This is a genomic window from Streptomyces sp. NPDC033966, assembly GCF_055575955.1.
The window spans coordinates 1-109,854 of record NZ_JBVIRQ010000003.1; the positions used below are offsets into that span (position 1 = coordinate 1).

Genomic DNA, 109,854 nt, shown 5'->3' on the forward strand with positions numbered 1-109,854 from the left:
GGCGGCCGGAAAGAAGGTGGGCGGGGTCCGGGGGGAAAAGAAGGGGGGGGGGGTGGGGGTGTGGGGGGGGGGCGGCTGGGTGGGTAACACGCAGGCGCGCCCCGCGAGTGCACTCGCGGGGCGCGCCTCTTCGTGCGTGCGGGCCGGGTCAGGCGACCAGGCCGGCCAGCTTGCGCAGGGACTCGTTCAGCGCGGCCGTCGCGGAGTCCTTGAGCTTGCCCGCCATCAGCGAGACGGCGGCGCCCGTGAACTCGCCGTCGATGCGGACCCTCGTGGCCCCGCCGTCGGCGGTCAGGGTGTAGCGGGTGAGCACCGCGACGCCCATCGGCCCCTTGCCGGTGATGGCGAAGACGCGCTGCTCCTCCAGTTCCGAGACGGTCCACAGGACCTCGGCGGGGAACCCCATCATCTTCATGTTCTCGCTGAAGGTGGATCCGACCGCGAGGGTCTCGGGGCCGCCCTTCGGGAAGTCGGTGTGGGTCATGCTCCACTGCCCGTACGCGTCCCAGTCCGTCAACTGGGCCCAGAGCTTCGCGGCGGGCGCCTCGATGCGTGATTCCGCGGTGACTTCAGCCATGCGTCCACCCCTTCTCGTCGGGTACGTGCGGCGGAAGGTAGCCCCGGCGGGCGGAACATACAAGACTGACGACCTGTCAGGTAAGGGGGTGCCGGGCCGGATGATCTCGGGTGTGTCTCAACAGGTGTCTCGCGGATGACGCTCCTGTCCGGCCCTGCCATGATGGCCGGATGCAAGCGTCAGGGAAGAACGCCGGACTGGGCCTCGCCCTCGTCTCGGCATGCGCGTTCGGCGGTTCGGGTGTCGCGGCGAAGCCGCTGATCGAGGCGGGTCTGGACCCGCTGCACATGGTGTGGCTCAGGGTGGCCGGGGCGGCCCTGGTGCTGTCCCCGCTGGCCTGGCGGCACCGGTCCCTGGTAGTGCGCAAGCCCCTGCTGCTGGCCGGCTTCGGGCTGGTCGCCGTGGCGGGCGTGCAGGCCTTCTACTTCGCCTCCCTGTCCCGGATCCCGGTGGGCGTGGCCCTGCTGCTGGAGTACCTCGGTCCCGCCCTGCTGCTCGGCTACATCCGCTTCGTGCAGCGCAAGCCCGTGACCCGCGCGGCCGCGGCCGGGGCGGCGGTGGCCGTCGTCGGGCTGGCCTGCGTGGTCGAGATCTGGGCCGGGCTGAGCCTGGACCTGTTCGGGGTGCTCCTCGGTCTCGCGGCCGCCTGCTGCCAGGCCTTCTACTTCGTCTTCGCGGACCAGGGAGCGGACGCGGAGGACGCGCCGGACCCGCTGGGCGTGATCGCGCACGGCATGATCGTCGGCGCCCTGGTGATGACCGTGATCGCCCGCCCCTGGCAGATGGACTGGCAGGTGCTGAGCGGGTACGCCGCCATGGGCGACCTCCGGGTCCCGGCGCCGGCCCTGCTGGGCTGGGTGGTGCTGGTCGCCACCGTGTTCGCGTACCTGACCGGCGTGGTCTCGGTGCGCAAGCTCTCGCCGCAGGTCGCGGGCGTGGTGGCCTGTCTGGAGGCGGTCGTCGCCACCGTACTGGCCTGGGTGCTGCTCGGCGAGCAGCTCTCCGGCCCCCAGGTGCTGGGCGGCGCGCTGGTGCTCGGCGGCGCCTTCATCGCGCAGTCCTCCCGGCCGGCGCCCGTGGTGGGGTCGGAGGCGCCGGTCCCGGTGCCCGACCGGGAGTCGACCAGCGCGTGAGTGCAGGAGGGCGGCGGCACTGCGGATTGCGCTGGTCCGGGCGGCGGCCGGCGGGTAGGGTGCCGATCATGCATCCGACCGTGCTTCCGCCTCCTGCCGCCTAGCGCGGGCGGCTGCCACCAGAACGAACACCCGCCCGGGGAGTTCCCGGGCCGGTACGCGCTGCCCGCGAAGCGATGACCTCCTGTCCTCGTCCTTCACGCATGCGCGGAGAAACACGTGTCGAACCACTCGCCCGCCGCCGGGCGCAACCTGCTGTACCTCGTCGTCGCCGGAGCCGCCTGGGGCACCGCCGGGGCGGCCGCCTCCCTCCTCTTCCTCGCCAGTGACCTCGGTCCGCTCGCCCTCTCCTTCTGGCGCTGCGCCGGCGGGCTGGCGGTGCTGCTCGCGGTGCTCGCCGTGCGCCGCCGTCCCGCGCGGGCGGCCCGGCCCGCCCGGCCGTCGGCGGCCTCGCTGATCGCCACCGGGCTGATGTTCACCCTTTTCCAGGCCTCCTACTTCGGGGCCGTGCGCGAGACCGGCCTGGCGGTCGGCACCGTGGTCACCCTCGGGGCGGGGCCCGTGCTGATCGCGCTGGGCGGCCGGTACTGGATGGGCGAGCGGCTGGGCCGGGGCGGGGCGGCCGCCGTCGGCGGTGCCCTGGCGGGGCTGGCCGTACTGGTGCTGGGCTCCGGGGGCGGTGAGGTGCGGCCGCTCGGGGTCGGCTGGGCGCTGCTGTCGGCCGCCGGGTACGCGGCGATGACGCTGCGGGCGCGGTGGCTCGGGCGGCGCGGGGCGGGCGGGGACCCGCTGGTCACCACCGCGTGGTCGGTGGCGGTGGGCGCGGTGTGCCTGCTGCCGCTCGCGGCGGTGGAGGGGCTGCTGCCGCACACCGCCGAGCCGGCGCGGGTGCTCTGGCTGCTGGTGTACGTGGCCGTGGTGCCGACGGCGCTCGCGTACGCGCTGTACTTCACCGGGGCGGCGGCGGTGCGCGCCGCGACGGTGTCGGTGGTCATGCTGATCGAGCCGGTCAGCGCGGCGGTGATCGCCGTCGCGGTGCTCGGGGAGCGGCTGACCGGCGCGGTGGTGCTGGGCACCGTACTGCTGCTGGCGGCCGTGGGGGCGCTGATCGCGGCCGAGGCGCGCCGGCCCGCGGGCGGGGTGCGCCGCGGGGCCGGCGGCGGGCCGCAGGACCGGCCCGCCCAGGAACCTCAGAGCGCTCTGATGTAGCCGGGGACGGCGATGTCGGGGGCCAGGCCGGCGGCCGGGACGGGGGTCCCGTACGCCGGTGCCACCGGGACCACGCCCGACCAGTGGGGCAGGTCCAGGTCCTCGGCGTCGTCGTTCGGACCGCCCGTGCGGACCTTCGCGGACACCTCGTTCAGGTCGAGCCGGATCACCGCCGTGGCCGCCAGCTCCTTGGCGTTGGCGGGCCGGGAGTCGGCCGAGCGGCCGGGGACGACCTGGTCGACCAGGGCGTCCAGCGCGATCCGGCACTCCTCCTCGTCGGTGACCTGGTAGGCGGTGCCGTGCACGACCACCGAGCGGTAGTTCATCGAGTGGTGGAAGGCCGACCTGGCCAGCACCAGGCCGTCGACGTGCGTCACCGTGAGGCAGACCGCGAGGCCCGGGTCGGCCTTCCCGGCGGCCAGCAGCGGGCGCGAGCCGGTGGAGCCGTGCACGTAGAGGGTCTCGCCCACCCGGCCGTACAGCGTGGGGAGGACCACCGGCGCGCCGTCGCGGACGAACCCGAGGTGGCACAGGTAGGCCTGGTCGAGTATCGAGTGCACCGTCTCGCGGTCGTAGCGCGCCCGCTGGCGGGCGCGGCTCGGGACGGTGCGGTCGGTGGGCTCGTAGTCGGCGACGGTGGTGGCGCTCATGGTGCGTACTCCATTGCACTAGTGCATAATGTCATTTGTGCTAGGAGAGTATCTGATCAGTGGGCGTCGCGCATCGGACATCGCGGCCAGTGTCGAGACGGGAGTCGGATCGGGCGCGCTCGCCCCGGGGGCGCTGCTCCCGCCGATGCGGGAGCTCGCGGCCGCGCTGGGGGTGAACCCCAACACCGTGGCCGCCGCCTACCGCACCCTGCGCGAACGCGGGGTCATCGAGACCGACGGGCGGCGCGGCAGCCGGGTGCGGTCCCGCCCGGCGACCGCGCCGCGCGACGTGGGCCGCATGCCGGTGCCGGCGGGCGTACGCGACGTCGCCCAGGGCAACCCCGACCTGTCGCTGCTGCCCCCGCTGGACGGGGCGCTGGCCGCCGCCGCCCGGCGGTACGCCCACGCCCCGACCCTGTACGGGCAGGACCCGGTGCTCCCGGACCTCGCCCGGCTCGCCCGCGCCGGCTTCGAGGCCGACGGGGTCCCGGCCGGGGCCCTGGCGGTGACCTCGGGGGCGCTGGACGGCATCGAGCGCGTGCTGGCCGCGCACCTGCGGGCCGGGGACGCGGTGGCCGTCGAGGACCCGGGCTGGGGGAGCGTGCTGGACCTGGCCCCCGCCCTCGGCCTGCGCGTGGTCCCGGTGGCCGTCGACGACGAGGGGCCGGTGCCGGAATCGGTGGCCCGGGCGCTGGCGGAGGGGGCACGGGCCCTGGTGGTGACGGCCCGTGCGCAGAACCCGACCGGCGCCGCCGTCTCCGCGTCCCGGGCGGCGGAGCTCAGGGAGCTGCTGGCCGGCCGTCCTGAGGTGCTGCTCATCGAGGACGACCACGGCCACGGGATCGTCGACCTGCCGCTGTGCACGCTCGGCGGGGTGACCCGGCACTGGGCGCATATCCGCTCGACGGCCAAGGCGTACGGACCGGACCTGCGGCTCGCGGTGCTCACGGGTGACGAGGTGACGACGGACCGGGTCCGGGGCCGGCAGCGGCTGGGCCCGGGGTGGGTGAGCCGGCTGCTCCAGTACGCCGTGGTCGAGCTGTGGACCTCCGGCGCCGTGGACCGGCGGGCCGTGGCGCGCTCGTACGGGCTGCGCCGGGACGGCCTGGTCGCCGCGCTCGCGGAGCGGGGCGTACGGGCACACGGGCGGAGCGGCATGAACGTGTGGGTGCCGGTCGCCGACGAGACGACGGTGGTCACCCGGCTGCTGGCGGCCGGCTGGGCGGTCCGCCCCGGGGCCGGCTACCGGGTCCAGGCGGGCCCCGGGGTGCGGATCACCGTCTCCGCCCTGGACCCGGCGGAGGTCGTGGGCCTGGCCGAAGCGGTGGCCGCCGCGGTCCGCCCGACGGCGGGTGGCCGCTTCGACTGAGACGCGCCCGCCCCCGCCGCGGAGTGCGGCGGGGGCGGGCCGGCGTACGGGGGCCGGGCCGGTCAGGCGGTCTTGCGCGGGGCGGACCGGGTCTGGGTCAGGGCCGCGCCCGCGAGGACGATCGCCGCGCCGACCGGGGTGTTCCAGTGGAGCTGCTCGCCCAGGACCAGGACGCCGGCGGTGGTGGCGATGACCGGGATGAAGTACGTGACCATCTGCGCGGTGGTCGGCCCGATCTCGGCCACCAGCCCGTACTGCATCTGCAGGGCCATTCCCGTACCCAGGGCGCCCAGCGCGACCACCGCGAGCGTCGGCCACAGCGGGAAGCCGGCCGGAGCCGAGGTGAAGAGCGCGCTGACGGCCGCCAGCTGGACGGTGGAGACCATCAGCTGGGCCCCGGTGAGCGCCACCGGGGAGCCGGGGGTGCCGGCCAGGGTGCGGCGGACGTAGATCCAGCCGATCGGGTAGCAGAGCGCGGCCAGCAGGGCCAGCGCGGTTCCCTTGGCGTCGATGCCCGCGAAGCCCTGCCAGGCGCCGAGCACCGTCAGGACACCCAGGAAGCCGACCCCCAGACCCGCGAACCGGCGCCGCGTGGGGCGGTCCTCGGACAGCGCCACCAGCGAGAGCGCCATGCCCCACAGCGGGGAGGTGGCGTTGCAGATGCCCGCCAGGCTGGAGGGGATGCTCTGCTCGGCGTAGGCGAAGAGCGAGAACGGGATCGTGTTCAGCAGGAGCGCGGCCACCGTGAGGTGGCCCCAGGCGCGCCGGCCGCGCGGGAGCGGCTCCCGGCGCACCAGCAGCACCACGAGGAGGGCGAGCGCCCCGAAGGACACCCGGCCGAGGGCGACCTGGAAGGGAGCGAACGCGTCGGTGCCCACCTTGATCAGGAGGAAGCTGAAGCCCCACACCACCGAGAGGACGGCGAACCGCAGGCGCCAGTCCAGGCGGGCGGCACCGCCGGTGCCGCGGCGGGCCGGCTGCCGTACGGCGGAGTGGACGGTGGGGCGGGAGGTGGTCGGTGCGCTCATGCGCTTCACTCTGCTGCGCCCGACCTCGTAGGACAAGCGAGAGTTCCTTCGACGGAAGGCGTAGCATCACTTACATGTTGAACCTGGAGCGCCTGCGCACCCTCGACGCCCTCGCCCGCCACGGCTCGGTCAGCGGTGCGGCGGGCGGCCTCCATGTGACCACATCGGCGGTCTCCCAGCAGATGGCCAAGCTGGAGCGGGAGATCGGCCAGCCGCTGCTCGCCAAGAACGGGCGCGGGGTCCGGCTCACGGACGCCGGGCGGCTGCTCGCCGACCACGCCGCCCGGATCATCTCCCAGGTGGAGCTCGCGCAGGCCGACGTGGAGGCCCAGCGGGGCTGTGCGGTCGGGGAGTTGCGGATCGGGGCCTTCCCCACCGCCATGCGGGGGCTGCTGCCCCGCGCCCTCGGCACTCTGCGGGCCGGCCATCCCGAACTCCGGGCCCTGGTGCGGGAGCGGGAGCCCGAGGAGAGCATGGCCGCCGTCGTGCGCGGCGACCTGGACATGGCACTGGCCATCGACTGGCACAACAAGCGGATGCCGGTGCCGGCCGAGCTGTCCCGGGCCCACCTCCTGGACGACGCCGCCGACATCGCGGTCCCCGCGGGGCACCCGCTGGCCGGGCGCGCCGAGATCTCCCTCGGGGACCTCGCCGACGACGACTGGATCTCGTGGAACGAGGGTCAGTTCTGTCACGAGTGGCTGGTGTTCACCCTGCGCGGCATCGGGGTCGAGCCGCGCATCGCGCACATCGCCGAGGAGCACCACACCCAGCTGGCCTTCGTGGAGGCCGGGCTGGGCGTGTGCGTGACGCCCCGGCTGGGCCGAGGGCCGGTGCCGCCCGGGGTGCGGCTGCTGCCGGCGGTCGACACGGTCCGCCGCCACGTGTACGTCGTCTGGCGGACGGAGGCGGGCCGCCGGCCCTCCATCAGGGCCGCCGTCGCGGCCCTCCAGGAGGCGGCCGCGGCGGCCTAGTGCCGTGGGGACCAGGCGGGGCCCGGTCACATCTTGCGGAAGTCCCAGGACACCACCGATTCCGGGGTGAGCCGGATCCAGGCGTGGCGGCCGTCGTGCGGCATCTCCTCGATCCCGAAGTTCTTCACGGGGAAGAGCCGTTCCGGCTCCAGCAGCTCCGGGCAGGGCTCGCCGGTGCGCGGCGCCTCGCCCACGAAGACCGCGCGGCCGGACAGCTCGACCCCGCGCAGTTCCCCGTACTCCTCCCCGGCGTCCACCACGACCGAGATCCGCGGGTCGGCCCTCAGGTCGGCCCAGCGGCGGCTGCGGGTGATCGAGTACAGCCACAGCGAGGTGCCGTCCCAGACGAACCACAGGGCACCGACGTGCGGGCGCCCGTCCGGGGAGACCGTGGCCACCCGGCAGGTGCGCCGCTCCCGCAGGAACGCGTCCACCTCCTTGTCGCTCATCATGATCCGCCGGCCCCGCCGCTGCGCCGTCCGCGCGTCCGTCCCGTCCATCCGTCCCGCACCCCTTCACATCTGACTGTGTGTCAGGAATCATGCGTGCTCTTCCGTCGGCACGCCAGGGGGAGTCATGCCGGAACTCGATCCAGCCACCACCGCGCTGCTCACCGTGGAGTGCCAGAACGGCGTGGTGGGCGAGACGAGCGCCCTGCCCGAACTGGCCAAGGAGGCGCGGGACTCCGGAATGCTGGACCGGGTGGCCGCGCTCGTCGACGCCGCGCGCGGGGCCGGCGTACAGGTCGTGCACGCGGTCGCCGAGCGCCGGCCCGACGGGCTCGGGGCCAACACCAACGCACGGCTCTTCCGGGCCGCAGGGAAACTGCCCGTACGGCAGCTGACCGGCAGCGACGCGGTGCGGGTCGCGGCCCCCGTCACCGTGGACGGGCGGGACCTGGTGGTCCGCCGGCTGCACGGGCTCTCCCCGATGGCCGGCACCGACCTGGACGCCCTGCTGCGCAACCTCGGGGTCCGCACCCTCGTCGTCACCGGGGTCTCCTCGAACATCGCGATCCCGAACACCGTCTTCGACGCCGTCAACCTCGGCTACGAGGTGGTGGTCCCGTCCGACGCCATCGCCGGGGTGCCCGCGTCCTGCACCGCCGAGGTGATCCGCAACTCCCTCGCACTGGTGGCCGCCGTCACCACGGCCGAAGCCCTCCTCAACGAGTGGGCTCCGCCGCGCTGACCCCCGTAACCTGGGCGGATGCTGTCCGAAGTGATCGCGACCCGCTACGTCACGCCCTTGCGTGAGGGCGGCTCGCTCCCGGGGATCGTCGAGGCCGACGATCTCGGGACCTACGTCATGAAATTCACCGGAGCCGGCCAGGGACGCAAGACCCTGGTCGCCGAAGTGGTCTGCGGGCGCCTCGCCCAGCGGCTGGGGCTGCGCGTCCCGCGGCTGGTGCAGATGCAGCTCGACCCCGTCATCGGGCTCGGCGAGCCCGACCAGGAGGTCCAGGAGCTGCTCAAGGCCAGCGGCGGGCTCAACCTCGGCATGGACTACCTGCCCGGCTCGATCGGCTTCGACCCCCTCGCCTACCGGACCGACCCGGTCGAGGCGGGGCGCGTCGTCTGGTTCGACGCGCTGATCAACAACGTCGACCGGTCCTGGCGCAATCCGAACATGCTGGTCTGGCACGGGGACCTGTGGCTCATCGACCACGGCGCCACCATGATCTGGCACCACAACTGGCCCACCGCCCAGGCCGCCGCGGCCAAGCCCTACAACGCCTCGGACCACGTCCTGGCCCCCGTCGGCCCGGACATCGCGGCGGCCGCCGCCGAGCTGGCCCCGCGGGTGACCGAGGAACTGCTCACCGAAGTCACCGCCGACGTCCCCGACGAGTGGCTCGTCGACGAGCCTGGCTTCGACTCCACCGACGCGGTGCGCCGCGCCTATGTGGACGCGCTGCTGCCGCGCGCCGCCACGATCCACGAGAGGATCACCATGGAGGCCGAGGTCAGGCAGCGGTCCGGTCCGCCGGGCTGGCTCGCCGAGCGCCTACCTCCCCAGTCGGACAAGAACAAGCAGAAGAGCGGCGACGAGTGACCAAGCGGGACGTGTTCGAATACGCGCTGGTGCGCGTGGTGCCCCGGATGGAGCGCGGCGAGTGCTTCAACGCCGGAGTCATCGTCTACTGCCGGGCGCACTCCTACGTCGCCGCGCGCACCCACCTCGACGAGGCGAAGCTCCTCGCCCTGGACCCCGGGGCCGACGTGGCCGGGGTGCGGGCCGCGCTGCGCGGGGTCGAGGGGCTGTGCGCGGGCGGCGAGGAGGCCGGGCAGGCGGCGGGCGACGACGCGGGGCGCAGGTTCCGCTGGCTGATCGCCCCCCGCAGCACGGTGGTGCAGCCGGGACCGGTGCACACCGGCCTGACCGCCGATCCCGCCGCCGAGGTGGAACGCCTGCTGGAGCTGCTGGTCCGCTGATTTCCGGGCGGCTCCGCGCCGCCACCGCCGGGAGCCGTTGACACGGGGTGTCAGGGCTCCTAGCGTCTCCTCAGCTGAGGCTACTAAGCGGTTGCTCACCTCCGGGCGGCCGTTTCTCAAGGGCGAGGAGAACAGCATGTCCACCACCGAGCAGCGCGTCGCCATCGTGACCGGGGCGGCCCGGGGCATCGGCGCGGCCACCGCGATCCGGCTGGCCGCCGAAGGCCGGGCGGTCGCCGTGCTCGACCTCGACGAGGCGGCCTGCAAGGACACCGTCGAGGCGATCACGGCGGCCGGCGGCAGGGCCCTCGCGGTCGGCTGCGACGTCTCCGACGCGGCCCAGGTGGAGGCGGCCGTCGAGCGGGTCGCCGGCACGCTCGGCGCCCCGACGGTCCTCGTCAACAACGCGGGCGTGCTCCGCGACAACCTGCTCTTCAAGATGAGCGACACCGACTGGGACACCGTCATGAACGTGCACCTGCGCGGTGCGTTCCTGATGGCGAGGGCCTGTCAGAAGTACATGGTGGAGGCCAAGTTCGGCCGCGTCGTGAACCTCTCCAGCAGTTCGGCGCTCGGCAACCGCGGCCAGGCCAACTACGCCGCTGCCAAGGCCGGCCTGCAGGGCTTCACCAAGACCCTGGCGATCGAACTCGGCAAGTTCGGCGTCACCGCCAACGCCGTCGCCCCGGGCTTCATCGTGACCGAGATGACCGCGCAGACCGCGGCCCGCGTCGGCATGGGCTTCGAGGAGTTCCAGCTGGCCGCCGCCTCCCAGATCCCGGTCCAGCGCGTGGGCCGTCCGGACGACATCGCCAACGCCATCGCCTTCTTCACGGGTGAGGACGCCGGCTTCGTCTCCGGCCAGGTCCTGTACGTGGCCGGCGGCCCGCTCAACTGACGGTCCCACGAGAGGCGGGCGTACGACATGACGGACAACGGTATCGACAGCGGCAAGGTCGCCCTGGTCACCGGGGCGAGCCGGGGCATCGGCTACGGGATCGCCGAGGCGCTGGTCGCCCGGGGTGACCGGGTCGTGATCACCGGGCGCAACGAGGACGCGCTCAAGGAGGCCGTGGAGCGGCTCGGCGCGGACCGGGTGATCGGGGTGGCCGGGAAGGCGCACGACGAGGCCCACCAGGCCCTCGCCGTGGAGCGCGCGATGGAGGCCTTCGGACGCGTCGACTTCCTGGTGAACAACGCGGGCACCAATCCGGTCTTCGGGCCGATCGCCGACCTGGACCTCGGGGTGGCGCGCAAGGTCTTCGAGACCAACGTGATCTCGGCGCTCGGCTTCGCCCAGCGGACCTGGCACGCCTGGCAGAAGGACCACGGCGGGGCGATCGTGAACATCGCCTCCATCGCCGGGGTCTCCGCCTCGCCCTTCATCGGGGCGTACGGGATGAGCAAGGCCGCGATGATCAACCTGACCCTCCAGCTCGCGCACGAGATGGCGCCGGGGGTGCGGGTGAACGCGATCGCCCCGGCGGTGGTCAAGACCAGGTTCGCGCAGGCGCTCTACGAGGGCCGGGAGCAGGAGGCCGCGGCCGCCTACCCGCTCGGCCGGCTCGGGGTCCCGGAGGACATCGGCGGAGCCGCCGCATTCCTGACATCTGCACAAGCGGAATGGATCACCGGACAAACTCTCGTCGTCGACGGGGGAATGTTCCTCAATGCCGGTGTGCACTGACCGATATCCGGACGCATTTGCCTCCAAACAGGAGGCAAATGCGTATCGAATCGGGCCGAAATCGGTCAAGTGCCTCACGAAACCTACCCATTGGATTTGTGAGGCACTGCGGTAGGGTCTGCCGCACCCCTGGCTGATCGAGGAGCGTGCACGTGTTCAACCGGACCAGATGCCTGCAGATCGCTGCGGCCGTTGCGTCCATATCCCTGCTCGCAGGATGCGGCCTGTTCTCGGACGACGGTGACGCCGCCTCGAAGCGCATCACCGTCGGCACCATGAGCGCGCCCAGCACCCTCGACCCGGCGGCGGCCTGGGACGGCTCCTGGGAGCTGTACCGCAACGTCTACCAGACCCTGCTGGCCTTCCCCACGGGCAGCACCAAGCCCCAGCCCGACGCGGCCCAGAGCTGCGAGTTCACCGACTCGGCGAACACCGCGTACCGCTGCGTCCTGCGCAAGGGCCTGAAGTTCTCCGACGGCGAGGTGCTGGACGCCAAGGCGGTCAAGCACTCCCTCGACCGGATCAAGACGATCAACCACATGTCCGGTCCCGCCGGGCTCTTCAACAGCCTCGACAAGATCGAGGCGCCGGACGCGCTCACGGTCGTCTTCCACCTGAAGACCCCCGACGCGACCTTCCCGTACGTCCTGGGCTCCCCGGCGGCCTCCCTGGTCGCGCCGAAGGAGTACCCGGCCAACAAGGTCCGCGACGACAACAAGGTCATTGGCTCCGGCCCCTACGTCCTCACCTCGTACACGGAGGGCGGCGAGGCGGTCCTCGGCCGCAACGAGAGCTACACCGGCTTCGCCAACCGCCAGAACGACGGCGTGACGATCCGCTACTTCTCCGACTCGAAGAAGATGATCGCGGCCCTCAAGGACAAGGAGATCGACGCCACCTACCGAGGCCTCTCGGCCGCGGAGATCAAGGACCTCCAGACCCCCGCCTCGCACGCCCAGGGCGTGCAGGTCGTGGAGAACGTCGGCGCCGAGATCCGCTACCTGGTCTTCAACCCGAACGACCCGCAGGTCAACAAGCAGGCCGTGCGCCAGGCGATCGCCCAGGTCATCGACCGCGGCGCGATCGTCTCCAAGGTCTACCAGGGCACTGCCGAGCCGCTCTACTCGATGGTCCCCAAGGGTGTGGTGGGCCACAAGACGCCGTTCTACGACATGTACGGCAACCCCGACGTCGCCAAGGCCAAGAAGATCCTCACGACCGCCGGGATCACCCAGAAGGTGGAGCTGACCTTCTGGTACACCACCGACCGCTACGGCGCCTCCACGGCCGACGAGTTCACCGAGATCAAGCGCCAGCTCGACGAGAGCGACCTCTTCAAGATCAACCTGCGCGGCCAGCCGTGGAAGACCTTCCAGGAGGGCTACCAGAAGGGCCAGTACCCGGTCTTCGGCCGAGGCTGGTTCCCGGACTTCCCGGACCCCGACAACTTCATCGCGCCGTTCGTCGGCAAGGAGAACGCGGTCGGCACCCCGTACGAGCCGGCGCAGATCCTGAACGAGCTGCTGCCCAAGTCCCGCCGCGAGGGCGACCGGTCCGCGGGCGTCAGGGAGTTCGAGGCGGCCCAGCAGATCTTCGCCCAGGACGTCCGACTGCTGCCGCTGTGGCAGGGCAAGCTGTACGTCGGGGCGCGCGAGGACATCGCCGGCGCCGAGCGGGCCCTGGACCCGCAGACCGCCATGCAGATGTGGGAGCTGCGCCGCAAGACCAGCTGGTGATCTCCGGGCGGCGCCCGGGTGGCGGCGTTGTCAGTGGTCCCGGGTAGGTTCAGAGCAGTTGCACGAACTTGTACCGGAGGTTGTCGACGTGACCCAGATGCTGCCCGAGTCCTGGCTCCCCGTCCTCGGCGGGGAGCTGGACCAGCCCTACTTCAAGGAACTCACCGAGTTCGTCGAGAAGGAGCGGGCGAACGGGCCGGTCTACCCGCCCCGCGAGCAGGTCTTCGCGGCCCTGGAGGCCACGCCGTTCGACAAGGTGAAGGTCCTGGTCCTCGGCCAGGACCCCTACCACGGCGCCGGCCAGGGACACGGCCTGTGCTTCTCCGTGCGGCCCGGGGTCAAGACCCCGCCCTCGCTGCGCAACATCTACAAGGAGATGAAGGAGGAGCTCGGCCTGCCGGTCCCGGACAACGGGTACCTGATGCCGTGGGCCGAGCAGGGCGTCCTGCTGCTCAACGCCGTCCTCACCGTCCGCGAGGCCGAGCCCAACTCCCACAAGGGCAAGGGCTGGGAGAAGTTCACCGACGCGGTGATCCGCGCCGTCTCCGAGCGCCCCGACCCGGTCGTCTTCGTGCTCTGGGGCGCCTACGCCCAGAAGAAGATCCCGCTCATCGACGAGGAGCGGCACGTGATCGTCAAGGGCGCCCACCCCTCGCCGCTGTCGGCGAAGAAGTTCTTCGGCTCCCGGCCCTTCACGCAGATCAACGAGGCCGTCGCCGCCCAGGGGCATGAGCCGATCGACTGGCGGATCCCGGACCTGGGCTGACACCACACCGCGCCTCGGCGCCAGAGCCGGTGCCTCCGGCTAGCTTCTTGATGACCGGACCGGACCAGGTCCGGCGGAGCGAGCCGGAGGCCCCTTTGAGGGAGCAGCAGCAGGAGGCGTCGGAGGACGCCGTCATGACCAGGATCGGCCAGGCCGTCATCCTGCTGCACGCCGGAGACCGCGAGGAGGCCCGGAACCGGCTCGGCGCCATCTGGTCCGAGATCGGTGAGGACGGCGACTCGCTCCACCGCTGCACCCTCGCGCACTACCTGGCCGACGCCCAGGACGACCCCGCCGACGAACTGGCCTGGGACCTGCGGGCGCTGACCGCCGCCGACTGCCTCGGCGAGCGGCCCGGGGAGGCAGTCGGCGGGCGGCCCGAGCCGCACCCGGCCGTGCGCGTCTTCTACCCGTCGCTGCACCTCAGCCTCGCCGCCGACTACGCCAAGCTGCGCCGGCCCGACGAGGCCCGGCTCCACCTGGCGCGGGCCCGGGCGGCCACCGGAGCACTGTCCGACGACGGGTACGGGAACGGCGTACGGGCCGCCATCGCCCGCCTGGAGCGCCGGCTGGCGGCGGAGCCGGGCCCGGGGCCCCGGCCGTTCCCCGAGCAGTCCTAGCCAGGCCGCAAGGGCCCTCCTGCCCCGCGGGCGGACGGAGCCACTTCGCGGAGACCCCTGGGGGCGCCCGTCGCGCTTCAGCCGCCTCCGGCACCTTCGGCGCCCTCGACGCCCGCGCAGATCCGGGCCTCCGGGCCGTCCGGGTCCCAGTTCCCGTGCCGGCGGCCCAGCGCGCACACGTCCGCCGGCCGGACCGGCAGCTCCCGCGCCAGCCCGGGCGGCAGCTCCGGCTGCCGCCCCGAGGCGTGCGCACGGCCCTGCGGGCCCCCCTCGCCGGGCCCGCCCGGCTGCGCCGGCACCGGGATGCCGGGCACCCCGGGGGCGGCCACCGCGGCCTCCGCGGCCTCGGTGCGCGGCCCGGGCACCGAGCGCGCCGTGCCCCGGCCCGCCGCCGTCGCGGCCGACGGGCGCGCGCCCTCCCGGGGCACCGCCTTCAGTGCCTCCAGGGCGGGCGCCTGGACCACCACGGGCAGCGCCCCCGGCCCGCCGCGCGGCTCGTGCCGGGGCGGCGGCCCGCCGGCGGGGGCCGCCTCCGGGCCCGTCCGCGCGGGGTTGACGTTCACGCAGCCGGAGACGGCCGAGACGGCACAGGCGGCTCCGAGGAGCAGCTTCGTCGAGGTTCGGGTTGGATGCACCCGCGCAACTCTGCTGTGCGAGCACCCCGTTGCGAAAACCCTGAGCCGATATTCACCCCGCACGGGTGACGGGGAGGGGGTGTCCGGCGGACACCCGACCGGGCCCGGCTACTCGCCGGTGGCGCCGTCGATGTGCTCGCGCAGCAGGTCCGCGTGCCCGTTGTGGCGGGCGTACTCCTCGATCATGTGGGTGTAGATCCAGCGCAGGCTGAAGACCTCCCCGCGGTGGTGGCTCACGGCGTCGGACAGCGCGTCCAGGGAGCGGTCCGCGGCCGCCTTCCGGGCCAGGTCGACCTCGGTCAGCCAGACCTGCTCGGCCGAGGCCCAGGTGTCCCGGTCGGTGAACTCGAAGTCGCCGTCCCGGTTTTCCCGGGTGCTGTACAGGTCGGGCAGGTCCGCGCCGAGGCTGATCTCCCGGAACCAGTACCGCTCCACCTCCGCCATGTGCCGCACCAGGCCCATCAGGCTCAGCCCCGAGGGAGCGAGCGGGGTGAGGCGCAGCTGCTCCTCGGAGAGGCCCTCGCACTTCCAGGCGAGGGTGGAACGGTGGTAGTCGAGCCAGCCGTCCAGCATCTCCCGCTCGCCGGCGGTGGTGGAGGGTTCGGGGCGGTGCGATCCGTTGGAGTCCATGGTCCACATCCTGGACGAACGCGCCCCCTCCCACCAGGGATTAAGCTGCCGCTGTCCCATACGGCACATACCAGGAGGCTCCCGGTGAAGGTCGGCGTCATCGGACTCGGCGACATCGCGCAGAAGGCGTACCTGCCCGTCCTCAGCACCCGCCCCGGGATCGAGCTGCACCTGCAGACCCGTACCCCGGCCACCCTCGAACGGATCGGCGACGTCCACCGCGTACCGCCGGAGCGCCGCCACACCACGCTGGACTCCCTGCTCGCCGAAGGCCTCGACGCCGCCTTCGTGCACGCCCCGACGGACACCCACCCGGTGATCGTGGAGCGGCTGCTGGACGCGGGCGTGGCGACCTACGTGGACAAGCCGCTGGCCTACGAGCTGGCCGACTCGCGGCGCCTGGTGGAACGCGCGGAGGAGCTCGGGGTCGGTCTCTTCGTCGGCTTCAACCGCCGCCACGCGCCCGGCTACACGCTGTGCGCCGACCACCCGCGCGACCTGATCGTCATGCAGAAGAACCGGGTCGGGCTGCCCGAGGACCCCCGCACCCTGGTCCTGGACGACTTCATCCACGTCGTCGACACCCTGCGCTTCCTGCTTCCCGGCGAGGCCGACCACATCGACGTCCGGGCCGTGGTGCGCGAGGGGCTGATGTCCCAGGTGGTGCTCCAGATGTCCGGCGAGGGCTTCACCGCCCTGGGGATCATGAACCGGCGGTCCGGGTCCGCCGAGGAGGTCCTGGAGGTGTCCGGCCAGGACTCCAAGCGCCAGGTGTCCAACCTCGCGGAGGTCGTCGACCACCGGGGCCAGCCCACCGTGCGCCGCCGCGGGGACTGGGTCTCCGTCGCACGCCAGCGCGGCATCGAGCAGGCCGTGGACACCTTCCTGGAGGCCGTGGAGAGCGGCAAGGTGCTCAGTGCCCGGGACGCCCTGCTCACCCACGAGCTGTGCGAGCGGGTGGTGCTGACGGCTCTGGAGCAGGCCTCCCGAGCCTGACCGCCTGAAGCCCCCTGGCCGCGCAGTACAGCCCCAGCGCGGCCAGGGAGGCACCGGCGGGCCAGTTCCCGAAGCGGACGAAGGGGGTCGTGCCCCGGGCCAGCGGCACCTCGTACAGGGCCCCCGTGCTCGCGGAGGTGGGCAGGGCGGGCCCGATCCGGCCCCCCGACGGCCCGAACACCGTGCTCACGCCGGTCAGCGTCGCGTGCACCACCGGGCGGCCCGTCTCGGCGGCGCGCAGGGCCGCCAGGGAGGCGTGCTGGGCCGGTGCCCAGCTGTCCTGGAAGGTCGAGGTCGCCGACTGCGCGACCAGCACCCCCGCCCCCTCGCGGACCAGGTGCCGGCTCATGTCCGGGAAGGCCGACTCGAAGCACACCAGCGGGCCCAGCCGCACCCCGCCGGCCAGGTCCATCACCACCGGGGCCGCGCCGCGCATCCGGTCCTCGCCCGCCGCCTTGCCGACCGAGGTGGCCCAGCCCAGCACCGAGCGGGCCGGTACGTACTCGCCGAAGGGGACCAGCCGCATCTTGTCGTACCGGTCGCCGGTCGGGCCCTGGGGGCCGACCAGCACCGAACTCTTGTATATCCCGGGCCGGTCCGCGCGCCGGGCGTCCACGTTGACCAGCAGCGGGGCGCCCAGCTCCGCCGACAGGGCCGCCAGCCGCCGGGACAGGTCGGGCCGTGCCGCCAGGTCCGCGCCGACACTGCTCTCGCCCCACACCACCAGGTCGGGGTGCGTCCCCGCCAGGGCCCGCGTGAGGCGCTCCCCGGTGTCGAACCGCCGCTCCGCACCGTCCGCCCCGCCCACCGGGCCCGGCTGTACGACGGCCACCCGCAGCCCGCCCGACACCTCGGGGCGCGGCAGCCACAGCCACACCACCCCGGTCAGCACGGCGCACCCCGCCACCGACGCCACCGCCGGAACCCGCGCCCCCGGCACCGCCACCAGCAGCACCACCGCGCAGTTCACCGCCACCACCAGCAGGCTCACCAGCCAGACCCCGCCCACCGAGGCCAGCCGCAGCGCCGGCGGCACCTGCCACTGACTGGCCCCGAGCAGCCCCCACGGCCCGCCCAGCCCCTGCCAGGACCGGGCCAGCTCCGAGAGCAGCCAGCCGGCCGGTACGAGGACCAGCCCGGCCGCCGCCCGGCCCCGGCCCGGCACCCCGCCGAGCAACTCCCGCACCAGCAGGGCCCAGGGGATCCAGAGCAGCCCCAGCAGCACCGCGAGGGGGAGCAGGAACACGTGCAGGCTCGGCAGCAGCCAGTGGTGCACCGCCACGATGAAGCCCGCACCGCCGAGCCAGCCCTCCAGCGCGGCGCGCCGCCCTGTGGGGGCGGAGCGCAGCAGCAGCATCCAGGGCACGAGGGCGACGTACGCGGACCACCACAGCCCCGGCGTCGGGAAGGCGAGGCAGGGCAACGCCCCGGCGGCCACCGCGGCCGCCGCACGCCGCCACCGGGTCCGCTTCGCGAGCAGCATCACGCGCCTCCGCTTCCAGTGTGGGACCGCCCCCGGCCGGGCGCGGCCCGGGGGCGGCTCAGGCCGACAGGTGGCGCCACTTCTCGTGCACCGTGACCCCCGTGAGCCGCCAGCCGTCCGGGGTGCGGGCGAGGGCGAAGGAGTAGCGCCCGGCGGCGACGAAGTTGGGGGCCGTGCCCGCGTCGTCGGGGCCGGCCAGCCGCATCGGGTTCAGGAAGTCCGCCCGGACCTCCGCCGAGTCCCCGGGGTAGCCGCCCCGGTCCTCCAGCCGGATCACCCGGTTGACGATCAGGTGCTGGCGCACCGGGAAGAGCCCCATGGTCTCCGCGAGCCAGTCGGCGACCTCCGCGGCCGGGCCCTCGACCCCGCCCGCCGAGCTGTAGTCGGCCCGTCCGGCGGGCGTGAACAGGGCCCGGTAGGCGGCCCAGTCCCCGTCGTCGACGGCCGCCGCGTACCCCGAGACCACCTCGTCGATGGCGAGACGGTCCATCACCGTCGCCAAGTCCACACGCTGCGTCATCGGGTCAGTGTGGGGCTGCCGGGCGACGAGGCCAAGGGGCGTGCGGTCACTGATCCGCACGGCGCGGATCAGTGACCGGAACACGCCTCCCGTTGCCGGATCACGACCAGGAACGCGTCGGTGGCCAGGTCCATCACCACCTCCGCCGGCACCCCCTCGCGCATCCGCTGTGCCGCGTACTCCTCCGCGGGCCAGCTCCCCCTCGGACTTCCCGCCGGAAAACGCTCGAGTACCACGCGGCCCATGGGACACCCCCTGCTGTTCGGCTTCAGGTCTCTTCGGGCACAACGACGCGGGGGCCGCCCGGGAACGTTCCCGGGCGGCCCCCGCGTCGAGTTCAGGCCATGGGCCGGCCGGCCCTAGGAGCCCGACTCACCCGCGTGCGGGCTGAGCACGTCCATGCCGATGAGCACGAACAGTGCGATGCCGAGCAGGATCCGGTAGATCACGAACGGCATGAAGCTCTTGCTGGAGATGAACTTCATGAACCACGCGATGACCACGTAGCCGACGAAGAAGGCGAGCACCGTGGCGAAGATCGTCGGACCCCAGAAGATGTGCCCGGGGTTCTCGACCACGTCCTTGATCTCGAACGCGCCGGAGGCCAGCACCGCCGGGATGGCCAGGAGGAAGGAGTACCGGGCCGCCGCCTCGCGGGTGAAGCCCAGCAGCAGACCGCCGGAGATCGTCGCACCGGACCGGGAGACACCCGGGACCAGGGCCATCGCCTGGCACAGACCGAAGACCAGGCCGTCCTTGACGCCCAGTTCCCCGAGCGTCTTGCGCTGCTTGACCACACGGTGCCGGCCGCCCTCCTCGTCGCGCGAGGCCAGCCAGTCGGCGAAGCCGAGGACGAGGCCCATCACGATCAGGGTGGTCGCGGTCAGCCGCAGGTCACGGGCGGGGCCGGTGATCTGGTCCTTGAACGCCACGCCGAGGACGCCGATCGGGATCGAGCCGACGATGACCAGCCAGCCCATCTTGGCGTCCTGTTCGGAGCGCAGCGCCTTGGTGAACAGGGAGCGGAACCAGGTGGAGATGATCCGGCCGATGTCCTTGCGGAAGTAGATCAGCACGGCGGCCTCGGTGCCGATCTGGGTGATGGCCGTGAAGGCCGCACCCGGATCGTGCCAGCCGGCGAAAGCCGCGGTCAGCCGAAGGTGGGCGCTGGAGGAGATCGGGAGGAACTCCGTAAGACCCTGGACGAGACCGAGGATTAGGGATTCGAACCAGCTCATGTCGGGGTGCGCTCGTCCTTGTGATCGTCGGGCAGTTCGGGTCCGATGCTAGGGCCCGTGGGGAGCCGCCGTGACCACTGGGGGGTGCCCGAGGGCGGGCTCCGGCGCGGCGGGGGGTGCCAGCCGGTGCCGCTTGCGCCAGGCGACCGCCGCCGCGACGGTCCCGGAGACCGCGATGAAGCCGAACGAGACCAGGAACGCGGGCGATCCGGGGGAGGAGGCGCTGGCCCCGGCGATCACGTACGCGGCGGTGTTGGGGACCGTCCCGAGCGCCGTCGCGAGGAGGAAGGGGAGCCAGCCGCAGCGGGAGACGGCGGCGAGGTAGTTGGCCGCGGCGAAGGGCACCCCGGGAAAGATCCGGATCGCCAGCATCGAGCGGAAGCCGTGCCGGCTCAGCTGGCCGTCGGCCGCCTCCAGCCAGCGCCCGCGCAGGTACGGACGCAATGCCTGCTGTCCCATGACCCGGCCCAGCCCGAAGGCGAGCCCGGCCCCGGCCACGGTGCCGCCGACGGCCGCCACCAGCCCGAACTGGGATCCGAAGACCGCCCCGGCGGCGAGGTTGAGCAGTGGCCGGGGCACGAACGCGGTCGTGCACACGCCGTACGCGCCCGCGAACAGCAGTACTCCCGTACCCACCGGCAGTCCCGGCGGCCAGCCCTGCGACAGCAGCCGCTGGGGCTCGTAGAGCAGTACGCAGACCCCGGCCGCGACCAGCAGCACGACGAGCAGCGCCAGCCGGGCCATCGGCGCGAGGAGGAGGGACATCCCGGGAGACTAACCGACACATATGGCGCCCCGCCGTAATCCAGGCCTCATCCGGGCACCGTCCCGGCCTCATCCGGGCACCGTCCCGGCCACGCCCCCGCCCGCCCCGGACGCCGTTCCGGCCCGCGGGGACATTAATTCGTTCGACGCGGCCCGGTCCCTCCGGCAGGATCCGGTGCATGTCCCGGTACGCCTTCCCCGCAGCGCCGTCCGCAGTCGCGGACGCGCCGAAGGCTGCCGCTCTCCTCTCCGCCGCAACCGAGGCACCCACCGCCTCCGAGGCGTTCGAGGCATTCGCCTTCGCCGCGTCCGACGGCGCACGAAGCTGACCCTTCCCGGATCGTCCGGCGGACCCCGCAGGGGGAGGGTCGGCTGAATCCAGGGGTCCCGTTCCAGCTTCGAGCCACGGGAAGAGATCATGGCCAAGACGGCCTTCACCCGCACCAAGCCGCACCTCAACATCGGCACCATGGGCCACGTCGACCACGGCAAGACCACCCTCACCGCCGCCATCACCAAGGTCCTCGCCGAGCGCGGCGGAGCCTCCTTCGTGCCGTTCGACCGCATCGACCGGGCCCCCGAGGAGGCCCGCCGCGGCATCACCATCAACCTCACGCACGTCGAGTACGAGACCGACACCAGGCACTACGCCCACGTCGACATGCCCGGCCACGCCGACTACATCAAGAACATGGTCACGGGCGCGGCCCAGCTCGACGGGGCGATCCTCGTCGTGTCCGCCCTCGACGGGGTCATGCCCCAGACCGCCGAGCACGTCCTGCTCGCCCGGCAGGTCGGGGTGGACCACATCGTGGTGGCCCTGAACAAGGCCGACGCCGGTGACCCCGAGCTGACCGACCTGGTCGAGCTGGAGGTCCGCGACCTGCTCTCCGCGCACGGCTACGGCGGGGACTCCGCTCCGGTCGTACGGGTCTCCGGGCTCGGTGCGCTGGAGGGCGACCCGCAGTGGACCGGGGCGATCGAGGCGCTGCTCGACGCGGTGGACACGTACGTGCCGATGCCGGTGCGGTACACGGACGCGCCGTTCCTGATGCCGGTCGAGAACGTCCTGACCATCACGGGCCGGGGCACCGTCGTGACCGGCGCCGTCGAGCGCGGCACCATCCGGTTCGGCGACCGGGTGAGCGTGCTCGGAGGCGAGGACGAGCCGTTGGAGCACGTGGTCGTCACCGGGCTGGAGACCTTCGGCAAGCCGATGGAGTCCGCCGAGGCCGGGGACAACGTCGCCCTGCTGCTGCGCGGGGTGCACCGGGAAATGGTGCGCCGTGGGGACGTGGTGGCCCTCCCCGGGAGCGTGCAGCCGAGCCGGCGGTTCACCGCGCGGGTGTACGTGCTCTCCGCGCGGGAGGGCGGGCGCAGGACCGCCTTCTCCTCCGGGTACCGGCCGCAGTTCTACATCCGCACCGCCGACGTGGTCGGGGATGTGGACCTGGGCGAGGCCGGCGTGGCGCGGCCCGGGGAGACGGTCACCATGACCGTCGAGCTGGGCCGCGACGTCCCCCTGGAGGCGGGCCTCGGCTTCGCCATCCGCGAGGGCGGCCGCACGGTCGGCGCGGGCACGGTGACCGCCGTCCTCGGCTGAGCCCGTGGGCGGTACCCCGCCGTGGTGACGGCGGTCCGGTTGCGTCAGACTGCCGTCACCACCACCAACACCGGCGTGCGCGGACGCGAGGGAAGAGGGGCCGACATGGGCGGCGAAACGGCACTGGTGCTCGGCGGCGGAGGCCTGACCGGCGTCGGCTGGGAGTCCGGGATCCTGTACGGGCTCGCCCGGGCCGGGGTCGACCTGACCACCGCCGACCTGGTCGTCGGCACCTCGGCCGGCTCCGTGGTCGGGGCCCAGCTCACCTCGGGCCTCACCGCCCGCGAGCTGTACGAGCGCCAGCTCGGCGACGCGAGCGGGGAGCGCCCGGCCCGGCTCGGCGCCGGGGTCTTCGCCCGCCACGCCCTCGCGATGGTGCGCTCCCGGGACGCCGCCGCGTACCGCCGCCGCGTCGGCGCCTTCGCCCTGGCCGCGGAGACCGGCGCGGAGGCGGCGCGGCGCGAGGTGCTGGCGGCGCGGCTCGTGTCGCACGACTGGCCCGAGCGCCGGCTCGTCGTCACCGCCGTCGACGCGCTCAGCGGGGCCCCGGCCGACTTCGACCGGGAGAGCGGGGCCGGGCTCGTCGACGCCGTCGCCGCGAGCTGCGCCGTACCGGGCGTCTGGCCGCCGGTGACGGTCGGCGGGCGCCGCTTCATCGACGGCGGGGTCCGCTCGGCGACCAACGCCGACCTCGCGGCCGGATACGCGCGCGTGGTGATCCTCGCGCCGATCGCGCTCGGATCCGCCCTGATCCCCTCGCCCGCCTCCCAGGCGGCCCGGCTGCGGGCGGCCGGCGCCCGGGTGCTGCTGATCACCCCGTCCCCGGGGGCCCGCAAGGCCTTCGGGCGCAACGTCCTGGACCCCGCGCGGCGCGACCCCGCCGCCCGCGCCGGGCTCGCGCAGGCCGCGGAGCACACGGCCGACGCGGCGGCCGTCTGGGCGGCCTGACAATGGTGGGGTGAGCGACGAACAGATCCCGGTGATCCGGGAAGTGGGCCAGGGCACCGCCAAGCTGATGCCGGACGTGGACCGGGAGCGCGCCTGGCTGCTCACCGTGGACGGGGCGCCCCAGTCCTACGTGGACCTCGACGAGCCCGAGCACCTGGAGTTCGAGTACGTACGCCGCCTCGCGCACGTACTGGACTGCGCGGCGGAGCCGGGGGCCGCCCTGGACCTGCTGCACCTGGGCGGCGGCGCGCTCACCCTCCCGCGCTACGCCGCGGCCGTCCGCCCGGGGTCCCGGCAGGACGTGGTCGAGTTCGACGCCGCCCTCGTGGAGCTGGTGGAGCTGCACCTGCCGCTGGCCGCCGGGGCCCGGGTGACGGTGCACGCCGCCGACGCGCGGGCCTGGCTGGAGGCCGCCCCGGAAGCGAGCGCGGACGTGCTGTTCGCCGACGTGTTCGGGGGCTCGCGGGTGCCGGCCCAGCTGACCTCGGTGGAGTACGCGCGGCAGGCGGCGCGGGTGCTGAGGCCCGGCGGGCTGTACGCGGCGAACCTGGCCGACGGGGCGCCGTTCGGCTTCCTCAAGGCCCAGCTGGCCAACTTCGCGGCCGCGTTCGCGGAGCTGGCCCTCGTCGCCGAGCCCGGGGTGCTGCGCGGGCGGCGCTTCGGCAACGCGGTGCTGCTGGCCTCGGACGCCCCGCTGCCGCTGGCCGCGCTGGCCCGGCGGTGCGCCGCCGACGCCTTCCCCGCCCGGGTGGAGTCGGGGGAGGGGCTCGCCCGGTTCATGCGCGGGGCGCGTCCGGTCGCCGACGCGGACGCGGTCTCCTCGCCGGCCCCGCCGGAGGGGGCCTTCAGCCTGGGGTGATCCCGGCGGCCCCGGCGGCCTCCGCCGGGGCCGGGGCCGGGGCGGAGCCCTTCACGGGCGGCGGCTTGCGGGTGATGCGGCGTACCTCCGGGACGAAGAGGACCAGGGCGGTGGCGGCGACCACCAGCGCAGCGCAGCCCCACAGGGCCTGGGTGCGGCCGAAGGCGGTCTCGGCCGGACCGGCCAGGGCGGTGGCGAGCGGCAGCATGGACACCGAGCCGAACCAGTCGTAGGCGGAGACCCGGGAGAACTTCTCCTCGGGGATCTCCTGGTGCATCGTGGTCATCCAGTTCACGCCGAACACCTCGATGGCGGCGCCGCTGAAGAACATCACGGCGCACAGCCCCCAGACGGGCAGCGGCACCGCCAGTCCCGCCGACGGCAGCGCCAGCGGGAACACGCACAGGGTGCCGACCAGCAGCAGCCGGCGCGGCTTCCACACCATCATCAGGACCGCTCCGGCGATGGTGCCCGCGCCGAAGAAGGCCAGGGCCACGCCCCACGGGGCCGGCCCGCCCAGCCGGTCTCGGGCGACGAGGGGCCCGTACACCGCCTCCGCCGCGCCCACGACGGCGACGACCACGGAGAACTGGAGCACGATGCTCCACAGCCAGGGCCGGGTCCGGAACTCCACCCAGCCCTCGCGCAGGTCGGCCAGCAGGCCCCCGCCCGGGGCCCGCCCGGCGGTGTGGCCGACGTCGAGGAAGGCGCGCAGGGCGCCCGCGACCGCGAAGGCCGCCGCGTCCACGGCCAGCACCCAGCCGGGGCCGATCGCGGCGATCAGCGCGCCGCCGAGGGCCGCGCCGCCGATGCCGGCGCCGTTCATGGCCATGCGGAAGAGCGCGAAGGCCCGGTTGGCGTGCTCGCCGGAGACGCTGGACAGGAGCATGCCCTCGGCGGCGGGGTTGAAGAAGGCGGTGCCGGTGCCGCAGAGGGCGGTCAGCAGCATCATCTGCCACAGCTTCGGGTCGCCGGCGAGTACGAGCACGGCGAAGGCCGCCTGCGAGACGCAGTTGAGGGCGTTGGCCGCGACCATCACGTGGTGCCGTGGCAGCCGGTCGGCGAGCGCCCCGCCGACGAGCAGGAAGAGGACGAGGGGCAGCGTACGGGCGGCGGCGACGAGGCCGACGTCGGCGCCGCTGCCGCCCGCTTCGAGCACGGCGAAGGAGGCCGCGATGAGCGCCCCGTGGCTGCCGAGGTTGGTGACGACCGCGGCGCCCGTCAGGAGGCTGTAGTTGCGTCCCGCCCAGGCGGGCCGGCGGCGGGGGGTCCGGAGGACGGTGCGGGGGCTCACCCCGGGACTATCCCCTGCCCCGGGCCGAGAATCCAAACGAAATAACGGAAAACGGATGATCGGCCCGGGGATCGTGCGGGGTGGGTGCCTCGGAGGGCCGGGGTCAGCCGCCGCTGAGGCGGACCGAGCTGAGGATCTTCTCGTAGGTGGCCTGGTCGACCTCGCCCGGGACGCCGGCGGCGCCGTAGAGGACCCAGCTGGCGAAGTCGCCCTTGGCGTTCTTGAAGCTGAACGCGATGCTCTTGCCGTCAGAGGAGCACTTGTTCTCCTTGGGGACGTTGCTCACGGTCGCCGTCGCGACGTGCCCCTTGAGACCGGAGAGGGTGGTGTACTCCTTGGTCTCGGAGATCTTGACGTTCTCCTTCGGCAGCTTCTGCGAGTAGCCCGCGTACACCCAGGTGCCGGCCTCGTTGCGGGCGGCGTCGGCGGTGTCCTTGGCGCCCTGGCCGCCCTTGGTGCCGGTACCGGCCAGGGAGGTGGTCTCTTCGCGCCCGTCCTTGTTGGAGTCCACCTTGCACCAGTCCTCCTTGAAATAGGCGGGTGCGGAGAACGTGACGAGCGGGGAGCCGTCCTTCTTGGTGTCGTCCTCGAAGCCGGCGATCACGCCGGAGCCCAGTGCGTTCCACTCCGGCGGGATGTCGAAGGCGGTGCCGTGCTTCGGGTTGATGACCACCTTCCAGCCCGGGATCACCGGCTTGACGTCGCCGCCCGCGCGCGGGTTGGCGCCGCTCGGGGCCGGGGGCGCGACAGGGGCGACGGGCGCGGAGGAGGAGGCGGCCGGCTTGTCGTCGGCCTCGTTGGTGCCCTTGTCGTCCCGGGTCAGTACGAAGGCGGCGGTGGCGGCCGCCGTCACGACGACCGCGGAGGCCGCGACGATGGCCACGGTCCGGGTGGAGAAGGGGCTCCCGCCGGACGGCTGCGCCGGGGGCTGCTGCTGGGGGGCGTTGCCCCACGGCTGGACCGGGGGCGGGGTCTGGTAGCCCGCCTGCGGGTATCCGTAGCCGGGCTGCTGCTCACCGAATCCCGGCTGGGGCTGCTGCTGGTACGGGTTCGGCTGTCCCGGCTGCTGCTGGTACGGGTTCTGATGCGCGTCCTGGGGGTTCTGCTCGCCCCCGGGCGGCTGCTGCTGTCCTGGCCACATGGCCGGTAACCATAGTGGGAGAGGCCGACAGGAGCCACGTCCGCCCCCTGTTCGACTCTGGCCAACGGCATCTACTCGTGGGTAACATCGCGTCTCATGAGCGCAGAACAGATGAACGTGGGCGAACTGCTCGCCCAGACGGTGCCGATGGCCCGCACCCTGAACCTGGAATTCCTGGAGACCACCCCGGAGCGCGCCGTCGTCCGGCTGCCGGACCAGCCCGACTTCCACAACCACGTCGGCGGCCCGCACGCCGGTGCCATGTTCACCCTGGCCGAGTCCGCGAGCGGCGCCATCGTCCTGGCCGCCTTCGGCGACCAGCTCTCGCGCGCCGTGCCGCTGGCCGTCAAGGCCGAGATCGGCTACAAGAAGCTCGCCAAGGGCGTCGTCACCGCCACCGCCACCCTCGGCCGCCCGGCCGCCGACGTCGTGGCCGAGCTCGACGCGGGCGGCCGTCCCGAGTTCCCCGTCACCATCGCCATCCAGCGCGAGGACGAGGCCGTCACCGGCGAGATGACCGTGGTCTGGACGCTGCGCCCGAACGCTTAGGGCACCCGCGCGGCGCGTCACGCCGCGAAGAGGACGCGGGAGCGGCACAGTGGGGGCGGGAGCGGTCCGGCGCGGGCCGCTCCCGCCGTGCTGTCCGGAGCCGGTCCGGGGGAGTCGCCGGAACCCGGCGTGTTCGCCGGTCGTTCGTCCCGAGAACGCCCGCTATGACGAAGGGCGTGGCGGGGAGCGGATAGGCTGCCCGTTCGGCGTGTCTCGGGGGCGCGCCGGAGGCGACGAGGGAGGACATACCGGTGCACATCCAGGAATGGCTGGAGGAAATCCCGGCGATCAGTGTCTATCTCCTGGTGGGACTGGTCATCGGGCTGGAGAGCCTGGGCATCCCGCTGCCGGGTGAGATCATCCTCGTCAGCTCGGCCCTGCTCGCCTCGCAGCACGGGCAGATCGACCCGGTGGTCCTCGGCCTGTGCGCGATCGCGGGCGCCATCATCGGCGACTCCATCGGGTACGCCATCGGCCGCCGCGGCGGCAAACCGCTGCTGGAGAAGCTCGGCAGGCGGTTCCCCAAGCACTTCGGGCCCGACCAGGTGGCCATGGCCGAGCGCTCCTTCGACCGCTGGGGCATGTGGGCCGTTTTCTTCGGGCGCTTCGTCGCGCTCCTGCGCATCTTCGCCGGCCCGCTGGCCGGCGTACTGCGGATGCCGTACTGGCGCTTCCTCGTCGCCAACGTCCTCGGCGGCATCCTCTGGGCCGGCGGCACCACCGCCGTCATCTACTACGTCGGCATCGTCGCCGAGCCCTGGCTGAAGCGGTTCTCCTGGCTGGCCCTGGTCGTGGCCCTGCTGATCGGGCTCACCGTGACCCTGGTCCTGCGCAGCCGCATGAAGAAGGCGGCCGCCGAGGCCCGCGCGGCGGAGCCGTCGCCGGAGCGGGCCGCCGCCCCGGCGGGCGCCTCGGACTGACGCCGAGGCCCCCGGCCGGCCGGGCAGCCGGGCGGGCGGTCAGGCGCCGGGGGCCACCGAGGCGCGGTGCTGCTCCGCCAGTTCCGTGTATATTGCGGCGTTCACCCTGACCCCCTCGCGCTCCTCCTCGGTGAGCTCCCGCCGCACCTTGGCGGGCACGCCCGCCACCAGGGAGCCGGGCGGGACCACCATGCCCTGCGGCACCAGGGCCTGCGCGGCCACCAGCGAACCGGCGCCGATCACAGCGCCGTTCAGCACGGTCGCGCCCATCCCGATCAGGCAGTCGTCCTCCACCGTGCAGCCGTGCACGACCGCGTTGTGCCCGATGGAGACGCGCTCGCCGATGGAGACCGGGAAGCCGGGGTCCACGTGGACCGTGCAGTTGTCCTGCACGTTGCTGTCGGCGCCCAGCGTGATGGGGCCGCAGTCGCCGCGCAGCACCGCCGAGTACCAGATGCTCGCGCCGGCGCCGAGCGTGACGTCGCCGACGACCACGGAAGTCGGGGCGGTGAAGGCCGTCGGGTCCACCGACGGCTTCCGGTCGCCGACGCCCGCGATGAGAGCCCCCTGGTGCGCCTGGTCCGCCTGATACGTCATGGTCACTTCCCTCATGTGCCTCATGTGATTCCGGTTGATTCCGGATGCCGCGCCAACTGCACCGTAGGGCACGTGGCGCCGCCGCCCCGCGATGGGGTGAAGATCACAGGGGCGGGGTCCCGACGTCCGGCGCGGGCCGCACTACCGTGGCCGGGTGCCGAAGAACCAGAACACGTTCTCATCCCTGGCGGCCCTGCGCGGCCGGATCGCCAGCCGCGCGGTGCACGCCGGCTGGCGCTGGATGCAGCAGGCCGGGGCGGTCACCGCGCAGCACCCGGGCCGGCTGCGCTTCGGCGCGATCGGCGAGGGCACCCGGCTCGCCTTCCCCCAGGGGACCGTCTTCGGCGAGCGCTGGATCCGGCTCGGCGGGCACTGCATCATCGCCGAGCAGGTCACCCTGACGGCCGGGATGATGCCCGACCTCGACCTCGGCGCGGAACCGGTGCTGGTGCTGGGCAACGGGGTGGTCCTCGGCCGCGGCAGCCACGTCATCGCCGACGCCCGGATCACCATCGGCGACGACACCTTCTGCGGGCCGGGGGTGTACATCACCTCCACCAACCACAGCTACGACGACCCGCACGAGCCCGTCGGACGGCAGTGGCCCCGCAGTGCCCCGGTGGAGATCGGGCCGGGCTGCTGGCTGGGTACGGGGGCGGTGATCCTGCCCGGCGCGAAGCTGGGCCGCAACGTGGTCGTGGCCGCGGGGGCCGTCGTACGGGGTGAGGTGCCCGACCACGCCGTGGTGGCCGGCGCCCCGGCCCGCATCGTGCGGCGGTGGGAGCCGGAGACCGGCTGGCAGCCGCCGCTGCGCACTCCCGCGCCGGTGCCGATACCCGACGGGATGACGCCCGAGCAGTTGCGCGGGCTGGCCCTGCTGGCGGAGGCCGAGCAGGCCTGAGCCCCTCGGTCGGCGCCGGTCCCAGGCGGCGGCGGTCTCAGCCGGTGCCGGTCCCAGCCGGCGGCGGTCTCAGCCGGCGGCGAGGAGGACCGTACCCGCCAGGGCCAGGCCCGCGCCCGCCGCCTGGACGCTGCGCAGCCGTTCCTTGAGCACGGCGAAGGCGGCGAACGCGGTCACCACCGGGTAGAGCGAGGAGATCACGGCGGCCACGGTGACGGGGCCGCTCTGGGCGGCGAGGGAGTAGGTGCCGTTGGCCGCGACGTCGGCGAGGCCGACGAAGGCCAGGGCGGGCAGCATGCCCCACAGCACGCGCGGGCCGGTGCCCTGCGGCAGCGCCGGGACGCCGCGCCGGGTCTGGGCGAGCAGGGCGACGCCGCCGACGGCGACGTTCGTGACCCGCTGGACGAACAGGGCGAGGAACAGCCCGGTCACGGTGGTGGAGGCCTCGGCGATCAGGGCCATGACCGCGCCGAAGCCGAAGGCCGCGACGAGGGTCAGTACCACCGCCCGCCGCTGCACGGGGGCGCCGCGCAGCTCGGGTCCGCCGGCCAGGATGATGCCGACGACGGCCACGGCGATGCCCGCGAACTGGCCCGGGCCCGGTCGCTCGCCCACGGCGAGTCCCACCCCGACCGGCACGACCACGCCGAGGGAGCCGAGCGGGGAGACCACGCCCATCGGCCCCAGGGCCAGGGCCTTGTAGAAGGCGAGCATGGCGGCCGGTCCCACCAGGCCCGCGCCCACCGCGAACCACAGCTGCGGCCCCGCCTCGCTCCAGGCCCCGGTGCCGAGCACGACTGCGCCGAGCACGACGACCGCGGTGAGCTGCGAGACCACCAGCACCGTGAGCGCCGGTATCCGACGGGTCAGCAGCCCCCCGCCGAAGTCGGCGAGGCCCCACAGGACGGCTGTGGCCAGGGCGAAGAGGGAGGTCATGGCAGGGTCCTCGCAGTACAGTGCGGTGAACGGTGGAGTGCAGCATCGAATACACCGCAGGTTAGTTCAGTCTGTTGGACTGTGTCATCCAAAATATTGGACGGAATGGTGTCGGACCTCGAACAGCTCACCCAGGCGCTCGCCCGCAACCTCAAGCGGTGGCGCGGCGAACGCGGCTTCACGCTGGACGCGCTGGCCGCCCGCGCGGGCGTCAGCCGCGGCATGATCATCCAGATCGAGCAGGCCCGTACGAACCCCAGCGTGGGCACCACGGTCAAACTGGCCGACGCCCTCGGGGTCAGCATCACCACCCTCCTGGACCACGACCGGGGACCGCGGGCCCGCGTGGTGATGCCGGGGCAGGGGGTGCGGATGTGGTCGAGCGGGGAGGGCAGCGAGGCGCACATGCTGCTCGGCGACGACCGCCGCGGGCCCGTGGAGATGTGGACCTACCGCCTGGAGGCCGGAGACGGCACGGCCTCCGACCCGCACCCGGCCGGAACCTTCGAGATGCTGCACGTGACGGCCGGGGAATTGACCCTCGACCTCGCCGACGATCAGTACGTGGTCCCGGCCGGCGGCGCCGTCTCCTTCGAGGCGGACCTCCCGCACGCCTACCGCAACGAGGGCACCGTCCCGATGGTGATGACCATGGCGGTCTCCATCCCGCCGGTCCAGGGGACCGGCGCCCGTTAGGGGGCTACAGGGCGGGGATCTCGATGGCGGGGCAGCGGTCCATCACCATCTCCACCCCCGCCTCACGGGTCCGTGCGAAGGCGGCCTCGTCGACCACGTCGAGCTGGAACCAGACGGCCCCGGCACCGGCGGCGACCGCTTCGTCGGCGACCCGGCCGGCCAGCGCGCTGTTCACGAAGACGTCCACCACGTCGACCTTGAACGGGATCGCCTCCAGCGACGGGTACCCCTGCTCGCCGTGCACCGTCTCCGCCTTCGGATGCACCGGCACCACGCGCTTGCCGTACCGCTGGAGCACCTTTGCCACCCCGTAGGCGGCCCGGTCCTCGTTGTTCGACAGGCCCACCACGGCCCAGGTGTCACCGAGCTCGGTGAGGATCTTGCGGATGGTCGCCTGGTCGCCGTACACGTGCGCCGCCTCCTGCCGGGGTCGTCCGGCGGGACCGTTCCGCCGGATCGTTCGGCAGGATCAACGGCGCGGACACCCGTCCGATTCCCCGTAGGGTGGAGCGGTGAAGGCAGACCAGTACGTGACCGTGGCCCGTGAGGGGATGCACGAGGCGGAGATCAACCGCTCGCGGTTCCTGTGTTCGATCGCGCCCGCCGCGACCGAGCAGGAGGCGCAGGAGTTCATCGCGCGCGTCCGCAAGGAGCACCCCGCCGCCACGCACAACTGCTACGCCTACGTGATCGGCGCCGACGCCTCCGTCCAGAAGGCCAGCGACGACGGCGAGCCCGGCGGGACCGCCGGGGTGCCCATGCTGCAGATGCTGACCCGGCGGGACATCCGGTACGCGGTCGCCGTCGTCACCCGCTACTACGGCGGCGTGAAGCTGGGCGCCGGCGGGCTCATCCGGGCCTACGGCGGCGTCGTCGGCGAGGCGCTCGACGTGCTCGGGACCGTCACCCGCCACCGGTACCGGCTGGCCACCGTCACCGTCGACCACCAGCGGGCCGGCAAGACCCAGAACGACCTGCGCTCCACCGGCCGCGCCGTGCTGGACGTGCGCTACGGGGAGGCCGTCTCCATCGAGATCGGCCTCCCCGAGGCGGACGTCGAGGCCTTCCGGGCCTGGCTCGCCGACGCCACCGCCGGGACCGCCGGCTTCGAACTCGGCGGCGAGGCCTACGGCGACGGCTGAGCCCCGCGCCCGCCGAGCAGCCGGCCGGCGTTGCGCAGGGTGTGGCGGGCGACCGCCTCGCCGAGCCGGACGCCCGCCTCGTCGGCGGTACGGGTGTGGATCCCGGACCAGACCCGCGCGTCCACGTTGTCCCGGGTGAGCCCGCTCCACGCGGTGTAGGTGCGGCGCACCCCCGGCGCGGTCGGGCTGGTGATCTCGAAGGGCGCCGTCACCGGCCCCACGAGCGCGTCCAGCACGGTCTGCGCCGCGCCGGCGTACGTGGTGTGGCCGCTGGGGTAGTCCGGGTGGGCCGGCGTCTGGTGCAGGGGCCGCCAGGCCGGGTCGGGGTCGATCGCCCCGGTCCGGATCGCCGTCACCGGGCGCCAGCGGAGGTACGTGTACTTGCCGTCGCTGGTCGCGATCTGCGTGTCGACCGAAGCCGCGTGGAAGAGCGCGACCAGCGACGCCCGGTCGGCGGCCGAGCCGTGCGAGCGGGCCACGGCCACCCGCAGCGGCTCGGTGAACAGGGTGAGCGAGCCCCCGTACCAGAAGGTGGCCGTCTCGGTCTGGTGCGGCGTGCGCACCGTGCTGTCGGCCGAGCCGTACGCCCGCACCTCCGCGAGGTCGTCCCGGTAGCGGTGGGAGTCCAGCGCCGGCGGCGGCCCCGGCCGGAACTGGTCGGCGCGCTCCAGCAGGAAGGGCCGGGCGAGGCGGGTGCCGTACTGCGCGGCCGGCGCGTAGCCGTCCGGGGTGGGCCGCCACACGCCGGGAGCGGCGCCCGGCACGCTGAAGGGGGCGTTGGACGAGGCCGGGTCGAGGCCGTCCCCGGCACGGGCGGCGAGCACCGCCGCGGCCTGCCGCGCACCGGCGGCCACGCCCCGGTCCTCGGCGGTCCCGTCCGGGATCCCGCCGAGGGTGGCGGCGAGTGCCGCGTCGAGGTCGGCCCTGCGGGACGGGGCGAGCGCGACCAGCGCGTCGTGCACGGCGGAGGCGACGGCCGCGTCCTGGAACCGGCTCCGGCCGGGCCCGCCGGGGGCCTCGCGGGCGGCGCGGGCGGCGGCGATCCAGCCGATCGCCCAGGTGCGGCTGTTGGTGATCTGGGTCGGGGCGGCCGCGGCGGCGACCGTCCGGGAGGTGGTGTCGTACCAGTCGAGCACCACCGGGCCGGCGGCCGGGGCGGCGGCCGAGGGCGCCGCGGCCGAGGGCACGGCGGCGGTGAGCGCGAGCAGCGCGGCGGAGCCGGCGGCGAGCAGCGCGGGACGGATGCGCGGGGGTCCGGAGAGCGGCATGCCGCGAAGCCAACCAGCGGGCCCCGGGGCCTACAAGTGCCCAAAGCCGCCAACGGAGTTCGGCCACGGAGGTTTCGCACCGCCGCCACGGTCCCGCAACACACGGCCCCGTCCTTGCCCGGGAGGTCGTGCCCGGGAGCGGGCGGAATTCCCGGTCGGGCCGGGGCGCGCCCGCGTACGGGTTAGCCTGGATGGTCGGTGCGGAGCCAGAGGAGAGCAAGCGTGCGGGTCGGAGCGGTCGAGTGAAGTTCCTGCACACCTCCGACTGGCACCTCGGCCGCTCCTTCCACCGCGTGAACATGCTCGGAGCCCAGGCCGCCTTCGTCGACCACCTCGTCGAAGCCGTCCGGGAGCACGAGGTCGACGCCGTCCTCGTCGCAGGCGACGTCTACGACCGGGCCGTACCCCCGCTGCCCGCCGTCGAGCTCTACGACCGGGCCCTGCACCGGCTCGCCGACCTCGGGGTCCCGACCGTGATGATCTCCGGGAACCACGACTCGGCCCGCCGCCTCGGCGTCGGCGCCGGGCTGATCGGCCGGGCCGGGATCCACCTCAGGACCGACCCCGCCGGCTGCGCCGACCCCGTGGTGCTGGCCGACGTACACGGTGACGTGGCCTTCTACGGGCTGCCGTACCTGGAACCGGCACTGGTCAAGGACACCTTCGCCGCCGAGAAGGTCAGCCACGAGGCGGTGCTGGGCGCGGCCATGGACCGGATCCGGGCCGACCTGGCCGGCCGGGTCCCCGGCACCCGCTCCGTCGTCCTCGCCCACGCCTTCGTCACCGGCGGGCAGGCCAGCGACAGCGAACGCGACATCGCCGTCGGAGGGGTCGAGGCCGTACCCGCCTCGGTCTTCGACGGGGTCGACTACGCGGCCCTCGGCCACCTCCACGGCTGCCAGACGATCAACGAACGGGTCCGCTACTCCGGTTCCCCGCTCGCCTACTCCTTCTCCGAGGCCGCCCACCGCAAGACCATGTGGCTGGTCGACCTCGGCCCGGCCGGGGAGATCACCGCCGAGCGGATCGACACCCCCGTGCCCCGCCCGCTCGCCCGGCTGCGCGGACGGCTGGAGGACCTCCTCGACGACCCCGCGCACACCGCGTACGAGGACTCCTGGATCGAGGCCACCCTCACCGACCCCGCCCGCCCCGAGGACCCCATGGCCCGCCTCGCCGCCCGCTTCCCGCACACCCTCAGCCTCGCCTTCGACCCCGAGGGCCGCGAGGAGGACGGCGCGGCCTCCTACGCCCAGCGCCTCAAGGGCCGCAGCGACCAGGAGATCGCCGAGGACTTCGTCGCCCACGTACGCGGCGGCGGCACGGCCGACGAGGCCGAGCGGGCCGTGCTGCGCGGCGCCTTCGAGGCCGTACGGGCCGACGACGGCCGCCAGGAGGCCGGCCGATGAGGCTGCACCGGCTCCAGGTCACCGCCTTCGGACCCTTCGCCGAACCCCAGACGATCGACTTCGACGCCCTCTCCGGCGCCGGGATCTTCCTGCTGCACGGCCCCACCGGCGCCGGCAAGACCTCCGTCCTCGACGCCGTCTGCTACGCCCTCTACGGATCCGTCCCCGGCTCCCGCCAGGCCCCCGGCACCACCCTGCGCAGCGACCACGCCGCCCCCGACACCCCCACCGAGGTCACCCTCGAACTCACCGCGGGCGGACGCCGCCTGGAGATCACCCGGCGCCCCGAACAGGACCGCCCCAAGAAGCGCGGCACCGGCACCACCAAGGACAAGGCCCAGTCCTGGCTCCGCGAGCACACCGGCGACGGCTGGACCGCCCTCAGCCGCTCCCACCAGGAGATCGGCGAGGAGGTGGAGCAACTCCTCGGGATGAGCCGGGAGCAGTTCTGCCAGGTCGTCCTCCTGCCCCAGGGGGAGTTCGCCCAGTTCCTGCGGGCCGGCGCCGAAGCCCGCGGCCGGCTCCTCGGCCGGCTCTTCGACACCCGCCGCTTCGCCGCCGTCGAGACCCTGCTCGCCGAACGCCGCCGCGCCGCCGAGGCCAAGGTGCGGGCCGGCGACGAGAAGGTGCTCGCCGCCGCCCAGCGGCTCGCGCAGGCCGCCGGACACAGCGCCGACCTGCGGGCCTGGCCGCTGCCCGGCCACCAGCCCGGCGACCCCGGCCTCGCCGAGGCCGTCCGCGCCTGGGCTGCCGTCGCCCGCTGCTCCGCCCGGGAGCGGCTCACCGTCGCGGAGTACGCGCTCGCCGCCGTCGAGGGACGCCACGCCGCCGCCCGGCGCGACGCCGAGGAGGCGCGGGAACTGCACCGGCTCCAGCACCGCCACGCCGAGACCGCCCGCCGGGCGGACCTGCTGGCGCAGGCCGCGCCGGAGCGCGAGCGGGTACGGGAACTGCTGGACCGGGCCCGCCGGGGCGCCCTCGTGGCCCCCGCCCTGGAACTGCGCGGGGCCGCGGCCGCCGCCCACCTCACCGCCGCGCACGCCGAGACCCTGGCCCGGGCGGAGCTGCCCCCCGCCCTCGCCGGAGCCGGCACCGAGCAGCTCGCCGCCGTCGAGCAGCGCCTGCGCGAGGACCTCGGCGCGGCCGGCGCCGCCCAGCGCGCGGAACAGCGCAGCGCCGAGATCGGCCGGGAGCGCGCCACGCTGGAGCGGGAGTCCCGGGACGCCGACGAGCGGTACCAGGAGTCCGCCGAGTGGCTCGCCCGCTGGGAGGCCACCCGGGCCGCCCTCCAGGAGAAGGTCGACTCCGCGCAGCAGGCCCTCACCCTCGCCGAGCAGCTGGCGGGGCGGCTGGAGCCCGCCCGGATGCAGCTGACCGCCGCCCGGCGCCGCGACTCCCTCGCCGCCGACGCCGAAGCCGCCGCGGGCGAACTGCTGCGGGCGCGCGAGGAGTCGTCCGCCGCCCGGGAGACCTGGCTGGAGCTGAAGGAGGCCCGGCTGCGGGGCATCGCCGCCGAGCTGGCCGCCGCCCTGACCGCCGGGGAGCCCTGCACGGTGTGCGGGTCCGCCGAGCACCCCGAACCGGCCCGCCCCGCCCCCGGGCACGTCGACCGTGCCGCCGAGGACGCCGCCCACGCCCGCTTCGAGCAGGCCGAGGACCGCAGGGCCGCCGTCGAGCGGCGGCTCGCCGCCCTCCGGGAGGCCGAGGCCGAGGCGGCCTCCGCCGCCGGGGACGCCACCACCGCCGAACTCCTCGACCTCACCGCCGACCTGAGCGCCCGCCACGCCGCCGCCCACGCGGACGCCGCCGCGCTCCACACCGCCCGCGAGCGGCTCGCCCGCGCCGAGCGGGAGCACCGGGCACGCAGCTCCGACCGGCTCGAAGCCGAGCGCCGCGCGGCCGCCCGGGCCTCCCGGCGCGAGGCCCTCGACGAGGAGCAGGCCTCCCTCGAAGCCGAACTGGTCCTCGTCCGCGCCGACTCGCCCAGCGTCGCCGCCCGCGCCCGCACCCTCGAGGACCGGATCCGGATGGTGACCACGGCCGCCGCCGCGCTGCGCCGGGCCGAGACCACCGCCGCCCGGCTGAAGGAGGCCGACGACCAGCTCGCCGACGCCGCCTTCAAGGCCGGGTTCGACACCACCGAGCAGGCCGCCGACGCCGTGCTCCCCGAGTACGAACGCACCGCCCTCCAGCACCGCCTCGACGCCTGGCAGGCCGAGGAGGCGATGCTGGCCGACCGGCAGGCCGAGCTCGACACCGCCGCCGCGGCCGCCCTGCCCCCCGCCGAGCCGGCCGCCGCCGCTGCCGCCGAGGAGCGGGCCGCCGCACGGCTGCGCTCCGCCGCCTCGGCGGCCGACGCCGCCCGGGTGCGGTGCGGCGAGCTGGACCGCCTCTCCCGCCAGGCGGAGCAGGAGCTGCGCGCCCTGGGCCCGCTGCGCGAGGCGTACGAACGGGTGGCGCGGCTGGCCGGCCTCACCGCGGGCACCTCCGCCGACAACGAGCGCAAGATGCGCCTGGAGGCGTACGTGCTGGCCGCGCGGCTGGAGCAGGTCGCCGCCGCCGCGACCGTACGGCTGCTGCGCATGTCCGGCGGCCGCTACACCCTCGTCCACTCCGACGCCCGGGCCGGCGGACGCGGACGCTCCGGCCTCGGGCTGCACGTGCTGGACGCCTGGACCGGCAGCGAGCGGGACACCGCCACCCTCTCGGGCGGCGAGACCTTCTTCGCCTCCCTCGCCCTCGCCCTGGGCCTGGCCGATGTGGTCACCGACGAGGCTGGCGGCATGCGCCTGGACACCCTCTTCATCGACGAGGGCTTCGGCAGCCTCGACGATCAGGCGCTGGACGAGGTGCTCGACGTACTGGACTCGCTGCGCGAGCGGGACCGCAGCGTCGGCATCGTCAGCCACGTCGGCGACCTGCGCACCCGGGTCCAGGCGCAGCTGGAGATCGTCAAACAGCGCGGCGGCTCCGTGGTGCGCCACCGCACGGCGGGAGTCACGGACTGAGCGGGCGCCGGGCGAGCGGGGACGAGTAGACGATGCTGGTGGTCACCAGGCCCAGCCCGGCGATCCGGCCCGTGACCTCCTCCAGGTGGGCCATCGAGCGGGCGGCCACCTTGAGGACGAAGCAGTCGTCCCCGGTCACGTGGTGGGCCTCCAGGATCTCGGACGTCGCCTCCAGGAAGTCGTGGAACGGCTTGTAGTTGCCGTGCGGATAGCGCAGCCGCACCAGCGCCAGGATGGCCTTGCCCAGCTTCTCGTGGTCGACCACCGCGGTGTAGCCGGTGATGATCCCGGCCTCCTCCAGCCGCCGGACCCGCTCGGTGACGGCGCTCGCGGACATGGACACGGTGCGGGCGAGCTCGGTGAAACTGGCGCGGCCGTCCTGCTGGAGGGCCGCGAGGATCCGCCAGTCGGTGGCGTCGGGGGAATAACCGGTCATAGTGGAGGTCTAGCAGGGGAATCCCCGGGTGAACAAGGGAAAGGCCGGGGAAAACCACTTCTCGCCTTGATCGTCGGCTCGTAGATTTTGAGCCATGACGACGACGCAGAACCAGAACAGCACCCCCGCCGCCGCCAATCCCGTGCTCCGGGTCCCCCCGGCGAGCCCGGCCGCCGCGGCCGCCTACTTCGCCGCGAGCCTGGCCTTCCACGCGGACGTGTCGGACGTCGCCGCCGCCTTCAAGGCCCACCGCGAGCAGGGCGCCGACCTCGGCTTCCAGCTGATCGACTCCCGCTCCACCCCCTCCTGGGACCAGGCCCACGTGCCCGGCGCGATCCACCTGCCCACCGCGCTGATCCCCGAGCAGGCCGAGAAGCTCCTCGACAAGAACGTCCCCGTGGTCACCTACTGCTGGGGCCCCGGCTGCAACGGCGGCACCCGCTCCGCCCTCGCCCTGGCCGAACTCGGCTTCCAGGTCAAGGAGATGCTCGGCGGCATCGAGTACTGGATCCGCGAGGGCTTCGAGGTCGAGACCTGGCAGGGCGCCCAGCAGCGCGCCGAGGCCGACCCGCTGACCGCCCCCACCGACTCGGACGACTGCGGCTGCTGAACCGCCGCCCGCACGACGGCCGCCCGTACCCCGCGGAGGGGGAGCGGGCGGCCGTCCGCGCGTGCGGTGGGGATCAGAGCCGCGACAGCTCGTCCACCAGGTCGTCCAGCCCCAGCGAACCCTGGGACAGCGCCGCCATGTGCCACTTCTTGAGGTCGAAGGAATCGCCGTGCGCGGCACGGGCGTTGTCCCGCCCCAGCAGCCAGGCGCGCTCGCCCAGCTTGTAGCCGACGGCCTGCCCGGGCATCGACAGGTAGCGGGTCAGCTCGCTCTCGACGAAGTCCGCCGGCCGGCCGCTGTGCAGGCCGAAGAACTCCTGCGCCAGGTCCACCGTCCAGCGCTCGCCCGGGTGGAACGGCGAGTCCGCCGGGATCTCCAGCCCCAGGTGCATGCCGATGTCCACGATCACGCGCGTGGCGCGCATCATCTGGCAGTCCAGGTAACCCAGCCGCTGCTCGGCGTCCTTGAGGTAGCCGAGCTCGTCCATCAGCCGCTCCGCGTACAGCGCCCAGCCCTCGGCGTTGGCGCTGACGAGCCCGACGGTCGCCTGGTAGCGGGAGAGCTGGTCGGCGACGTGCGTCCACTGCGCGAGCTGGAGGTGGTGGCCCGGAACGCCCTCGTGGTACCAGGTGGAGACCAGGTCGTACACCGGGAAGCGGGTCTGGCCCATCGTCGGCAGCCAGGTGCGGCCCGGCCGGGAGAAGTCCTCGGAGGGGTTGGTGTAGTACGGGGCCGCGGCGCCGCCCGGCGGGGCGATCATCGACTCGACCCGCTTGACCCGCTCGGCGAGTTCGAAGTGGGTGCCGTCGAGGTTCTCGATGGCCTCGTCCATCAGGCCCTGCAGCCAGTCGCGGACCTCGTCGACGCCCTCGATGTGGGTGCCGTGCTCGTCCAGGTGGCGCAGGGCGTCCCACGGGTTCGGCTCGCCCGGCAGGATCTTGGCCGCCTCGGACTTCATCTCGGCGAGCAGCCGGTGGTACTCGGACCAGCCGTAGGCGTACGCCTCGTCCAGGTCCAGGTCCGTGCCGTTGAAGTAGCGCGACCAGCGGGCGTAGCGCTCGCGGCCCACCGGGTCCGGCGCGTCCGCGACGGCCGGCGCGTACACGTCGCGCATCCAGTCGCGCAGTTCGGCCACGGCGGCCGTCGCCGCGGCCGCCGCCGCGTCCAGTTCCGCGCGCAGGGACTCGGGTCCGGCGGAGGCGAACTCGCCGAAGAAGTCGCGGGAGCCGTCGCCGTCCTGGCCGGCCCAGGTGGTGAGCTGCTCGACGAAGGTGGCGGCCGGGCGCGGGCTGCCGTGCAGGCCGCGGTCCAGGCCGAGGGCGAGGCTCTCGCGGTAGCCGGCGAAGCAGGCCGGTACGGCGCGCAGCCGTTCGGCGATCGCGGCCCACTCCTCCTCCGTGTCGGCGGGGGTGAGGGTGAACACCTCGCGGACGGCGTGCGCGGGGGAGTGGATGTTGCTGACGGCCCGCAGGTCCTCGTCGGCCTCGTACACCGCGAGTTCGGCGTTCAGCCGCTCGCGCAGCAGCCGGGCGCAGCGGCGCTCGGCGTCCGTGCCGGCGCCGGGCAGCCGCTCGGCGGCGTCCAGCCGGGCGAGGGTGGTGCGCAGCAGTCCGCCGAGCGCGGCGCGGCCGGCGGGGGAGTAGTCGGGCAGCCGGCCGGAGCTGGCGGCGACGCCGAGGTAGGTGCCCTGGATCGGGTCGAGTGCGATGAGGTCGTCGACGTAGGCGTCGGCGACCTGGCGGGGCAGACGCGCTGCGCTGTCGGTGTGGAGGGTGTCTGACATGCGGCCATCTTCGTACGCGGAAGGCGCCCCCGTCATCACCATGACCGCTCAGCCTCCTGACGGATGGGCTGAGCGGCCGGAGGCGGAGGACCTGCGGTCAGCGCCCGGGGTGCTGCCGGGTTCCGTACGGCGTGTGCGCGCGCGGGAGTTCGTAGGGCAGGCGCGAGACGACCGGGGTCGCGTCGAGGCGGGCGGTGATCACCAGGGTGCCCTCCTCGATCTGGTAGTCGAGGGGGAGGCCGAGGCCGCGCATGGCGGCGACCATCCCGGTGTTGGAGGCCTGCGTGACGGCGTACACGCTGTCGCACCCGGCCTCGACGGCCATCGCGATGAGGCGGCGCAGCAGCTGCGAACCGATGCCGCGGCGCTGCCAGTCGTCCTCGATGAGCAGTGCCACCTCGGTCTCGTCGCCGTCCCACAGCAGGTGGCCGAGGGCGACGAGCTTGCCGGAGGCGGTGGTGGCGGCGAGGGTGCGGCCGAAGCGGGGGCTCAGGAGGTGGCCGAGGTAGCGGTCGGCGTCGGCGACCGGGCCGTGGTAGCGCAGGCCGAGGGTGCGCTCGCTGCACCGCTCGTGCATGGAGCGGGCGGCCGCCAGGTCGGAGACGTCGGCGCGGCGCACGGTGATCTCGTTGCCCTCGGGCAGGGTGAGCACGTCCTGGCTCCGGGGCATCCGGTGCCCGAGGCGGGCGTCGAGCTCGACGAGGGCGCGGGCGCGGGCGAACTCGGTCGGGGTGAACGGCAGGTAGGGCCGCTCCACGGTGATCGCGCCGCCCGAGGGGTCGCGCAGCCGCATCACCGTGGCCTCCAGGACGCCCTCGACGGGGGCGTCGGCGCCCGCGTTGGGACGGCCCGAGAGGGTGGTGGCGGGGATCGACTGGATGGTGCAGCGGCCGAGCAGCTGGCGCAGCGCGAGCGGGAGTTCGGCGGCGTCCAGGGCGGTGCGGGTGGCCAGGCCCAGGACCCTGGTGGGGGCGTCCACCAGGTCGTGGGCGTCGGCGCGCTCGATCCAGGTGCTGCGGCCTCCGGCCTGGGCGACGGCGCGGGTCAGGGCGGGGGCCGCCAGCTCGCGCGGGGTGCGCAGCAGGAACTCGTCTACCGTGCCGCCCTCGGGGAGGGGGTGCGTCTGCAGGGTGAGGATGTCGACGCCTTCGCGGGCGAGCGCGGTGCACAGCGCGGCGAGGCTGCCGGGCTCGTCCTGCACGGTCGTCCGCATCCGCCAGAGCGCGGGGTTCGCGGGCGCGGTCCCGGGGGCGGCGGCGCCGCCCGGATCGGAGGGGGCCTTGGCCACCGGGGGCGGCGCATGGCTGTGCCGGCGCGCCCACCAGGTGTGGAAGGCCGCCGTGACCAGGAGCGCCACGGCCGAGGCGACCAGCAGGACCGGGCCGTCCGGGCCGTGTGCGACGAGGTTGGCGATGCCGTCGGCGACCGCCACGGCGCAGAAGAGTGCGGCGAGTTCGACGAGGTCCCGGCGCCAGTGGTGGCGGTGGGGGCGCGGGGCGGCGGAGAGAGGGTTACGGTCAGTCATGCACACCACTCTGGCTCAGGGGTGTTGCGTGATCACGAACGATCTGTGACCGACTGGTTAAGTGTCGATCCGGCCGGTTTCGCCTGGTTTTCCGGCGGGTTTCCACTGGCGGCCGACCCGGCCCGCGGCCGACCGGCGCCCGGCGGGCCGTCCACGCCTCGCCGGCCGTTCACCGGGCGGTGGTCACGACTGCCCGACGCGGCCCGGCTGGAGGACCCTGGTGAAGAGTACGCCGCCTCCCTGGCGGCGCAACCGGACGGTGAGCTCCCCACCGCCGCCGTCGATCTCCACCTCGCCGTAGTACGGAGGGTTCTCGGCCGGGGACATGTTGGCGACCGGCGCCGACTGGACGAACTCCGTCTCCGGGCCGAAGGTCGCGTCGAGCCGGCCCGCCGGGAAGCCGCCCGCACCGATCGGCCCCGAAACGAACTCCCAGAACGGCGCGAAGTCGGAGAAGGCCGCGCGCTCGGGCGCGTAGTGGTTGGCGGCGGTGTAGTGGACGTCGGCGGTGAGCCAGAGGGTGCCCGTGATGTGCTGGTGCTTGATGTGCCGCAGCAGATCGGCGATCTGGAGCTCGCGGCCCAGCGGAGCCCCCGGGTCGCCCTGGGCCACCGCCTCGAAGTCCACCGCCCCGTCGGGGACGACGATCCCCAGCGGCATGTCCGCGGCGATCACCTTCCACGTGGCGCGGGAGCGCGAGAGCTCCCGCTTCAGCCAGGCCAGCTGTTCGGCGCCGAGGATGCCGACCCGGTCCTCGGTCTGGCGGCCGGGGGAGTTGGCGTCGCGGTGGGTCCGCATGTCCAGCACGAACACGTCCAGCAGCGGGCCGTGCCGCAGCACCCGGTACATCCGCCCCTCGGCGCGCCCGCCCCGCAGGTCCGTCACCGGGAAGTACTCGCCGAAGGCCTGGCGGGCGCGGGCGGCGAGGGTGTCGACGTCCTTGACGCTGTAGCGCGGGTCGTCGAGCAGCTGCCCGGGGTACCAGTTGTTGCGCACCTCGTGGTCGTCCCACTGCGCGACCACGGGGACCTGGGCGTAGAAGTCGCGCAGGTTGCGGTCCAGCAGGTTGTAGCGGAAGTTCCCGCGGAACTCGTCCAGGGTCTCCGCGACCTTGGACTTCTCCTCGGTGGTGACGTTGTGCCAGACGCGGCCGTCGGGCAGCGGCACGGCGGCCTTGATCGGCCCGTCCGCGTAGATCGTGTCCCCGCTGAAGAGGAAGAAGTCGGGGTCGCGCAGCCGCATTTCGTCGAAGACGCGGTACCCGCCCAGTTCGGGGTTGATGCCCCAGCCCTGGCCCGCCAGGTCCCCGGACCACAGGAAGCGCACGTCGTGACGGCGGGAGGCGGGAGTGGTGCGGAAGCAGCCGCGCACCGGCTCGCCGGAGCGACGGGGGTCGTCGGGGTCGGTGAGCACGACCCGGTAGTGGATGCGCTGGCCGGGCGGCAGGTCGCGCAGGGTCGTGACGCCGGTGTGGTCCGTGGCGGGGCCGAGGAAGGGGCCGCCGTGGCGGCGGACGCCGTAGCGGAACGATTCGCTCGGAGAGGTTTCCACGTACATCCGGGCGGGACGGTCGGAGCGGGTCCAGACGGCGGCCGAGTGGGAGGTGACCTCTCCCGACTGGGTCCCCCAGAGCGCGGCCGGGCGGCCGGAGCGGACGAAGGCGGGGGCCCGCCGGGGGGAGGCCAGGGCGGGCGAGGCCAGCGCGGTGGACAGGGCCAGGCCCAGCGGGACGGCCAGGGAACCGCCGAGCAGGGTCCGTCGGGTGTGCGGCATCGGTGCCATGGGTCGCGTCTCCAGGGGCCGGCGGGGGCGGGCCGGTCCAGTGTGCCTTCGCACACGGGACCGACCGCGTCGCCCACGCGAACCGTGGATGAACAGCCGTCAGCCGGTCATGTACGGCGGGCCGTCGCCTCCGTCGCCTCCGTCGCCTCCGTCGCCTCCGTCGCCTCCGTCGCCTCCGTCGGATGTGTCGGATGCGCCGGGCCGGTCGCCTTCGCCGCTTCCGCCGCCGTGTCCAGGACGACGCGGGCCACCAGCGCCGGGTCGTCGTTCATCGGCACGTGGCCGCAGCCCGGGAGCCGGACCAGCCGCGCCCCGGGGACGGTGTGCTTGGCCCGCACGCCCTGGCGGCGCAGCAGCAGCCGGTCGCGGGTGCCCCAGGCGATCGTGACGGGGATCCCGGGCACGTCGTCGGTGAAGCGTACGGAGCCGCCCGCCGCCAGGGTCTCCTCGAAGCCGGTGGCCTCGCGCAGGGCGAGGGTCTCGGCCACCACCGCCTCCGGGGCGCGGTGGGCGGGGCGGGCGTAGATGGTGCCGGTGAGGGCGGCGCGGCCGGGGCCGCTGCGCGAGAGCCGGTCCAGGGCCGGCAGGGGCAGCGCCCTCGCCCCGGCGCGCATGGCGCGCAGCGCGGTGAAGGCGTAGCGCCGCTCGGCCTCCGACCAGAACCCGGCGGGGGAGAGGGCGGTGACGGAGCGGGCGAGACCTCGGCGCCCCATGTCCAGGGCGAGCAGCCCGCCCAGGGAGTTGCCCGCGACGTGCGGGCGCTCGACGCCGAGCGCCGCACAGAGCGCGCCGAGGGCACGGGTGACGGTGGCGAGGTCGTACGGGACGCCCGCGGGCAGGGGCTCGGAGGCGCCGAAGCCGGGCAGGTCGACCGCGATCACGTCGTGATCGGCGGCCAGGACGTGGGTCACCGGATCCCAGGCCTGGAGGTGGTGGCCGATGCCGTGCAGCAGGAGAAGCGGTTCGCCGGAGCCCTTGCGCTCGTAGGCGACGGTGGCGGTGCGGGGGCCCAGCGGCGAATCGATCGTGAAGGAGACCGTGGCGGTCATGCTGCTCCTCGTCGGGTGGACGCGTATGAGACAGGCCGTCAGTAACGACTGCGTCCATGATTACCGTCGAGTAGCGTCCGGCTACAAGCCTTTGCGAAGTCCGCGCGACGCGGGGGTGCCGAGCGAGAACATCCTGTGAACGGGTTGCTACATATGCCCGATCTGCCCGGCAAAGCGGCGAGGATTGGTCTTGACCAAGGGGGTGTCCCGTCCTATCGTCGCGGATAGTGCAGGAACCTTTAATAAACAAGGGCGCGGAACTGCGGCGCGGAAACGCCGCTGGAACACGGCGATGCCGGACACGGTGACAGCGGCGATTGCAGGAGGAGTCAGGGTGGGGACGACGCAGCTCGAATCGGTGCCGGAGCCGAAGTACTGGCACCTGAAGACCGTGCTCAGCGACGCGCTGGACCAGGACTTCGCGGTCGGCGAGGTCCTGCCGAACGAGCGTGAGCTCGCCGCGCGCTTCGGAGTCGCCCGCGCCACCCTGCGACAGGCCCTGGAACAGCTCGAACTCGAAGGCCGCCTCCAGCGCCGCCGCGGCGTCGGCACCACCGTGGCCCCGCCGCGCGTGGGCGTCGCCGTCGGCAGCGCGCAGCAGGGCTGGCCCGGCGAGGGCGCCGACGGCTGGGAGGCCGTCGACGCGGTCGAGGCCGTCCCCGCCGCCGCCGTCCTGGGGCTCCTCGGAACCGCCGCCGACGAGGCCGTGCACACCGTGCGCCGGACCCGCGTCACGCAGGGCCAGGCCGTCGCCGCCGAGCTGCTGTACGTGCCCGCCGCCTCGGTGCCCGGGCTCTCCGCCATCGACGCCCCGACCGGGGCCGCCCGGGCCCGCGCCGTCATGCGGGAACTCCAGCGGCTCTCCCTGGAGGGGCAGGACCGCTCGGTCGAGCTGGGCTCCGCACGGGCCGACGACGCCAAGGAGCTGGACCGGCTGCCCGGCGCACCCGTGCTCCTGGTGACCACCCGCTACTTCACCGCCGCCGGCACCGCCGCCGTCTCGGTGGCCACGTACCGCGCGGACACCTGCCGCCTCACCTTCGGCGACTCGGGCGTGGAGATCACGGAGACCCGCGCGGCCTCCTGACCGCGCCGCACACGGACCCCGGGAGCCCCGAGGGCCCCGGGGTTTTCCGTGCCCGGAAGCCCGCGCGGTCAGCGGCGGGCGGTGACCGTCCGCTCCACCGCGAAGAGCTCTTCCTCCACGTGGTCCAGGGCCAGGCGCAGGGCGCCCGTCGCCACGGCGGCCTCGCCGAGCATGGACAGTGCCACCCGCGGCGGGCGCAGGCAGTACCGCTCCAGCTCCCGGCGCAGGGGCTCCAGGACCCCGTCCAGTCCGGCCGCCCAGCCGCCCACGACCACCAGCTCCGGGTCCATCGCCAGCACCAGCGCCGCCACGTCGTGCACCAGCCGCTGGAGGAACCGGTCCACCGCGGCCACCGCACGCTCGTCGCCGCGCTTGGCCATCGCGAACACCTCGGCGACCGCCGGCTCGTCCAAGGGGTGGAGGGGCTCGCCCGTCGTCGACAGCAGCCGCTCCGGGGTGGCTTCCCGGCCCAGCAGGTGCAGTGCGCCGATCTCACCCGCCGCCCCGCCGAAGCCCCGGTGCAGCCGGCCGCCGATCAGCGAGCCGGCCCCCGGGCTGAGCCCGGCCATCACGAACACCATGTCGTCGGTGTCGCGCGCCGCGCCCTTCCAGTGCTCGGCGAGCGCCGCCGCGTTGGCGTCGTTCTCCACCTGGACCGGGCAGCGGAACGAGCGCCGCAGCCGCTCGCCGAGCGGCAGTCCCGTCCAGCCCGGCAGCGCCGTGCCCAGGCGGACCGTCCCGTCGGCCTCGACGATGCCGGGGCTGCCCACCCCGACCGCGCGCAGCGAGTCGCGGGGGATCCCGGCCCGGCGCAGCAGATCGGCGACCGCCGCCCTGACGCGTTCCAGGCGCTCATCGGCCGAAGCCGTCTCCGAGACTTCCTTGGTGCCGGCTCCGATGACCCGGCCGTCGAGCCCGGACAGCAGCACCGCGATCCGGTGCGAGCCGATCTCGACGCCGAGCAGGTGCCCCGCCTCGGCGCGGAAGCGGAACCTCCTCGCCGGGCGGCCCTGGCGGCGTGCGCCTTCCTCGGCTTCCGCCTCGACCACCAGGCCCGTGCCGATCAGCCCCTCCACGACCCCCTCGACGGTCGGCCGGGAGAGCCCGGTCACCCGCGTGAGGTCGGTGAGGGTGGGCGATCCGGCCGCCCGCAGTGCGCGAAGCACCACGGCCGAATTGATGCGCCGGAGCAGAGAGGGATCCCCGCCGGTCAGCTGCCCCAACGTGTGTCCTCCCAGCTAACTACCCTGTCAGGCGGATCGTACTGCGCCCCCGCCGCGGCGGCGAGAAGCGGCCCCCCTGCCGACGGGAACCGGCCCTCGCTTCAGGCCGGCGAGACGAAGCCGGACTCGTACGCCGTGATCACCGCCTGGGTCCGGTCGCGCGCCCCCAGCTTGCCCAGGACGGCGCTGACATGAGACTTCACGGTCTCCGTACCGACGATCAGCTCGCGGGCGATCTCCACGTTGGTCAGCCCCCGGGCCATGAGCCGCAGCACCGCCTCCTCGCGCTCCGTCAGCGCGGCCCGCTCCAGGACCGCGCGGGCCTCCCGGTTCCCGTACTCGGCGGCGAGGGCCCGTACGGCCGCCGGGAAGAGCAGGGTCTCTCCCTCGGCGACGAGCCGCACCGCGTGCACGATCTCCGAGGGACGGGCCCGCTTCAGCAGGAAGCCGTCGGCTCCGGCGCGCAGCGCCTGGTAGACGTACTCGTCGTTCTCGAAGGTGGTGACCACGAGGATCTTCGGCGGGGAGTCCACCGACCGCAGCACGGCCCTGGTCGCCTCGATCCCGTCGAGCAGCGGCATCCGTACGTCCATCGCCACCACGTCCGGCCGCAACTGCCGCACCAGGGGGATGACGGACGCCCCGTCCGCGGCCTCACCCACCACCTCGATGTCGGGCTGGGCCTCCAGGACTGCACGCAGACCCGCGCGCACCAGGGGCTCGTCGTCGACGAGCAGTACGGTAACCGGCATCCGGTCAGGGTATTCGCTCCAGCGGAAGCCGCGCGCACACCCGCCAACCACCCTCGTGGAGGCCGGTTTCGGCCTCGCCCCCGAGCAGCGCCGCCCGCTCCCTCATACCCCGCAGCCCGCTCCCGCCGCCCCTCGTGACGGCAGGACGCTCCGGCAGCGGGTTCGTCACCTCCAGCTCCAGCCGGCCCCCGGCCATGTCCACCCGCACCCGGACGGGAACGGGACCGCAGTGGCGCAGCACATTGGTGAGTGCCTCCTGCAGGATCCGGTACCCCTCACGGGTGACCGGTCCGGGCAACTTGTCCAGCGGGCCCGTCAGTTGCGCGTCGACCTCCGCTCCCGAGGCGCGGGCGGACTCCAGCAGCCGGTCCGCCTCCATCAGGGTCGGCCGCTGCGACGGCGGCTGCGCGGACTCCCGCAGCACCAGCAGGACCCGTTCCAGATCCTCCAGCGCGGCCCGGCCGGTCTCCTCGATCGCGCTCAGCGCGCGGTCGGTGAACTCGGGGTCTCCCGCGGCCCGCGCCGCACCCGCCTGGATCACCGCCACCGTCAGGGCGTGCCCGATGGAGTCGTGCAGCTCGCGCGCGATGCGGGTCCGCTCCAGCAGCTGTTCCGTACGCGCCTCCAGCGCGGTCAGCCGCTCGGCGGCCGACGGCCCCAGCAGCCGCTGGGCGACGGTGGTGATCAGCTCGCCGAGCAGGACCACGATCAGGACGAGCAGGAGGAGCGGCACCGGCACGAGGAGGGCCGCCGCCCAGCGCGGAGGGGCGAACGGCACCGAGAGGTCGGAGCCCAGCGGGTGCCCGAACGCGATCGCGATCAGCTCGATGGCCTGGACCGGCAGCCACACGGTGGCGAACATGGCCGCCCCGGCGACGACCAGGCGTATCTCCAGCCACAGCACGGTCCGCCACCGGTCCGCCCAACGCGCCGACGGGCCGCTGCCGATGAGGCTGTCCGTACTGCCCCGGTCCTGCGGAGTGAGCAGGAACTGCGCCTGGAGCCCCTCGGCCAGCCGCACCCACGGTACGAAGCCGAACGGTATGACGATCAGCAGCGGCATCCACGGGACGCGCGGGTTGATGAACATCCACAGGGCGAGCAGCAGCACCGGGACGCACAGGTGCAGCCAGCGCGAGTACGTCACCGGCCGGAACGGGGCACGGAGCAGTCGGATCATGCTGCCATCGTGGCAGGGCCCGGGCCGCTGCCGTCTCCCCCACGTGGGGGAGACGGCACCCCCGCATGGGGGAGGGAAGGGGCCGGGCCGGACGGAGAATCTTGAGCCATGAACCGCATCGAGATCCGCGAACTGACCAAGGACCACGGCACCCACCGGGTCGTGGACCACCTCACCTTCGACGTCCTGCCGGGCAGGGTCACCGGATTCCTGGGGCCCAACGGGGCCGGCAAGTCCACCACCATGCGCCTGATCCTGGGCCTGGACCGGCCCACCGCCGGCAGCGCCACCATCGCCGGGAGCCGGTTCACCGACCTGCGGAGCCCGCTGCGCGAGGTGGGCGCCCTGCTCGACCCACAGGCGCCCCACGCCGGACGGAGGGCCCGCGACCACCTCCTCGCACTCGCCGTCAGCAACGGCATCCCGGCCGCCCGGGTGGACGCGGTCCTCGAACAGGCCGGTATCGCGCCCGTCGCCCGCCGCCGGATCGGCACCTTCTCACTCGGCATGCGCCAGCGCCTGGGCATAGCCGCCGCCCTGCTCGGCGACCCGGGAGTCCTGCTGCTGGACGAGCCGACCAACGGCCTCGACCCGGAGGGCATCATCTGGATCCGCGAGCTGATGCGGAGCCTCGCCGCCGAAGGGCGCACGGTCTTCGTCTCCAGCCACCTGATGGCCGAGTCCGCCTCGTTCGTCGACCACCTCGTCGTCCTCGGGCAGGGCAGGCTGCTCGCCGACACCCCACTGCAGGAGTTCATCGACGCCCGCAGTACGCCCAGGGTGCGGCTGCGGACCTCGGAACCGGACCGGCTGGCGGCCGCCCTGGCCCGCGATGGCCTGGGCCTGGCCGCCGCCGAGAACGGGCGGTGGACCGTCGACGGCATACGGGCCGAGCGGATCGGAGCCCTGGCCGCCCGGGAGGGCATCGCCGTACTGGAACTCTCCGACGAGCGGGCCTCACTGGAGCAGGCCTACCTCGACCTCACCGCCGACCGCACCCCCTTCTCCGCCACCGCCGCCTGAACCCGATGGGAGCCACCACCGTGACCGCAGCCGCCCTGCCCACCGTCCCCGTCCTGCACTCGGAATGGATCAAGATACGGTCCGCCCGCGCGGTCCTCGGATCGCTGGCGGCCGTCTTCGCCGCCACCGCGGGCGTCACCGTGCTCACCGCCGCCGCCATCGGTACCTCCGAGCCCGGTGCCATGGGCGAGGACCGCCTGCTCGGAGCCTTCTTCGGAATCAACTTCGGTCAGATAGCGGCCATCGCCTTCGGCGCGACCGCCTTCGCGGGCGAGTTCCGGGCCGGCGCCCTGAGAGTCTCGCTGACCGCCGTGCCCAACAGGACCCGGCTGTACCTGTCCAAGGCCGCCACCGTCGCCGGACTCGCCTTCGCGGTCGGACAGATCACGGGTCTCGTCACCTTCGTCGCCGGGCAGGCGTTCATGGGGGACCAAGCCCTGTCCCTCGGCGACCCGGGGACGGTGCGCGCCGTCTTCGGCAGCGGGGTCTACCTGACCCTGATCGCCCTGCTGTCGGCCGGCCTGACCGCCCTGGTGCGCAGCGGCACCCTGGTGATGAGCCTGCTCATACCCTTCCTGCTGATCGTGCCCTTCGTGGTGGGTCAGGTCGTGGGCGGGGCCATGCAGTTCATGCCGGACCGGGCGGGTCAGATGGTGATGAGGGCGCATGCGGAGGGGGCACTGGGGCCCTGGAGCGGCCTCGCGGTCGCCGGCGTGTGGGCCCTCGCCGCCCTGGCCGCCGGCTGGCTGGCCGTGCGGCGGCGCGACGCGTGACGCCGGGCCAGTTGTCAGTGGTCCGCCCGATACTGACGGCATGACCACGGCAGACCATCTCGACACGATCGACCGGCTGCGGACGCTCGAATTCCCGGCCGGGCCGGCCGTGTCCGGCGAACAGGGCGCGGGCCCGGGTCACCACCTGGTCCAGCTCAGCCTGACCCGGGATTTCTGGGACGACGACGGCTCCGGCCGGGAGGAGGCCGAGGAGCAGATCAGTGCCGAGTACGCGGCGCTCACCCAGGCAGTGACCGACCGGTGGGGGCCGCCGCAGATGTTCGCCCTGGCGTCGCTGATGGACCGGGGCTTCGACGGGGAGGAGATACCGGAACCGTGGGGCGAGCTGAGCAACATCACCGACCATGTGCACCTGTGGCGGGCGGGGGACCGGTGGCTGGTGGTCTGCGTCGCCCAATGGGACAAGGAGTTCCCCTTCATGCTGATGGCGGGGGTCACCGTGGTCGACCCGCCGTAGCCGCCGGCCGGACTCAGGGGCCGTCGGAGCCGGCGGCCAGGCGCAGGCGGGCGTACTCCTCGGCCATGGACTCGGCGGTCCAGTGGGCGTTCAGACCGCTGGGGTTGGGCAGGGCCCAGATGCGGGTGGCGCCGATGGTGCGCTCCTGGGGGCCGATCTCGGCCTTCCGCTCACCGAAAGCGGTGCGGTAGGCGGTGACGCCGACCACGGCCAGCCACTGGGGGCGCAGCCGTTCCACCTTCGCCGTCAGGATTCGGCCGCCCTCGCGGAACTCCTCGGCGCTCAGCTCGTCGGCGCGGGCGGTGGCCCGGGCGACGACGTTGGTGATGCCCAGGCGGTAGGACAGCAGCTCCTGCTGCTCCTCGGGGGCCAGCCTGCGGGGGGTGAAACCCGACAGGTGCAGGACCGGCCAGAACCGGTTGCCGGGGCGGGCGAAGTGGTGGCCCGTCGCGGCGGAGAGGAGACCCGGATTGATTCCGCAGAAGAGCACACGCAGACCGCCCGCGACCACGTCCGGGAGGACGCGGCCGCGGGCGGCTTCGAGCTCGTCGGGGGTCAGAGGATCGACCCCGGAGCGTAACCGGCGGCCTCCGGGTGCTCCTTGGCGATGGCCTCGATACGGGAGACCACGGAGGCGACCTGGTCACCCGCGGCGCCCGTGAAGGAGAGCTTGTCGGCCATGAGGGCGTCCAGCTGCGCACGGTCCAGCGGCATCCGCTCGTCGGCCGCCAGCTTGTCCAGCAGCTCGTTGCGCTCGGCGCCCTGCTCGCGCATGGCCAGGGCGGAGGCCACGGCGTGCTCCTTGATGACCTCGTGCGCGGCCTCGCGGCCCACACCGGCCCGCACCGCGCCCATCAGCACCTTGGTGGTGGCGAGGAAGGGCAGGTACCGGTCCAGCTCGCGGGCCACGACGGCCGGGAAGGCACCGAACTCGTCGAGGACCGTCAGGAAGGTCTCCAGCAGGCCGTCGAAGGCGAAGAACGCGTCGGGCAGGGCCACCCGGCGGACGACGGAGCAGGAGACGTCGCCCTCGTTCCACTGGTCGCCGGCCAGCTCGGCCGTCATCGAGGCGTAGCCGCGCAGGATGACCATGAGGCCGTTCACGCGCTCGCAGGAGCGGGTGTTCATCTTGTGCGGCATCGCGGAGGAGCCGACCTGGCCGGGCTTGAAGCCCTCGGTGACCAGCTCGTGGCCGGCCATCAGGCGGATCGTCTTCGCGATCGACGAGGGGGCGCCGGCCAGCTGGACCAGGGCCGAGACCACGTCGTAGTCCAGCGAGCGCGGGTAGACCTGGCCGACCGAGGTGAACGCCTGGGCGAAGCCGAGGTGGGAGGCGATCCGCTGCTCCAGATCGGCCAGCTTGGCGGCGTCGCCGCCCAGCAGGTCCAGCATGTCCTGGGCGGTGCCGACCGGGCCCTTGATCCCGCGCAGCGGGTAGCGCTGGAGGAGGTTCTCCAGGCGGTCGTAGGCGACGAGCAGCTCGTCGGCGGCGGTCGCGAAGCGCTTGCCCAGCGTGGTGGCCTGCGCGGCCACGTTGTGGGAGCGGCCGGCCATGACCAGCTCTGCGTGCTCACCGGCGAGCTTGCCGAGGCGGGCCAGGACGGCGACCGTGCGGTCGCGCACCAGCTCCAGCGAGAGCCGGATCTGCAGCTGCTCGACGTTCTCGGTGAGGTCGCGGGAGGTCATGCCCTTGTGGACGTGCTCGTGGCCGGCGAGGGCGTTGAACTCCTCGATCCGGGCCTTCACGTCGTGCCGGGTGACCTTCTCGCGCTCGGCGATGGAGGCGAGGTCGACGGTCTCAAGGACGCGCTCGTAGTCGGCGAGGGCGGCGTCGGGGACCTCGATGCCGAGGTCCTTCTGGGCGCGCAGCACGGCGAGCCACAGCCGCCGCTCCAGCGTGACCTTGTACTCGGGGGACCACAGGACGGCGAGCTCCGCGGAGGCGTAGCGGCCGGCCAGGACATTGGGGATGCGGGGCTTGGCAGTCACGTGTAGGGATTCTACTTGGGCGGCGGCTGTGCGTTTACGCAGGTAGGGGCAGCCCTCGGGATTGTGGGTTGCTACGAGGGCGGCGGGGTCCCGTACGGCAGCAGCTCCGGCCGCTTCGCGGGGCGGCCGTCCCCCGAGGAGCGGCCCGTCAGCCGCCGCCCGATCCAGGGGAGCAGGTGCTGCCGGGCGAAACGCACGTCCTCGGCCCGGCGCACGGGCCAGCCCGGCACGGCCGCGGGCGGCAGCGGTGCCCGCCAGTCCTCCTCGGCGGGCAGCCCCAGAGTCTGCCAGACGGCCTCGGCCACCCTGCGGTGCCCCTCCGGGGTCAGGTGCAGCCGGTCGACGTCCCACAGCCGCGGGTCCCCGAGCACGGGCGCCCCGTACAGGTCCACCAGCAGCGCCCCGTGCCGCGCGGCGAGCTCTTCGAGGATGCCGAAGAGCTCCTCCATGCGCGGCCGGAAGCGTTCCATCACCGGGCCTTCGCGGCCGGGCGAGCGCATCAGCACCAGGTGCTTGCAGGACGGTGCGAGGAGTTCCACCGCGCCCTCCAGGTGGGCCCGGACCCGACCCATGTCCACCTTGGGACGCAGCGCGTCGTTGAGCCCGCCCACCAGGGTCACCACGTCCGCGCCCATCGCGGCGGCGGCCGGGGCCTGGTCCTCGGCGATCTGGCCGATCAGCTTGCCGCGCACCGCCAGGTTCGCGTAGCGGAAGCCCGGCTCGCGCGCGGCGAGCCGGGCGGCCAGCAGGTCGGCCCAGCCCCGGTAGGAGCCGTCCGGCAGCAGGTCGGACATCCCCTCGGTGAAGGAGTCCCCGACCGCGACGAAACTGGTGTACGACGCATTCATCTCCATGGCGGAGCGATGCTACCGCGCGGTACGCCGTCCGTCCTAGGGGGAGGCGGGGCGGCCGAACAGCTCCCGCAGCACGTCCTCCATCGTCACCAGCCCCGCGAGGGCCCCCTCCGCCCCGAGGACCGCCGCCAGGTGCGTACGGCTGCGCCGCATGGCGGTCAGCACGTCGTCCAGCGGGGTCTCCGCCCGCACCTGCGCGATCGGGCGCAGCGCGGCCTGCGGGAAGGGCTCGTCCCGCTCCAGCACGTCCAGGGCGTCCTTGACGTGCAGGTAGCCCAGGATCCGCTGGCGGGCGTCGACCACCGGGAAGCGGGAGTACCCCGACTCGGCGGACAGGGCCTCCAGTGCGGCCGCCGTGATGCCCTGCCCGGCCGTGACGACCCGGTGCGCGGGCAGCACCACGTCGGCTACGGGCCGTCGGCCCAGCTCCAGGGCGTCGTGCAGCCGTTCGCTCGCCCGGTCGTCGATGAGCCCCGCGTCACTGGAGTCCTTGACCATCCGGGCCAGCTCATCGTCCGAGAACGTCGCCGCGACCTCGTCCTTCACGTCCACCCGCAGCAGCCGCAGCAGGGCGTTGGCGAAGGCGTTCACCGCGAAGATCACCGGCTTCAGCCCCCGGGTCAGGGCGACCAGCGGCGGCCCCAGGGCCAGCGCGGTGCGTACCGGCTCGGCCAGCGCCACGTTCTTCGGCACCATCTCGCCGAACAGCATGTGCAGGTACGTGGCCAGCGCCAGCGCCACCACGAAGGAGATCCCGTGCGTCACCCCGGACGGCACCCCGACCGCGTCGAGCAGCGGGCTCAGCAGGTGCGCGATGGCCGGCTCGGCCACCACGCCGAGCACCAGGGTGCACAGGGTGATGCCGAGCTGCGCCGCCGCCATCATGGCCGACACGTGCTCCAGGCCCCACAGCACCGCGCGGGCCCGGCGGTCGCCCTGCTCGGCGTGCGGCTCGATCTGGCTGCGCCGGACCGAGATCAGCGCGAACTCCGCGCCGACGAAGAAGGCGTTGACGACCAGCGTGGCCAGGCCGATCAGCAGCTGGATCGCGGTCATCGGGTCTCCTCCGCGGTCTCGTCGCCGGCGGGTCCGGCCGGCTCGTGCAGGAGCACGCGGGCGGCCCGGCGCCCACTGGCGTCGACCACGTCCAGGCGCCAGCCGTCCAGCTCCAGGCGGTCGCCGACGGCCGGGATCCGGCCCAGCTCGGTGGCTATCAGCCCGGCCAGGGTCTCGTACGGGCCCTCGGGCACCCGCAGCCCGATCCGCCGGAGCTGATCGGTGCGCGCGGCGCCGTCGGCCGAGTACAGGGTCCGGCCCGCCTCGTCCGTGCCGGCCGGGGCCAGGTCGGGGGTCTCGTGCGGGTCGTGCTCGTCGCGCACCTCGCCGACGACCTCCTCGACGATGTCCTCCAGCGTGGCCACTCCGGCCGTGCCGCCGTACTCGTCGATCACCACGGCCATCGTCTGCCGGCCGGACAGCCGGTCCAGCAGCCGGTCCACGGTCAGCGACTCCGGTACGAGGAGCGGCTCGCGCAGCAGCCGCGACACCGGATGGCGGTGCCGCTCGGCGGCGGGCAGGGCCAGGACGTCCTTGATGTGGACGATGCCGACCACGGTGTCGAGGCTGCCCCGGTAGACGGGGAAGCGCGACAGCCCGGTGGCCATGGTCGCGTTGGCCACGTCCTCGGCGGTGGTGTGCACGTCCAGGGCCGTGACCTGGACGCGCGGGGTCATCACGTTCTCCGCGATCAGGTCGGCGAGGTTCAGGGTCCGCACGAACAGCTCGGCGGTGTCCTTCTCCAGCGCGCCGGCCTTGGCGGAGTGCCGGGCCAGGGCCACCAGCTCCTGCGGGCTGCGGGCGGAGGCCAGTTCCTCGGCGGGCTCCATGCCGAAGCGGCGGACCATGTGGTTGGCGGTGGTGTTCAGGTGGCTGATCAGCGGCTTGAACGCGCGGGAGAAGACCCGCTGCATGGTCGCCACGCGTTTGGCGATCGCCAGGGGCGAGGAGATCGCCCAGTTCTTGGGGACCAGTTCGCCGACGACCATCAGGACCACCGTCGACAGGACGGTGCCGAGGACCAGGGCGGTGGAGGACGCGGCGCCGGCCGACAGGCCCATGTCCTGGAACGGGCCCGTGAGCAGGGCCGCGATCGAGGGCTTGGAGATCATGCCGATGACCAGGCCGGTCACCGTGATGCCGAGCTGGGCGCCGGACAGCTGGAAGGTGAGGCTGCGGACCGCGGCCAGGGCACTGTCCGCTCCGCGCTCGCCCCGCTCGACGGCCCGTTCGAGCTCACTGCGCTCGACGGTCGTCAGCGAGAACTCGGCCGCGACGAACACGCCGCAGGCGAGGCAGAGCAGCAGCGCCACGATGAGCAGGACTACCTCGGTCATCGGTCGTTCACCTCCGTCCCATGATCGGTCAGGAGGAGGGGGGCCGCGCGGTGTCGCGTACCGGGATGTCGCGTACTGGGATGTCGGGGACCGGGAGGCTCGCCCATGGGCGGACGCTCACACCTTTCGTCTTTCGTCGTGGATCGGGGAAACCGTCCCACCCTATGGTAAAGGAAAGGCAAAGGCGATGGCTCGTCCTTTTGGGCGAGCGGGCGCGGGTGGCGGGATCCCGGAATGAACGATCTTCACATCGCCCCGCTACAGCTCCCGACCTGCCCGCCGTCCTGGACTTCTGGAAGGGCGCAGCCAAGGGCGCGAGCATCAGCGACGACCTGGCCGGAGCCGAACGGCTGCACGCGCGTGACCCCGGGCCCTCCTGCTCGCCCGGCGCGACGGCGAGCTCGTCGGCACCGTCATCGCGGGCTTCGACTGCTCGAAACCCGAGAAGTCCGGAACCACCCCCACGTGCGGCGAAGGGCGGTCGCGAAATGAGATCGGTCATGCGGTTCGTGAATCACCGGATCACATGTGCTGACAGAGTCCGTTGTCCCTGTTCCACACGGCAGGGCACCCGGACCCGGACGGATCCTGAGGGCTCGGGCGGCCCGCGCGGCGGGGGCCTGAGGCTTGGGCGGAATCTCCTTCGTGAGCGACGGGCCTGTTGCTTGCAGCGGTGAGACGCTGGAACCCCGAGACCCAGGAGGTACGCCATGACTGAGCAGACGCCTGCCAGGGATCAGAAGCAGACTGACGAGAAGGCCGACCAGGAGACGCCGGAGCAACAGCAGTTGGAGGCCGCGCCGCAGGAGCGTCAGGTCAAGCACACTGCCGCACTTCTCGATATCGACCTCGACATCAATTGAGTCGTGACGGTCGCACTGGAAGCCTGGTACTGCAGCCGCAGTTGCTGTGACCGGTAGGCCGGGGAAGATCGACAACTGCCAGCTCGGGGTGTTCCTCGCCTACGCCTCCGTCGCGGGCCGCGCGTTGATCGACCGCGAGCTGTACCTGCCCACCTCCTGGACCGGAGGATGCCGAGCGCCGGGTGGACGCACGGATCGGCCAGGACGTCGTGTTCGCCACCAAGCCCGCCCTGGCCAAGGCGAAGCTGCAGCGGGCGGTGGCGGCCGGGGTGCCGTTTCGCTGGGTGTGCGGGTGCGGGTGCGGGTGCGGGTGCGGGGAGGAGGTCTACGGCGACAACCCCGCCCTCAGGTCCTGGCTGACCGGCCAACGGCTGGCGTATGTGCTGGCCATCGCTACGAACACCGGCCCGGGCCGCGCGGGCAGAACGCCCGCACCCTGGCGGCCATCCTGCCCGAGGACGTCTGGGAGATCCGCTCGGCCGGCGACGGCGCACACGGGCTGCGCGACTGCGCCTGGGCCCAGGTCTCGCTGCCGGGCCGAGAGGCCGCCGACGGCTTCTCCGCCGCGCTGCTGATCCGCCGCCACCCAACCACCGGAGAGCGGGCGTACTACCTGGTGCACGCCCCGCTGGGCACGCCGCTCGCGGAGATCGCGCGGGCCGCCGGCGCCCGCACGCCACTACCGGGCCTGGTGCCGGCACATCACCCTGGCCCTCGCGGCCGCCGCCCCCCTAACTGTGGCTGCAGTACTAGGCCTTGTCCGGGCGATCTCCGATGGCCCGTGCGATGAGGTCGTGGATCAAGAACTCTCCGGGTCTGCGGTTCTCTTTGAGGCGGGCGAGGTTGTCGGGGTTGAACCAGTCGTAGGCAGAGTGCTTGGACCATTCCAGCGTGGGGTGGTCCAAGTCGCCGTCGACCTCGACGAGATAGTCGGCCTCGTGACGGAGTCCACCGCCGTCGTCCCCTGTCCAGGTTGTGGTGCCAAGGAACTGCCGCACGTGGGTCAGGCGCCAGCCGGTCTCCTCCTCAACCTCGCGTGCGAGAGCTTCCAGAACCGTTTCCCCAGCCTCGACGTGGCCGCCCACGATGTCCCAGGTATCGGGAAACAGGCGACGGTCTGGGCTCCGCTTCTGGGCGAAGGCCTGGCCGTCCTGGTTGAGGATGACGGCGCCGACGGTCCAGACCTCGCCTGAGGCGGGATCGGGCACCTCGACGTCGTCGTTGACAGTGAACGACGGGTTGTGAGTGGGCATGACCGATAGCGTAAGGACGGGCGTTTCCACAGCATGCCGATTTCGTTGTAGTGGGCATGGGGCGGGGTGATCTGAGTGGTGCCAGCCACCCGCTACGACAAGCGCCGTTACGTCTACCTCGGCACCGCCACCGCCGCAGCCCTCACCATCTGGCTCCGTACCACCCTCAAGACGTTGGGTGGCTGCCGCGTCCTCACGCGATGTTGATCGTGCTACCCGTCGGTTACGAGGACCCCCAAGGTCTCGCTGAGGGCGACACAATCTTCATACCGTCCGTGGCGCCGGTCACGTTCGAGCTCGTGTAGCAGCAACGTGCTCCAGCGGGTCAACAGGAGTGCCCGATCGGTCGGGCAGTCGCGGATCGCAGCAACTGCGGCTGCAGTACTGGCTGCTTCTGCCGCTTCTCAGAGACGCTCTCCCGGTACGTGGCATTGGCGTACGCCTTGGAGCCCGCCATCATGCGGCCCTCGGACATGTCCAGCTCGAAGTTCGGCTCATCGACCCGTCTCGTCCTGTGAAAGGCAGTGGTCGGCCGTTCCCCTCCTGTGTTTGGCTCGGCTTCATGATCGAGATACGCAGCGCCACGGTGGCTGATGCCGAAAGCGTTCTGGCTTTCTGGAAGGCGGCGGCCGAAGGCACGTCCATCACGGACGACATCGCGGGGGTGGCTCGGCTCATCGGACGTGATCCAGACGCTCTGATCCTCGCGGAGTCTGACGGGCTCCTCGTGGGCACTCTGATTGCAGGGTGGGACGGCTGGAGGGCATCGCTCTATCGGCTTGCTGTGCGCCCCTCCCATCGTCGGCAAGGGATCGCCAGGACGCTCCTTGAGGCGGCCGAACAGCGGTTCCGCGAGCTGGGCGGCCGACGCGGAGACGCGATGGTGCTGGTCGAGAACAAGCAAGCTCAGGCTGCCTGGGCCGCGGCCGGGTACCACCAGGAAGACCACTGGCGGCGATGGGTGAAGCCGCTCGGGTAGGCATGCGCGCCTCCGTGTTGTGAGACCGGAGGTTTCGACGGCTGGCGCTGCCACCTGTACCGGCTCGCCGTGCCCCCGGCCCACCGCCGGCAGGGGATCGGCTCCGCGCTGCTCGGGGCCGCCGAGGAGCGGTTCTCGGCGCTGGGCGGCAGGCGCGCCGACGCGATGGTGCTCGACGGGAACGAGCAGGCGCGCGGGGCGTGGCGGTCGGCCGGCTACGGGCCCGAGGACATCTGGACCCGCTGGGTCAAGCCGCTCGCGGGCTGATCCGGCGCCGCCCGGACCGCCGTACGGGTGAACGCCCCCGCCCGGGTCCGGCGCCACCCCTCTCGAACACGCGCCCGGGGTCAATTCGAGCCGGAACCGGTGCTCCGGCTACGCCGAGCCAGCCCCGGGCTCATGGATCCGGACACGCGGCGGGCCCGCCCGGGTCGCCCGCCGCCGCGCCGCCCCCGGGATCCCGGCCTCAGTGGATCATGCAAAGGCGCACCCGGGACGGCCGCCCGGCCCCGGAGCGCACCCCGCCCCGGCATGATCAAGTGCCTGGTCAGCGGCATCTGTCCGGTTGTCACCCGGTGGCGACTTCTGGGCGCTGCCCACCCCTGCACCGGTTGCGTAGCGTAACCAACCTGCCACACAGGGAGGGGAAAACGGTATGGGGCAAGGAAGCGTCAGGAACGACGTGGGCACGGCCTACATCAACGACGTGTTCATGCGGCACCCGCTGACCACGAAGAACCAGCAGGAGCTGGACATCGCCGCCAGGGCCGCCGGCATCCTGGAGCGCAACCTGCGCCGCGGCGCGTTCAGGCGCAACCGCCAGGGAGGGGGCGAGCCGCTCGACCCCGTCGGCTTCTCCCTGAACAAGGAGCGCTACGGCACGTTCCCCGCGGACGAGCAGACGGCACAGGAGCGCGGCTGGCGCGCCTTCATGAACGTCGGCGTACCCGTCATCGAGGAGCGCGCCGACATCCAGCAGCCGCCGCCCGACATGGTCTCCAAGCAGACGTACGTCAACGGCACCGACCCGATCGTGATCACCGTGACGGACACCGTCGAGTTCACGATCTCGAACACGATCAGCTGGTCGCTCCAGGGCGAGGTGAAGCTCACCTTCGGGGCGAAGTCCATCGCGTCGCTCCAGCAGCAGCTGGCGAAGAGCATGGAGATGAAGCAGTACCAGAAGACCACCCTGCTCAACAGCAAGGACAACCAGGGCGTCAACACGGAGACGCAGACGGAGGCGACGAGCAACACCACCGCCACCAGTTCCGCCACCGGCACCGGGGAGCTGTGGGGCGAGCTCGCGCTCGGGATCACCGGCTCCGTCAGCGGTTCGCTGACCACCGAATGGAAGCACGTGTCGACGATGAGCTTCCAGATCAGCAGCCGGGCCGACGTCATGGCCACGACCCGGCGCGAGGTCCGCCAGTTCGACTACGAGTTCCCCGTCACCTTCGGCGGCTGGGTCGCCCTGCACTACCCCGAGCCCGTCGAGGTCAAGGAGACGGCCAAGCAGGGCGCAGAGCCGAGGTACTCCCAGGTCCTCGCGTGGAAGCTCGGCGAGGCGGCCCTCGACTCCAGCCGCTTCGACCTGGCCGACGAGGGAAAGCGCTTCCTGCAGAAGGGGACGGCCGAAAGGGTCGCGGTCCGTGCCGGGGAACACCGGGTGTTCCAGCCGGAAGTACTCGACTACCAGACCCAGCCGCAGCCGCTCTAGGGGAGAGACCATGTCCTTCAAGAACATCTTCGACAACGGCGGGGACCAGGCCGGTTCCGCCGACCAGGCCGGCCGGAAGCTCGGCGAGGACACCCCGGGCGCGGGGAGCGTCTCGGAAGAGGTGCGCCGGCTGGAGAGCGAGCGCGACCCGTGGCTCGTACGCCAGACCGCCCACGGGGCGTTCGACGTCATGGGCTTCCTCGGGCCGCTCTTCCAGAGCACCCGGGCCGCAGCCGCCGCGCAGCACCAGGTCACCGAAGACCCCGCGTCGGCCTCCCGGATGGCCTCGTCCACCACGAAGGCCTTCGGGCCGCCGAAGGTGAGCATCGGCGACGAGGACATGCCCAAGCTGGAGGACCTGTCGAAGCTCATCGCCGCCAAGCGGAGCCACACCCTGGTCGCGACGGGGCTGGGCACCTCCGAAGGCGTGGCGGCCGAACCGGCGAACGGCACGGTGTACGTCGCCGACCGGGGCGGCCTGAGGCTGTCCGAGGTGAAGGCCGGCACCGGCGCCCAGCGCGTCGCCGCGAGCGCCCTGGGCGACATCGGCGACGTCGAGGTCGACGGGCAGGGCACCGCCTACACCACGGACTGGGCCGGCGGGCGACTGCTCGCGGTGAACCTGTCCGACGGCACCTCCCGCAAGATCGCCGACGTGCCGGGGGCCTACGGCGTCGCGCTCGACGCGGCGGCGAGCAGGGCCTACGTCACCAACTGGACCGACGGGCAGCTGATCGCCGTCGACCTGCCGGGCGGGCGGAAGACCACGATCGCCACCGGCCTCGGGCAGGGCATCGCCGGAGTGGCCCTGGACGGCAGGGGCAGGGCGTACGTCGGCCAGAAGGACAACGGCGCCAAGCTGTACGAGATCCCCCTGGCCGGCGGCGCCCCCCGCGTGGTGGCCACCCTTCCCGCCGGGGCGCGCACCATCCGCGTGGAACTCGACGGCGCGGGCCGGGCGTACACCATCGACCACGCGAACGGCCTCCTCCACGAGATCACCCTCGCCGACGGCGCGCACCGGGTGGTGGCCTCGGGCCTCGGGACCTGCGAGGGACTCGCGCTGGAGGGCGGCTGGATCTACGTCAGCAACCGCGAGGGCCAGCTGTGGCAGATCGACCGGCGCGCCGCGCAGGCCCCGGGAGGCATCGGCAAGGTCGCCCCGTAGGGGGTGTCGGCAAGTCCCTCCCGCTGCCCCGCGACGCCCGGCCACCCCCTAGCGGGCCGGCTGCTTCCAGAGGGTGAGGTCCGCGGCGTAGGCGGGCGGGTTCTCGGGGTGGCCCGTCGGCTTGACGTCGGTGATCCGGAGCATCGCCAGGTTGCCCTCGGAGGTCACCGAGCACAGCACGTCGCCCTTGACGATGGCCTCTCCCTTCATGAGCGCCGTGTTGGTGAGCTCGGCCGGGAGCGGCAGGGTGTCCACCGCCTGGCGGCAGACCTCGGGCGTGGTTCCCGGGGACTTGGCCAGGGCACGGTGGAAGACCATGTGCGGGACGATGTAGTAGAACTCGGCCTTCTTGTCGCCGGTCTCGCCGTTCGGCACCACCTTCGGGGTGTCCAGGTCGACCGTGACGACCGAGCTCCCGGGAGACCCGATGAGCAGGGGCTTGTCCTTGAACACCAGCTCGTACACCGGCGGCTGGGAGGGCTTCTGCCCGGACGGGGTCTCCGCGGGCCGCTGCTCGGTCGCCGGCGGCTTCCGGGGCGCGGCACCGCTGCCGCCGCCGTTGTCCTCCTCCCCGCCGGAACTCGCCCAGGCGATGCCCCCGCCGACCACCAGCACCGCGGCGGCGGCCGCGGCGAACAGGCGCGTCCGGTTCCCGTACGGGGCGGCGGGCAGCGGGGGAGCGGCGGGTGCCCTGGGCGGCACGGGCGGGACCGGCGGCACGGGCGGGGCCTGCGTCGGCGCGGTGTGCACCGACGGGCCGCCCGCCCCCGTGGGTACGTACGTCGGGGCGTACCCTGGCGCCGGGCCGGCCGCCGGGAGGCGGTCGAGCTGCGCCTGCCGCAGCGCGACCGCGCCGGCCCAGGGCTCGGGGAGCCAGTCCTCGACATCGGACGTGGCGCGGCCCCCCAGGCGCTCGCACAGCTCCACCAGCCGGCCCGGAGCGGGGCGTTCGTCCGGATCCGCCGCGAGCGCGCCCTCCAGCAGCGGCCGCAGCCAGTCCGGATATCCCGAGAGGTCCGGCGGACGTACGCCCGTGTTGGCGATCTGCGTCGCAACGGTCAGCGCGCCGCCCTCGCCGTACGGGTGGCGTCCGGTCGCGGCCACGGCGGCGATCAGCCCCAGGGTGAACACGTCGCTCGCCGGTGTGATGTCCCCGCCGATGCCCTGCTCGGGCGACATGAACTGGGGCGTCCCGACGAACCCGCCGGTGCTGGTGAGGCGGGTGGACTCGGCGGCCCGCGCGATCCCGAAGTCGATCACCCAGGGTCCGTCCGCCGCCAGCATGATGTTCCCCGGCTTCAGGTCCCGGTGGACGATCCCCGCCGCGTGCACGGACTCCAGGGCCCGCGCCACGCACGCCACCACGTGCAGGGCGGCGGTCAGCGGCAGCGGCCCGTAGGCGTCCAGGGCCTCGTCCAGCGGCAGGCCCGGAACGTAGGCGGTGGCCAGCCAGGGCTGGTCACCCCGGGTGTCGTGGTCCACCACGGGTACGAGGTGGTACCCGCGCACCTGTTGAGCCGACCGCACCTCCTGCTCGAAGCGTCCGCGGAATCCGGGGTCGTTCGCGTACTCGCGGCGGATCATCTTCAGCGCGACGGGCTGGCTGCCGCGGGTGCGGGAGAGGTAGACGGATCCCATCCCGCCCTCGCCGACCCGGGCGAGGAGCCGGTACCCGGAGATCTCCCGCGGGTCACCCGGTTCGAGCGGCCGCAGTGCGCCCGTTCCGTTTCCGTCCACGGGTTCCCGGTCCGGCCCAGTCATTGGCATGTCCCCCTCGATCCGCACGAGTTCAAGATCGTAACGGACCTGCCGTCCGCCGCCGGCCGTCCCGACCGGGGCGCTCACCTGTCGCATTGGGCCGTGAGGGCCTGCTCCTCCTCCGAGAGGGTGGAGTCCTCCCCGTTCTGTCCGGCGTTCTTCGCGCAGGCTGAGGCCTGGAGGGCGAGTTCGGCCGCGCGGGCCCGGGCGTCCTCGAGGCTGGTCGCCACGATCGTCGACTCGACCTGCAGGCGACGGTACGACGGCAGGTACCGCAGCTCGATCTCGGGGTGATCGGTCTCCACCTCCGACAGGTCCATGGAGGCCAGCTTCTGGCTGATGCCCCGGTACACCGCGACGTGCCCGTCGTTGGCGCCCACGTAGTACTGGCTCTGCGTCCACCGGTGCCCGGCGAACACGGTGCCGATGACCACGAGGGCCGCGACGGCGGAGAGGACCGCGCGGCGAACGGTGTTCCGCGGCGGCGGCCCCGCCCGCCGGGCCGGGCCGTCCGCGCGGCCGGGGGGCGCCGACCCGGCCCGGCGGCGTACGGGCTCGGCGGTGGCCCGACGGCCCGGGAGGAACGGAAGCGCCGGCGCGGCGGGCTCCCCCGACGACGCCGCGGGGGCAGCCGGCCCGGACGGGGCCGGCTCCGGAGACGGCGGCGCGAGCAGCTCCATCGCCCGCGCCGCCGTCAGGCGCGCGTCCGGGTCCTTCTCCAGCAGCCCCGTGATCAGCGGCGCCAGCCGGCCCGCGTGCCGCAGGGGCGGGGCCGAGTCGTTCACGACCGCGTACTGCGAGCCGACCTGGGTCTCCCTGCGGAACGGCGACACTCCCTCGACGGCCTCGTACAGGGTCGTCCCCAGGGAGAACAGGTCACTCGGGGCACCGCCCTTCTCGCCCCGGGCCCGCTCCGGCGCAAGGTACGGCGTCGAACCGATGATCACGCCCGTTCTGGTCAGGCCGTCCTCGGCCTCGTTGAGGGCGATCCCGAAGTCGGCGAGGAGGATCCGGCCGTCGTCGGCCAGCATCACGTTGGCCGGTTTGACGTCGCGGTGGACGATGCCCTCCCCGTGCGCCGCTCCGAGGGCCTTCAGCAGAGCCGAGGCCACCTCCGCCACGTCCTCCACCGGCAGCCGGCCCCGCACCCGCAGCCGTTCCCGCAGCGTCGCGCCGCTGACGAGCTCCATGACGATCCACGGCACCCGGCCCACCAGGACGACGTCATGGACCGTCACGACGTTCGGGTGGTGGCGCAGTCTGGCCGTGTTGCGGGCCTCCCGCAGGGCCCGCTTCAGCAGGTCCGACGCGTCCGCGCCCGACAGGCCCGGGGGCAGCACCAGCTCCTTCACCGCGACATCGGTGTCGAGCTGCACGTCGTGTGCCTTCCAGACCCGGCCCATTCCCCCGGACCCGAGGACCCGGACCAGCCGGTAACGGTGGTTGACCAGCTGTCCCGGCTGCGCCCCGTGTGCCATGCTCCCCCTCCGCTCCACTCCGGACACGACACCGGGCCGCCCCGGACCGCGCGGCCCCGGCTCGATTGTGATGCCTGCCGGGCGCGTCTGACTGCCAGTCCGCCGGAAGAGGTACGGAACGGCCCGCCGGTTCAGTCGTCCAGGCGGCGGGCCGAGCCGATGACGCAGTACGACGTGGGGAGCGCCGGGCCGCGCTCGGGCAGGCGGAAGGAGCGGTGCGAGGCGATCCGGAAGCCGGCCGCCTCGATCGCGGCGAGCGGGTCGCGCGCCGTGTGGCAGCCGCCGAACAGGCGGGGCCACACCGTCCGGTCGAGCGCCCGCTGGACGGCGGCCATCCCCGGGCCGGGAGCCAGACCGTGCTCCAGGAAACGCAGTTCGGCGCCCGGGCGGAGCACCCGGTGCAGTTCGGCGAGGGCGCGCGGCAGGTTGCGTACGGTGCACAGCACCAGCGAGGCGACCGCGACGTCGAAGGCCTCGCTCTTGACCGGGAGCGCCTCGGCGACACCCGGTACGAGGTCCACCGGCACCTCGGAGCGCAGCGCGGCCGCCGCGGCCAGCCGGCGCAGGGTGCGCTCCGGCTCGATGGCGACGACCTCGGAGACGGCGGCGGGGTAGTACGCGAAGTTCAGGCCGTTGCCCGCGCCGATCTCGACGACCCGCCCGGACACGCCCTCCAGGAGCTCCCGGCGCAGGGCGCCGATACCGGCGCGGGTCTCGGCGGCGGTGCTGGCCCGGGCGTAGAACCGGGCGAAGTACGGGTGGTGGACCGGATCGGGGACGGGGCTGGGCATGGCGGGCCTCCGGGCGCGGGCGGGCGGCGGACGGACGACACGGCTGCGCGTGCCCTTCGGGGCTGTTCCCCACCCGGGCCCGTCCCGAAACCGGCCACGCCCGAGCGGCGGAGGCCATAATCGGTACTCCGGCCACCGCACTTGGGGGCGCGCACAGGAGGAGAGCGGAACCTTGACATCCCGTACGGCCCCCGTCCGGGGCGCGGCCGCCGCACTGCTCGCCGCCGCGGCGTTCCTGCTCGCCGGCTGCGACTCCGCTCCCGAGCCGGCACCCCGGGCCGAGGCGCCCGCGGCCGATCCGAACGCCGCGTTCCTCGCGGAGGTGGCCGCGCGCTGCGCCACCGCCACCGCCCCGCCGGCCGCCACCGCCCCGCCGACGGCCGCCACCGGGGGCACGCCCACGGATCCGGAGTCGCGCAAGTACGCCGAGAACCACGCGTACCGGCAGCAGACGGAGCCGGGCCCCGCCGCCCGCTGCAGCGGAGAGGCCCACGCGGCGCGGATCAGGGCGAAGCTGGCCGCCGCACCCGCGGCGAACCCGGCCGAACTCACCGTGCTGCTGCGCGGCCTGGGCTACCCCGTCGGCAGCGGTGACGTGTTCGAGGGGAACGCCGCCCAGGGACCCGGCTTCGCGCTGATGCTGCCCGGCACCGGCCCCTGCGTGTCGGGGTGGGCCGCGGACCCCGCCCGCGTCGAGGCGCACGGGGTGTACCTGGAGGGCGGCTGCAAGGAGCCGGCCGGGGGCCACTGACCCCGCCACCGGCCCCCGGCCGCCGCCTCAGATCAGGCGGGCCACTCGGCGAGGAAGGACTCCGCCGACCAGGTGCCGTCCAGCGGGGCCCCCAGCCATCCCGGCGCGGCCGCGCGGAAGGCGGCGGGCTCCAGCCCGCCGGCCCCCTCCGGTACGGCGCCCAGCAGCGGGAGCCCGGACTTCGGGAGGTCGGCGAGGTTGCACCGGGAGGCCAGGTCGGGCGCGGCGGGCCAGCTGCCGACCACCACCCCGAGCGCGCTGACGGACCGGGCCGCGAGGGCCTCCGCCGTCAGGTCGGTGGTGTTCAGCGTGCCCAGCCCCGAGGGGGCCACCACCAGCACCGGCGCCGCCATCAGCCGCGCCGCGTCCGCCAGGGTATGCCCCTCCTCGTCGAAGCGCACGAGCAGCCCGCCCGCGCCCTCCACGAGCACCAGGTCGTGCTCGGCGGCCAGCCGTGCGGCGGCCTCCGCGATCCCGGCCGGGGTCAGCGTCGCCCGCCCGGAGCGCCGCGCGGCGGTGTCCGGGGCCAGGGGCTCGGGGTAGCGGGCCAGTTCCAGCGCGGTCACGGCCGGGCCGGCGAGCCGCACGACCTCGGCGGCGTCCCCGGGCTCGTCCGGGCCCACCCCGGTCTGGGCTGGCTTGAGCACCGCCACCGAACGCCCGGCGGCCAGGGCGGCGGTCGCGATGGTCGCGGTGACCACCGTCTTGCCGATCTCCGTGCCGGTACCGGACACGACGACTACGGACATCTCAGCCTTCCTGCGCCGCTGCGACGGCCGCGCGGCAGATCCGGGCCACGTCGGCGTCGCCGGTGACGAACGGGGGCATGGTGTAGATGAGGTCGCGGAACGGGCGCAGCCAGACGCCCTCCCGGACCGCCGCCCGGGTGGCCGCCCAGACGTCGACCGGGTGGTCGAGCTGGACCACGCCGATGGCCCCGAGCACGCGTACGTCCTTGACCCCGGGTACGGCGGAGGCCTCGGCGAGGCCCTCGCGCAGGCCCGCCTCGATCCGCTTGACCTCGCGGGCCCAGTCCTGGCCGAGCAGCAGGTCGACGGAGGCCAGGGCCACGGCCGTGGCGAGCGGGTTGCCCATGAAGGTCGGTCCGTGCGCCAGCACCGGGACCTCGCCCCGCGAGATCCCGTCGGCGACCCGCTCGGTGCACAGGGTGGCCGCGAGGGTGAGGTAGCCGCCGGTCAGGGACTTGCCCAGGCACATGACGTCCGGGGTGATGCCTGCGTGGTCGGCGGCGAAGAGCGCGCCCGTGCGGCCGAAGCCCGTCGCGATCTCGTCCAGGATCAGCAGGACCCCGTACTCGTCGCACAGCTCGCGCAGCACCCGCAGGTACCCCGGGTGGTGGAAGCGCATGCCGCCCGCGCCCTGCACCACCGGCTCCACGATCACCGCGGCCAGCTCGTCGGCGTGCGCGGCGACCAGCGAGCGCAGGTGGTCCGTGTACGCCGGATCGACGGGGGTGTCGAAGTCCCCGGGCGGGGCGTCGGCGAAGACCTGACGGGGCAGGTGGCCCTGCCACAGCTCGTGCATGCCGCCGTCGGGGTCGCACACGGCCATCGGCTGCCAGGTGTCGCCGTGGTAGCCGCCGCGCCAGGTCAGCAGCCGGGTCTTGCCGGTGCGGCCCAGCGAACGCCAGTACTGCAGGCACATCTTGACGGCGACCTCGACGGACACCGACCCGGAGTCGGAGAGGAAGACGTGCTCCAGACCGGCGGGGGTGATCTCCACCAGCCGGGCCGCCAGCCGGACGGCGGGCTCGTGGGTGAGCCCGCCGAACATCACGTGCGACATCCGGCCCAGCTGCGAGGTCGCCGCCTCGTTCAGCACCGGATGGTTGTAGCCGTGGATCGCCGACCACCAGGAGGACATGCCGTCGACCAGCTCCTCCCGCCCCTGGGCGGGGGAGGCGAGCCGCAGCCGGACCCCCGAGGCGGAGGAGACCACGAGGGTCTCCTGCCGCCCGGGCATCGGGCCGTACGGGTGCCAGACGTGCTGCCGGTCCAGGGCGAGCAGGTCCGCCGTGTCCGACGAGGGGTCGAGCGGGTCGTGCAGCGGGAACTGGTCACGCATTGGGGGCGATGTCCGTCCCCGCGCCGCGGCGGCGTACCGCCACCAGGTCCGAACGCACCTCGCCGGCCTCCGCCTGGGCGGGCGCCGGGGCTTCCGCGGCGTGTCCGGAGCAGCCGCCGCAGGCCGAGCCGCAGCCGGGGGCCTGCGCACCGTCCGCCGGCCCGCAGCCGCCGGAGCCGGCCGAGGACCCGCACATGCCGCCCGCGGGGGCGGCCGCGGCCGCGGCCGCGACGTCGGCGCGGTGCGCGGGCAGGGTGGTCGTACCGGCGCCCTCCACCTCGAAACCGGCGTCCGCGATCATGTCGAGGTCGGCCTGGCCGGCCTGGCCCTCACTGGTGAGGTAGTCGCCGAGGAAGATGGAGTTGGCGATGTGCAGCGCGAGCGGCTGCATCGAGCGCAGGTGCACCTCGCGGCCGCCCGCGATCCGGACCTCCACGTCGGGGCAGACGAAGCGGACCATCGCGAGGATCCGCAGGCAGCGCTGCGGGGTGAGGTTCCACTCCTTGGCCAGCGGGGTGCCCTCGAAGGGGATCAGGAAGTTCACCGGGACGGAGTCCGAGTCCAGCTCGCGCAGCGAGTAGACGACGTCGACCAGGTCCTCGTCGCTCTCGCCCATGCCGGCGATCAGGCCGGAGCAGGCCGACAGGCCCGCCGCGTGCGCCTTCTGCACCGTGTCGACGCGGTCCGCGTAGGTGTGCGTCTTGGTGATCTGGCCGTACGTGGCCTCGGAGGTGTTCAGGTTGTGGTTGTAGGCGTCCGCACCCGCCTCGCGGAGCTTCTCGGCCTGGCCCTCGGCGAGCAGGCCCAGACAGGCGCAGACCTCGACGCCCTCGTTCTGCTCCTTGATGGCGGCGATCGTCTCGCCGACGCGGGCCACGTCACGGTCGGTCGGACCGCGTCCGCTGGCCACGAGGCAGACCCGCTTGGCGCCGCCGGCGACGCCGGCCGCGGCCGCCTGGGAGGCCTCCTCGGGCTTGAGCCACGTGTACTTGAGGATCTCGGCCTTCGACCCCAGGCGCTGGGAGCAGTACGAGCAGTCCTCGGGGCAGAGCCCCGACTTCAGGTTGACCAGGTAGTTCAGCTTGACGCGGCGCCCGAACCACTGGCGGCGCACCTTGCCGGCAGCGGTCACCACGTCGAGCAGTTCGTCGTCGGAGGTCGCCAGTACGGCGAGCGCCTCCTCGCGGGTCGGCAGCTCGCGCCGCAGTCCCTTTTCCACCAGGGTGTTCAGCAGGTCCATGCGCCCGATCCTGTCCCACGCGACCACTCCCGGCCAAGGAGAGATCGGACAACATGGCCGGAAGGAGGTGTGTGGATCGCCACACCAGCCCCTCGGGTCACGGCGGATAGGGTCGAGCAGATCTGTCGACTGCCGACAAAACGCGAGACACACCGCGAGACGCGACGCGAGGACCGCCGATGACCCAGCACACCCCGCAACCCGAGGACGTCTTCGCCTGGATCGACGGCGCGGAGCGCGTCCGAGAGCAGGCGGGACTGGTGCGGACCCTGCGCCCGAGGCCCGCCTCCTCACCCCTGCTGGACCTGGCGAGCAACGACTACCTGGGCCTGTCCCGGCACCCGGAGACCGTGCGTGGTGCCTGCGAGGCGGCCGAGCGCTGGGGTGCCGGCGCCACTGGATCGCGCCTGGTCACGGGATCGACCGAACTTCATGCCGAACTTGAGCGGGAGCTCGCCGCGTTCGCGGGCTTCGAGTCCGCTCTGGTGCTTTCGTCCGGATACGCCGCGAACCTGGCCGCCGTGACCGCGCTCAGCGGCCGGGGCACGCTCGTGGTCTCCGACGCCGGGAACCACGCCTCGATCGTCGACGGCTGCCGGCTCTCGCGGGCCGAGGTCGCGGTCACCCCGCACGGCGATCCGGAGACGGCCCGCAAGACGCTGGCCGGGCACGAGGGCCGGGCGCTGCTGGTGACCGACTCGGTGTTCTCCGTCGACGGGGACGCCGCCCCGCTCGCCGAGTACCACGCCGCCTGCCGGGCCGAGGGCGCCGCGCTGGTCGTGGACGACGCGCACGGGCTGGGGGTGCTGGGCGAGGGCGGCCGCGGCGCGCTGCACGCCGCCGGGCTCGCGGGCGCGCCGGGGGTGGTCGCCACGATGACCCTCTCGAAGTCACTGGGGAGCCAGGGCGGCGCGGTGCTGGGGCCGGCGAAGGTCATCCGGCACCTGGTCAACACGGCCCGTGCCTTCATCTTCGACACCGGGCTGGCCCCGGCCGCCGCCGGTGCGGCGCTGGCGAGCCTGCGCCTGCTGGGCCGGGAACCGGAGCGCGCGGCCCGGGTCCGGGAGGTGGCCGCCGAGCTGTACGGGCGGCTCACCGCGTCCGGCCTGACCGCGGCCCGGCCGGACGCGGCCGTGGTGTCGGTGCGGGCCCCGTCGGCTTCGGCGGCACTGCGCTGGGCCGCCGACTGCCGCGAGGCAGGTCTGTCCGTGGGGTGCTTCCGTCCGCCGTCGGTGCCGGACGGCATCTCCCGGCTGCGGCTGACGGCTCGGGCGGATCTCACGGGGGACGAGATCAGCCGGGCCGTCGGCACGGTCCTCGGGACCGCTCCGGCCGGGGCCACGGACCGCTAGGCGTCACGTCACACGCGCACGTCCGCCCTTACGGAGGCGAGGAAGCCGTCCCAGGCCGGCCCGGTGAAGAGCACGGCCGGGCCGTCCGTCCGCTTGGAGTCGCGGACGGCCAGCAGGCCGCCGGTCAGGGCGGCCGCTTCCACGCAGTTGTTCATTCCGGTGCTGCGGCTGCTCCGCCGCCACCGCGCGCTGTTCAGAAGTCCGCTGGTGGATAAGGGGGTTGCGGACACGGGGGTGCCTCCTTTTACGCGTCGTCAGCGATAGAGCTGATGAGATCCGACGAGTCACGGGGCGGGAGGGCGTGCGCCTGGATGGTGCGGAACGCGGCGCTGTACGCCTCTAGGTCTTCCTTCCGCTCCAGATAGAGGCTACTCGTCAAATGGTCGAGCACCACCACATCCAGATCGGCGATGTTCGGAAATGAGAAAATTACGAACGGTCCGGTCAGGCCGAGATGGCCCCCCACGGTGAACGGCAGTACCTGGAGCCGCACTTGGGGCAGCCGCGCCACCTCCACCAGGTGCCTCAGCTGCTCCTCCATCACCCCCGGCCCGCCGATCTGCCGGCGCAGCACCGCCTCGTCCAGCACGGCGCTCAGCTCCAGCGGCGGATCGGACCGCAGCACCGCCTGCCGGGCCAGCCGTACGTCCACCAGCGCGTCCACCTTCGGCTCCGGCAGCCCGCCCAGCGCGGCCCGGGTCACGGCCCGCGCGTAGTCCGGGGTCTGGAGCAGCCCCGGCACCACCGACAGCTCGACGGTCCGCGCCGCCCGGGCCCCGGCCTCCAGGCTGATGAAGTCCCGGTACTCCTGCGGGAGCAGGCCCCGGTAGTCGTGCCACCACTGCCGCCCCCGCGCCGCGTCCCCGCTCGCCGCCGGACCGGCCGCCGAGGCCCCGAGGGCCTCCAGCAGGGCGCGCTGCTGGGCGCTGACCACGTCCCCGTAGGCGTCCAGCAGCAGCCGGATGTCCTCGGTCTTCACGCCGCTGCGGCCCGTCTCGATCCGGCTTACCTTCGACTGGTGCCAGCCGACGATGCGGGCCACCTCGCCGCTGGTGAGACCGGAGCGGTCGCGCAGCGCGCGCAGCTCCTCGCCGAGTTTGCGCCGACGTACCGCGGGACCGTGCTGCATACCCGCTCTCCTTCCACCGGCACACTCCGCACCAGTCTGCCGTCCAAATACGCTCTTCCGTAGCAGAGTTCACCGCATTGAGCGACAGATATATGCATATCTTGGGGGAACGGCGGAAACGGCGGCACGATGGGTGGCACTCTGGCGCTCAGCGTAGATCCGGGGCGGCTCCGTCCCGGTGGGAAAGGGACGTCGCCATGGCAGATCAGCTGGAAGCATCCGTCACTCTGCCGAGCGATCCGGTGTCGGTGGCCGCCGCCCGCCGCTACGTGGCGCAGGTACTGAGCGACTGGGGACTTCCCGAGGACGCGGGCACCGCGGACACCGTCCGGCTCATCGTCTCGGAACTCGCGACCAACTCCGTGCAGCACACCTTCGGCCAGTCGCCCACCTTCACCGTCGACGTCCGCCTCGAACGCGAGGAATGGCTGCGCGTCGGAGTGACGGACAGCCACCCGCGCTGGCCCAAGCGGCTCCCCGCCGCCGTCCAGCAGGACAACGGCCGCGGGATGGTCATCATCCGCTGGCTGGCGGCCGAGGCCGGCGGCCGGCTCTCGGTCAGCCCCACCGAGGACGGCGGCAAGACCGTGTGGATCGCCCTGCCCTGGCCCGCCGGCGCCGCCGCGCGCACCCTCAGGGGCTGTTGAGCCCACCGGCCGCGGGCCGTATACGAACCGCCCCTCCGGGACCGGGGCGGAACCGAACCGAGTGCCTTCCCGAAACGTGGGTTAACTCGGCGGAAAAATACGCGCCCTACGGTGTGTTCCTCGCTCATCCGCCAATGATCACCCACGCTCCGGTAAAGCGGCGGTGATGGAGGCGGAAAGGCTCGCCCTGCCTTGGGCAAGAGACGCTTGGCACGGATAAGCGCAGGTCAACAACGTGTTGACGGCCGGTACGGTCGCTCCGGCGCGATGAAGGCCATGTCCCGGAAGCTTGGTGATACAGGTGCAATTGACACCACATGAACAAGAGAGACTCCTCATCCATGTGGCCGCCGACGTGGCCGAGAAACGCAGGGCGCGCGGGGTGCTCCTCAACCACCCCGAGGCCGTGGCCCTGATCACCTCGCACCTCCTCGAAGGGGCCCGGGACGGACGGACCGTGGCCGAGCTGATGGCCTCCGGCCGCACCGTGCTCACCCGGGCGGAGGTCATGGAGGGCATCCCCGAGATGATCCACGACGTCCAGGTCGAGGCGACCTTCCCCGACGGCACCAAGCTCGTCACCGTCCACGACCCGATCGTCTGAGGGGGAGCCGCAGCATGATCCCCGGCGAGATCGTCCACGGGGACGGACCGGTGCGCCTCAACGAAGGCCGCCCCGTCACCCGCCTCACCGTCCTCAACGCCGCCGACCGGCCCGTACAGGTCGGCTCCCACTACCACTTCGCCGAGGCCAACCCCGGCCTCGAGTTCGACCGGCGGGCCGCGCGCGGCCGGCGCCTGAACATCGCCGCCGGCACCGCCGTCCGCTTCGAGCCGGGCATCCCCGTCGCCGTGGAACTCGTACCGATCGGAGGCCTGCGCACCGTGCCCGGACTGCGCGGCGAGACCGGAGGGCAGCTCGATGGCTGAACTCTCCCGCCAGGCCTACACCGACCTCTTCGGGCCGACCGCCGGTGACCGGATCCGGCTCGCCGACACCGCCCTCTTCGTCGAGATCGAACGGGACCTCAGCGGCGGCCCCGGCAACTCCGGCGACGAGGCGGTCTTCGGCGGCGGCAAGGTCATCCGGGAGTCCATGGGGCAGGCCCGCACCACGCGCGCCGAGGGCGCCCCCGACACCGTCATCACCGGCGTGGTCATCCTCGACCACTGGGGCATCGTCAAGGCCGACCTCGGCATCCTGGGCGGCCGCATCTGCGGCATCGGCAAGGCCGGCAACCCCGACACCATGGACGGCGTCGACCCCGCACTCGTCATCGGCCCCGAGACCGAGATCATCGCGGGCAACGGGAAGATCGTCACCGCCGGCGCCATCGACGCCCACGTGCACTTCATCTCCCCGACCGTCGTCGACGAGGCCCTCGCCTCCGGCATCACCACCCTCGTCGGCGGCGGCACCGGCCCCGCCGAGGGCTCCAAGGCCACCACCGTCACCCCCGGACCCTGGCACCTGGCCCGGATGTTCGCGGCCCTGGAGGCCTACCCCGTCAACATCGGCCTGCTCGGCAAGGGCAACACGGTGTCCCGCGAGGGCATGCTCTCCCAGCTGCGCGGCGGAGCACTCGGCTTCAAGATCCACGAGGACTGGGGCGCCACCCCCGCCGCCATCGACACCTGCCTGAGCGTCGCCGACGAGACCGGGGCCCAGGTCGCCATCCACACCGACACCCTCAACGAGGCGGGCTTCGTCGCCGACACCCTCGCGGCCATCGCCGGACGGACCATCCACTCGTACCACACCGAGGGCGCGGGCGGCGGCCACGCACCCGACATCATCACCGTGGTCTCCGAGCCCAACGTCCTGCCCAGCTCCACCAACCCCACCCGCCCGCACACCCTCAACACCGTCGAGGAACACCTCGACATGCTGATGGTCTGCCACCACCTCAACCCGGCCGTCCCCGAGGACCTCGCCTTCGCGGAATCCCGGATCCGGCCCTCCACCATCGCCGCGGAGGACGTGCTCCACGACCTCGGGGCCATCTCCATCATCTCCTCCGACTCCCAGGCCATGGGCCGCGTCGGCGAGGTCGTGCTGCGCACCTGGCAGACCGCCCACGTGATGAAGCAGCGCCGCGGCTTCCTGCCCGGCGACGGCCCCGCCGACAACCACCGGGCCCGCCGCTACGTCGCCAAGTACACGATCAACCCGGCCGTGGCCCAGGGCCTCGCCAAGGAGATCGGCTCCGTCGAGGTGGGCAAGCTCGCCGACCTCGTGCTGTGGACCCCCGCCTTCTTCGGCGTCAAGCCCGAGCTCGTCGTCAAGGGCGGCCAGATCGCGTACGCGCAGATGGGCGACGCCAACGCCTCCATCCCCACCCCGCAGCCGGTCCTGCCCCGGCCCATGTACGGCGCCATCGGACGCGCGCCCGCCCTCAACTCCCTCAACTTCACCTCACAGGCCGCCCTCGACGACGGCCTCCCCGAACGCCTCGGCCTCGGGAAGAAGTTCACGGCCATCGAGAACACCCGCAAGCTCGGCAAGTCCGACATGCGCAACAACGACGCCATGCCGAGGGTGGAGGTCGACCCCGACACCTTCACCGTCACCATCGACGGCGAGGCCGTGGAGCCGGCACCCGCGGCCGAACTGCCCATGGCACAGAGATACTTCCTGTTCTGATGAGCCTCGCCGCGCTGCTCGTCCTCGCGGACGGCCGCTTCCCCGCCGGAGGACACGCCCACTCCGGCGGGGCGGAGGCCGCCTGCAAGGCGGGCCGGATCCACGACGCCGCCACCCTGGAGCAGTTCTGCCGGGGCCGGCTGCACACCGCCGGGCTCACCGCCGCCGGGCTGGCCGCTGCCGCCGCCCTCGGCCTCGACCCGGCGGAACTCGACGCCGCCGCCGACGCCCGCACCCCCTCGCCCGCGCTGCGCGCCGCCGCGCGGCGGCTCGGCCGGCAGCTGCTGCGGGCCGCCCGCGCCACCTGGCCCGCCGCCGAACTGGACGCGCTGGCCGCCGCCTTCCCGCGCGGGGCGCACCAGCCCGTGGTGCTCGGCGTCACCGCCCGGGCCGCCGGGCTCGGGGCCCTGGACGCCGCGCACGTGGCGGCGTACGAGAGCGTCAGCGGGCCGGCCACGGCGACCGTGCGGCTGCTCGGCCTCGACCCCTTCGAGGCCAGCGCCGTACTCGCCCGGCTCGCCCCCGACCTCGACGCCGTCGCCGCCCGGGCGGCCGAGACGGCCCGGCTCGCCCGCACCGAGGGCGCGCACGTCCTGCCCGCGGCCTCCTCACCGCTGCTGGAGATCGCGGCGGAGGCACATGCCGACTGGGCGGTACGCCTCTTCGCCTCCTGAGCGCGAGCGCCCCCACCACCTTCCCCAAGGAGACCTGACGTGCACCTCGACCACGACGTGACGTTCCCCCACCGCCACACCCACAACGCCGGCCCGCTGCGCGCCGACGGCACCCGCCGCGCCCTGCGCGTGGGCCTCGGCGGCCCCGTCGGCTCCGGCAAGACGGCCACCGTCGCCGCCCTCTGCCGGGCCCTGCGCGCCGAACTGTCCATGGCCGTCGTCACCAACGACATCTACACCCGCGAGGACGCCGAGTTCCTGCTCCGCGAGGCCGTCCTGCCCCCCGAGCGGATCAGCGCCGTGGAGACCGGCGCCTGCCCCCACACCGCCATCCGCGACGACATCTCCGCCAACCTGGAGGCCGTGGAGGAACTGGAGGAGGCCTTCCGGGACAGCGCCCCCCTCGACCTGATCCTCGTCGAGTCCGGCGGCGACAACCTGACCGCCACCTTCTCCCGGGGCCTGGTCGACGCCCAGATCTTCGTCATCGACGTGGCCGGCGGCGACGACATCCCCCGCAAGGGCGGCCCCGGCGTCACCACCTCCGACCTCCTCGTCGTCAACAAGACCGACCTCGCCCCCCACGTCGGCTCCGACCTGGAACGCATGGCCCGCGACGCCGCCGCCCAGCGCGGTGAACTGCCCGTCGCCTTCCAGTCCCTGCGCGGCGCCGAAGGCGTCGCCCCGGTGGCCGACTGGGTACGCGGCCGGATCGCCGCCTGGGCCGTACGGTGACCAGCGCGCCCCCCGCCGCCCCCCACCCGGCCTCCCTCCGCGCCACCGCCCGCATCCGCGCGGCCGCCGACGGGCGCGGCGGCACCGCCCTGCCCCTGCTGGCCGGGGAGGGGCCGCTCGCCCTGCGCCGCACCCGGGGCGAGGGCGCCGAGGCGGGAGTGATGCTGGTCGGCGCGATGAGCGCCCCCCTCGGCGGCGACCACCTCACGGTGGAGGCCGAGGCGGGCCCCGGCGCCCGCCTCGCCCTGCGCTCGGCGGCAGCCACCCTGGCCCTGCCCGGCCGCACCGCAGAGCCCGCGCGGTACGACGTACGGCTCGCGCTGGCCGACCGGGCGGCGGTGCGCTGGCTGCCGGAGCCGCTCGTCTCCGTGCGCGGAAGCGACCTGCGCGCCACCACCCGCGCCGAACTGGCCCCCACCGCCCGCCTCCTGCTGCGCGAGGAGCAGGTGCTGGGACGCAGCGCCGAGGCCCCCGGCCTGCTGCGCAGCCGGCTCACGGTCACCCGGGACGGCCGGCCCCTGCTGGACCAGGAGCTGTCCTGCGGCCCGGGAGCACCGGGCGGCTGGGACGGCCCGGCCGTCACGGCGGGCCACCGCGCCCTGGGCCAGCTCCTCGTCGTCGACCCGCGCTTCGAGCAGGACCCGCCCCGGGCCGCCGTACTGGGCGAGTTCGCGGCGGCCACCCCGCTGGCCGGTCCCGCCGTACTCGTCACGGCCCTCGCGCCGGACGCGCTGCGACTGCGCGAACTGCTCGACGGGGCGCTGCGCACGTACGGGTGGTGACGGGGGGGACAGAACCGGGGCAATGGGACACCGCTCAGCGGTACACACGTTTCCGGTTATCGGGTTGGCAAAGAACTCGACCGTGCTCTGTTGCCAGGTACCGGTCAGACGAAAGGATCCCCCTGTCCCAAACCCGCCGCTCCGGGCGGCATATGACCAGGGGGATCAATCACGTGATACGCAACGCGACGCTGGGGAGCGCCGCCACCCTCATCACCGGCGCGCTGGCGGCCGGCCTGCTGCTCGCGCCGCCGGCCTCGGCCGCTCCGGCCGGCCGGGACAACGGCGGCGCCGAGGCGATCGGCGTCCAGATCGCCGCCGCCCGCGCCGCACGCGCCGGCATCGACTGGAAAGACTGTCCTGCCGACTGGGGCTTCGACAAGCCGATCCAGTGCGGCTGGGTCAAGGTTCCGCTCGACTACACCAAGCCCTTCGGCAAGACCATCGAGCTCGCCGTCGACCGTGCCGTCAGCACGGGCACCAAGGAGGAGCGCCAGGGCGCCCTCGTCTACAACCCGGGCGGTCCGGGCGGTTCCGGCATGCGCTTCCCGCGCCGGGTCACCACCAAGAGCCCGCTGTGGGTCAACACCTCCAAGGCGTACGACTTCGTGGGCTTCGACCCCCGCGGCGTCGGCCACTCCGCGCCGATCTCCTGCATCGACCCGCAGGAGTTCGTGAAGGCCCCCAAGGCCGACCCGGTCCCCTCCAGCGAGGCCGACAAGCGCGCCCAGCGCAAGCTCGCCGCCGAGTACGCGGACGGCTGCAAGGAGCGCAGCGGCGAGATGCTGCCGCACATGACCACGCCGAACACCGCACGCGACCTGGACGTCATCCGGGCCGCCCTCGGCGAGCAGAAGCTGAACTTCCTCGGCGTCTCCTACGGCACCTACCTGGGCGGGGTCTACGCGACCCTCTTCCCGACCCACGTGCGCCGCATGATCGTCGACAGCGTCGTCAACCCGGCGCAGGACAACATCTGGTACGAGGCCAACCTGGAGCAGGACGTCGCCTTCCAGATGCGCTGGAACGACTGGCAGGACTGGGTCGCCAAGAACGACGCCGCCTTCCACCTCGGCGACACCCGCGCCAAGGTCGAGGCCAAGTACCAGGAGCTGCGCGGCAAGGCCAAGGCCAACCCGCTCGGCGGCGTCGTCGGCCCGGCCGAGCTGATCGGCTTCTTCCAGGGCGCCCCGTACTACGACTCCTCGTGGGTCCCGGTCGCGCAGGCGTTCAGCGCCTGGGCCGCCGGTGACGAGAAGCCGCTGATCGAGGCCATCGCCCCGGACATGTCCGACACCAAGGGCAACGCCGCTTCCGAGAACAGCAACGCCGTGTACACCGCGGTGGAGTGCGCCGATGCCAAGTGGCCCACCAGCTGGGCCAAGTGGGACCGGGACAACACCGAGCTGCACAAGAAGTACCCGTTCCTGACCTGGTCGAACGCGTGGATGAACCTGCCGTGCGCGACCTGGAAGTCCAAGCAGAGCACCCCGATCGAGGTCGGCGCCAAGCGCGGCATCGCCCCGGTCCTGATCGTCCAGTCCGAGCGTGACGCGGCCACCCCGTACAAGGGCGCCGTCGAGCTGCACCGCCGCCTGGCGGGCTCGCGCCTGATCACCGAGCAGAACGCCGGCTCGCACGGCGTCACCAGCCTGGTGAACCCCTGCATCAACACCCGCGTGGACGCCTACCTGCTCACCGGCAAGGTCGACGCCCAGGACGTGAAGTGCGGCCCGCACGCCACCCCGGTGCCGCCGGCCCCGGCCGCGGCGAAGTCCCTCGCGGAGGCCCCGGCCGCCGCGCTGGCGCAGCACGAGGAGCTCCCGGCCGTCCGCTAGGACCCGGAAGGCAGCCCCCGTAGGACCCGTAGGACCCGTAGGACCCGTAGGACCCGTAGGACCCCGTAGGACCCCGTGAGGGGCGGGAGAAGGCTCAGCGCGAGGAGCGCCGGGCCTTCTTCCGCTTCTCTTCCTCCTCGGCCTTGGCCTCGGCCGCGTACCGGTCCACGTACTCCTGGCCGGACAGGCCCAGGATCGCGTACATGATCTCGTCCGTGACCGCGCGCAGCACCGCCCGCTCGCCCTCCATGCCCGCGTACCGGGAGAACTCCAGCGGCGCCCCGAAGCGGATCGTGACCCGCCGGATCTTCGGGAGCCTCTGGCCGGGCGGCTGGATCTCGAAGGTCCCGAGCATCGCGCAGGGCACCACCGGCACGCCCGCGCCCAGGGCCATGGCCGCCACCCCGACCTTGCCCTTGTAGAGCCGTCCGTCGTGGGAGCGGGTGCCCTCGGGATAGATGCCGAGCAGCTCGCCCTTGGCCAGTACCCCGAGCCCCTCGCGCAGGGCCGCCTGCCCGGCGTCCTTGCCGGAGCGGTCCACCGGGATCTGCCCGGCGCTGCGGAAGAAGGCGGCGGTCAGCCGGCCCTTGAGGCCGGGCCCGGTGAAGTACTCGGCCTTGGCGAGGAAGGTGATCCGGCGCTTGAGGATCGCGGGCATCAGGAAGTGGTCCGAGAAGGACAGGTGGTTGCCCGCGACGATCGCGGCGCCCTCCGGGGGGATGTTCTCCAGCCCCTCGATCCGCGGCCGGAACAGCAGCCGCAGCAGCGGACCGAGCAGTACGTGCTTGAGCAAGTGGTAGAACACCAGGCCGCTCCCGTCGATGCCCCTATGTCACGGCCATCCTACGGACAGTCAACGCGGGGCCGGGAGGGTCAGGCGCTGCGCGAGGCGGCCAGCCCCATCGTCAGCAGCCCCAGCACCACCCAGCCGAACCACAGCCAGCCGTTGCTGCCGAGCGCCACCGAGTACGTGGAGACGGCCACCAGAGCGGCGAAGGTCGTCACGGCCATCGCCTTAACGGATCCGGTCATGCCCCATGGTGGCGCCTGATGCGGGCTCCGCGCTACTGGCCGCGCTGCTGGAGCGAGGCGAGATACGCGTTGTAGGCGGCGAGCTCCTTGTCGCCGTCCCGGTCGGCGGCCCGGTCCGAGCGCCGCGCCACCCGCTGCTCCGAGTGGTACCACTGGTAGACCAGCGCGATCAGCACCAGTACCGAGGGGATCTCGCTGAACGCCCAGGCGATGCCGCCGCCCCACTGCTGGTCGAGCAGCGGGTCGATCTCCAGGGAGGCCGGCGGGCTCGCGTACGTCTTGATCATCGGCTCGCTGGCCATCATCAGCGCGATGCCGAAGAAGGCGTGGAAGGGCATGCCCGCGAACAGCTCCAGCATGCGCATCACGTAGCCGGGACGGTGCGGGCCCGGGTCCACGCCCATGATCGGCCAGAAGAAGATCAGGCCGACGGCGAGGAAGTGGACCATCATGCCGATGTGGCCGGCCCTGCTCTCCATCAGGAAGTCGAAGACCGGGGTGAAGTACAGCGCGTAGAGGCTCGCGATGAACATCGGGATGGTGAACGCCGGGTGGGTGATGATCCGCATGTACCGGCTGTGCAGCAGCATCAGGAGCAGCTCGCGCGGCCCCTTGTGCCCGCGCGCAGCCGGCGGCAGCGCCCGCAGGGCCAGCGTCACCGGGGCGCCGAGGAGCAGCAGGATCGGGGTGACCATGCTGATCACCATGTGCTGGACCATGTGCACGCTGAACATGACCATGCCGTAGTCGTTCAGCTTGGTGCACATCACCAGCACCACCGTCAGCACGCCGGTGACGAAGGCGGCCGTCCGGCCCGGCGACCAGGAGTCCCCGCGCCCGCGCAGCCGCAGTACGCCCCACCCGTACAGGGCGAGCCCCAGCAGCGAGCCGAACAGGAAGAAGGCGTCGAAGGAGAACTCCAGTCCGCGCCCGAGAGTGAACGGTGGCAGGTCCATGTTCATGTCCATGCCGTGACCGCTGTGATCCATGCCTTCACTCCCTTGACTGTGGCGCCCCACCACAGTAGTGCCGCCCCCGGACGCGATCGCGTCCGGGGGCGGCATCAGAAGGGGGAAAACATCACAGAACGGTCTGGGCCTCGGAGTAACGGTCCGTCGGGACCGTCTTCAGGGTCGAGGTGGCCTCCGCGAGGGGGACCATCACGATGTCCGTGCCGCGCAGGGCCGTCAGCATGCCGAACTCGCCCCGGTGCGCCGCCTCCACCGCGTGCCAGCCGAAGCGGGTGGCCAGCACCCGGTCGTACGCGGTGGGCGTGCCGCCGCGCTGGACGTGGCCCAGGATGACCGGACGGGCCTCCTTGCCCAGGCGCCGCTCCAGTTCGACGGCCAGGATGTTGCCGATGCCCGCGAAGCGCTCGTGGCCGTACTGGTCCTTGCCGCCCGCCTGGTACTCCATCGTGCCGGGGAGGGGCTTGGCGCCCTCGGCGACCACGACGATCGCGAACCGCTTGCCCGCCGAGAAGCGCTCGCCGACGATGGCCGTCAGCTCCTCGATGTCGAAGGGGCGCTCCGGGACGACGATGGCGTGCGCGCCGGCCGCCATGCCCGAGTGCAGGGCGATCCAGCCGGTGTGGCGGCCCATGACCTCCACGACCATCACGCGCTGGTGGGACTCGGCGGTGGTCTTCAGCCGGTCCAGGGCGTCGGTGGCGACCCCGACGGCGGTGTCGAAGCCGAAGGTGACGTCGGTGGAGGCGATGTCGTTGTCGATGGTCTTCGGCACGCCGACGATCGGCAGGCCGCCCTGGGCGAGCAGGTTGGCCGCCTTCAGGGTGCCCTCGCCGCCGATCGGGATGATGGCGTCCAGGCCGAGGTCCGCGACGTGCCCGCGGGCCCGCTCCACGCCGTCGCGCAGGTGCGCGGGCTGGACCCGGGAGGAGCCGAGGATGGTGCCGCCGCGGGCCAGGATGCCGGCGACGGAGTCCAGGTCGAGCTTGCGGTAGTCGCACTCCAGGAGGCCGCGCCAGCCGTCGTGGAAGCCGATGACCTCGTCGCCGTGGTCGACGACGGCGCGGTGCACGACGGAGCGGATGACGGCATTGAGGCCGGGGCAGTCGCCGCCGGAAGTGAGCACACCAATGCGCATGGCAGGAAGAACCTTTGCAACGTGGGCCGACGACCGGACCACGTCGTCCGGTTGGAACTACCCGTCACCCTACAAGCGGTTTCCCGCTGGACTGAACCATCCTCCACAGGATGGTCGGAACAAACAGAAGATCGTACGAACGCACACCGGCCCGGACTCCCCGAGGGGGGTGGTCCGGGCCGGTGGCCGTGCGGCAGGGGCGGCAGCGCCCGCTACGCGGTCTGCGTGGCCGCCGCGATGCGCTCCGCGCGCAGCGCGTCGTACCAGCGGTCGTCTATGGCCGGCAGCGCGTTCACGTCGAGGGCCAGCTTCAGCAGGTGGTCCGCGATGAGCGGGTTGCGCGCCATCACGGGGCCGTGCATGTACGTGCCGAAGACGGTGTCGTTGTACGCGCCCTCGGTGCCGTCTCCGGTGCCGTTGCCGCGGCCCATCGTCACCCGGGCGAACGGCCGCGCCGTCGGGCCGAGGTGCGTGACGCCCTGGTGGTTCTCGAAGCCCGTCAGCTGCGGCAGGCCGAGGCGCGGGTCGATGTCGGCGATGACGTCGCCGACGCACCGCTCGCCCTCGCCGCGCACGGTCACCACGTCCAGCAGGCCCAGGCCCTGCTGGCGCTCGCCCATGTCGTTGACGAACTCGTTGCCGAGGATCTGGTACCCGGCGCAGACGGAGAAGACGATCGCCCCGTTCGAGACGGCGCGCTCCAGGCCGCCGTCACGCAGCAGCCGCTCGGCGGCCAGCCGCTGCGGCCGGTCCTCGCCGCCGCCGATCAGGTAGATGTCGCCCGAGGTCGGGATGGGCTGGTCGCTGCGCACGTCCACGCGCTGCACGTCCAGGCCGCGCTGGCGCGCCCGGCGCTCCACGACGAGGCAGTTGCCCTGGTCTCCGTACGTGCTGAGCAGGTCGGGGTAGACCCACACCAGACGCAGGCTGTTGTCGCTCATGCTCTTGTCCTTCGAAGGTCTGGGTACTAGTTGCCGACGCGGCGGCGCACGTCCTGGAAGGCCGTGTAGTTGGCGATCAGCTCGATCTGCCCGGGCGGCGCCAGCTGGACGGCCTCGTCGAGGGTCTCGCAGACGCGGAAGTCCAGGCCCGCGACCTCCAGGCGGACCGCGAGGTCGAGCTTGCGGTCGCCGATCACGAAGATCGGGTGCCCGGCGAGGCGCGGGTAGTCCACGTCCCACAGCCAGGAGGTGTCGGTGCCGTCCGCGCCGCGGGCGTTGACCGCGAGGATCACCGGCGCCGGCGGCCCGTCGATCAGCGAAAACGTTTCGAGCCAGCCCGCCGGGTTCTTCGCGAGCAGCAGCCGCAGCTCACGGTTCATGAAGCTGACCACGTCGTAGCGGCCGGCCACGGCCTGCACCTGGTACATGCGCTCCAGCGCGACCTGCGGCGGCACGCCGAACACGGCGGCCACGGCGGCGGAGGTGGCGGCGTTGGCCTTGTTCGCGCGGCCGGGCAGCTGGAGGTGGATCGGCCAGGCGCTGCCGTGCGGGTCGAGCACGTGGTCGCCGGAGAGCACCCAGCTCGGGGCGGGGCGACGGAAGCCGCACTCGCCGCAGAACCAGTCGTCGCCCGGGCGCTGCATGACGCCACCGCAGGAGGGGCACGACCAGGCGTCGTCCTTCCACTCCTGGCCGGCCGCCACCCAGACCACGTTCTGCGACGAGGACGCCGACCACACGATCAGCGGGTCGTCGCAGTTCGCGACGATGACCGCCTTGGAGCCCTGGAGCCCCTCGCGCCACTTCTCGGCGAGCATGCGGGTCTCGGCCGCGCGGTCCAGCTGGTCGCGGGAGAGGTTCAGCAGGGCGATCACCTTGGGGGTGACGTCCCGGGCCACCCCGGCCAGGTACTTCTCGTCCACCTCGATGACGCCGTACTTGGCGTCCGAGCCGCCGGCGAGCGCCGAGGTGATACCGGCCGGCATGTTCGCGCCCAGCGCGTTGGACACGACCGGACCGCTGGCCCGCAGGGCCTCCGCGATCAGGCGGGTCGTCGTGGTCTTGCCGTTCGTCGCGGAGACGAGGACGACATCGAGATGCTGCGCCAGCGCGCCGAGAAGATCGGGGTCCAGCCTGAGTGCGACCTTGCCTCCGATAACCGATCCGCTTCCGCGTCCCGCGGCCCGCGACACCGCCGCCGCGGCCTTGCCCGCCGTCACGGCCAGCTTGGCCCGCGGCGAAAGCGGCTCCGTGTTGCCTGCCATCGTCCCTTGTCCTCCTAGCGTCGGTCGCCCCAGCCTATCCAGTACCGGCCGCGGCCTTGACCGCGGCGCCCCAGGTCGCCGCGGATCCACTCATATATTCGCCCGTCGTACCCTTACCGCCATGCGACAGCGTCCCCTCCCCGGTACCACCGGTTCCGTACGCCCGATGACCCTGCTGGGCGAACCGGTGCTGCACTCTCCCTGCGCCGAGGTCACCGACTTCGGGCCCGAACTCGACCGGCTCATCGAGGACATGTTCGCCACGATGTACGCCGCCCAGGGCGTCGGGCTGGCCGCGAACCAGATCGGGACCGGGCTGCGGGTCTTCGTCTACGACTGCCCCGACGACGAGGACGTCCGCCACGTGGGACACGTCGTCAATCCCCGGCTGGTCGCGGCAGACGGGGACGAGTTCCGCGGCCCCGAGGGCTGTCTGTCGCTGCCCGGCCTGGAGGCGGGCACCGTCCGCTTCGACCGGGCGGTCGTCGAGGGGGTCGCCTCCGACGGGACGCCGGTGCGGGTGGAGGGCACGGGGTTCTTCGCCCGGTGCCTCCAGCACGAGTGCGACCACCTCGACGGCACGGTCTACGCGGACCGGGTGACCGGCCTGCGCGCCCGCCGGCTGCGCCGGGCCATCGGCAAGGCCCCGTGGGGCGGGACCCGGGGCTGAACGGCGGCGCGGGTCAGAAGCCGGGGCCGTCCGCGCGGTTGCCCGCGGTGGCCAGCCGGCCCCAGAGCAGGTCGGTGAGGCCCGCCACCAGCGCGGCCCGCTCACAGGGGCGCTCGCCGAGCCACCAGTCGCCGGCCGCGTGCATCATGCCGACGATGCCGTGGCCCCAGATCCGGGCGAGCTGTTCGCCGCCGGGGCCGAGGTCGACCCGTTCCCCGACCACCTTCGCCAGCTCCTCGCCGAGCCGCCGCAGCAGCGGGGCGGAGTGCAGGCCGACGTCGAAGCCGCGCTCGCTGCTCTGGGAGTCCTCGGCGGGGTGCATCAGGAACCGGTAGACCTGCGGGCGGGCCTCGATGGCGGCGAGGTAGGTGTCCAGGGTGGATTCCACCCGCCTGCGGCGTTCGGCCGGGGCGTCGAGCGCGGCCCGCAGGGAGTCGAGCAGGGCGTCGGTGTGGCGTACGGCGAGCGCCTGGTAGAGACCCGCCTTGTCGCCGAAGTGCCGGTAGAGGATCGGCTTGGTGATGCCGGCCTCGGCCGCGATGGCGTTCATCGAGGCCTTGGGGCCGTCCCTGAGTACGACGCGGTCCGCCGCTTCGAGCAGCTCGCGCCGGCGGCGTTCTCCCGCTCCCGGCTCGCCCGGCTGCTGACTGGTCTCCATGACGTGTTTCTCTCCCCGCCCTTGCGATGTGCGTGACGCCCACGCAACGTAACACCCCGCGTACCCCCGTCACCGAATCGGCGGCGCTTGACAGTGCTTACCAGCCGGTAACAGACTGTGGCCACGGTGAGGGTTACCGGCAGTAACGGTAACCGTGTGAGACAGCTGGAGGGGACATGGCGGAGTTCACCATGGAGCTCAACGACGACCAGAAGCAGGTGCGGGACTGGATCCACGGCTTCGCCGCCGACGTGATCAGGCCGGCGGCCGCCGAATGGGACGAGCGGGAAGAGACTCCGTGGCCCGTCATCCAGGAGGCGGCCAAGGTCGGCATCTACTCGCTGGACTTCTACGCCCAGCAGTTCTTCGACCCGACCGGCCTCGGGATCCCCATGGCGATGGAGGAGCTCTTCTGGGGCGACGCCGGCATCGCCCTGTCCATCGTCGGCACCGGCCTCGCGGCCATCGGGGTCGTCGCCAACGGCACCGAGGAGCAGATCGGCACCTGGATCCCGCAGATGTACGGGACCCCGGACGACGTCAAGGTCGCCGCCTTCTGCTCCTCCGAGCCGGACGCCGGCTCCGACGTCGGTGCGATGCGCACCCGGGCCGTCTACGACCAGGCCAAGGACGAGTGGGTGCTGAACGGCACCAAGACCTGGGCCACCAACGGCGGCATCGCGAACGTCCACATCGTCGTCGCCGTCGTCGACCCCGAGCTCGGCACCAAGGGCCACGCCTCCTTCATCGTGCCGCCGAACACCCCCGGCCTGTCCCAGGGGCAGAAGTTCAAGAAGCACGGCATCCGCGCCTCGCACACCGCCGAGGTGGTCCTGGAGGACGTACGGATCCCCGGCTCCTGCCTGCTCGGCGGCAAGGAGAAGCTCGACGAGCGGCTCGCGCGGGCCCGTGAGCGGGCGGCGGCGGGCGGGGGCGAGCGGGTGAAGAACGCCGCCATGGCCACCTTCGAGGCCTCCCGCCCGGCGGTGGGCGCCATGGCGGTCGGCACCGCCCGGGCCGCGTACGAGGTCGCCCTCGACTACGCGAAGACCCGCACCCAGTTCGGCCGCCCGATCATCGACAACCAGGGGGTGGCCTTCCAGCTCGCGGACATGCGCACGCAGATCGACGCGGCCCGGCTGCTGGTGTGGCGGGCGTCCTGGATGGCGGTCGCGGGCAGGCCCTTCACCTCGGCCGAGGGCTCCATGTCGAAGCTCTTCGCGAGCGAGGTGGCGAAGAAGGTCACCGCCCAGGCGGTCCAGATCCTCGGCGGCAACGGCTTCACCCGCGAGTACCCGGTGGAGCGGATGCACCGCGACGCCGCCATCTACACGATCTTCGAGGGGACGAGCGAGATCCAGCGCCTGGTGATCGCCCGCACCCTGTCGGGCATGCCGATCCGCTAGCCGCGGTTCTACGGAGCCGGGGGCGCCGCCCGCCCCCGCCGCCCCTCCCGGGTCTCCGCCCGGGACCCGGGCTGGGCCCAGACCCCCGTTCCGGCCTGTGGCCGGGGTTCCGGGCCGCGCCCGGGGGGCAGGGGCGGGCTTCAGGCCAGGAGGCGGGTCAGGGCCCGGGCGAAGAGGTGGTGGCCCGCGCGGGCCACCAGGGGGTCCAGGGCGCGGGGGAGGGGGCGCAGACGCAGGTCCTCGCGCCAGTGGACCTCCGTGCCCCCGCCGGGGGCCGCGCGGAGCTCTATCTCGGCCCAGCCCGTCACCGTCCTGCCGCGCTTCTCCAGCCGGACCAGTCGCGGGGGCTCCCAGACGACGACCTCCATGGTGTCGTCCAACGTGATGCTTCCCACTCCCGTGCGCGCCGTGAAGCGCGTTCCGGCGCGCGTCGGCGGCTCCGTCTCGATGATCGTCCGGGTCAGCGGCACCTGTTCGCCGTGGCGTTCCCAGTCCGTCAGCCGCCTCCACACCTCGGCCGGCGGGAGGGGCGTGCGGCGAATGATCCGGATAACGGGCATGAGCGCATGGTAAGCGGGCATACACACCCTGAACTGGACGTCGAATATGGCTTCCGTCGGAGGGCGGCGATCAGTAATACTCACCGCCACCGTGGATCGTGGGTTCGACCGGGTGACCACCGGCCCTCCCGCCCCACACTGCGAGGAGGTGCGCCATGTGCTCCCACCAGCCCCCCTGCCCGCCCGCCGACAGCGCCGACCACGAGGCCGCGCGCGTCGTGGCCTCCCATCCCGAACAGGGCTGGAGCCTGCTCTGCAACGGGGTGGTCATCTTCGACGACACCGGTGAACTGCTCCCCGAAGGCCGGACGGTGGAACCCCGTCGCCCGGCGCTGGTCTGAGCGAGGAGGCAGCATGCGCCAGCAGCTGATCCGCAAGCCCGTCCCCAAGCCCGCCCCCCGAGACCTGGACCTGCGCACACCGTCGGGCAGACCCCTCCCGTACTGACGGGAGCCCAGGCATTACGCGGCCCACCGGCTGCCGGTCAGCCGGTGGGTGCCGCCGCACCGCCCCGGAACGCGGTCTCGTACGCCGCGTCGCCGATCGCCGCCCTGGCCTGCCGCTCGCCCTGGTCCCGCAGGGCCGTCAGCGAGGGCGAGCCCATCTGCGGCCTGCCCACCGTGCGCCACCAGGCGTGTGCGGTGCCGAGCAGCCGCGCCGCCAGCTCCCCGTCACCGAGGGCCGCCACCGCCGCCGCGAGCAGGTCCAGGCCCAGCGCGATGCCGAAGCGGTCGCCCAGCAGCCGTTTCCCGGACAGCATGGCCCGTACGTGCCGCGCGGCCTCGCCGTACTGGCCGAGCCCCAGCGCCGCGACGGCCAGCACGTAGTCCGCGTACGCCCGCAGCCAGCGCTCGCCCAGGTCCGCGCACGCCTCGCGCAGCCCGTGCGCCTCCTCGGCGGCCTCCTCGAAGCGCCCGAGGACGCACAGGGCGTACGCCGTGACCAGCCGGCACAGCAGCCGGCCCGGCCCGTCGGCCCGCCCCTCGTGGGCCGCCCGCGCCCGGGGCCCCGCCACCGCGAGCGCCTCCACCGGGTCGCCCGGCATCAGGACCGACACCCCCCGCAGGTAGGCGGCGCGCAGCCGCCGCTCCGGGTCGGCGAGCAGGGACGCCGCCCCGACGCACTCGGCGCCCATCGCCCGGGCCCCGTCCATGTCCCCCTGGAGCAGCATCGTCAGCCCGAGCGCCCACTGCGCCTGGACCCGGGCGGCCCCCGGTTCCGGGGCCCCGTGCAGGGCCCGCTCCAGGAAGGCCCGGCCCTCGTGGACGTGCCCGCACGAGAACCAGAAGAACCACAGGGCCCCGGCCATTTCCAGGGCTGCCGAGGGGTCCGTGCCGAGCAGGTGCTCCAGGGCGGTGCGCAGCTGCGCGTGCTCGGCGCTCATCCTGCGGTACCAGTCCAGCTGGCCGGGCCCCAGCCAGCCCCGGTCGGCGGCCCCGCAGAGCGCGGCGTACCAGTGGGCGTGCCGGTCCGCCACGGTCCGTACCTCGTCCAGCTCGGCGAGCCAGTCGAGGCCGAACTCCCGGATGGTGTCGAGCATCCGGTAGCGGGCCCCGGCCCCGCGCTCCCGGGAGCGCCGTACGACGGACTTCGCGACCAGCCCCTCCAGCACCCGCTCCACCCGCGCGGCCGGCAGCGGCCCGCCCGCGCACACGGCGCGCGCGGCGGCGATGTCGAAGTCCCCGCTGAACACCGACAGCCGCGCCCACAACAGCCGTTCCACCGGCTCGCACAGCTCGTGGCTCCAGCCGATCGCGGTCCGCATGGTCTGGTGGCGGGGCGGGAGCACGGCGCGGGTGCCGGAGAGCACCTCGAAGCGCGCCCCGAGGCGCTGCGCCATCTGTTCCAGGCTCCACCGCCGCATCCGGGCCCCGGCCAGCTCCAGGGCGAGGGGGATGCCGTCCAGCCGGCGGCACACCTCGGCGGCGGTCCGCGACCGCGCGGGGTCGGCGAAGACGGCCGAGGCGCCCGGGCTGGCGGCGAGGGCGCGGGCCCGGAAGAGGGCCAGTGCCTCGCTGTCGGGGCCCTCGCAGGACAGCGGGCGGACTTCGAGCACCGTCTCGCCGGGGGAGTCGAGCCGCTCCCGTGAGGTGGTCAGCACCGTCAGGCCGGGTGCGGACTGCAGCAGTTCGCCCGCGAGGTGGCGGACGTCGGAGACCATGTGCTCGCAGGTGTCGAGGACGAGCAGCAGGGCCTTGTCGGCCATCCACGCGCACAGTTCCTCGTCCAGGGGGTGCACGGAGTGGTCGGCGAGGCCGATGGCGTGCGCGACGGTCGTGGTGAGCAGCGCGGGGTCACGCAGCGGCGAGAGGTCCACCCACCAGATCCCGTCGGGCCAGGCGCGGCCGGGGCGGGGGCCGCCCGGCCGGGCGGCCGGGCCGCGGCGGGTGACGGCGCGCAGGGCGAGCCGGGACTTGCCGACGCCGCCCACCCCGGTCAGGGTGACCAGCCTTCGTCGCCCCAACAGGTCGTCGAGGGCGCCCAGTTCCTCCTCGCGGCCGACGAAGCCGGCTGCTTCCGGGGGCAGGTTGCCCGGCAGGTGTCCCGGGACGGCGCCCGGGCCCGGCGGGGGGTCCCCGCATGCGGAGTCTGCCTGATTGTGGTTGACCGAGTACTCACCGAACACGGATGTATTGTGCGCGATCTTCTTTCGCGGGGTCTGCCGTTCGGGGCGGATCGGCCCCGGGCCGGGCCGACGGGGGGTCAGCCGGACAGCTGGATCCGCCGTTCCTCGGAGAAGGCGCCCCAGTTGCCGTCGGGCAGCCGGGCGCGCAGTTTGAGCGTCCAGACCGTTCCGGCCGGCTCGGTGGTGGTGAGCCGGTAGGAGGCACGGCCCTCGGGTACGGCCCCGGCGCCGAACTGGATGACGGTGACGGGCCGGTCGTTGACGTAGAGCTGGTACTCGCCCGTCGCGCGGCCGGTGCCGGGGGCGGTCCAGGTCAGCTCCACCGCGCCGGGGGAGGCGGCCGCGGTGAACGAGCCGGGGGCCGTGCGCGGGGCCCGGCCCGGGTCGGCGGGGGTGGTCAGCGCCACCGGCGGGCCGTCCGGGGAGGAGTTGTCGGAGCCGTCGCGGGCGCGGACGGTGAACACGTAGGCGGTGCCCGGCTGGAGCCCGGTGACGGTGGTGGCGCCGTCCGTGCCGGGGGCGGTGTGGACGCGGACCCCGCCCTGGTAGACGTCGTACGCGGTCACGCCGGTGTCGTCGGTCGCCGCGCCCCAGCTCAGCCGGGCCTCGTGGGGCCCCTCCGCACGGCCGGTGGCGGTGGGCGGGGCGGTGGGGGGCAGGCGGTCCTCGGCCTTGGCTGCGGGGGTGGTCACTTCGGCCGGGGTGCTGAGCGGGGAGCGGTTCCCGGCGGCGTCCTTGGCCCGGACGGTGAAGGCGTACGCGGTCCGCGGGGCGAGGCCGGTGATGTCGGTCATGGTCTTGTCGGCGGGGAGTTCCCGGACCAACTGGCCGCCCTGGAACACCTGGTAGCCGCTGACCCCGTCGGCGGTGTCGGGCGTCCGCCACATCACGTGGACCGAGGTGGCGCTGCCCGCCTGCGCGGTGACCCCGGCGGGGGTCCCCGGGGGCCGGGTGTCGCCGTCCGCGCCGCACGCGGACAGGGCGACGGCCATGCCGAGGGCGAGCGCCGCCGCCCCGGCGTGGCGCGGGGAGGTGGTGGCGCGCACGGGATGCCCCCTGGGTCCGCTATTGGTCTAGACATATATGGCACGGGCGGGGCGGGCCCGCAAGGCCCCGGGGCCGGCGGGTGCGGCCGGGGGCGCCGGTCTGGGCGGGTTCGTCTTCATCTGCTCTTGTCTGGCATTATTGCGATCTCTTTGCAATAACGGATGATTTTGAACAGGGATGTGCACAGCATGACGGCCCGGACAGTACGGGGAGCGGCCGGCGCGACGCTCGCCACCGCGCTCATCACGGGCCTGGCGGCCTGCTCGAACCCCTCGGGGACCGCCTCGCGGGCGGATTCCGCGGTGGTCGGCATCGCGACCGAGCCGGAGAGCCTCAGCCCCCTGCTCGGCTACGGCAAGGACGGCAACTCCAAGATCTTCGACGGGCTGCTCACCCACGACGCGGACATGAAGCTGAAGCCCGCGCTGGCCGAGGCCCTGCCCGAGGTCTCCGCGGACGGCCGCACGTACACGTACAAGCTGCGGCAGGGCGTGAAGTTCAGCGACGGGGAGCCCTTCTCCGCCAAGGACGTCGAGTTCACCTACCGGACCATCCTCGACCCGAAGACGAACAACGCCTCCAAGGCCGAGCTGGACGCCGTGGAGAGCGTCACGGCCCAGGGCGCCGACAAGGTCGTCTTCACCCTCAAGTACCCCTACGCCCCCTTCGCCGAGCGGACCGTACTGCCCATCGCCCCCGAGCACATCGCGGGCCGGCAGGACGTCAACAGCGGCGAGTTCGCCACCAGGCCCGTCGGCACCGGCCCGTACCTGCTCACCGGCTGGTCCAAGGGCGAGAAGCTCAGCTTCAGGGCCAACCCCGCCTACTGGGGCGGCGAGCCCGCCGTGAAGAAGTTCACCATGGCCGTCGTCAAGGACGACGACGTCCGCGCGACCCGGCTGCGCGCGGGGGAGCTGGACGCCGCCGTCCTGCCCCCCAACCTCGCCCGGGGCTTCGCGCAGGACAAGGCGCGCAAGACGTTCGCCGCCAAGACCTTCGACTACCGCAACGTGACCCTCCCGACGCACAACGCCGTCACCGGTGACGTGGCCGTGCGCCGGGCGCTGGACATCTCCGTGGACCGGCAGGCCATGGTCGACAAGCTCCTCGAGGACGCGGGCAAGGCCGCCTACGGGCCCGTGCCCACCGACAGCCGCTGGTTCACCCCGGGTACGGAGCGCCCGTACGACCTCGAACGGGCCAAGCAGATCCTCGACGAAGCGGGCTGGAAGGCCGGCGAGGACGGCATCCGCGCCAAGGACGGGGTCCGCGCCTCCTTCCCGCTCTGGTACACCTCCGGCGACAAGATCCGCCAGGACCACGCGCTGGCCTTCGCCTCCGACGCGAAGAAGGCCGGCATCGAGGTCAAGACCGAGGCCGGGACCTGGGAGGTCATCGAGCCCCGGATGAAGACCGACGCCGTCCTCGCCGGCGGCGGCTCCCCGGCCGACCCCGACTTCGACCAGTACCAGCTGCTGACCTCCTCCCTCGCGGGCGACGGCTTCAACAACATGGCCCAGTACGCCAACCCGGCCGTCGACCGGGCCGTGGCCGACGGCCGCACCAGCGGCGACCCGGCCGCCCGCAAGGCCGCGTACGACACGGTGCAGCGCGAACTCGTCCAGAACCCGGGATACGTGTTCCTCACCCACATCGACCACGTCTACGTGGTGAACGACAAGTGGGAGGGCCCCTCCACCCAGGTCGAGCCGCACGACCACGGTCTCGGCTCCGGCCCCTGGTGGAACGTCGAGAGCTGGAAGCCGAAGCAGAAGTGACGTTCCGCCACCGTCCGGGGCCCAGCCGCCCGGGCCCCGGTGCGGGCCGCCCGCCCTGGGGGCCGATGGCCCGCATGGCGGGACGGCGGACCCTGTCCGCCGTCCCCGTCCTCCTCGCCGTCACCTTCGCGGTCTTCGCCGTCGCCGCGCTGTCCCCCTTCGACCCCGTGAAGGCCTACGCCGGCACCGCCGGCCTCACCGCCTCCCGGGCCGAACTCGACCAGCTGCGCACCAACCTCGGTGTGGACCGGCCCTTCCCCGCCCAGTGGTGGGACTGGGTCACCTCCGCGCTCACCGGCGACCTCGGCGACTCCGCCGTGATGCGCCAGCCCGTCGCCGACGTCATCGCCGAGCGCGTGGGCTGGTCCGCGCTGCTCGCCGGCTGCGCCTTCGCCGTGGCCGTCCTGCTGGGCACGCTGCTCGGGGTGCTCGCCGCCCGCCGCCAGGGCGGGGCCCTGGACCGGGCCGTGTCCGGCCTCGCGTACACCCTGGAGGCGGCCCCCGCGTTCTGGCTCGGGCTGCTCGCCGTCTGGTTCTTCTCCGTACGGCTCGGCGTACTGCCCTCGGGCGGGCTCACCGACGCCGCCGACGACACCGTCACCCTCTCCGGGGTCGCCTCCCACCTGGTGCTGCCCGCACTGGTCCTCGGCGTCTCCCAGCTGCCCTGGTTCTTCCTCTACGTACGCCAGGGCGTGGCCGACGCCCTCGGCGAGGACCCCGTCCGCGGGGCCCGCGCGCGGGGCCTGTCCGAACGGCGGGTCCTGCTCGGCCACGGGCTGCGCTCCGGGATGCTGCCCATGCTCACCCTCATCGGCTCCCGGGTCCCGGAGCTGATCACCGGCGCCCTGCTGGTCGAGACCGTCTTCAGCTGGCCCGGCATCGCCGCCGCCACCGTCACCGCCGCCACCTCGGTGGACTTCCCGCTGCTGGCCGCGCTCACCGTCCTGGCCACCGCCGCCGTACTCGCCGGCAACCTGCTGTCCGACCTGCTGTACGGACTGGCCGACCCGAGGGTGGGCTTCGATGGCTGACACCGCTGACACCGCTGACACCGCCTGGCGCCGGCACGGCCCCGACCGCCGCACCACCCGCGCCCTGCGCGTACGCACCGCGGTCGCCGTCACCGCCCTCCTCGTCCTCGCCGTCCTGCTGGTGCCCCCGCTGGTCCGGCTCGACCAGCAGGCCGTGGACCTCTCCGCGAAGCTGCTGCCGCCCTCCTGGGACCACCCCTTCGGCACCGACGACGTGGGCCGCGACCTGCTGCTGCGCTGCGTCTACGGGCTGCGCGTCTCCCTGCTGGTCGGCGTGGTCGCGGCGCTCGTCGCCACCGTCCTCGGCACCGCCGTGGGCGCCGCCGCCGGAGCCCTCGGCGGCCCTGCCGACCGGCTCGTGATGCGGGCCGTCGACGCCCTCTCCGCCATCCCGCACCTGCTGCTCGGCATCTTCGTCGTGGCCCTGTTCCGGCCGGGCCCATGGCCGGTCCTGGTGTCCGTGGCGCTCACCCACTGGCTCTCCACCGCCCGCATCGTGCGCGCCGAGGTGCTCTCGCTGCGCGGCCGCCCCTACGTGGACGCGGCCGTCTCCGGCGGCGCCTCCCGATGGCGGGTCACCGTCCGCCACCTGGTCCCGGGGGTGCTGCCGCAGGCCGGACTGGCGGCGGTGCTCATGATCCCGCACGCCATGTGGCACGAGTCCGCCCTCTCCTTCCTCGGCCTCGGCCTGCCGGCCCACCAGGCCAGCCTCGGCACCCTCGTCCAGGCCGGCCGCGGCTCGCTGCTCGCCGGCGACTGGTGGCCCACCCTCTTCCCCGGCCTGCTGCTGATCGTCCCCACCCTGGCCGTCGCCGGCCTCGCGGGCGCCTGGCGCGACCGCCTGAGCCCCCGCCGCCGCTCGGAGCTGACCCTGTGACCCCGTACCCCGCACCCACGCCCCCCGCCGGGGAGGTCCTGCGCGTCGAGGGGCTCTCCGTCCGCTTCCGGATGCGCGGCGGACGGTACGTCGAGGCCGTCTCCGACGCCGCGTTCCGCCTCGGGCCCGGCGAATGCCTCGCCCTCGTCGGCGAGAGCGGCTGCGGCAAGTCCGTCCTCGCCTCCGCCCTGCTCGGCCTGCTCCCCGGCAACGCCGAGACCGCGGGCTCGGCCCGCCTCGGCGACGGCCTCGACCTGCTCGCCGCCGACGAGAAGACCCTCGCCCGCACGGTACGCGGCCGCCGCGTCGGCCTGGTCCCGCAGAGCCCCGCCGCGCACCTCACCCCCGTCCGCACCGTCCGCTCCCACCTGGAGGAGACCGTCCGGGAGCTCACCGGCCCCGGTGACCCGCGCGCGGCCGCCGAGGCCGCGGCCGCCCGGGCCGCCTTCCCCGCGAGCCACCTCGACCACCACCCCCACCAGCTCTCCGGCGGCCTCGCCCAGCGCGCCGCCACCGCCCTCGCGCTCATCGGGGACGCACCCCTGCTCCTCGCCGACGAACCGACCACCGGCCTCGACCGGGACCTCGTGGAGCGCACCGTCGACGAACTGCGCGCCCACACCCGGGACGCCGGCCGCGCCCTGCTGATGATCACCCACGACCTGGCGGCCGCCCAGCGCATCGCCGACACCGTCGCCGTCATGTACGCCGGCCGGATCGTGGAACTCGCCCCCGCAGACACCTTCTTCGGCGCGCCCGGCCCCCGCCACCCCTACGCGCGGGGCCTGCTCGACGCCCTGCCCGAGCGGGCCTTCACCCCGATCCCCGGCGCCCCGCCCGAGCTGGGCGACCTGCCGCCCGGCTGCGCCTTCGCCGCCCGCTGCGCCCTGGCCGACGCCGCCTGCCGGGCCGGGCGGCCCCCGCTGACCGAAGGGGTGGCCTGCCACCATGCTTGAGCTCAAGGGCATCACAGCCGGCTACGACCGCCGGGGCCCCGTCGTGCGGAACGCGCACCTCGCACTCCACCCCGGCGAGGCCCTCGGGCTGCTCGGGCCCAGCGGCTGCGGCAAGTCCACCCTGGCCCGGGTCGCCGCCCTGCTGCACCGGCCCGACCGGGGGACGGTGACCCTCGACGGCCGCACCGTGACGGGCTTCCGGCACCGGGCCCCGCGCTCCCTGCGCACCGAAGTCGGCGTCGTGTTCCAGCAGCCCCGTCTGTCCGCCGACCCCCGCCTCAGGCTGTACGACCTCGTCGCGGAACCGCTCCGCGCCACGGGCCGGCGCAAGGAGGCGGAAGCGGCCGTCGCCGAGCTGGCCGGCCGGGTCGGCCTGGGCGCCGACCTCCTCGCCCGGCGCCCCCACGAGGTCAGCGACGGCCAGCTCCAGCGCGCCTGCGTGGCCCGGGCGCTGGTGCTGCGGCCGCGCTGGCTGGTCTGCGACGAGATGACCGCGATGCTCGACGCCTCCACCACCGCCGCTCTGGTCGGGGTGGTCGAGGAGTACCGCAGGGAGACCGGAGCCGGTCTGCTGGCCGTCGGGCACGATCCGGTGCTGCTCGGCCGGTGGTGCGACCGCACGGCGAACTGGGGCGACATCGCCGGCGGTTGACCGACTGTTGCGCCTTCGTGAATCATCCTCCCCCTCCATGGACTCCTCGGGCAGTGCGATCTAGCGTCTGGCGGCGGCGCGATGTCAGACGCAATGTCAACAACACTGAGGAACAAGGAGGACGACCGGATGTTCCGAAGAGCGCTGAACTGCGCCGCGGTACCGGCCATCGCCACCCTGACGCTGATCGGCGGGATCGCGCCGGCCGCCCGGGCCGAGGAGATCCCCAAGGCCCCCGGCCACCGCCTGGTCAGCCACTACGACGGCGGCCCCGCGACCGCCGCCCCGCTGCCGGGCGAGGCCCCGCCGCAGCACCCCTTCCTCGCACCCAACGGCCGCAACGGCATGCACTCGGACGCGGGCGGCAGCGCCACCGTCCCGTGGTCCGGCCCCCTGGGGAAGAACCCCCAGGTCAAGAGCGAGAAGATCGCGGCCCTCGGCGGCGAGTGCGCCACCGCCACCTTCGACGCCGGAGGCCGCCTCGTCACCGTCTGCGGCACCTTCTCCGGCTTCAAGGTCAAGCTCCTGGAGCCCCGTACGCTCGCCACGCTCGCGGAGTACCAGCTCCCGCAGCGTTCTTCCACGGTCGAGGCGATCACCTCGCTCGACTTCGCGAAGATCTTCAAGGACACCTCGGGCGGCGCCTACTTCTACCTGGACGACCGGGACCGCGCGGTGCTCGCCGACTCCCGCCAGCACATCCTGCGCCTCGCCCACTCCCAGAACCCCGACGGGAGCTGGAAGTTCACGGTCGACGACGACTGGGACCTCACCGGCCAGGTACCGCACGACTGCGTCAGCTGGACCAACCTGTGGCCCAGCGGCACCTGCGACCCCGTCACCTCGGTCATGCCCGACTGGAACGGCCGCGTCTGGTGGGTCACCCGCCAGGGCCGCGTGGGCACCGTGGACCCGGCGAGCGGGCAGATCCGGTCCGTCCGGCTGGAGGGCGAGGAGATCCAGAACTCCTTCTCCGTCGCCGAGGACGGGGTCTCCATCGTCACCGACCACGCCCTGTACGGCTTCCGCGCCCGCGCCGACGGCACCCCCGAGGCCCAGTGGCGCCAGACGTACGACCGAGGGACCGGGACCAAGCCCGGCTCCGTGAACCAGGGCTCGGGCACCACCCCGGACCTCTTCGGCGACGGCTACGTCGCCATCACCGACAACGCCGACGACCGGATGAACGTCCTCGTCTACCGGCGGGGCGCCGACGTCCCGGCGGACCGGCGGCTGGTGTGCAAGGTGCCCGTCTTCGGATCCGGCGCCTCGACCACCGACAACTCCCTGATCACCTGGGGCAACAGCATCATCGTCGAGAACAACTACGGCTACGAGAACCCCACCTCGCTGCTCCTGGGCAAGTCGGTCGTCGGCGGTGTCAGCCGCATCGACGTCCGCGCCGACGGCAGCGGCTGCGACACGGTGTGGGAGAGCGCGGTCCGCGCTCCCTCCGTGGTCCCCAAGCTCTCCACCGCGAACGGGCTGCTCTACTTCTACGAGAAGGAGCCCAGCTTCTGGGGCATCGACTCCTGGTACCTCACCGCGGTCGACTTCCGCACCGGTGAGCGCCGCTGGCGTCAGCTGACCGGCACCGGACCCCTGTACGACAACAACTGGGCGCCGATCACCCTCGGCCCCGACGGCACGGCGTACGTCGGCGTGTTCAACGGCATCGTCGCGGTCCGCGACGGCGGCTGACCGCCCGCGGGCTCCGGCGGCCGGGTCCTCAGTCGCCCGGCCGCCACAGCGGGTGCTCGCGCTCGGCCCACCACCGCGCCACGGAACCGGTGCGCAGGCCGCGCCGGGCCTCCGGATCACCGAGGGCCTTGCCGATGTGCCCCGCGAGTACGACGGCCAGCGCCAGGGCCAGCCAGTCGTGCAGGAACGTGGCGCCGGTCCGCAGCGCGAGCGGCGCGAGTCCCGTGCACCACATCAGCAGCCCCGTTCCCAGCATCACCAGGACCGCCCCGGCCAGCCAGGCCGCGTACACCTTCTGCCCGGCGTTGAACTTCCCGGCGGGCCGCGGCCCCCGGCGCCGCAGCGCGGAGCGCAGCCAGACCCGGTCGTGCGGGCCGTACCGGTTCAGCACGCGCAGGTCCGCGCGGAAGACGCGCGAGCCCAGACCGAGCAGGAAGGGGGCGAGCAGGGCCAGCCCCGACCAGGTGTGGACGGTGGCCACCAGGTGCCGGCGTCCGACGAGCTCCGCGAGGGGCGGCAGGTACAGACAGCCGGCGGAGCCCACGCAGATCCCCATGAGGGCGGCCGTGGCCCGGTGGATCCATCGCTGGGCGCGGTCGAAGCGGCGCACCCGTGCGGGCGCGTCAGACGGTCGGGGCATCGTCGCGTCCGTTCGACTTGCCGACCCAGGCGTCGACGTCATAGCCCAGCCCCTCCCAGTAGCCGGGCTCGACGTCCCGGGTCACGGTGATCCCCGAGAGCCACTTCGCCGACTTGTAGAAGTACATGGGCGCGACGTACAGCCTCGCCGGTCCGCCGTGGCCGTGGCTCAGCGGCTTGTCCTGCATCCTCAGGGCCACCATGACGTCGTCGCGCCGGGCCTGGGGGAGGGTGAGGCTCTCGGTGTAGGTGCCGTCGAAGCAGCTGAAGCGGACGGCCCGGCCCTCCGGCCGGACCCCTGCCGCGTCGAGCAGCCGCCACACCGGCACGCCCTCGAAGGGGGTGCCGGGGACGCGCCAGCCGGTGACGCACTGCACGTCGCGGACCACCCTGGTCTGCGGCATCCCGCGCAGCGCGTCCAGGGCGTACATCGCCGGGCGCTCGACCAGGCCGTCGACGGTGAGCCGGTAGTCGCCCGGGCCGCGCTCGGGCACGGAGGCGGTCACCGAGTAGTACCGGAACCCGCCCCCGTTCGGCAGCAGCCCGGTCAGGCCGGTCGGATCCTTGTCGGCGGCCGCGCCGAGCCCCGTCTCCACACCCCGCCGCAGCCAGGGCGCGGCGGCCAGCCCGGCGGCGCCGAGCCCGACCATGCCGAGGACCAGGCGCCGCCCGACCGGGGCGCCCTGCCCGTCGGGGTCGGCCCGCGGTTCGGGCTCCGCCTGCTGTCCGGTGTTTCCCTCTGTGCTCACCCGGCGATTCGACCACCCGCCCGTGGCCCGCACCAGGGCGGAGCGCCCGCCGTCAGACTTCCGTCACATCCGGGCGGGTCACAGGCCGGCGCAGGCGTCGGGGCGGCTGCCCGGCGGCAGGAGTGCGGTCTCCGGCCCGGTCAGGGCGCGCCCGGCGAGCGCGCAGGCGCGCTCGCGCCAGGTCTCCGGGTCCAGGGGCAGCACCTCGATGCCCGAGCCCTCCGACCAGGCGAGTTTCGCACCGTCCGCGGACCAGTCGCCCGTGGCTCCGTACCCGGGGGTGAAGTGGTAGAGCTCGGTTCCGCGTCCCGCATCCCAGAAGGTGAAGGAGTTCACCGTCGCGACCGTGCTCAGCCTGGACGGGGTGGGAAAGCCGTTCAGCCACTGGATGCCCTGGTAGGCCAGCGTCCGCCAGGTGCCCTTGTCCATGTCCCGGATCCTGAGGGCCCCGTCGGTGGTGACCACGGCCAGCAGTCTGCCGGTCTGGTCGAAGGCCAGCTGCCGGGCCGGGCCCTTCTCGGACTCGAAGTCCTCCACCACCTTGCCCTTCTTGAAGTCCCAGATCTCGATCCTGTCCCCCTTCGCGCGGACCGCTGCCTGTCCGTGACCGGGACGGGCCACCCCGAAGAGGATGGAGGCCGCCGTCGACACTTCGATCGGCTCCTGCACCGACGGCCGGTACGTGTAACCGGCCTGCGTGCCGGACTTGAGATCCCAACGGGACACGTAGGAGACCGCCGAGACCACGGCGTGGTCGTTCCCGTCGAACCAGACGTTGACCCAGGCCGGGGTCCGGCCCGTGCGGGAATCGGCGCGTGCCGGATCGATCCCGGGGGGTGCGGGCAGTCCGAGGCGGCGGACCTCGGCGAGTCCGGGGCCGTCGCCGGACGGCTTGAGATCCCAGACCAGCACCCCGAGGCCGTCCGTGGTGACGGTCAGCAGCCGTTTGCCGTCCGGGCCGAACGACGGGTAGAGCCGCGCCAGCGGGGCCGAGGGGCGCACCGCCGCGAGCTGGCGGCGCGTCTTCAGGTCCCAGAGGCGCAGGGCCAGGCCGTCCGCGTCGATACTGGCGACCCGCCCGTGGTCCACGTCCACGGTTCGGATCAGGCTCGTGAGCATGGCGCTGTCGAAGCCGGTCGGCGCGGGAACCCGGGCGACGACGACCGTGCCCCCCGCACTGACCGCGACCTTCATCGCGTCCGGGGGACCCGCCAGGCTCACGGCCGGCAGGGCCTGGGAGCCCGCGATGCCCTCGTCCTGCTGCGCGGGGGCGGGCAGGTCGAGGGTGGCGGGCAGTCCGTCCTGGAGATCCAGTACCAGGAACCGGTAGCGGCCCAGGCTCGCTCCGAACCGCTGCGCGGGGTTGAGCAGGAACCGGCCGGTGCGGTCGAGCCGGGGCACGTACAGCGGGCACACCAGGCTCAGCTGGCTCGTGCTGTACTGCTTCTTCACCTTGGGCTGCCCGTTCAGGTCCCAGGCCTGGAGGATTCCGTCAGCCGTGCAACGGACGAGGGTGGAGCCGTCGGCGCTGACCGTGGCCGGGCCCGTCTCCTGGGCGCCCCAGGGCTGTTCGTCGAGACGCCCGTCGGACAGCTGCCAGCGGACCAGCCGGCCCTTTGCCCCGGCGGCGGAGCCTTCCGGTACGATCCGGCCGATCACGCTGTCGCCGTTCGGCCCGAACCAGGCGTGTGAGACGGTCCAGCTCGCAGGTGGTGCCAGAGCCCCGCCGACACGGGTTCCGTCCGCCGCCTCCCACACCGAGACACCGTCTCCGGGGATGGCCGCGAGCAGCCGCCGTCCCGAGCCGTCGAAGCGGAGGTCGGTGGGCGCCCGGGCGTTCTGCTTGGCCTGCTCGGCACCGCGCAGCCCCACCGTACGCCAGCTGCCGTCGGCCGCGTGGACGCCCGCCGTGAGGATGCCGAAGGGATCGGAGCTCGCCACGGTGCGGCCGTCGGGGCCGGCCGTGACCAGACGGACGTTGTCCCGGAACTGGGTGAGGTGCGGAGGTCCGGTTCCGAGGTCGGCTCCCAGTACCGCGCCGGAGTGCAGGCCGATGGTGATCCGCTTGCCGTCCTCGCTCACCACCGTGTCCCGGACCTCGCCGTTGCCCTCGTAGACGATCTGCTCGACGTGCCGCATCCGCACGTACTGCTCGAACAGGGCCGTCTGCGCCTCGGGGCTCGGGGCCGTGCGGTTCGCCGCCGCGCTCATCAGCGCCGAGGTGGCGAGCGAGACGTCGTCCAGCCTGCCCGCCAGCTGCGCGATCTGCGGGGAGGCGGCCTCGCGCAGGTCGTCGTCCAGCCGGCCGTTCGCCCCGTACAGCTGCCAGGAGGCGACGACGGCGATGACCAGGAGGACGCTCAGCAGGGAGATGCCCGCCTGCTTGAGCCTGCGCGAGCGCCGGGTCTGGGCCGCCTCGGCGGCGCGGCGGGCCAGCCCGGCTTCGAGGAACTCGTGCTCCAGGGAGGAGAGTTCGTCCCCGCGCAGCCCGGTCTGGGCGACGGCGGCGTCGAGCGGGGCGCCCGTGAGCAGCTGGTCCGGGGCCCGGCCGAGCTCCTCCCAGCGGTCCAGGTCGCGCCGGAAGCCCGCCCGCCAGGTGAGGAACTCCCGGTCCTGCGCGACCCGGCGGGCCAGGGTGGGCCAGGCTCCGATCAGCGCCTCGTGGGCCAGTTCGACGGTCTGGCCGCGCTCCGGGTCCCCGCCGACGACGAGGATCCGCCGCTCGGCGAGCAGGCCGGCGATCCGCCACCGCTCCTCCCCGGCGTCGGACCGGCTCAGCACCCCGCGCAGCGGGGCCTCGCCTCCCGGCGCCATCCTGACCAGCGCGGTCAGCAGCCGCAGGGCCTCCTCCTCGTCGGCCTCCGCGACGCAGGACCGCCAGGCCGCCTCCGCGTGCCGGCCCAGGGCGCCGCGGACGCCGCCGATCTCCTCGTACGAGGCGAAGCGCAGACGGCCCATGGCCTGTTCGTCCCACAGCCGCGCCAGTACGAAGCCCAGCAGCGGCAGCGTCCCGGGCTCGGCGCCCGCGTCGTCCAGCATCCGGGTGACGAGGCCGGGGTCGTACGACACGGCGGGGATCCGGGCCAGCGGCCGCAGGATGACCTCGGACATCTGGGCCCGGGTCATCGGCAGCAGCGGCCGGACCGACGCCCGGCCGAGGGCGGGGCCGAGGACGGGGTGCGCGAGGGCGGCCTCCAGGAAGTCGGCCCGGAGCGTGAGCAGCACCCGCAGTCCGGCGGGGTGCGGCTCGGGGAAGAGCAGTGCGGCGGAGTCGTCGTCACCGGACCGGCCCTCCGCGAGCAGCGCCTCGGCCTGGTCGAGTACGACGAGCAGCCGGCCCGCCCGGTCCCCGAGGGCCAGCCGGGCGGCCGCGGTCAGGCCGTGCCGGGCCAGGTCCTCCTCCAGTTCCCGCGGCCCCGCCGGCCCGCCGCCGAGGCGGGCCAGCTCCGAGGCGAGCGCCGTGCGCACGGGCAGCCCCTCGGCGGCCCGCACCACCAGCACCTCGTACCCCCGGGCGCGCAGCCGGGGTGCCACCCCGGCCAGGGCCAGGGAGGACTTCCCGCAGCCGGACGGACCGACGAGGGCCACGCGGGAGCGCGGGCCCGCGTCCAGCAGGCCGGCGACGTCCTCGGCCTCCGGGTCCCGGCCGAAGTACACCTCCGCGTCGGCCTCCTGGAAGGCGGCGAGGCCGCGGAAGGGGGAGGCCGGGCTCAGCAGGGGGCCGAGCGCGGGGACCTCCGCGATCAGGGTCCGGGTGGGGATCACGAAGCTCTGCCGGTCTCCGGACAGCTGGGCGGCCACCACCATGCCGACCACGGCCCCGGCCGCCTCGTCCCAGACGGGGCTGCCGCTGAAGCCCTTGTCCACCGGGACGCCCTGCCGGTCGGCCCCCGACAGCTGCACCCAGTTCTCGGCGGTCCAGCCGCGCAGCCGGCCCGCGTGCCAGACGCCGCCCGGGAAGGCCGCGGTGAAGCCGGCCACGCGTACGGGGTGGTCCCAGACGCTCGTGGGCGAGGCCATGGCGAGCGCGCCCGCACCCGCGACGGGCGTCCGCAGGCGCAGGACCGCGATGTCCCCGGTGCCGTCGGCGCGCAGCGGAACCCAGTGCTCCACCTCGGCCGGGGCCTGCCGGGAGTCCCCGGACAGGGGGCGGTCGAGGGTCAGGACGCCCGTCGGCGCGGGGACCTGCGTACGGGGTGCGCCCAGGGCGTCGGCCACGACGTGGGCGCAGGTCAGCGCCAGGTCGGGGGCCACCAGGAAGCCGACGCCGACCGGCCCGTCCGGGCCCGCCACCCGGACGGTGGCGGAGCCGAGCACGGCGTCCGCCGCCTCCCCGGCCCATCCCGCCGTGGTCATCAGGGGGTGCTCGGCTGGTCGTCCTGCGGGGCCCGGGAGTTCCAGGTCAGGGTCACGCCGAAGTTGGCCTGGGTGGCGGTGCTGGCGATGACGATGTCCGCCTCGGCCGACAGGGAGACCCCGAACTCCAGGGTGATCTCGTCCGGCCGGTGGGCCAGCCCGCTGAGCCGGCCCACGAAGCCGTCGGCCAGCGGCCGGATGCTGTCCACCATCTCCCCGAAGGAGCGCGACGCCCGTGCGACGGAGCCGCCGCCGCGCCCGACCCGCGCCAGCGACTCGTCGATCTCGCGGATCTGCACCCGCAGCACCCCGTCGGTGCCGTCCCCCAGGGGGACCTCGACCGTACGCACCTCGGTACTCATGACCGCCCACCCTCCCCGTTGCCCAGCGGCTCGGTGTCGTGGGGCAACTCTTGCACGGAGGAGGGGAGTTGGGGCAAGGCCCGGGCGCGAGTGCGCCGGGGATGGCCGAAACCGGGCGGCCCGGGCCCCGGCGGCGGGCCCGGGCGCGGTCCGCTACCTGGCGGTTTCGAGCCGCCGGTCCGCCAGGCGCTCCGGTTCCGGGGCGGGAGGCGGTACGGCCCTGGCCAGATCGAGGCTCGCCTCCAGGTCGTCCAGTGCCAGACGGGCCGCGGCGATCCGGTCCCGGACCTCGTCCGCCGGGTCCATGTCGTTCGCCGCGCGCTCCCGGGCCCGCGCGTCCGCCTCCTCCATCTCCCGGGCCTCGTCCAGGGAGTTGAGCACGACCCCGATCAGGACGTTGACCAGGACGAAGGAGGCGAGCAGGGCGTACGAGGCGTAGTAGACGATGCTGAACCGGGAAATCTCCAGCCCCGCCCGGACCGCGTCCGTCAGCCCGTCCAGGGTGGTCAGCAGAAACAGGGTGAGCGCGGCCCGCCCGATCGAGCCGTAGTGCTGCGGGTCGGAGGAGGCGAAGCAGACCCAGCCGACCATGGCGTACACGTACACCACCAGCGCGCCGATGAACAGGAAGCTGGCCGTGCCCGGCAGGCTGCGCCCGACCGCCAGCAGCAGGATCCGCAGGTGGGGCAGGAAGCGGGCGGTGCGCAGCACGCGGGCGAGGCGCAGCAGCCGCAGCACGGTGGTGTTGTCCCGCAGGAACGGCAGGAAGGCGGAGGCGACGATCAGCAGGTCGAAGATGTTCCAGGGGTCCCGGAAGAATGCTTTCGGCCGGTCGGCGTGGGCGCCCAGGCGCAGCAGCATCTCCAGCGTGAAGAGGGTGAGGCAGGACTGCTCCGCGGTCTGGAGCACCTGGCGGTACTCGGCGGCCAGCCCGCTGTAGGTCTCCAGGCCCATCAGCGCCGCGTTGAGCAGGATCACCGCGAAGACGCCCATCCCGAACGGCGGGGCCTCGGTGATGCTGCGGCAGCGGGCGGCAAGTCTCCTTCGGCCGGATCCGGCCGGCGTGGGGTCCGTCATGGTGTCCCTCGTACTCGTGCTCGTGTGGCCCGTGTGGTCCGTGGTCGGCGTCGTCGTACGGACCGGCGCGGGGCGGGGGGCGCACGCCGGCCGTACGTCCCTCTAACGCCCTGCGGCCGAACGGGTTTCAGGTGCTCACACGAAGCGGACCCCTTCGGGGGCGCGTAGGGGGTGTCTGGTGGATCAGGGTCGGATAGCCCGGGTCGTCTGGTGCCGTGGATTGCAAGGCGGAGGAGGGAGTCGACGCGGTGGGGGCACCTCCCAGCGGTAGCTGGGGGACGTCGGCGACCGACGACAACGCGGCAAGGCGCGGTGCCAGGCGGCCCGGGCCCGGCCCTGATCCACCAGACACCCCCTAGTGCCGTGCCCGGGAAGGTCCACCGGCCATGATCCGCCGGACAGGCCCTAGACGGCGAACGGCCGGGCCGGGACCCCGAAGGGTTCCGGCCCGGCCGTCGGTGTTCCGTGGTGGCGGGGCTCAGTCCTGCTTCCCGGCGCGCCGGGCCGCGTCCTGCGCCTGCTTCTCCTTGATCCGCACCGCTTCCTTGCGGACCTCGGCCTGGGTGGAGCGCTCCTTCTGCAGCCACTCCGGGTTCTCCTGCTTGATCGCCTCGATCTGCTCGGTGGTGAGCGCCTCGGTGACCCCGCCGCGCGCGAGACCGGCGATGGAGATGCCCAGCTTGGAGGCGACCACCGGACGCGGGTGCGGGCCGTTGCGCCGCAGCTCCACCAGCCAGGCCGGCGGCTCGGCCTGGAGTGCGTTCAGCTCGGTGCGCGAGACCACGCCCTCCTGGAACTCTGCGGGGGTGGCCTCGAGGTACACACCCAGCTTCTTCGCCGCGGTCGCGGGCTTCATCGTCTGGGTGCTCTGGTGCGACGTCATGGGGTCAAGGGTATCGAGCATGTGCACTACCTCCGACCACGACCGGTAACCTGGCGGGGTGACAGGCTCGGATACACCCCCTTCGTTCCGGCTCGCCTATGTCCCGGGAGTGACGCCCACCAAGTGGGTGCGGATCTGGAACGAGCGGCTGCCCGACGTCCCGCTGACCCTCGTCGGCGTGCCCGCCGCCGAGGCGTTCGCCGCGCTGCGCACCAGCGACGCCGACGCCGGGTTCGTACGGATGCCCGTGGACGGGGCGGACCTCAGCGCGATCCCCCTCTACACCGAGACGACCGTCGTGGTCGTCCCGAAGGACCACGTCGTGGCCGCCGTGGAGGAGATCACCACCGAGGACCTGGCCGACGAGATCGTGCTGCACCCCCTCGACGACGTCCTCCCCTGGGAGACCCTGCCCGGGCGCCCCGCCTTCGAGCGGCCCGCCACCACGGCCGACGCCATCGAGCTGGTCGCGGCGGGCATCGGCGTCCTCGTCGTCCCGCAGTCCCTCGCCCGCCTGCACCACCGCAAGGACCTCACCTACCGGACGGTCTCCGACGCCCCCGCCTCGCGGATCGCGCTGTCATGGCCGGAGGAGAAGACCACCGACCTGGTGGAGGAGTTCATCGGGATCGTCCGCGGCCGGACCGTGAACAGCACCCGGGGCCGGCAGCCCACCCCGCCGCAGCCCAAGCAGCGCAAGGCCGCCGGGGCCGCCGGCGGCAAGACGGGCGCCAAGACGGGCGGCGCGAAGACCGCCGGCGGCAGGACCACGGGCAAGCCCGCGGCCCGGTCGGGCGGCAAGCCCGCCGCCAAGCGGGGCGGCAAGCCCCGCGGCCGCCGCTAGGTACGACGGCGGGCCGGTCCTCGCGTTGCGGGGCCTGGGCCGGGCGGGCAAGGTCGGACCATGCCCATCGCCACCGTCAATCCCACCACGGGCCGGACGCTGCTCTCCTTCGACGCCCTCGACGCCGCCGGCATCGAACACTGCCTGGCCCTGGCCGCGCGCACGGCCGCGTCGTACCGGCGCACCTCCTTCGCCGAGCGTTCCGCGCTGCTGAACCGGGCCGGGGACCTGCTGGAGGCGGAGGCGGAGGACGTCGCCCGCACCATGACCGTCGAAATGGGCAAACCGCTCGGGGCGGCCCGCGCGGAAGCCGCCAAGTGCGTCAAGGCGATGCGCTGGTACGCGGCCCGCGCCGAGTCCCTCCTCGCGGACGAGCACCCCGCCGACGCCGACGTCCGTGACGCGGGCGCCTCGGCCGTACGGGTCCGCTACCGGCCCCTGGGCGTGGTGCTCGCCGTCATGCCGTGGAACTTCCCGCTCTGGCAGGTCGTCCGCTTCGCGGCGCCCGCGCTGATGGCCGGCAACGTGGGCCTGCTCAAGCACTCGTCGAACGTCCCCCAGACGGCCCTGTACCTCGGCGACCTCTTCCACCGGGCGGGCTTCCCGCAGGGCTGCTTCCAGACCCTGCTCATCGGCTCGGGCCCCGTCGAGGGCATCCTGCGCGACCCGCGGGTGGCGGCGGCCACCCTGACGGGCAGCGAACCGGCCGGCCGCGCCGTGGCCTCCGTCGCGGGGGACGAGGTCAAGAAGACCGTCCTGGAGCTCGGCGGCAGCGACCCGTACATCGTGATGCCCTCGGCGGACGTCGCCCGGGCGGCGAGGACCGCGGTGACCGCGCGGGTGCAGAACAACGGGCAGTCCTGCATCGCCGCCAAGCGGTTCATCGTCCACACCGAGGTCTACGAGGAGTTCACCCGCCTCTTCACGGAGGGCATGCGGGCGCTGACCGTCGGCGACCCCATGCAGGAGTCCACCGACGTCGGCCCGCTGGCCACCGAGAGCGGCCGGGCCGACGTGGAGGAGCTGGTCGACGACGCCGTACGCCACGGGGCCACGGTCCTGTGCGGCGGGCGCCGGCCGCCCGGCCGCCCG

General features: G+C 73.6%; 110 protein-coding genes and 2 pseudogenes (1 of these 112 only partly in view). 57 read left to right on the forward strand and 55 right to left on the reverse strand.

Annotated elements, in window-relative coordinates; genetic code table 11:
- Positions 1 to 148: 148 nt before the first annotated feature.
- The gene (locus ACZ518_RS09025) at positions 149 to 577 is read right to left on the reverse strand and encodes a type II toxin-antitoxin system Rv0910 family toxin (protein WP_469112360.1); all 429 of its coding nucleotides are present in this window, start codon (positions 575 to 577) and stop codon (positions 149 to 151) included.
- A gap of 170 nt (positions 578 to 747) precedes the next feature.
- On the opposite strand from ACZ518_RS09025, the gene ACZ518_RS09030 reads away from it, so the two are divergent.
- Together ACZ518_RS09030 and ACZ518_RS09035 are read left to right on the forward strand one after the other, a co-directional pair.
- Positions 748 to 1,710 carry an EamA family transporter gene (locus ACZ518_RS09030; RefSeq protein ID WP_469112361.1) on the forward strand — a complete coding sequence of 321 codons (963 nt, stop codon included), beginning with the start codon at positions 748 to 750 and terminating at the stop codon, positions 1,708 to 1,710.
- Positions 1,711 to 1,929: 219 nt separating this feature from the next.
- On the forward strand, positions 1,930 to 2,919 hold the full coding sequence (locus tag ACZ518_RS09035; protein ID WP_469112362.1) for a DMT family transporter: 990 nt from the start codon (positions 1,930 to 1,932) through the stop codon (positions 2,917 to 2,919).
- On the opposite strand, the gene ACZ518_RS09040 is transcribed toward ACZ518_RS09035, so the two are convergent.
- On the reverse strand, positions 2,901 to 3,569 hold the full coding sequence (locus tag ACZ518_RS09040; RefSeq protein WP_469112363.1) for a pyridoxamine 5'-phosphate oxidase family protein: 669 nt from the start codon (positions 3,567 to 3,569) through the stop codon (positions 2,901 to 2,903). The genes ACZ518_RS09035 and ACZ518_RS09040 overlap by 19 nt on opposite strands.
- A gap of 28 nt (positions 3,570 to 3,597) precedes the next feature.
- On the opposite strand from ACZ518_RS09040, the gene ACZ518_RS09045 reads away from it, so the two are divergent.
- On the forward strand, positions 3,598 to 4,938 hold the full coding sequence (locus tag ACZ518_RS09045; RefSeq protein ID WP_469112364.1) for an aminotransferase class I/II-fold pyridoxal phosphate-dependent enzyme: 1,341 nt from the start codon (positions 3,598 to 3,600) through the stop codon (positions 4,936 to 4,938).
- A 62-nt stretch (positions 4,939 to 5,000) separates the two neighbouring features.
- On the opposite strand, the gene ACZ518_RS09050 is transcribed toward ACZ518_RS09045, so the two are convergent.
- Complete coding sequence (locus ACZ518_RS09050) at positions 5,001 to 6,002, reverse strand: DMT family transporter (RefSeq protein WP_469112365.1); 1,002 nt, start codon at positions 6,000 to 6,002, stop codon at positions 5,001 to 5,003.
- 38 nt (positions 6,003 to 6,040) lie between these two features.
- Between ACZ518_RS09050 and ACZ518_RS09055 the strand changes: the two genes are divergently transcribed.
- Positions 6,041 to 6,940 (forward strand): LysR family transcriptional regulator, encoded by a 900-nt coding sequence (locus ACZ518_RS09055; protein WP_469112366.1) that lies wholly within the window; start codon positions 6,041 to 6,043, stop codon positions 6,938 to 6,940.
- A 26-nt stretch (positions 6,941 to 6,966) separates the two neighbouring features.
- Here the strand turns inward: ACZ518_RS09055 and ACZ518_RS09060 are convergent, their stop codons facing one another.
- Positions 6,967 to 7,440: a pyridoxamine 5'-phosphate oxidase family protein gene (locus ACZ518_RS09060; protein WP_469112367.1), complete on the reverse strand. Its 474-nt coding sequence runs from the start codon at positions 7,438 to 7,440 to the stop codon at positions 6,967 to 6,969.
- Positions 7,441 to 7,516: 76 nt separating this feature from the next.
- Between ACZ518_RS09060 and ACZ518_RS09065 the strand changes: the two genes are divergently transcribed.
- The 8 genes from ACZ518_RS09065 to ACZ518_RS09100 all read left to right on the forward strand — a co-directional run bounded on the left by ACZ518_RS09065 (position 7,517) and on the right by ACZ518_RS09100 (position 14,184).
- The gene (locus ACZ518_RS09065) at positions 7,517 to 8,131 is read left to right on the forward strand and encodes a cysteine hydrolase family protein (RefSeq protein WP_469112368.1); all 615 of its coding nucleotides are present in this window, start codon (positions 7,517 to 7,519) and stop codon (positions 8,129 to 8,131) included.
- An 18-nt stretch (positions 8,132 to 8,149) separates the two neighbouring features.
- On the forward strand, positions 8,150 to 8,995 hold the full coding sequence (locus tag ACZ518_RS09070) for a HipA family kinase (protein WP_469112369.1): 846 nt from the start codon (positions 8,150 to 8,152) through the stop codon (positions 8,993 to 8,995).
- Positions 8,992 to 9,375 carry a DUF3037 domain-containing protein gene (locus ACZ518_RS09075; protein ID WP_362472697.1) on the forward strand — a complete coding sequence of 128 codons (384 nt, stop codon included), beginning with the start codon at positions 8,992 to 8,994 and terminating at the stop codon, positions 9,373 to 9,375. The genes ACZ518_RS09070 and ACZ518_RS09075 overlap by 4 nt, the downstream gene beginning before the upstream one ends.
- Before the next feature lie 136 nt (positions 9,376 to 9,511).
- Positions 9,512 to 10,273: a 3-oxoacyl-ACP reductase FabG gene (gene fabG / locus ACZ518_RS09080; RefSeq protein ID WP_469112370.1), complete on the forward strand. Its 762-nt coding sequence runs from the start codon at positions 9,512 to 9,514 to the stop codon at positions 10,271 to 10,273.
- 27 nt (positions 10,274 to 10,300) lie between these two features.
- Complete coding sequence (locus ACZ518_RS09085; protein WP_469112371.1) at positions 10,301 to 11,062, forward strand: SDR family oxidoreductase; 762 nt, start codon at positions 10,301 to 10,303, stop codon at positions 11,060 to 11,062.
- A gap of 152 nt (positions 11,063 to 11,214) precedes the next feature.
- Positions 11,215 to 12,798: an ABC transporter substrate-binding protein gene (locus ACZ518_RS09090; RefSeq protein ID WP_469112372.1), complete on the forward strand. Its 1,584-nt coding sequence runs from the start codon at positions 11,215 to 11,217 to the stop codon at positions 12,796 to 12,798.
- Positions 12,799 to 12,895: 97 nt separating this feature from the next.
- Complete coding sequence (locus tag ACZ518_RS09095) at positions 12,896 to 13,564, forward strand: uracil-DNA glycosylase (RefSeq protein WP_469112931.1); 669 nt, start codon at positions 12,896 to 12,898, stop codon at positions 13,562 to 13,564.
- Between the two features lie 50 nt (positions 13,565 to 13,614).
- Complete coding sequence (locus tag ACZ518_RS09100; RefSeq protein ID WP_469112373.1) at positions 13,615 to 14,184, forward strand: hypothetical protein; 570 nt, start codon at positions 13,615 to 13,617, stop codon at positions 14,182 to 14,184.
- Positions 14,185 to 14,261: 77 nt separating this feature from the next.
- Here the strand turns inward: ACZ518_RS09100 and ACZ518_RS09105 are convergent, their stop codons facing one another.
- Positions 14,262 to 14,819, reverse strand: coding sequence for a hypothetical protein (locus ACZ518_RS09105; RefSeq protein ID WP_469112374.1), 558 nt, complete (start codon positions 14,817 to 14,819; stop codon positions 14,262 to 14,264).
- Between the two features lie 108 nt (positions 14,820 to 14,927).
- Positions 14,928 to 15,449 carry a DinB family protein gene (locus ACZ518_RS09110; protein WP_469112375.1) on the reverse strand — a complete coding sequence of 174 codons (522 nt, stop codon included), beginning with the start codon at positions 15,447 to 15,449 and terminating at the stop codon, positions 14,928 to 14,930.
- 84 nt (positions 15,450 to 15,533) lie between these two features.
- Between ACZ518_RS09110 and ACZ518_RS09115 the strand changes: the two genes are divergently transcribed.
- Positions 15,534 to 16,445, forward strand: coding sequence for a Gfo/Idh/MocA family protein (locus tag ACZ518_RS09115; protein WP_469112376.1), 912 nt, complete (start codon positions 15,534 to 15,536; stop codon positions 16,443 to 16,445).
- On the opposite strand, the gene lnt is transcribed toward ACZ518_RS09115, so the two are convergent.
- From lnt to ACZ518_RS09140, 5 genes are all read right to left on the reverse strand, one after another.
- Positions 16,384 to 17,928: an apolipoprotein N-acyltransferase gene (lnt, locus tag ACZ518_RS09120; RefSeq protein WP_469112377.1), complete on the reverse strand. Its 1,545-nt coding sequence runs from the start codon at positions 17,926 to 17,928 to the stop codon at positions 16,384 to 16,386. The two genes, ACZ518_RS09115 and lnt, sit on opposite strands and share 62 nt — an antisense overlap.
- 58 nt (positions 17,929 to 17,986) lie before the next feature.
- The gene (locus ACZ518_RS09125) at positions 17,987 to 18,448 is read right to left on the reverse strand and encodes a nuclear transport factor 2 family protein (RefSeq protein WP_469112378.1); all 462 of its coding nucleotides are present in this window, start codon (positions 18,446 to 18,448) and stop codon (positions 17,987 to 17,989) included.
- Between the two features lie 68 nt (positions 18,449 to 18,516).
- Positions 18,517 to 18,684 (reverse strand): hypothetical protein, encoded by a 168-nt coding sequence (locus ACZ518_RS09130; protein ID WP_469112963.1) that lies wholly within the window; start codon positions 18,682 to 18,684, stop codon positions 18,517 to 18,519.
- A 123-nt stretch (positions 18,685 to 18,807) separates the two neighbouring features.
- The gene (locus tag ACZ518_RS09135) at positions 18,808 to 19,686 is read right to left on the reverse strand and encodes an undecaprenyl-diphosphate phosphatase (RefSeq protein WP_469112379.1); all 879 of its coding nucleotides are present in this window, start codon (positions 19,684 to 19,686) and stop codon (positions 18,808 to 18,810) included.
- A 48-nt stretch (positions 19,687 to 19,734) separates the two neighbouring features.
- Complete coding sequence (locus ACZ518_RS09140; RefSeq protein ID WP_469112380.1) at positions 19,735 to 20,451, reverse strand: TVP38/TMEM64 family protein; 717 nt, start codon at positions 20,449 to 20,451, stop codon at positions 19,735 to 19,737.
- A gap of 418 nt (positions 20,452 to 20,869) precedes the next feature.
- Here ACZ518_RS09140 and tuf point away from each other — a divergent pair, with 418 nt between their 5' ends.
- The 3 genes from tuf (at position 20,870) to ACZ518_RS09155 (ending at position 23,861) form a co-directional block, all read left to right on the forward strand.
- The gene (tuf, locus tag ACZ518_RS09145; RefSeq protein ID WP_469112381.1) at positions 20,870 to 22,054 is read left to right on the forward strand and encodes an elongation factor Tu; all 1,185 of its coding nucleotides are present in this window, start codon (positions 20,870 to 20,872) and stop codon (positions 22,052 to 22,054) included.
- 105 nt (positions 22,055 to 22,159) lie between these two features.
- The gene (locus tag ACZ518_RS09150; protein WP_469112932.1) at positions 22,160 to 23,002 is read left to right on the forward strand and encodes a patatin-like phospholipase family protein; all 843 of its coding nucleotides are present in this window, start codon (positions 22,160 to 22,162) and stop codon (positions 23,000 to 23,002) included.
- A 67-nt stretch (positions 23,003 to 23,069) separates the two neighbouring features.
- Positions 23,070 to 23,861 (forward strand): spermidine synthase, encoded by a 792-nt coding sequence (locus ACZ518_RS09155; RefSeq protein WP_469112933.1) that lies wholly within the window; start codon positions 23,070 to 23,072, stop codon positions 23,859 to 23,861.
- On the opposite strand, the gene ACZ518_RS09160 is transcribed toward ACZ518_RS09155, so the two are convergent.
- Together ACZ518_RS09160 and ACZ518_RS09165 are read right to left on the reverse strand one after the other, a co-directional pair.
- Positions 23,848 to 25,155: an MFS transporter gene (locus ACZ518_RS09160; protein WP_469112382.1), complete on the reverse strand. Its 1,308-nt coding sequence runs from the start codon at positions 25,153 to 25,155 to the stop codon at positions 23,848 to 23,850. The two genes, ACZ518_RS09155 and ACZ518_RS09160, sit on opposite strands and share 14 nt — an antisense overlap.
- 103 nt (positions 25,156 to 25,258) lie before the next feature.
- The gene (locus ACZ518_RS09165; protein WP_469112383.1) at positions 25,259 to 26,296 is read right to left on the reverse strand and encodes a DUF8017 domain-containing protein; all 1,038 of its coding nucleotides are present in this window, start codon (positions 26,294 to 26,296) and stop codon (positions 25,259 to 25,261) included.
- A gap of 111 nt (positions 26,297 to 26,407) precedes the next feature.
- Between ACZ518_RS09165 and ACZ518_RS09170 the strand changes: the two genes are divergently transcribed.
- Together ACZ518_RS09170 and ACZ518_RS09175 are read left to right on the forward strand one after the other, a co-directional pair.
- Complete coding sequence (locus tag ACZ518_RS09170; protein WP_042800586.1) at positions 26,408 to 26,845, forward strand: DUF4442 domain-containing protein; 438 nt, start codon at positions 26,408 to 26,410, stop codon at positions 26,843 to 26,845.
- A 251-nt stretch (positions 26,846 to 27,096) separates the two neighbouring features.
- Positions 27,097 to 27,765, forward strand: coding sequence for a DedA family protein (locus ACZ518_RS09175; RefSeq protein ID WP_469112384.1), 669 nt, complete (start codon positions 27,097 to 27,099; stop codon positions 27,763 to 27,765).
- Between the two features lie 39 nt (positions 27,766 to 27,804).
- Here ACZ518_RS09175 and ACZ518_RS09180 read toward each other — a convergent pair whose 3' ends face one another.
- A complete protein-coding gene (locus tag ACZ518_RS09180) occupies positions 27,805 to 28,362 on the reverse strand; it encodes a gamma carbonic anhydrase family protein (protein ID WP_469112385.1) in 558 nt (185 codons plus the stop codon).
- Positions 28,363 to 28,516: 154 nt separating this feature from the next.
- Here ACZ518_RS09180 and ACZ518_RS09185 point away from each other — a divergent pair, with 154 nt between their 5' ends.
- The gene (locus ACZ518_RS09185; protein WP_469112386.1) at positions 28,517 to 29,263 is read left to right on the forward strand and encodes an acyltransferase; all 747 of its coding nucleotides are present in this window, start codon (positions 28,517 to 28,519) and stop codon (positions 29,261 to 29,263) included.
- 69 nt (positions 29,264 to 29,332) lie between these two features.
- Here the strand turns inward: ACZ518_RS09185 and ACZ518_RS09190 are convergent, their stop codons facing one another.
- Complete coding sequence (locus ACZ518_RS09190; RefSeq protein WP_469112387.1) at positions 29,333 to 30,199, reverse strand: EamA family transporter; 867 nt, start codon at positions 30,197 to 30,199, stop codon at positions 29,333 to 29,335.
- 108 nt (positions 30,200 to 30,307) lie between these two features.
- On the opposite strand from ACZ518_RS09190, the gene ACZ518_RS09195 reads away from it, so the two are divergent.
- A complete protein-coding gene (locus ACZ518_RS09195; protein WP_469112934.1) occupies positions 30,308 to 30,895 on the forward strand; it encodes a helix-turn-helix domain-containing protein in 588 nt (195 codons plus the stop codon).
- Between the two features lie 4 nt (positions 30,896 to 30,899).
- Here the strand turns inward: ACZ518_RS09195 and ACZ518_RS09200 are convergent, their stop codons facing one another.
- Positions 30,900 to 31,304 (reverse strand): CoA-binding protein, encoded by a 405-nt coding sequence (locus ACZ518_RS09200; protein ID WP_469112388.1) that lies wholly within the window; start codon positions 31,302 to 31,304, stop codon positions 30,900 to 30,902.
- 103 nt (positions 31,305 to 31,407) lie between these two features.
- On the opposite strand from ACZ518_RS09200, the gene ACZ518_RS09205 reads away from it, so the two are divergent.
- Positions 31,408 to 32,037, forward strand: a complete 630-nt coding sequence (locus ACZ518_RS09205; protein WP_469112389.1) for a YigZ family protein — start codon at positions 31,408 to 31,410, stop codon at positions 32,035 to 32,037.
- Here the strand turns inward: ACZ518_RS09205 and ACZ518_RS09210 are convergent.
- On the reverse strand, positions 32,022 to 33,305 hold the full coding sequence (locus ACZ518_RS09210) for a vanadium-dependent haloperoxidase (protein WP_469112390.1): 1,284 nt from the start codon (positions 33,303 to 33,305) through the stop codon (positions 32,022 to 32,024). The genes ACZ518_RS09205 and ACZ518_RS09210 overlap by 16 nt on opposite strands.
- Before the next feature lie 242 nt (positions 33,306 to 33,547).
- On the opposite strand from ACZ518_RS09210, the gene ACZ518_RS09215 reads away from it, so the two are divergent.
- Both ACZ518_RS09215 and ACZ518_RS09220 read left to right on the forward strand, forming a co-directional pair.
- Positions 33,548 to 34,714 carry an exonuclease SbcCD subunit D gene (locus ACZ518_RS09215; protein WP_469112391.1) on the forward strand — a complete coding sequence of 389 codons (1,167 nt, stop codon included), beginning with the start codon at positions 33,548 to 33,550 and terminating at the stop codon, positions 34,712 to 34,714.
- A complete protein-coding gene (locus ACZ518_RS09220; RefSeq protein ID WP_469112392.1) occupies positions 34,711 to 37,722 on the forward strand; it encodes an AAA family ATPase in 3,012 nt (1,003 codons plus the stop codon). The genes ACZ518_RS09215 and ACZ518_RS09220 overlap by 4 nt, the downstream gene beginning before the upstream one ends.
- Here ACZ518_RS09220 and ACZ518_RS09225 read toward each other — a convergent pair.
- A complete protein-coding gene (locus ACZ518_RS09225) occupies positions 37,712 to 38,158 on the reverse strand; it encodes an Lrp/AsnC family transcriptional regulator (protein ID WP_469112393.1) in 447 nt (148 codons plus the stop codon). The genes ACZ518_RS09220 and ACZ518_RS09225 overlap by 11 nt on opposite strands.
- 94 nt (positions 38,159 to 38,252) lie before the next feature.
- Between ACZ518_RS09225 and ACZ518_RS09230 the strand changes: the two genes are divergently transcribed.
- Positions 38,253 to 38,768 carry a rhodanese-like domain-containing protein gene (locus ACZ518_RS09230; RefSeq protein ID WP_469112394.1) on the forward strand — a complete coding sequence of 172 codons (516 nt, stop codon included), beginning with the start codon at positions 38,253 to 38,255 and terminating at the stop codon, positions 38,766 to 38,768.
- A 73-nt stretch (positions 38,769 to 38,841) separates the two neighbouring features.
- Here the strand turns inward: ACZ518_RS09230 and ACZ518_RS09235 are convergent, their stop codons facing one another.
- The 4 genes from ACZ518_RS09235 to ACZ518_RS09250 all read right to left on the reverse strand — a co-directional run bounded on the left by ACZ518_RS09235 (position 38,842) and on the right by ACZ518_RS09250 (position 44,907).
- The gene (locus ACZ518_RS09235; RefSeq protein WP_469112395.1) at positions 38,842 to 40,551 is read right to left on the reverse strand and encodes a DUF885 domain-containing protein; all 1,710 of its coding nucleotides are present in this window, start codon (positions 40,549 to 40,551) and stop codon (positions 38,842 to 38,844) included.
- Positions 40,552 to 40,648: 97 nt separating this feature from the next.
- Positions 40,649 to 42,076 carry a GNAT family N-acetyltransferase gene (locus tag ACZ518_RS09240; protein WP_469112396.1) on the reverse strand — a complete coding sequence of 476 codons (1,428 nt, stop codon included), beginning with the start codon at positions 42,074 to 42,076 and terminating at the stop codon, positions 40,649 to 40,651.
- Positions 42,077 to 42,259: 183 nt separating this feature from the next.
- Positions 42,260 to 43,849, reverse strand: coding sequence for an alkaline phosphatase D family protein (locus ACZ518_RS09245; protein WP_469112935.1), 1,590 nt, complete (start codon positions 43,847 to 43,849; stop codon positions 42,260 to 42,262).
- A gap of 116 nt (positions 43,850 to 43,965) precedes the next feature.
- Positions 43,966 to 44,907, reverse strand: coding sequence for an alpha/beta fold hydrolase (locus ACZ518_RS09250; RefSeq protein WP_469112397.1), 942 nt, complete (start codon positions 44,905 to 44,907; stop codon positions 43,966 to 43,968).
- Positions 44,908 to 45,241: 334 nt separating this feature from the next.
- Here ACZ518_RS09250 and ACZ518_RS09255 point away from each other — a divergent pair, with 334 nt between their 5' ends.
- Complete coding sequence (locus ACZ518_RS09255) at positions 45,242 to 45,994, forward strand: GntR family transcriptional regulator (protein WP_469112398.1); 753 nt, start codon at positions 45,242 to 45,244, stop codon at positions 45,992 to 45,994.
- Positions 45,995 to 46,062: 68 nt separating this feature from the next.
- Here ACZ518_RS09255 and ACZ518_RS09260 read toward each other — a convergent pair whose 3' ends face one another.
- The 3 genes from ACZ518_RS09260 to ACZ518_RS09270 form a co-directional block, all read right to left on the reverse strand.
- A complete protein-coding gene (locus ACZ518_RS09260) occupies positions 46,063 to 47,217 on the reverse strand; it encodes an ROK family transcriptional regulator (protein WP_469112399.1) in 1,155 nt (384 codons plus the stop codon).
- A gap of 101 nt (positions 47,218 to 47,318) precedes the next feature.
- The gene (locus tag ACZ518_RS09265; protein ID WP_469112400.1) at positions 47,319 to 47,969 is read right to left on the reverse strand and encodes a response regulator; all 651 of its coding nucleotides are present in this window, start codon (positions 47,967 to 47,969) and stop codon (positions 47,319 to 47,321) included.
- A 4-nt stretch (positions 47,970 to 47,973) separates the two neighbouring features.
- Positions 47,974 to 49,149: a sensor histidine kinase gene (locus ACZ518_RS09270; RefSeq protein WP_469112401.1), complete on the reverse strand. Its 1,176-nt coding sequence runs from the start codon at positions 49,147 to 49,149 to the stop codon at positions 47,974 to 47,976.
- 108 nt (positions 49,150 to 49,257) lie between these two features.
- On the opposite strand from ACZ518_RS09270, the gene ACZ518_RS09275 reads away from it, so the two are divergent.
- The 3 genes from ACZ518_RS09275 to ACZ518_RS09285 are packed head-to-tail and all read left to right on the forward strand — an operon-like array spanning position 49,258 to position 51,423.
- Complete coding sequence (locus ACZ518_RS09275) at positions 49,258 to 50,172, forward strand: ATP-binding cassette domain-containing protein (RefSeq protein WP_469112402.1); 915 nt, start codon at positions 49,258 to 49,260, stop codon at positions 50,170 to 50,172.
- A gap of 20 nt (positions 50,173 to 50,192) precedes the next feature.
- Positions 50,193 to 50,945, forward strand: coding sequence for an ABC transporter permease (locus tag ACZ518_RS09280; protein ID WP_469112403.1), 753 nt, complete (start codon positions 50,193 to 50,195; stop codon positions 50,943 to 50,945).
- 40 nt (positions 50,946 to 50,985) lie between these two features.
- Positions 50,986 to 51,423, forward strand: coding sequence for a hypothetical protein (locus ACZ518_RS09285; protein WP_469112404.1), 438 nt, complete (start codon positions 50,986 to 50,988; stop codon positions 51,421 to 51,423).
- 13 nt (positions 51,424 to 51,436) lie between these two features.
- Here the strand turns inward: ACZ518_RS09285 and mug are convergent, their stop codons facing one another.
- The 5 genes from mug to ACZ518_RS09310 form a co-directional block, all read right to left on the reverse strand.
- Complete coding sequence (gene mug / locus ACZ518_RS09290; protein WP_469112936.1) at positions 51,437 to 51,982, reverse strand: G/U mismatch-specific DNA glycosylase; 546 nt, start codon at positions 51,980 to 51,982, stop codon at positions 51,437 to 51,439.
- Positions 51,979 to 53,412, reverse strand: coding sequence for an adenylosuccinate lyase (gene purB, locus ACZ518_RS09295; RefSeq protein WP_469112405.1), 1,434 nt, complete (start codon positions 53,410 to 53,412; stop codon positions 51,979 to 51,981). The genes mug and purB overlap by 4 nt, the downstream gene beginning before the upstream one ends.
- Positions 53,413 to 53,483: 71 nt before the next feature.
- Complete coding sequence (locus ACZ518_RS09300) at positions 53,484 to 54,266, reverse strand: SGNH/GDSL hydrolase family protein (RefSeq protein WP_469112406.1); 783 nt, start codon at positions 54,264 to 54,266, stop codon at positions 53,484 to 53,486.
- A 36-nt stretch (positions 54,267 to 54,302) separates the two neighbouring features.
- Positions 54,303 to 55,322, reverse strand: coding sequence for a hemolysin family protein (locus tag ACZ518_RS09305; protein WP_469112407.1), 1,020 nt, complete (start codon positions 55,320 to 55,322; stop codon positions 54,303 to 54,305).
- Positions 55,319 to 56,659 carry a hemolysin family protein gene (locus ACZ518_RS09310; protein ID WP_469112408.1) on the reverse strand — a complete coding sequence of 447 codons (1,341 nt, stop codon included), beginning with the start codon at positions 56,657 to 56,659 and terminating at the stop codon, positions 55,319 to 55,321. Before ACZ518_RS09310 ends, ACZ518_RS09305 begins: the two co-directional genes overlap by 4 nt.
- Before the next feature lie 218 nt (positions 56,660 to 56,877).
- Here ACZ518_RS09310 and ACZ518_RS09315 point away from each other — a divergent pair.
- The 3 genes and pseudogenes from ACZ518_RS09315 to ACZ518_RS09325 all read left to right on the forward strand — a co-directional run.
- Positions 56,878 to 57,089 (forward strand): annotated as a pseudogene (locus tag ACZ518_RS09315) (GNAT family N-acetyltransferase); the annotation flags it as partial.
- A 280-nt stretch (positions 57,090 to 57,369) separates the two neighbouring features.
- Positions 57,370 to 57,522 carry a hypothetical protein gene (locus ACZ518_RS09320; protein WP_469112409.1) on the forward strand — a complete coding sequence of 51 codons (153 nt, stop codon included), beginning with the start codon at positions 57,370 to 57,372 and terminating at the stop codon, positions 57,520 to 57,522.
- A 209-nt stretch (positions 57,523 to 57,731) separates the two neighbouring features.
- Positions 57,732 to 58,097, forward strand: a complete 366-nt coding sequence (locus ACZ518_RS09325; RefSeq protein ID WP_469112937.1) for a hypothetical protein — start codon at positions 57,732 to 57,734, stop codon at positions 58,095 to 58,097.
- Between the two features lie 174 nt (positions 58,098 to 58,271).
- Here ACZ518_RS09325 and ACZ518_RS09330 read toward each other — a convergent pair whose 3' ends face one another.
- The gene (locus ACZ518_RS09330; protein ID WP_469112410.1) at positions 58,272 to 58,775 is read right to left on the reverse strand and encodes an NUDIX hydrolase; all 504 of its coding nucleotides are present in this window, start codon (positions 58,773 to 58,775) and stop codon (positions 58,272 to 58,274) included.
- Between the two features lie 75 nt (positions 58,776 to 58,850).
- On the opposite strand from ACZ518_RS09330, the gene ACZ518_RS09335 reads away from it, so the two are divergent.
- The 5 genes and pseudogenes from ACZ518_RS09335 (at position 58,851) to ACZ518_RS09355 (ending at position 62,642) form a co-directional block, all read left to right on the forward strand.
- Positions 58,851 to 58,982 (forward strand): hypothetical protein, encoded by a 132-nt coding sequence (locus tag ACZ518_RS09335; RefSeq protein ID WP_469112411.1) that lies wholly within the window; start codon positions 58,851 to 58,853, stop codon positions 58,980 to 58,982.
- A gap of 355 nt (positions 58,983 to 59,337) precedes the next feature.
- Positions 59,338 to 59,754: a GNAT family N-acetyltransferase gene (locus tag ACZ518_RS09340; RefSeq protein WP_469112412.1), complete on the forward strand. Its 417-nt coding sequence runs from the start codon at positions 59,338 to 59,340 to the stop codon at positions 59,752 to 59,754.
- A 45-nt stretch (positions 59,755 to 59,799) separates the two neighbouring features.
- Positions 59,800 to 60,021 (forward strand): annotated as a pseudogene (locus tag ACZ518_RS09345) (GNAT family N-acetyltransferase); the annotation flags it as partial.
- A gap of 388 nt (positions 60,022 to 60,409) precedes the next feature.
- Complete coding sequence (locus ACZ518_RS09350) at positions 60,410 to 61,474, forward strand: gluconolaconase (protein WP_469112413.1); 1,065 nt, start codon at positions 60,410 to 60,412, stop codon at positions 61,472 to 61,474.
- Between the two features lie 10 nt (positions 61,475 to 61,484).
- Positions 61,485 to 62,642 carry an NHL repeat-containing protein gene (locus tag ACZ518_RS09355; RefSeq protein ID WP_469112414.1) on the forward strand — a complete coding sequence of 386 codons (1,158 nt, stop codon included), beginning with the start codon at positions 61,485 to 61,487 and terminating at the stop codon, positions 62,640 to 62,642.
- A gap of 48 nt (positions 62,643 to 62,690) precedes the next feature.
- Here ACZ518_RS09355 and ACZ518_RS09360 read toward each other — a convergent pair whose 3' ends face one another.
- The 3 genes from ACZ518_RS09360 to ACZ518_RS09370 form a co-directional block, all read right to left on the reverse strand.
- Entirely contained in the window at positions 62,691 to 64,379 is a 1,689-nt protein-coding gene (locus ACZ518_RS09360; protein WP_469112415.1) for a serine/threonine-protein kinase, read from the reverse strand.
- Between the two features lie 104 nt (positions 64,380 to 64,483).
- Positions 64,484 to 65,878, reverse strand: a complete 1,395-nt coding sequence (locus ACZ518_RS09365) for a serine/threonine-protein kinase (RefSeq protein WP_469112416.1) — start codon at positions 65,876 to 65,878, stop codon at positions 64,484 to 64,486.
- Between the two features lie 131 nt (positions 65,879 to 66,009).
- Entirely contained in the window at positions 66,010 to 66,669 is a 660-nt protein-coding gene (locus tag ACZ518_RS09370; protein ID WP_469112417.1) for a class I SAM-dependent methyltransferase, read from the reverse strand.
- A gap of 172 nt (positions 66,670 to 66,841) precedes the next feature.
- Here ACZ518_RS09370 and ACZ518_RS09375 point away from each other — a divergent pair, with 172 nt between their 5' ends.
- On the forward strand, positions 66,842 to 67,420 hold the full coding sequence (locus ACZ518_RS09375) for a hypothetical protein (protein WP_469112418.1): 579 nt from the start codon (positions 66,842 to 66,844) through the stop codon (positions 67,418 to 67,420).
- Positions 67,421 to 67,452: 32 nt separating this feature from the next.
- On the opposite strand, the gene bioD is transcribed toward ACZ518_RS09375, so the two are convergent.
- From bioD to bioB, 3 genes are read right to left on the reverse strand one after another with little or no spacing between them, the layout of a single operon-like run.
- Positions 67,453 to 68,169 (reverse strand): dethiobiotin synthase, encoded by a 717-nt coding sequence (gene bioD, locus ACZ518_RS09380; protein WP_469112419.1) that lies wholly within the window; start codon positions 68,167 to 68,169, stop codon positions 67,453 to 67,455.
- A gap of 1 nt (position 68,170) precedes the next feature.
- Complete coding sequence (locus ACZ518_RS09385) at positions 68,171 to 69,487, reverse strand: adenosylmethionine--8-amino-7-oxononanoate transaminase (RefSeq protein ID WP_469112938.1); 1,317 nt, start codon at positions 69,485 to 69,487, stop codon at positions 68,171 to 68,173.
- Between the two features lie 10 nt (positions 69,488 to 69,497).
- Entirely contained in the window at positions 69,498 to 70,745 is a 1,248-nt protein-coding gene (gene bioB / locus ACZ518_RS09390) for a biotin synthase BioB (RefSeq protein ID WP_469112420.1), read from the reverse strand.
- A 179-nt stretch (positions 70,746 to 70,924) separates the two neighbouring features.
- Between bioB and ACZ518_RS09395 the strand changes: the two genes are divergently transcribed.
- Complete coding sequence (locus ACZ518_RS09395; protein ID WP_469112421.1) at positions 70,925 to 72,097, forward strand: 8-amino-7-oxononanoate synthase; 1,173 nt, start codon at positions 70,925 to 70,927, stop codon at positions 72,095 to 72,097.
- Between the two features lie 8 nt (positions 72,098 to 72,105).
- Here the strand turns inward: ACZ518_RS09395 and ACZ518_RS09400 are convergent, their stop codons facing one another.
- Positions 72,106 to 72,327: a DUF397 domain-containing protein gene (locus ACZ518_RS09400; RefSeq protein WP_405981808.1), complete on the reverse strand. Its 222-nt coding sequence runs from the start codon at positions 72,325 to 72,327 to the stop codon at positions 72,106 to 72,108.
- Between the two features lie 14 nt (positions 72,328 to 72,341).
- Entirely contained in the window at positions 72,342 to 73,226 is an 885-nt protein-coding gene (locus ACZ518_RS09405) for a helix-turn-helix domain-containing protein (RefSeq protein ID WP_469112422.1), read from the reverse strand.
- A gap of 197 nt (positions 73,227 to 73,423) precedes the next feature.
- Between ACZ518_RS09405 and ACZ518_RS09410 the strand changes: the two genes are divergently transcribed.
- The 8 genes from ACZ518_RS09410 (at position 73,424) to ACZ518_RS09445 (ending at position 80,546) form a co-directional block, all read left to right on the forward strand.
- On the forward strand, positions 73,424 to 73,873 hold the full coding sequence (locus ACZ518_RS09410; RefSeq protein WP_469112423.1) for an ATP-binding protein: 450 nt from the start codon (positions 73,424 to 73,426) through the stop codon (positions 73,871 to 73,873).
- Between the two features lie 301 nt (positions 73,874 to 74,174).
- Positions 74,175 to 74,477 (forward strand): urease subunit gamma, encoded by a 303-nt coding sequence (locus ACZ518_RS09415; RefSeq protein WP_361610790.1) that lies wholly within the window; start codon positions 74,175 to 74,177, stop codon positions 74,475 to 74,477.
- Positions 74,478 to 74,491: 14 nt separating this feature from the next.
- The gene (locus tag ACZ518_RS09420) at positions 74,492 to 74,803 is read left to right on the forward strand and encodes an urease subunit beta (protein ID WP_469112424.1); all 312 of its coding nucleotides are present in this window, start codon (positions 74,492 to 74,494) and stop codon (positions 74,801 to 74,803) included.
- Positions 74,796 to 76,517, forward strand: coding sequence for an urease subunit alpha (locus tag ACZ518_RS09425; protein WP_469112425.1), 1,722 nt, complete (start codon positions 74,796 to 74,798; stop codon positions 76,515 to 76,517). The genes ACZ518_RS09420 and ACZ518_RS09425 overlap by 8 nt, the downstream gene beginning before the upstream one ends.
- Positions 76,517 to 77,191: an urease accessory protein UreF gene (locus tag ACZ518_RS09430; protein ID WP_469112426.1), complete on the forward strand. Its 675-nt coding sequence runs from the start codon at positions 76,517 to 76,519 to the stop codon at positions 77,189 to 77,191. Before ACZ518_RS09425 ends, ACZ518_RS09430 begins: the two co-directional genes overlap by 1 nt.
- Positions 77,192 to 77,230: 39 nt before the next feature.
- Positions 77,231 to 77,926 carry an urease accessory protein UreG gene (gene ureG, locus ACZ518_RS09435; RefSeq protein ID WP_469112427.1) on the forward strand — a complete coding sequence of 232 codons (696 nt, stop codon included), beginning with the start codon at positions 77,231 to 77,233 and terminating at the stop codon, positions 77,924 to 77,926.
- A complete protein-coding gene (locus tag ACZ518_RS09440; protein ID WP_469112428.1) occupies positions 77,923 to 78,708 on the forward strand; it encodes an urease accessory protein UreD in 786 nt (261 codons plus the stop codon). Before ureG ends, ACZ518_RS09440 begins: the two co-directional genes overlap by 4 nt.
- A 173-nt stretch (positions 78,709 to 78,881) precedes the next feature.
- Positions 78,882 to 80,546 carry an alpha/beta hydrolase gene (locus tag ACZ518_RS09445; protein ID WP_469112429.1) on the forward strand — a complete coding sequence of 555 codons (1,665 nt, stop codon included), beginning with the start codon at positions 78,882 to 78,884 and terminating at the stop codon, positions 80,544 to 80,546.
- Between the two features lie 94 nt (positions 80,547 to 80,640).
- Here ACZ518_RS09445 and ACZ518_RS09450 read toward each other — a convergent pair whose 3' ends face one another.
- From ACZ518_RS09450 to ACZ518_RS09475, 6 genes are all read right to left on the reverse strand, one after another.
- On the reverse strand, positions 80,641 to 81,351 hold the full coding sequence (locus ACZ518_RS09450) for a lysophospholipid acyltransferase family protein (RefSeq protein ID WP_469112430.1): 711 nt from the start codon (positions 81,349 to 81,351) through the stop codon (positions 80,641 to 80,643).
- Positions 81,352 to 81,419: 68 nt separating this feature from the next.
- Positions 81,420 to 81,578 carry a hypothetical protein gene (locus ACZ518_RS09455; protein WP_185911042.1) on the reverse strand — a complete coding sequence of 53 codons (159 nt, stop codon included), beginning with the start codon at positions 81,576 to 81,578 and terminating at the stop codon, positions 81,420 to 81,422.
- A 32-nt stretch (positions 81,579 to 81,610) separates the two neighbouring features.
- Positions 81,611 to 82,567, reverse strand: a complete 957-nt coding sequence (locus ACZ518_RS09460; protein WP_469112431.1) for a cytochrome c oxidase assembly protein — start codon at positions 82,565 to 82,567, stop codon at positions 81,611 to 81,613.
- Positions 82,568 to 82,658: 91 nt separating this feature from the next.
- Positions 82,659 to 83,684 (reverse strand): 6-phosphofructokinase, encoded by a 1,026-nt coding sequence (locus ACZ518_RS09465; protein ID WP_469112432.1) that lies wholly within the window; start codon positions 83,682 to 83,684, stop codon positions 82,659 to 82,661.
- 212 nt (positions 83,685 to 83,896) lie between these two features.
- A complete protein-coding gene (locus ACZ518_RS09470; RefSeq protein ID WP_469112433.1) occupies positions 83,897 to 84,625 on the reverse strand; it encodes a type 1 glutamine amidotransferase in 729 nt (242 codons plus the stop codon).
- Between the two features lie 26 nt (positions 84,626 to 84,651).
- Complete coding sequence (locus tag ACZ518_RS09475) at positions 84,652 to 85,890, reverse strand: MurT ligase domain-containing protein (RefSeq protein WP_469112434.1); 1,239 nt, start codon at positions 85,888 to 85,890, stop codon at positions 84,652 to 84,654.
- Between the two features lie 121 nt (positions 85,891 to 86,011).
- On the opposite strand from ACZ518_RS09475, the gene def reads away from it, so the two are divergent.
- On the forward strand, positions 86,012 to 86,560 hold the full coding sequence (gene def / locus ACZ518_RS09480) for a peptide deformylase (RefSeq protein WP_469112435.1): 549 nt from the start codon (positions 86,012 to 86,014) through the stop codon (positions 86,558 to 86,560).
- A 13-nt stretch (positions 86,561 to 86,573) separates the two neighbouring features.
- Here def and ACZ518_RS09485 read toward each other — a convergent pair whose 3' ends face one another.
- Positions 86,574 to 87,218: a TetR/AcrR family transcriptional regulator gene (locus tag ACZ518_RS09485; protein ID WP_469112436.1), complete on the reverse strand. Its 645-nt coding sequence runs from the start codon at positions 87,216 to 87,218 to the stop codon at positions 86,574 to 86,576.
- A 176-nt stretch (positions 87,219 to 87,394) separates the two neighbouring features.
- Here ACZ518_RS09485 and ACZ518_RS09490 point away from each other — a divergent pair, with 176 nt between their 5' ends.
- The gene (locus tag ACZ518_RS09490) at positions 87,395 to 88,624 is read left to right on the forward strand and encodes an acyl-CoA dehydrogenase family protein (protein ID WP_007262773.1); all 1,230 of its coding nucleotides are present in this window, start codon (positions 87,395 to 87,397) and stop codon (positions 88,622 to 88,624) included.
- A 140-nt stretch (positions 88,625 to 88,764) separates the two neighbouring features.
- Here ACZ518_RS09490 and ACZ518_RS09495 read toward each other — a convergent pair whose 3' ends face one another.
- Positions 88,765 to 89,184: an SRPBCC family protein gene (locus ACZ518_RS09495; RefSeq protein WP_469112437.1), complete on the reverse strand. Its 420-nt coding sequence runs from the start codon at positions 89,182 to 89,184 to the stop codon at positions 88,765 to 88,767.
- 155 nt (positions 89,185 to 89,339) lie between these two features.
- On the opposite strand from ACZ518_RS09495, the gene ACZ518_RS09500 reads away from it, so the two are divergent.
- Positions 89,340 to 89,525: a DUF5999 family protein gene (locus ACZ518_RS09500; protein WP_125815414.1), complete on the forward strand. Its 186-nt coding sequence runs from the start codon at positions 89,340 to 89,342 to the stop codon at positions 89,523 to 89,525.
- A gap of 143 nt (positions 89,526 to 89,668) precedes the next feature.
- On the opposite strand, the gene ACZ518_RS09505 is transcribed toward ACZ518_RS09500, so the two are convergent.
- Positions 89,669 to 91,810 (reverse strand): ATP-binding protein, encoded by a 2,142-nt coding sequence (locus tag ACZ518_RS09505; protein WP_469112438.1) that lies wholly within the window; start codon positions 91,808 to 91,810, stop codon positions 89,669 to 89,671.
- A 77-nt stretch (positions 91,811 to 91,887) separates the two neighbouring features.
- On the reverse strand, positions 91,888 to 92,856 hold the full coding sequence (locus ACZ518_RS09510; RefSeq protein ID WP_469112439.1) for a fibronectin type III domain-containing protein: 969 nt from the start codon (positions 92,854 to 92,856) through the stop codon (positions 91,888 to 91,890).
- 189 nt (positions 92,857 to 93,045) lie between these two features.
- On the opposite strand from ACZ518_RS09510, the gene ACZ518_RS09515 reads away from it, so the two are divergent.
- The 6 genes from ACZ518_RS09515 to ACZ518_RS09540 all read left to right on the forward strand — a co-directional run bounded on the left by ACZ518_RS09515 (position 93,046) and on the right by ACZ518_RS09540 (position 99,852).
- Positions 93,046 to 94,635 carry an ABC transporter substrate-binding protein gene (locus ACZ518_RS09515; protein ID WP_469112440.1) on the forward strand — a complete coding sequence of 530 codons (1,590 nt, stop codon included), beginning with the start codon at positions 93,046 to 93,048 and terminating at the stop codon, positions 94,633 to 94,635.
- A 65-nt stretch (positions 94,636 to 94,700) separates the two neighbouring features.
- On the forward strand, positions 94,701 to 95,666 hold the full coding sequence (locus ACZ518_RS09520; RefSeq protein ID WP_469112441.1) for an ABC transporter permease: 966 nt from the start codon (positions 94,701 to 94,703) through the stop codon (positions 95,664 to 95,666).
- The gene (locus ACZ518_RS09525; protein ID WP_469112442.1) at positions 95,659 to 96,543 is read left to right on the forward strand and encodes an ABC transporter permease; all 885 of its coding nucleotides are present in this window, start codon (positions 95,659 to 95,661) and stop codon (positions 96,541 to 96,543) included. Before ACZ518_RS09520 ends, ACZ518_RS09525 begins: the two co-directional genes overlap by 8 nt.
- Entirely contained in the window at positions 96,540 to 97,499 is a 960-nt protein-coding gene (locus tag ACZ518_RS09530; RefSeq protein ID WP_469112443.1) for an ABC transporter ATP-binding protein, read from the forward strand. The genes ACZ518_RS09525 and ACZ518_RS09530 overlap by 4 nt, the downstream gene beginning before the upstream one ends.
- A complete protein-coding gene (locus ACZ518_RS09535; protein WP_469112444.1) occupies positions 97,492 to 98,151 on the forward strand; it encodes an ABC transporter ATP-binding protein in 660 nt (219 codons plus the stop codon). The genes ACZ518_RS09530 and ACZ518_RS09535 overlap by 8 nt, the downstream gene beginning before the upstream one ends.
- A gap of 129 nt (positions 98,152 to 98,280) precedes the next feature.
- The gene (locus tag ACZ518_RS09540) at positions 98,281 to 99,852 is read left to right on the forward strand and encodes a hypothetical protein (protein WP_469112445.1); all 1,572 of its coding nucleotides are present in this window, start codon (positions 98,281 to 98,283) and stop codon (positions 99,850 to 99,852) included.
- A gap of 28 nt (positions 99,853 to 99,880) precedes the next feature.
- Here ACZ518_RS09540 and ACZ518_RS09545 read toward each other — a convergent pair whose 3' ends face one another.
- The 6 genes from ACZ518_RS09545 to ACZ518_RS09570 form a co-directional block, all read right to left on the reverse strand.
- Positions 99,881 to 100,492, reverse strand: a complete 612-nt coding sequence (locus ACZ518_RS09545; RefSeq protein WP_469112446.1) for a cytochrome b/b6 domain-containing protein — start codon at positions 100,490 to 100,492, stop codon at positions 99,881 to 99,883.
- Positions 100,476 to 101,240, reverse strand: coding sequence for a molybdopterin-dependent oxidoreductase (locus tag ACZ518_RS09550; RefSeq protein ID WP_469112447.1), 765 nt, complete (start codon positions 101,238 to 101,240; stop codon positions 100,476 to 100,478). The genes ACZ518_RS09545 and ACZ518_RS09550 overlap by 17 nt, the downstream gene beginning before the upstream one ends.
- Positions 101,241 to 101,318: 78 nt before the next feature.
- Entirely contained in the window at positions 101,319 to 105,596 is a 4,278-nt protein-coding gene (locus tag ACZ518_RS09555; RefSeq protein WP_469112448.1) for an nSTAND1 domain-containing NTPase, read from the reverse strand.
- Positions 105,596 to 105,958: a CU044_2847 family protein gene (locus ACZ518_RS09560; protein WP_469112449.1), complete on the reverse strand. Its 363-nt coding sequence runs from the start codon at positions 105,956 to 105,958 to the stop codon at positions 105,596 to 105,598. Before ACZ518_RS09560 ends, ACZ518_RS09555 begins: the two co-directional genes overlap by 1 nt.
- A 153-nt stretch (positions 105,959 to 106,111) precedes the next feature.
- Positions 106,112 to 107,035: an ion transporter gene (locus ACZ518_RS09565; RefSeq protein ID WP_469112450.1), complete on the reverse strand. Its 924-nt coding sequence runs from the start codon at positions 107,033 to 107,035 to the stop codon at positions 106,112 to 106,114.
- Between the two features lie 478 nt (positions 107,036 to 107,513).
- On the reverse strand, positions 107,514 to 107,918 hold the full coding sequence (locus ACZ518_RS09570) for a DUF5997 family protein (protein ID WP_469112451.1): 405 nt from the start codon (positions 107,916 to 107,918) through the stop codon (positions 107,514 to 107,516).
- Positions 107,919 to 107,976: 58 nt separating this feature from the next.
- Between ACZ518_RS09570 and ACZ518_RS09575 the strand changes: the two genes are divergently transcribed.
- Together ACZ518_RS09575 and ACZ518_RS09580 are read left to right on the forward strand one after the other, a co-directional pair.
- Positions 107,977 to 108,762, forward strand: coding sequence for a LysR substrate-binding domain-containing protein (locus tag ACZ518_RS09575; RefSeq protein WP_469112452.1), 786 nt, complete (start codon positions 107,977 to 107,979; stop codon positions 108,760 to 108,762).
- 60 nt (positions 108,763 to 108,822) lie between these two features.
- Positions 108,823 to 109,854, forward strand: the 5' portion of a protein-coding gene (locus tag ACZ518_RS09580; protein ID WP_469112453.1) for an NADP-dependent succinic semialdehyde dehydrogenase. The gene runs 369 nt beyond the window's last position; only the first 1,032 of its 1,401 coding nucleotides appear in the window; it begins with the start codon at positions 108,823 to 108,825; its stop codon lies off the right edge, out of view.

Excerpts from the sequence above, each read along its gene's own strand:
- ACZ518_RS09025 (WP_469112360.1), bottom strand. The coding sequence starts at position 577 with ATGGCTGAAGTCACCGCGGAATCACGCATCGAGGCGCCCGCCGCGAAG.
- ACZ518_RS09030 (WP_469112361.1), top strand. The coding sequence starts at position 748 with ATGCAAGCGTCAGGGAAGAACGCCGGACTGGGCCTCGCCCTCGTCTCG.
- ACZ518_RS09040 (WP_469112363.1), bottom strand. The coding sequence starts at position 3,569 with ATGAGCGCCACCACCGTCGCCGACTACGAGCCCACCGACCGCACCGTC.
- ACZ518_RS09045 (WP_469112364.1), top strand. The coding sequence starts at position 3,598 with ATGTCATTTGTGCTAGGAGAGTATCTGATCAGTGGGCGTCGCGCATCG.
- ACZ518_RS09055 (WP_469112366.1), top strand. The coding sequence starts at position 6,041 with ATGTTGAACCTGGAGCGCCTGCGCACCCTCGACGCCCTCGCCCGCCAC.
- ACZ518_RS09060 (WP_469112367.1), bottom strand. The coding sequence starts at position 7,440 with ATGGACGGGACGGACGCGCGGACGGCGCAGCGGCGGGGCCGGCGGATC.
- ACZ518_RS09065 (WP_469112368.1), top strand. The coding sequence starts at position 7,517 with ATGCCGGAACTCGATCCAGCCACCACCGCGCTGCTCACCGTGGAGTGC.
- ACZ518_RS09070 (WP_469112369.1), top strand. The coding sequence starts at position 8,150 with ATGCTGTCCGAAGTGATCGCGACCCGCTACGTCACGCCCTTGCGTGAG.
- fabG (WP_469112370.1), top strand. The coding sequence starts at position 9,512 with ATGTCCACCACCGAGCAGCGCGTCGCCATCGTGACCGGGGCGGCCCGG.
- ACZ518_RS09085 (WP_469112371.1), top strand. The coding sequence starts at position 10,301 with ATGACGGACAACGGTATCGACAGCGGCAAGGTCGCCCTGGTCACCGGG.
- ACZ518_RS09095 (WP_469112931.1), top strand. The coding sequence starts at position 12,896 with ATGCTGCCCGAGTCCTGGCTCCCCGTCCTCGGCGGGGAGCTGGACCAG.
- ACZ518_RS09100 (WP_469112373.1), top strand. The coding sequence starts at position 13,615 with ATGACCGGACCGGACCAGGTCCGGCGGAGCGAGCCGGAGGCCCCTTTG.
- ACZ518_RS09110 (WP_469112375.1), bottom strand. The coding sequence starts at position 15,449 with ATGGACTCCAACGGATCGCACCGCCCCGAACCCTCCACCACCGCCGGC.
- lnt (WP_469112377.1), bottom strand. The coding sequence starts at position 17,928 with ATGCTGCTCGCGAAGCGGACCCGGTGGCGGCGTGCGGCGGCCGCGGTG.
- ACZ518_RS09125 (WP_469112378.1), bottom strand. The coding sequence starts at position 18,448 with ATGACGCAGCGTGTGGACTTGGCGACGGTGATGGACCGTCTCGCCATC.
- ACZ518_RS09135 (WP_469112379.1), bottom strand. The coding sequence starts at position 19,686 with ATGAGCTGGTTCGAATCCCTAATCCTCGGTCTCGTCCAGGGTCTTACG.
- ACZ518_RS09140 (WP_469112380.1), bottom strand. The coding sequence starts at position 20,451 with ATGTCCCTCCTCCTCGCGCCGATGGCCCGGCTGGCGCTGCTCGTCGTG.
- tuf (WP_469112381.1), top strand. The coding sequence starts at position 20,870 with ATGGCCAAGACGGCCTTCACCCGCACCAAGCCGCACCTCAACATCGGC.
- ACZ518_RS09150 (WP_469112932.1), top strand. The coding sequence starts at position 22,160 with ATGGGCGGCGAAACGGCACTGGTGCTCGGCGGCGGAGGCCTGACCGGC.
- ACZ518_RS09155 (WP_469112933.1), top strand. The coding sequence starts at position 23,070 with ATGCCGGACGTGGACCGGGAGCGCGCCTGGCTGCTCACCGTGGACGGG.
- ACZ518_RS09165 (WP_469112383.1), bottom strand. The coding sequence starts at position 26,296 with ATGTGGCCAGGACAGCAGCAGCCGCCCGGGGGCGAGCAGAACCCCCAG.
- ACZ518_RS09170 (WP_042800586.1), top strand. The coding sequence starts at position 26,408 with ATGAACGTGGGCGAACTGCTCGCCCAGACGGTGCCGATGGCCCGCACC.
- ACZ518_RS09180 (WP_469112385.1), bottom strand. The coding sequence starts at position 28,362 with ATGACGTATCAGGCGGACCAGGCGCACCAGGGGGCTCTCATCGCGGGC.
- ACZ518_RS09190 (WP_469112387.1), bottom strand. The coding sequence starts at position 30,199 with ATGACCTCCCTCTTCGCCCTGGCCACAGCCGTCCTGTGGGGCCTCGCC.
- ACZ518_RS09210 (WP_469112390.1), bottom strand. The coding sequence starts at position 33,305 with ATGCCGCTCTCCGGACCCCCGCGCATCCGTCCCGCGCTGCTCGCCGCC.
- ACZ518_RS09220 (WP_469112392.1), top strand. The coding sequence starts at position 34,711 with ATGAGGCTGCACCGGCTCCAGGTCACCGCCTTCGGACCCTTCGCCGAA.
- ACZ518_RS09225 (WP_469112393.1), bottom strand. The coding sequence starts at position 38,158 with ATGACCGGTTATTCCCCCGACGCCACCGACTGGCGGATCCTCGCGGCC.
- ACZ518_RS09230 (WP_469112394.1), top strand. The coding sequence starts at position 38,253 with ATGACGACGACGCAGAACCAGAACAGCACCCCCGCCGCCGCCAATCCC.
- ACZ518_RS09235 (WP_469112395.1), bottom strand. The coding sequence starts at position 40,551 with ATGTCAGACACCCTCCACACCGACAGCGCAGCGCGTCTGCCCCGCCAG.
- ACZ518_RS09240 (WP_469112396.1), bottom strand. The coding sequence starts at position 42,076 with ATGACTGACCGTAACCCTCTCTCCGCCGCCCCGCGCCCCCACCGCCAC.
- ACZ518_RS09245 (WP_469112935.1), bottom strand. The coding sequence starts at position 43,849 with ATGCCGCACACCCGACGGACCCTGCTCGGCGGTTCCCTGGCCGTCCCG.
- ACZ518_RS09250 (WP_469112397.1), bottom strand. The coding sequence starts at position 44,907 with ATGACCGCCACGGTCTCCTTCACGATCGATTCGCCGCTGGGCCCCCGC.
- ACZ518_RS09265 (WP_469112400.1), bottom strand. The coding sequence starts at position 47,969 with ATGCCGGTTACCGTACTGCTCGTCGACGACGAGCCCCTGGTGCGCGCG.
- ACZ518_RS09270 (WP_469112401.1), bottom strand. The coding sequence starts at position 49,149 with ATGATCCGACTGCTCCGTGCCCCGTTCCGGCCGGTGACGTACTCGCGC.
- ACZ518_RS09275 (WP_469112402.1), top strand. The coding sequence starts at position 49,258 with ATGAACCGCATCGAGATCCGCGAACTGACCAAGGACCACGGCACCCAC.
- ACZ518_RS09285 (WP_469112404.1), top strand. The coding sequence starts at position 50,986 with ATGACCACGGCAGACCATCTCGACACGATCGACCGGCTGCGGACGCTC.
- ACZ518_RS09300 (WP_469112406.1), bottom strand. The coding sequence starts at position 54,266 with ATGGAGATGAATGCGTCGTACACCAGTTTCGTCGCGGTCGGGGACTCC.
- ACZ518_RS09305 (WP_469112407.1), bottom strand. The coding sequence starts at position 55,322 with ATGACCGCGATCCAGCTGCTGATCGGCCTGGCCACGCTGGTCGTCAAC.
- ACZ518_RS09310 (WP_469112408.1), bottom strand. The coding sequence starts at position 56,659 with ATGACCGAGGTAGTCCTGCTCATCGTGGCGCTGCTGCTCTGCCTCGCC.
- ACZ518_RS09320 (WP_469112409.1), top strand. The coding sequence starts at position 57,370 with ATGACTGAGCAGACGCCTGCCAGGGATCAGAAGCAGACTGACGAGAAG.
- ACZ518_RS09330 (WP_469112410.1), bottom strand. The coding sequence starts at position 58,775 with ATGCCCACTCACAACCCGTCGTTCACTGTCAACGACGACGTCGAGGTG.
- ACZ518_RS09340 (WP_469112412.1), top strand. The coding sequence starts at position 59,338 with ATGATCGAGATACGCAGCGCCACGGTGGCTGATGCCGAAAGCGTTCTG.
- ACZ518_RS09350 (WP_469112413.1), top strand. The coding sequence starts at position 60,410 with ATGGGGCAAGGAAGCGTCAGGAACGACGTGGGCACGGCCTACATCAAC.
- ACZ518_RS09355 (WP_469112414.1), top strand. The coding sequence starts at position 61,485 with ATGTCCTTCAAGAACATCTTCGACAACGGCGGGGACCAGGCCGGTTCC.
- ACZ518_RS09365 (WP_469112416.1), bottom strand. The coding sequence starts at position 65,878 with ATGGCACACGGGGCGCAGCCGGGACAGCTGGTCAACCACCGTTACCGG.
- ACZ518_RS09370 (WP_469112417.1), bottom strand. The coding sequence starts at position 66,669 with ATGCCCAGCCCCGTCCCCGATCCGGTCCACCACCCGTACTTCGCCCGG.
- bioD (WP_469112419.1), bottom strand. The coding sequence starts at position 68,169 with ATGTCCGTAGTCGTCGTGTCCGGTACCGGCACGGAGATCGGCAAGACG.
- bioB (WP_469112420.1), bottom strand. The coding sequence starts at position 70,745 with ATGGACCTGCTGAACACCCTGGTGGAAAAGGGACTGCGGCGCGAGCTG.
- ACZ518_RS09395 (WP_469112421.1), top strand. The coding sequence starts at position 70,925 with ATGACCCAGCACACCCCGCAACCCGAGGACGTCTTCGCCTGGATCGAC.
- ACZ518_RS09405 (WP_469112422.1), bottom strand. The coding sequence starts at position 73,226 with ATGCAGCACGGTCCCGCGGTACGTCGGCGCAAACTCGGCGAGGAGCTG.
- ACZ518_RS09410 (WP_469112423.1), top strand. The coding sequence starts at position 73,424 with ATGGCAGATCAGCTGGAAGCATCCGTCACTCTGCCGAGCGATCCGGTG.
- ACZ518_RS09420 (WP_469112424.1), top strand. The coding sequence starts at position 74,492 with ATGATCCCCGGCGAGATCGTCCACGGGGACGGACCGGTGCGCCTCAAC.
- ACZ518_RS09425 (WP_469112425.1), top strand. The coding sequence starts at position 74,796 with ATGGCTGAACTCTCCCGCCAGGCCTACACCGACCTCTTCGGGCCGACC.
- ACZ518_RS09430 (WP_469112426.1), top strand. The coding sequence starts at position 76,517 with ATGAGCCTCGCCGCGCTGCTCGTCCTCGCGGACGGCCGCTTCCCCGCC.
- ACZ518_RS09455 (WP_185911042.1), bottom strand. The coding sequence starts at position 81,578 with ATGACCGGATCCGTTAAGGCGATGGCCGTGACGACCTTCGCCGCTCTG.
- ACZ518_RS09460 (WP_469112431.1), bottom strand. The coding sequence starts at position 82,567 with ATGGATCACAGCGGTCACGGCATGGACATGAACATGGACCTGCCACCG.
- ACZ518_RS09465 (WP_469112432.1), bottom strand. The coding sequence starts at position 83,684 with ATGCGCATTGGTGTGCTCACTTCCGGCGGCGACTGCCCCGGCCTCAAT.
- ACZ518_RS09470 (WP_469112433.1), bottom strand. The coding sequence starts at position 84,625 with ATGAGCGACAACAGCCTGCGTCTGGTGTGGGTCTACCCCGACCTGCTC.
- ACZ518_RS09475 (WP_469112434.1), bottom strand. The coding sequence starts at position 85,890 with ATGGCAGGCAACACGGAGCCGCTTTCGCCGCGGGCCAAGCTGGCCGTG.
- def (WP_469112435.1), top strand. The coding sequence starts at position 86,012 with ATGCGACAGCGTCCCCTCCCCGGTACCACCGGTTCCGTACGCCCGATG.
- ACZ518_RS09485 (WP_469112436.1), bottom strand. The coding sequence starts at position 87,218 with ATGGAGACCAGTCAGCAGCCGGGCGAGCCGGGAGCGGGAGAACGCCGC.
- ACZ518_RS09490 (WP_007262773.1), top strand. The coding sequence starts at position 87,395 with ATGGCGGAGTTCACCATGGAGCTCAACGACGACCAGAAGCAGGTGCGG.
- ACZ518_RS09495 (WP_469112437.1), bottom strand. The coding sequence starts at position 89,184 with ATGCCCGTTATCCGGATCATTCGCCGCACGCCCCTCCCGCCGGCCGAG.
- ACZ518_RS09500 (WP_125815414.1), top strand. The coding sequence starts at position 89,340 with ATGTGCTCCCACCAGCCCCCCTGCCCGCCCGCCGACAGCGCCGACCAC.
- ACZ518_RS09515 (WP_469112440.1), top strand. The coding sequence starts at position 93,046 with ATGACGGCCCGGACAGTACGGGGAGCGGCCGGCGCGACGCTCGCCACC.
- ACZ518_RS09520 (WP_469112441.1), top strand. The coding sequence starts at position 94,701 with ATGGCCCGCATGGCGGGACGGCGGACCCTGTCCGCCGTCCCCGTCCTC.
- ACZ518_RS09525 (WP_469112442.1), top strand. The coding sequence starts at position 95,659 with ATGGCTGACACCGCTGACACCGCTGACACCGCCTGGCGCCGGCACGGC.
- ACZ518_RS09535 (WP_469112444.1), top strand. The coding sequence starts at position 97,492 with ATGCTTGAGCTCAAGGGCATCACAGCCGGCTACGACCGCCGGGGCCCC.
- ACZ518_RS09540 (WP_469112445.1), top strand. The coding sequence starts at position 98,281 with ATGTTCCGAAGAGCGCTGAACTGCGCCGCGGTACCGGCCATCGCCACC.
- ACZ518_RS09545 (WP_469112446.1), bottom strand. The coding sequence starts at position 100,492 with ATGCCCCGACCGTCTGACGCGCCCGCACGGGTGCGCCGCTTCGACCGC.
- ACZ518_RS09555 (WP_469112448.1), bottom strand. The coding sequence starts at position 105,596 with ATGACCACGGCGGGATGGGCCGGGGAGGCGGCGGACGCCGTGCTCGGC.
- ACZ518_RS09560 (WP_469112449.1), bottom strand. The coding sequence starts at position 105,958 with ATGAGTACCGAGGTGCGTACGGTCGAGGTCCCCCTGGGGGACGGCACC.
- ACZ518_RS09565 (WP_469112450.1), bottom strand. The coding sequence starts at position 107,035 with ATGACGGACCCCACGCCGGCCGGATCCGGCCGAAGGAGACTTGCCGCC.
- ACZ518_RS09570 (WP_469112451.1), bottom strand. The coding sequence starts at position 107,918 with ATGACGTCGCACCAGAGCACCCAGACGATGAAGCCCGCGACCGCGGCG.